The organism is Flammeovirga sp. OC4, from assembly GCF_000812565.1.
Lineage (GTDB): Bacteria > Bacteroidota > Bacteroidia > Cytophagales > Flammeovirgaceae > Flammeovirga.
Window position 1 is genome coordinate 1 of record NZ_JTAM01000028.1, and the last position, 109,757, is coordinate 109,757.

A 109,757-nucleotide genomic window follows, 5' to 3' on the forward strand; every position below is an offset into this window, starting at 1 on the left:
GCGGGTTCGAACCCCGTTTTTCGCTCTAAAAGCCTAACAGAAATTCTGTTAGGCTTTTTTTTGTGTCTTTTTTGGTGTTATCCTTACATTTTTTTGTATTTATTGGTGCCGAATGATTGAAACTTCTTACATTTGCATGTTTTTATTATCACTTAGTGACTTCGGGCTAATTTTCAAGTGAGACGGTCAAATGGCGGAGTGTTTGGAAATTAGGGCGTAAAAACATTAAGATTTAAATACGAACAGATTCATATATAAAGCATTTTTTTTTAGTTTATCATGGCAATAATTACGAAGATCCGAGAAAAGTCTGGCGTTGCAGTTGGATTGATCGCAATAGGTCTGATTTTATTTATGGTGGGGGGCGACTTAATGTCACCAAACTCAAGATTATTAGGTAGCAACAAACAAATTGTTGGTGTTATCGGTGGAGAAGAAATTGAATTAAGACAATTTAGTGAGATTGTCGACGCTATAAAAGGCAATTACCCTACACCTCCAAACGAACAACAAATGCAAGGTGTTCGTCAAATGGCTTGGAACGAGTTAATCTATCGTGTTGCTTATGGTCAACAAATGGAAGAACTTGGTGTTACAATTTCTTCGGAAGAATTAGACGATATCATTTCTGGTAACAACATTGCTCCAGAATTTGGTCAGTACTTCAGAGATTCAACTGGTGAAGTGAGCAGAGATAACATCAAAATGTACCTTGCTTCTTTAAAGCAACAAGGTCCTAGCTCTCCTCAGTACCAACAGTTCTTAAGCTTCGAGCAACAATTGAAAACGTCTCGTACTAGAATCAAATACGAAAATCTTATTTCAAGAACTTACTTTGCTTCTGACTTAGAAGGAAAGAAAGAATATGAAAAACAAAACGATAAAGTTGAAATCGCTTACTTAAACGTTCCTTTCTACAGTGTTGCTGATTCAGTAGTTAATACTTCTGAGTCTGATGCGAAAGCATACTACAACGCCAACAAAGAAGAGTTTAAGCGTGATGCCAACAGAGGTATTGAATTTGTAAGCTTCCAAGTGAAGCCATCTGATGCTGATAAGAAAAACTTAGAGGCAGATATGCAAGATCTTGCTAGAGCATTTGAAAGAACTTCAAACGATACAGCTTTCGTTGAAGCAAATACTGAGGGAGCAACTAAATTCTTGTCAGCGAATATGACAGGTCTTCCTACAGTTTTAGATGCAAACGAATTAGAGGAAGGTAAAGTTTACGGTCCTCACTTCGCTGCAGGTTCATTCAGAAACTACAAAGTATTAGGTACTTCAGAAGATACAGTTTACTCTGCTAGAGCTTCACATATCTTATTCAAAAATGATAAAGATGATGCTAAAGCAAAGAAAGAAGCATTAGCTACTTTAAGAAAAATCCAAGGTGGTGAAAACTTCGAAGAATTAGCGAAGAAAGTAGGTGACGCAGCTCCTACTACTAAATCAAGAGGTGGTGACTTACAGTGGTTCTCAGAAGGACGTATGGTTCCTGAGTTCGACAAAGCAGTGTTCTCAGCGAGAAGAACAGGTTTGATCTCAAGATTAGTAAAAACTTCTTTCGGTTACCATATCATTAAAGTAACTGAAACAAAAACAAAAGAGCAGTTTGAGTTAGCAGTAGTAGAAAAGAAATTATCTGCTTCAGACGCTACAATCAACGAAGCTTACCGTAAGGCATCTGTATTTGCTGCATCAGCAAAAGGTGGTAGAAAAGCATTTGAAGAGTTAGCTGAAGAGCAAAAGATCTTCATCGAGCAAGCTTTAACAATCGCTCCTACTGCAACATTTATCAATAGCTTAAGAGGTAACTCAGTAAGACAAGTAATTCGTTGGGCATACAATGAGGCAGATGTTGATGATGTATCAGAAGTATTTGACTTAGATGATCGTTTCGTTGTAGCTACTTTAATGTCTGCTCGTGAAGAAGGTGTAGCTGATTTTGCTGATGTTCAAAACGAAGCAATGGTTGAAGCTAAAAAAGCAAAGAAAGCAGAATACATTACTTCTAAATTAGCTGGTTTATCAGGTTCTATCGAGGACATGAGAAAAGCTTACGGAAACGGTGCTAAAGCGGACATCGCTTCAGATCTTTCTTTAAATGACGTATCGATCCAAGGTATTGGTATTGCTCCAAAAACAATTGGTACTGCATTTGGATTAAAAGAAGGTGAGGTATCGAAGCCAATCGTTGATGAGAACAGCGTAGTAGTAATCAAAGTAAGAAAAGCAGACAAAGCTTTAGAAACTGCTGATTACTCAATCTACCAAACTCAAGTAGAAAACAGATACAACAGATCTGCGAACTACAACATCTTGGAGGCTGTAAAAGAGCTTTCAGAAGTGAAAGACGAGCGTTACAAGTTCTTCTAGGAACTTTCAACATATAATAAAAGAGACTACCTCAAAAGGGTGGTCTCTTTTTGTATATGACTATATAGAGATTTAACCAAATGTTTTGTACACCATAGTTAAAACTATGGGTAGGTGATACAACAACCTTATCAAGACTAAAGTCTTGATAGTTGATGACTCGGAAATAACACTTTAGTGTTGTTGGAGACTTTATAACTTGCTCATGACTTTAGTCATGGTGCACGATGTTCATTTTTTTTTCTTTGTTAGTATTTAAATGAAAAGTAAAATGGGAAATATCAAGATTATAGAAACAAGTGACGGTTCAAGTTCTTTGTTCAATGAACAGTTGAATGAAACTTATCATTCAAATCATGGAGCATTGACAGAATCGAGATATGTATTTATCAAATCAGGTTGGGAAGATGTGAAGAATGGAAAAGATAAAACATCTATTCTTGAAGTAGGTATGGGGACCGGGTTGAATGTAATTCTAATGATAGAACAAGCATTGAAAAATCCAGATCATACTTTCTCTATGATTACTCTAGAGCCTTTTCCTTTGAGCGAAGAATTAATTGAAGGATTAAATTATACGGACCTTTTAGAGGAGGAGCTAACTACTTACTTCAAAACAGTACACTCTTGTGATTGGGAAAAGGAAGTCGAGATTTTACCTAATTTCACTTTAACGAAAAAGAAAACTACCCTTCAAGATTTTGAATCGGAAGAGAATACCTTTGATGTGATTTTCTTTGATGCTTTTGCTCCTAACAAACAGCCGGAAGTATGGTATGTAGAGAACCTTACAAAATGCTTTGCTGTCAATAAGCAAGACGGTTTATTTGTGACGTATTGTGCCAAAGGGCAGCTTCGTAGAGACTTGGTAAGCGTTGGATATGAAGTAGAACGTTACCCAGGTCCTCCTGGTAAGCGTGAAATGTTGAGAGGTTGGAAGAAATAATAATTACACAATGAAGACAGGATTATTTTTTGGATCATTTAACCCCATTCATATTGGGCACCTGATACTTGCCAATGCCATGATTCAAAGTGGTGAGGTGGATGAAGTTTGGTTTGTTGTTTCTCCTCAAAATCCTTTTAAGAAGAGAGGATCATTACTTCATGAGTTTGATCGCTTGGATATGGTCAATGCCGCCATTCAAGATAATTATAAGTTTAGAGCATCAGATATAGAGTTTAGAATGCCTAAACCAAGTTACACAGTGGATACATTGGTTTACCTTCAAGAAAAGAACCCTAAGCATTCTTTTAAAGTAATTGTCGGTGAAGATAACCTTGCTGGGTTTAGAAAGTGGAAACACCATGAAATCATCTTGGAAGATTATGGCTTATTAGTCTACCCAAGACCTCATGCTAAACCTTCAAATTTGAAAGAGCATCAAAATGTAAAAATGATTGAAGCTCCGATGGTAGATATTTCAGCGACGTATATCAGGAATTGTATCAAAGAAGATAAAGACTTTAGATATATGGTACCTGAGGGTGTGAGGACGTTGATTCAGAGTAAAGGGTATTATAAATAAGGAACTTTTTAGTAGAAGCCTTCAAACATATAATTATTTAGTTTGAAGGTTTTTTTTATATTGAGGGATCAAAAACTAAATCAATGTAACAATGCAAACTAAATCGGCACTTCAGAAACACTTTCTCTTTTTCCTATTCACCTTATTAATTACGTCCTCAGCTTTCTCACAGTCTCAAAAAGACTTTGATTATAGTGCCAACAGAGAGCAGCTTATTAATCAATCAATAGAAGGGTTAGATAGCCTTGAAATTGACAATTGGCTTTTTGAGTTCAGCTGTAGTGATAGTATTAAACTAGAAATAATTTTTGAGATGAGTGCTCAAACTCTTGCTTTAGAGCTTGTATCCATTAAAAAATATGAAGGAGGTTTAGCACATCTTCAGGAAATGTATATTGCTGAATGCGATGATATTTCAGGGAAGAACTATAAAAGTAAAGCTGAACTAACTGAAAGAGTAAACCAACTACTAGACGCTTATGAGCAAACTTCAGTTAATTTGATAGGTATTGGTTATGTTAAAGGTCAAGCTATCCAAAAACAACCTTTACCGTTGTTGAAAAAATATATTCATGGCAGTATAAAAAGTACCACGAAAGAGCATGTAGAATATGCAGCAGTCGGTATTGTAAATTCAGAATACGGAACAATCACCAATCACTATGGATATTTTGAATTGTCTTTCCCTCCTTCCATATCAGAAGATGCAATTTTAACGATACAACATGTAGGTTATGAAAAACTTGAAGTTCCTTTAAAGCAGTTTATTTTGCACCCTAATGTCATCGTAACGCCAAAAGAAAGCGTTTTGGATGAAGTGATTGTATTGGATAAAAAAGAACAGTTTAAGAGAAAAATACTAGGTGATAAGGGTAAGACAAATGAATCAGGTTTTGTGTATGGGGGAAAAGAAGGAACTGAAATCGCGAAAAGATTCGATACTAAAAATAAGAAAGTCTTTATTAATAATGTCGGTACTTTTGTGAGTAATAGAGAAGGAAAAAAATTCAAACTATTGGTCCATCTTTACGAGGAAGATACTCAAACAGGATTGCCGGGAAGATCACTTCTGAAAAAGCAGGTTGTCTTAGAATCAAAATTAGAAAGAGGATGGGTTAATGTCGATCTCTCTGAGCAGAATATTATAACAAATCAGCCATTTTATGTAGCCTTCCAATGGATAACTCCAGATATTTCAATACCTCATATTGGTATGACAGGAAAGAAAGGTTTGACAAGAATATCTTCTTTAGGAAAATGGAAAGATAGTGGTCAATTTAAGTGGATGATGAATGCAGAAGTGACATTTTTAGAAGAAGAAAAGCTATAAATTAACTATTCTGAAAAAAGAAGAACTAATGAATTTTTCAAAGACCAAATCAGATCGTATTTTAATAAGTATGCTAACGAGTTTGGCATTAATAAAAGCTATTTACTATGGCTATCAGTTTGGAGTATACATTGGAGATAAAATTTTTTAATTCAAGATGAAAACTAAAGCAATAAAACTTATTCTACTATTGGCAACCATTTTTATAACTGATTATTTCTTGACTGAATGTTGGGATGATTTTATAAATGGGCTTTTAGGAAGATGTTAATAAAAAATCCCTTACAGCATGCACTGCAAGGGACATATATATGAAATCTATATAATTCAGAATTATAACTCTGCGAAGAAGTCATTTCCTTTATCGTCAACAATAATGAAGGCTGGGAAGTTTTCGATTTCGATCTTACGAACCGCTTCCATTCCTAAATCTTCAAAGTCAACTAACTCCACAGATTTGATGTTCTCTTTTGCAAGGATTGCAGCAGGACCACCAATTGAACCTAAGTAGAATCCACCGTGCTCGTTACAAGCGTCTGTTACTTGTTGCGAACGGTTACCTTTAGCCAACATGATCATCGAACCACGTTTTGCTTGGAAAGGTCCTACATAAGGGTCCATTCTACCGGCAGTAGTTGGTCCGAATGAACCTGAAGGCATTCCTTCTGGCGTTTTCGCAGGACCTGCATAGTAGATTGGGTGATTCTTGAAGTACTCAGGCATTTCCTCGCCGTTGTCCAACATTTCTTTGATACGAGCGTGAGCGATATCACGAGCTACGATCAATGTACCTTTCAAGTTCAAACGAGTTTTGATAGGGTATTTCGTCAATTCAGCTAATACCTCATCCATTGGACGGTTCAAGTCGATTTCAACTGGGTTGTCCATTTGTGATTCTTCAGTAGGAATCAAACGACGTGGATCTTTTTCTAATTCTTCTAACCAGATACCATCTTCGTTGATTTTCGCTTTGATGTTACGGTCAGCCGAACAAGAAACACCAATACCTACTGGGCAAGAAGCAGCGTGACGAGGTAAACGGATTACTTTCACATCGTGCGTGAAGTATTTACCACCGAACTGAGCACCGATTAAACTCTCTTGACAGATCTTTTGAATTTTTTCTTCCCATTCAACATCACGGAACGCTTGACCACCCATGTTACCTTCAGTTGGTAAGTGATCATAGTAACCAGCAGATGCTTTTTTCACTGTAGCCATGTTTGCTTCAGCAGAAGTACCGCCTACTACAAACGCTAAGTGATAAGGAGGGCAAGCCGCAGTACCAATTGATTTTAATTTTTCCTTTACAAAAGCCGTTAAACTTTCTTCGTTCAATAAAGCTTTAGTTTGTTGGTAAAGGAAAGTTTTATTGGCAGATCCACCACCTTTTGCCATAAACAAGAACTCATAAGAGTTACCTTGATCTGAGTAGATGTCGATCTGTGCAGGAAGGTTAGTACCTGTGTTTTTCTCCTCAGTCATTGTCAAAGGAACAACTTGAGAGTAACGTAGGTTTCTTTCCTTGTATGTTTCATAGATACCACGCGATAACGCTTCAGCATCATTTGAACCTGTAATTACGCCTTCACCTTTTTTACCAACAACAATTGCAGTACCTGTATCCTGACAAGAAGGTAATTGACCTTCTGCTGCCACAGCTGCATTTTCTAACAATGTACGAGCAACAAAACGATCGTTATCAGAAGCTTCAGGGTCGTCTAAGATTTTTGCTACTTTTTCTAAGTGTGCTGTACGAAGGTAGAAAGATACATCCGCCATTGCCTCTTGAGAAAGTAGTTCAAGACCTTTAGGGTCTACTTTCAAAAACTTACGTCCGTCTACTTCAATTGTAGAAACATAATCTTTGGTTAATAATCTATACTTTGTAGTGTCGTCCTTTATCGGGAAAGGCTTCTGATAAAAAAAATCGCTCATTGTTTGTTCATTTATTGTTTCCTATAAACAGTCAAAAGTGTTGATTAGTAATTGAATGCATTAATTCTAACCTCCTCAATACTTCAACTGCGCAAAAATACAATGCAAACATGAGTACATAAGTGAGATTAGTCATAATTGTAAATACATTTTAATGATTCTTATAAAAAAGTGTGTTGAGCTACTTCATTTTCACCCAAAAACACCTTTTTCAGGAAAATAAGCGTTAAAATCACATTTTTTTCTACTTTTTGTTATGCTTGCATAATAATTTTCATATATTTGAAAATGAATGTTATGCAAGCATACGTTTTTAAGTGAATGGTTGTTTTTGTAATACATTCATCATTGCAGAATAATTAAGATACACACATCCAATAAACAATACATGAATAAACACGAGTAGTTTATTCTCATCCAAAATAACAACACACAAAATTTATACAGATCAATGAATACTGTAACCAATAAAAAAGCAATTAAAGGCGGTGAGTTTTTGATCCGCGAAACAGAGGCGAATGAGATTTTTACGCCAGAAGAATTTTCAGAAGAGCAGGTGATGATGGCACAAGCCACAAAAGATTTTATCGATCAGGAAATCACACCAAAAGCCAAAGAAATTGATGGACATAACTGGGAATTAGTAGAACAAATTTTTGCCAAAGCTGGTGACTTAGGATTATTAGGTATTTCTGTTCCTGAAGACATGGGTGGCTTAGGAATGAGCTTTAATACTTCTATGTTAATTGCAGATGTATTTGGTGAAGCAGGTTCATTTTCAACAACTTATGGTGCGCATACAGGTATTGGTACTTTACCAATCCTTTATTACGGTACACAAGAGCAAAAAGAAAAATATCTTCCAAAATTAGCAACAGGCGAATGGGCAGCGGCTTACGCACTGACAGAACCTGATGCAGGATCTGATGCTAATTCTGGTAAAACAAAAGCAGTATTAACTGAAGATGGAAAACACTACTTGCTAACAGGTCAGAAAATGTGGATTTCCAATGCAGGTTTTGCAGATTTATTTATTGTTTTCGCAAAAATCGAAGACGATAAAAACCATACGGCATTCATTGTAGAGAAGTCATTTGGAGACATTACAATGAACGAAGAGGAAGAAAAGCTTGGTATTAAAGGTTCTTCTACTCGTCAAGTATTCTTCAACGAAACTGCCGTACCTGTTGAAAACATGCTTTCTGAAAGAGGTAATGGATTTAAGATTGCCGTTAACATCTTAAACATCGGTAGAGCGAAGTTAGGTGCTGGTGTGTTAGGTGGTTGTCGTGCAGTGATCGATCACTCTATCAGATATTCTAAAGAGCGTAAGCAGTTTAAACAGCCTATCGCAAACTTTGGAGCAATCAAGCAAAAAATAGCTCAAATGGCCACTAAGACTTATGTAATTGAGTCGATGTGTTACAGAGCTGGACAAAATATAGAAGACCATACCGAAGAATTATTATCAAGTGGTATGGATGAAGCAAAAGCGAAATTGAAAGGTGTAGAGCAATTCGCTATCGAGTGTGCTATCCTTAAAGTCTTCGGTTCTGAAACATTGGATTTTGTAGTAGATGAAGGTGTTCAGGTCTATGGTGGTATGGGCTTCTCAGCAGATGCACCAATGGAAAGAGCGTACCGTGATGCTCGTATCTCAAGAATTTATGAAGGTACGAACGAAATCAACCGTATGCTTTTAGTAGGAATGATGATCAAGCGTGCAATGAAAGGTGAATTGGACATTGTATCACCTGCAATGGACGTTGCAAAAGAGCTGACTTCAGTTCCGTCATTTGAAACAATAGATGCTTCAGTGTTATTCAACATTGAAAAAGATATTTTGAAGCGTTTGAAAAAAGCAGCCTTAATGGTAGCAGGTAGAGCGGTTCAAGTATTTGAAGCAAAAATCAACGATGAGCAAGAAATTCTGATGAATGTTGCTGACATGTTGATTCAGATTTATGCAGCAGAATCAGCAATGCTTCGTACCGAAAAAATGGTAGAAGAAAAAGGTGAGGAAGCTTGCAAAGAGCAAATCAATATTTCAAAAGTGTTTATCCGTGAGGCGGCAGAGCAAATTGCTACTTCAGGTAGAGAAGCAATTGCAGGTATTGCCAAAGGCGATGAGCAAAAAGTAATGTTGATGGGCTTGAAACGTTTCACGAAGTACGAATTAGAAAATGTACACGTGTTGCGTAGAGAATTAGCAGATACGCTGATAGAGAAGGACACTTATCCTTTCTTTGTCATCTAATTTATAATTGATAGAACAATAATATATAAGACATTTGTCTTGCCCTATCGAGTGAGGGTAAGATTAAATAGGACGATTAAATACTTGGTTACATGAAAGAAAAAGCCAGCCTGTTTCGGGTTGGCTTTTTTAATGCTTGGTATACTTCAACCTAGGTTATTGAGTGGTCTATAAGACAAGATTCTTAGCATTTTTGCAAGTGGGCGTTCTTGCCAATTAGTTTAGTAGTACAATTCCGGCCTTGAAGGGAAAAGCGTTAAGAATTTCATGTATTGAGCCGTTAAAAATGATTTTCTTGTTTGAGCTTTAGCGAGTTTAAAATCATTTAGGTGAGAGGAGTGGAATTTAGCTTTTAACTTCAAAGCCTTGACTTTTTTGCTTCGTTTTTGTGTTAAGACAAAAATGAAGAGGAAAGATGCTTGGAAGTAGAGCGTAAGAAAGTTGCAGTAATATCAATTGATAGTTGATGAAAATAGAGTTTAAAGTATACTTAGTACTTACTTTTCAAAAAAAATACTTAACATTAAACACTCAAATTTTTTCCCAAACTTAAACTAATAGTCAGCTATGAAAATTATTGATCTCTCTAAACCAATTCAGTTCAACAAAAAAGACCCGTGGTTTATGCGTGTGAAAATCAAACACAAACCCCATCGCAAGGCAAAGTGGCTTATTCGGATCCTAGGTCTTCCATTTAAACTATTCCCCAAAGGATTTGAAGGCTGGGCTGATGATACCATCGAAAAAATGGGCGTTCACTCTACCACTCATATTGATGCACCTTGGCACTACTCTCCTACCGTGGCAGGGCAAAAGGCAAAAACCATTGATGAAGTACCTTTGGACTGGTGTTATGGTGAAGGGATTGTAATCGATATGAAACACAAACTTGATTATGAACCGATCACTCAAGAGGATGTGGAAACATTCCTTTCGGAGAATAATTTAGAGCTGAAAGAAGGAATGATTGTGTTGGTGAAAACAGGTCGAGATAAGTTTAATGGCACGGAAGATTTCCACAAAGTAGGAACAGGTATGAGTGCAGAAGCAACACATTACCTTATTGATAAAGGAATTAAAGTAATGGGGATTGACTCTTGGGGGTGGGACTTGCCATTACCTTATTTAATTGAGCAAGCTAAGGAAACCGGAAATAAGGAATTATTCTGGAATGCACACCTTGTAGGGAAAGAAAAAGAGTATTGTCATATGGAGCAGTTAGTGAACCTTGATGCCTTACCTTATTCAGGTTTTAAAGTGGCTGTTTTTCCGTTGAAAATTGTAGGAGCATCTGCAGCGCCAGCAAGAGTGGTAGCGATGATGGACAACTAAATTGAGTGAAGAATGAAGAATAAATGGATCTTGTAGTGGTTCGTAATCCACTATTACAGCCATATATTTTTTCATTTTCTTTAGATATATCTAATCAAAAAGAGCCTTAGGTAGCAATAGATTTGATGCTGATTTTATACAGTGTTAAACCTTAAATTCACCTACTACGAGGCTCTTTTTTATGTCTAAATTTTCGATTAAAGCTATTTTTCTTTCAATTTTAGTGTGAAAGAGTCTTGTTTTTATTGTTGTTGTGAGAAAATGTGATGAATACCTTTTTTGTAGTTTAAAGTGTTTATTTATAGTGGTTTATGAATTTATTTTTGATTGTTATTAATGTTGATGTAGCACTGATGTAGTAGTCTATTTGGACACATGTAGCATATGGTTTTTTGAATTTACACTTGTTTACGACTTAAAATTGTGTGGGATCTAACGATGAACTTTTATCAGAAAATATGTCTGACAAGAACACGAAGAAATCTCGCAAGAGTAATCAACCCTTAGATAAGGATAAATTACTTGAGATGATTGAAGTACGAAAAAAGGAGACAGACGTGCTTCAGAAATTACTGCATCTATTAAGGATAAAATAATTTCTAACCAATTCAATTTTTTAAACCGCTAAACAGACTATCAATGAGAAATCATTTACCAAAGGTATTGACTGTCTTGATATGCCTTTTAGCTGCGGTATTTAGTACCTCAGTTACCTATGCACAAGAACCTATTGTCTTTTCAGAAGGGGTTGCACAAGGCGTGATCAGAGTCAAGTTTAAAGAACAAACAGATGCAAGATTACAAGTAACTCCAATGAACGGAGGAATTGCTACGCTTGGAATTGCAGCGTTTGATGCAACAGCTCAACAGTATGAAGCTCAAAATATGAGGAGAGTATTCCCATATAATGCTAAGTTTGAGCACAAATTAAGAAAACACGGATTACACTTATGGTACCAAATGGAGGTATCTACTTCGGCATCGATTGATGCAGTAGTCCAATCATTCTCTACACTTGCTGATGTAGAAATGGCAGAAGTGATCAGAGAGAAGCGTTTAATTGAGCCAGACGCGAAGTTCACTCCTATCACAAAAGATCAAATTCAAGCTTTATCAGAAACAGCTCCTGTAAATGACCCATTGCTTTCAAAACAATGGCATTACAGCAATGATGGTTCTGATGCAGCATGGACAAAAGGTGCAGACATTAACCTTTTCAAAGCTTGGGAAACAACAATGGGTACTAACAACATTATTGTTTCAATCCATGATGAAGGTATTGATGTAAACCACGAAGATTTGAAAGCCAACTTGTGGATCAACGAAGCCGAGCTAAACGGTGTTGAAGGAGAAGATTCAGACGGTAATGGATATATTGATGATATCTATGGGTGGAACTTTGCTTCTGCTTCAGGAGCTATTGCTCCTCAAGGTCACGGTACACACGTTGCAGGTACAGTAGCCGCTGTTAACAACAACGGTATCGGTGTTGCAGGTGTTGCAGGTGGTGACGGTGAAAACCAAGGTGCATTGTTGATGTCTTGCCAAATTTTAGGCGGTCCGCTTATCGATGTTGCTACTTCTTACATTTATGCCGCTAACAATGGTGCGGTCATCTCTCAAAACTCATGGGGATATACTTCAGAAGGATATTTTGATCAAGTAGTATTAGACGCTATTGATTACTTTATTGCTGAAGCAGGTGATTATGAAGGTTCACCAATGAAAGGTGGTATCGTAATCTTCGCGTCAGGTAACAATAATCACCCAGGTAAATGGTATCCTGGATACTATGAGCCTTGTTTTACAGTAGCTTCTACAAACCCTCAAGATCAAAAAGCAGATTACTCTAACTATGGTGACTGGATTGAGTTATCAGCGCCAGGTGGAGAAACATCTTCAGCTTTAACAAACGGCGTATTATCTACATTGCCAGGCAATGATTATGGATTCTACCAAGGTACATCAATGGCTTGTCCACACGTATCAGGTATTGCAGCATTAGTACTTTCTCACTTAGGTGGTGAAACAATGACGCCTAATCAGTTGAAAGCACAACTATTGACAGGTGTAGTTTCTATTGAAGATCAAAACCCTGACTATTTAGGTCAGTTAGGTTCTGGTAGAATTGATGCTTCTTTTGCATTAAGAGAAAATGAAGGAATTGCTCCTGACTCTGTAGCTTCTTTTGAAATTGCTTATGAAGGTTTTGATCACATTGCATTAAAATGGATGACTCCTGCTGATGAAGATGATGGTCAAGCAAGTACTTTCGATATTTATTATTCTGAAGGAGAATTTGATTTAGAAACAGCTACTGTAGTAAAAGTAAATTCTGCTAGTGCTATTGGAGATTGGAACGTAAGACAAATTGATGGGTTAAAAGCAGAGACAGCTTATTCATTTGCAATTGTAGCAAAAGATAGATGGGAAAACGCAGCACCAATGTCTGTTGTCATTAATGGCGCAACTAACCTTGGTCCTAAATTGTCATTCTCAAAATCATCAATGTCTATCACGGCAGATGTAACTACTTCAACAACTGCTTCTGATGAGATCACATTTTTGAATGAAGAAGAAGGAAGATTAATTTACTCTTTAGAGACAAGATATAAGAATCACTACCCTAAGACTTATTCTACAATTTCAGCTGGTAGAATGACTGAAGCTTCAAAATTAGGAGTTCAACCTTCTCCACGTTTAGAAGTAATGTCATTGAGTGACCATACTGAATTAGAAGAGTTTGAAAAGCAATATTTAGAATACTGTAATCCAGTTTTTGCACCATCATTCTTTATTGGAGACACTGACTTATCGATGCCAAATACAGCAGCTACAGCCTTTGTTGCTCCAGAAGATGGTTTCAACCTTACACACATTGAGTTTTACTTAAACACTTTGACAGAAGGAACTACTTACGCTCAAATCTACCAAGGTAATATTTTAAGTACAGCGACTTTGAAGTGGCAAACGGAATTAGAGCCTCAAGATGATGATATTCACTATTTCAGATTGGATGAGCAATTGTATTTCCCTGAAGGAGAGGTATTCTGGATCGTATTAAAAGTACCAGCAGGAAACCAATATCCTTTAGTAATTGGTGAATACAACTTCTCAAAAGAAGGTCAAGATAAAATGTTCTACAGTAATGACGATGGTAAGTCATGGTCTTACTTAGTAGACGCAGTTGGTGATAAGACACAAGCTTATTTAGTTTCAGCGATCAGTGATAACCCTTCAGTAGGTGAATTTATTACATTACAACCTGCTTCAGGTGATATTGTAGGTAACTCAGAGCAAGTAATTACAGCGACTGTAGATGCTTCTACGTTAGTAAACGGATCATACAATTCTGTCATGTTTGTAGAGTCAAATGATCCTGAAGAGCCATTGAAAAAAATCAATATTTCAACAAGAGTGGATGGTCATAAATCAGACATCAAAACATTGGATATTGTTGATTTCGGTAGCGTTCAAGTAGGTTCGGAGAAAGAATTGATTATTGAAGTAGGTAACTATGGTTACGGTATTTTCAAATTAGCGAACAACGTTACACAAGAAGGTAGCGAAGCATTTGAACTTTCTGAAAAACCATATACTTTCTACTCTAGAAAAATTGGTCAAATTAAGATCAAATATACACCAACTCAAGGTGGAGCAGAGACGGCTAAGTTTGTGTTTACAGATGCTACTTATGGTGGATCTTTTGAAATCAATGTTGTTGCATCAGCAATTGAGCCTTCAAAAATTGAATTAACGCCAGCTGAACAAACATATACTTTAGGATTGGGTGATACAGATGAAGGTGTATTTACAATCAACAATACAGGTAATTATCCATTACAATACTCAATTCCAGTTTATGATGAAAATGTTGAAGAAGGTGTTCACCGCTTCGGTTATTCATGGGAATTGGTAACAGACAATTTTGTTTGGGAAGAGTTAGATGGACAAGCAGATGTTTTGGACTTCACGAAGCAATTCAAAGATGATTCATTCCTTGATTTTATTGAAGTTGAGTTAGGATTTGATTTCCCATTCTATGATACTTTGGTGAACAAAATGCATGTATCACATGTTGGTATGATTGCCTTGGATACGAAAGATCCTGTAAATGGTAGCTGGGGTAAATTATTAGGAGCAGACTTTACTTCTAATGGTTATGTAGCAGGTTTGTACATGTATACAAATATTGGTTTAGATACTAAATTCCTTTATAAGAGATTTGGTGACCGTATTGTAATGGAGTATAAAAACTTATATACAATTGCTTCAGAAGATACTTACGGCGAGTCTTATAAGATCTCTTATCAAATTGTATTACATGCAGATGGTAATGTAGAGTATAGATACCAAGATGTTTGGGGTATCAGAAATTCAAACTCACCATTTATTGGTGTGGAAAGCCCTGATAAAAAAGACGGTTTCTATATCTATGAAAACTCACAACAACCTGAAAAGTTATTTACTTCAAAGAACTCAAATGTTACAATTAAGGTAAATCACCCAGGTAGAAAAATAGCTAGAAACTTAAGCAGTACAAGTGGTGTCGTTCCTGTAGGTCAGTCTGTAGATATTGCTTATGATGTTGTAACAGAAGGATTAGATGAAATGAGAAACACTCAAAACATCTCTATCTATACAAATGATCCAGTAACGCCATTAGCTCACTTTACATTACATGCAGATGTAACAAGTGGTGGTGAAGCAGTAGTGACAACAACTAAAGACGAGATCATCTTTGGTGATGTATTCAAAACAGCAACACCTTCTTCAACAGTGATGTTTAGAAATAAAGGTAATAAGCCAATTTCATTCACATCAGCAGTAGTTGAAAACGGTTCATTTGAAGTTGACAAGACATCGTTTACAATTGATCCAAGACTTTCAGAAACAGTTAAGGTATCATTTACAGCAACTACTACAGGTGCAATGTCAGATAACTTAATCGTCACTGATGAGTTAGGAACAGTTTATACTTTCCCTATTACTGCCAATGTTATCCATGCACCAATGATCAGCGTGGACAACTCAGATCGTCACTTTACTTTGAATGCAGGCGAAAAAGACCAACTTTCAATTGTAGTAGACAACTCTGAAGGCGAAGCAGACTTAGAAGTATTACCAATGGGATCGCATTGGTTATATGAAGAGAAAGAAGTACAAGCAATGAGTGTAATTCCTACTTACTCTTATGCTTGGAAAGATAATATGAAAGTGTTATCAGGTTTTGAAGATCCAGAATCTCCATCTTATCAATTGATCGACATTACGAAAAACGGTCAGAAGATTGAAATCGAGTTGGATGATTATTGGGAGCCTGTAAAATTACCATTTACGTTCAAGTACTATGGTATTGAGTACGATAGTATTTACATCGGTATTCACGGTCAAATGAGTTTCAACTACTACCATGGTGCTCCTCTAGGAGATAAAGTATGGTACCCATTAGAAATTCCTTTTGCTCATGATATCAATAACTTGGTAGCACCACTTTGGATGGCAGGTGGAGAAGATTACTATGATGAAACACCTACCAAAGGTATCTGGTACTACGAAGATGAGGAGAAATTTGTAGTGACTTATGAGCGTTTCCAACACTTCGGTAACATCTTAGGAGGTCATGCAACAGCTGAAACTGTATTCTACAAAGACGGTAGAATCAAAATGCAGTACAAAACTTGGAACCAAACAGGAGTTGATTTCTGGAATAAGTGGTTAACTATTGGTTTAGAAAATCATGATGGTACTGAAGGTGTAATGGTGAACTTCTACCGTTCATACATCAGAGACGGTTTAGTTATCGAATATACACCAACAGAAAAGACTGTAATTCCTGCAGGAGAGTCTAAAACAATGAACTTTGCAGTTGATGCTGAGAAACTTTTAGATGGTAACTATAAATCTACATTAAGATTGATCAGTGAGTCTCCAAATAATGAAGAAGTTGAAATTCCAGTTCATTTAACAGTGAATGGTGTGGCTACTTTACAGTGGGATAAAGAAGTGATTGATTTAGGTGATATTTTATGGTCAGAAGGACAACAAGTTGAAGCAATATTGAATACACAAAATATTGGTACAAAAGGGTTGAACTTGGCTGAAATGAAGTCGATCAGAGGTACAAATCCTAGAATTGAGATTTGGGGTTATAACCGTGATTGGAATGGTAATCCATTTGGTGATCCACTATGGTTAAATACTGCTTTCTTTGATCCTTTATGGGCTCCATGGCCTTCTTTAGCTCCAAGTGAAGATCTTGCAACAAGATTTACGTTTACACCAACAGCAAGCGGTGCATTCTTAGATTCTATGGTTGTAAATGATGCAATGGGTCTTACAGATACAGTAGTGGTGAAAGCCAACTTGATTTTACCTCCAACTATGATCGTAGATGCTGATACTATTCATACCTCTTCATTAGATAACGAAGAAGTAATCACTGAAACAATTACAATCAGCAATGTTGACGGAGGTTCTGACTTACATTACACAGTAGAGTCTGAGTTCGTAAGAGCAGGTTTCGCTACTTCAGTATTCAATAAGTTCAATTCAGAAATCAATACTGCATCTCTTAATGCTTCAGTAATTGCATCTCAAAACACAGGAATTCAAACTACTCAAGAGTTTGATGATGAGATCAACTACTTCAAAGGTTATGAGAAAGCAGGTGGAATTGGTTATGGTGCAAACAGCTTCAGTACATTAACGAAGTTCAAAGCTCCATCAACAGGATTTAACTTATCTCACGTTTCTACTTGGTATGTACCAGCAGGAATGGCGAATGCTACATTGGAGATTGCGATCGGAATCGGTGATATTGACAATCCTACAATCTTACATGAGCAGTCTTTTGAAACAGAAACTGCAATTGATGATTTAGAAGGAGCTTTATTCACATTTGAATTAGAAAAATCTCTTCAGTTCCACCCAGGTGAAACAATTTACATGATCATCACTTATCCATTCGGTCCAGCAAGACCACAAGGTTTTGTAGAATCAGCGGAGACAATGTCAGATATCTCATACATTGAAGTAAATGGCGGATGGTTAGACGTAACAACTGACAGCAGATTCCCATTATTACTTTGGATGAATGCTTTACATCAGTCAGAAAGAATCACACCATGGGTTACTTTATCTTCATTCGAAGGAACAGTGGCACAAGGAGAATCTGTAGATGTTGATGTTACATTTACGCCAGCAAATGCACTTTCAACTTCAGAAAAAGCAGTATTCAAATTCATCAGCAACGATGTGAATGCTGAAGTGGAAGAAGTAACAGCAATGATGACATTAAACAATGCTCCTGAATTTGTTGACTTCCCTGCGAACATTGAAATGGATGAAGCAATGGATTCAACTTTCATGATCACTGCTATGGATTATGACGGTCATGCTTTCACATTCGAAGTAGATGAGCACATTCTTATCGACAGCAGTTATGTAAACAATGATACATTGTCAATTCAATTAGTAACAGACTATGAGAGTGCAGGTGATCATTCATTCAATATAACAGTAACAGATGAGCATGGTATTGCTACAACTTCGGCAATCAATGTAATGGTGAACGATGTAAACAGAGCTCCAATTGCAGTTGAGCAAGATACATTGTACTTAGAGCCTGGCGTATTGCCAACTTTCCTTGATCCATCAGAAATCTTCTCAGATGAAGACGGAGACGAGTTGACGTTTGGTATTGCTACTTCAGATGATGGTGTGGTAATGGCTAGCTTAACTCAAGGTCAATTTGCAATTTTAGGATTGATTGAAGGAGAAACAGAAGTAGCATTAATTGCAACCGATATTCACGGTGCATCAGTAATGACGATGTTATATGTAATAGTTGAGGTAGAAGTACCAACATCAATTGATAAGGATTTTGTAAGTCAAACCAACTTAAGAAACTATCCTAATCCAGTACTTGGTGAAACTACTTTCGCATTCAATATGATAAAGTCAGGTGATGTATCGATCAAGATATATAACATGAATGGAGTATTGGAACAAACAATTTCACTTGGTCAATTAGGTAGTGGAAATCATGAAGCTATCATTGATTTGTCATCGTTAATGACAGGAATGCATATCTACACTTTAACAGTAGACGGTAGTGTGGAAATGTATAATAAGTTGATCAAAAAATAATAGAATTAGAACGAAATTCACTTTTATGAAACCACCGGGTCAATGATCCGGTGGTTTTTTCTTTTATAGAATAAATATATAAATATCTAAAAATGAGATCTTTATGTTTTTATTTGAAATTTTATCGAAAAAAAATAACTCATTTGTAATAAATCTGAAAAAATGACTACTAACCCAATAAACAATCACTAAAAATTACTATTATGAGCATCTTTTCAAATCTCTATTCATCAATAAATACATTGAAAGCAAGTACTATTTTTCCTTTTCTATTTCATGACAGTATCGAAAAGAGAGGTTATCCATTTGAAGGAAACAGTGCTGAATTTCAATCATTAATCCATTCGATAACTGTAAAATACGGCATGAAAGTTATTCGAAAGAGAGAAAATGAAATCCAATTATTGATGGTAGGAAGTAATGTTATTCCTTCTTCTTCTTTTGAAGGTTTAATGTCTTCTCAGTGTCTGATCAAAATCAAAAGGCGAGTAAAAGAAGAAGAGTTAATTATATCCTCTTTCGAAACATTAATATCAGTATCTGACTCAGAGAAAAAGAGCTTTGATAGGGTCATTCAATGTAAACTCAATACATTTATGGCATACCTTCACCAAGAGAACAACACTAAAAGAGCAAACTAATGTCAGCTGAATTTTATGAGGAATATATAGAAAGCAACAAATCCATCATTTATAAAATTTGTAGAGCTTATTCACATTCACAAGAGGAGTTTGAGGACTATTTTCAGGAAGTATGCTTGCAACTTTGGCGATCAAAAGAAAGTTATCAACAACAGTCCAAGTTATCAACATGGGTGTATAGAGTATCTCTGAATACTTGCCTTTCTATGATCAAAAAAGAGCAGAAGAAAGTAAGTACTGTGGAGATCAATGAGAAGATAGACCAAGTACATCAATTTTCTGAAAAAGAAGAACGCCTGGAAGAATTATATAGAGCAATCAGAATGTTGAAAGAAGTGGATAGAGCGATCATTCTACTTTATTTGGAAGAGCATTCTTATCAGGATATTGCCAGCATTATGGGTATTTCTTCTACTAATGTTGGAGCAAAAATAAACCGAATTAAAAAGCAATTAAAAGAAAATATGCAATGGAAGAAGAGTTTGACTTAATCAAAGGAGTATGGGAAGAGGGGCATCAAACTTCTCCCGACTTAAAATCAGTAAAAGAAACCGCCAAAAAACATAAAAAAGAATCTATGAACTTGATCAATAAAATTGTAAATAAAACAAAGCTAGAATGGGTTATTACATGGGCCGTTATACTATGTGTAGCTCTTTATTACGGAATCACTTCAAACAATTGGCTAGTTGTTGCTCTTGGAGTGTTGCCTGTAGCAGTTTATTTTCTGGATTATATGGTAAAGCTAAAGAAAGTAAGATCTTTTGATAGTTTAGATACCTTGAATTATTTGAAAAATGTGAAAGCCTATATTTTAAAAAGTTATCAACAACAAATAAAAATGCTGATCTATGGGTTACTTCCTTATTCTATGCTTTTTGGCTATTTCTTCGGAATTTCATTAGGCTTAGAATCTGAGGGAGATGACATAAGTAGATTATTTGTTTGGGATACCCTCACTCAACTTGTATCGGTATTTTCTATTATAGCCTTATCAATCATTTTTCTTTTGTTTAGAAAATTCACTCCTCCGGCAATGAATTATTGGATCAATAAATTTTATGGTAAAGACCTAAAGGGAATTGATGAAATGATTGAAGACTTAGAACGCTAATATACAGTAAACAAAAAGTGCCATTGAGGTTAAATTTCAATGGCACTTTTTTGTGATTCTATATTTTAGTAGCGTCCACAATTAGTGAAGTATAATTGGGGTTTCCGTCTTTATTACGTTCATCAAATTGAAGAGATCTTCTGATTTTACCATGGCTTAAGCTCCAATCTGAAGTCACAAAATGTTTTTCTTCATCAAAATACTCTACAGGAGTGACCTTAAAACCAATTTCCTCTAACATTTTACCTAACGATTGATAATTATAAAGTACTTTATGATCATCAGCACCAATTCCATTTCCGCCAGGCTTTACAAAATCAATATACTTCTGATCGACATGGTAGCCATCAGGGACTGCAATTCTTAAGGTTCCACCTTTTTGCAAAAACTTATAACAATTCTCTGCTGCTTTTGCTCCATCTTCTTGTGTAAGGTGTTCCCATACATGCTCACCCATGATGTTTTGTAAAGAGTCTTCTTTAAAATAAAAACGCCAATTGTCTTCTTTTAAAATGTTCAATCCAAAAATATCACTTCCAATCCAGCCTTTATCTTGAATACCGGAACTTCCAACTACAAGCTTATAAGGTGCAGTTGATTTGAATACTTTGTATTTCAATTTCATAGATTCTACAAATTGAATAACCGGTAGAGGGGCTTTAAACATGATATATTTTTTAATAGTAAATTTATTTTTGAAAGATAAAGTTTGAGATTTAATTATTCAAAGAATCGATCAGGATAATTCATTAAAAACAACTCTGATTTTGCTCTTGTGATAGCAGTATATTGCCAACGTAAGAAGTCGGTGTCTATCATATCATCTCTCAGATAACCGATATCTACAAAGATGGCGTCCCACTGCCCACCTTGTGCTTTATGACAAGTCAATGCATAAGCAAACTTTACCTGAAGTGCATTGAGATATTCATCTTCTTTCAATCTTTTCAATCGGATTTTAGGGCTCTCTATATCCGCATATTCTTCTATGACAGCATTATATAACTTTCTAGATTCTTCTCGTTCTAATTGGGGAGTAAATGAATGAAGTGTATCCAAGATTATTTTGGCTTCGACGGTAGGATGGTTTTCATAATCCAATAATCGGAACCTGATATCACAAAAACGGAAGCCATATTTTTCCTCAATATTTCCAACTCCAGCTACCTCAATAAATTCACCATTGGCCAAAAATCCGGCAGGGGAATCCTCATCCAGCCAGAAGTAGTTATTTCTGACGACCATCAAATAATCTCCAGCATCCAGTTCTTCTTCTCGAAAATGAATTTGTCGTCTGATATATTGATTGTATTGTGTAGCAGCTCGATTGGAACGGGTAATGATCACTGTATTTTCGACCCCATATTTATCATAACCATACAACAAACCGTCTTCCAAACGATCAGAACCCATCTTAAAAATATCTTTGAAAGAAGAGGTGTTGAATTGAATATCTGTGTTTTGAGCCAGACAGTTTCTTACTAAAGTAGCATTATATAAAATGCCGGATGTGGAAGCTTGTCGGACAACTTCAGTTAATTCGTGGCTAATAATGCTAAGACGAAATACATTTTGTAAATAGATTTCATCCAAGGCAGGGCTGATTTCTTGTTTTACCGGAGGAAGTTGTGCCGTATCGCCAATGAGAAAAAGTTTATTGTTGGATTTAGGATCTTCAAAAACATAATCTATAATGGATTTCAAAAGCCCCTCTCCTGCCGTATGCGGCTGATCATCGATCATGGATGCTTCATCAATGATGTAGATCGTATTTTGAGCCTTATTTTTTTGTCTTTCAAACCTCAATAACCCCGTTTCCTTATCCTCTGTTTGTTTGTAGATGATACGATGCACCGTGTACGCTTTTCTTTTGGCATAAGAAGACATCACTTTGGCTGCTCTACCGGTCGGAGCCAACATCATCGTTTTATAAGAATAAAACCTTAATACATTCGCAAAAGCGGTTAACACAGAGGTTTTACCCGTACCTGCATAACCCTTTAATAAAAATGTATTTCGTCGGTTATTTTTTTCGAGTACAAACTGATCAAGAAGGTCAAAAAGTTGCTTCTGACCGTCCGTAGGCTCAAAAGGAAAAGACGCACTGATCCTTTCAGAAGGTGTGATCATAAATCTTAGGGGATAATATTTACGCGGCTCTCATTGCTTCTACGGGGTCCATTTTAGCGGCAGAAATAGCAGGTGCTATACCTGAAATAATACCGATTAAACCTGAGATAAGCATACCAATAATTAGGTTTGTAAAGTTAAGTGAAATCACGAATGTTTCAGTAGATAACAATGATAATAGTGAAACTAAGAACAGGCCACCTATACCGCCAAAGAAACTTAAGAACATAGATTCACATAAAAACTGTAATAGAATGAAGTAATTCTTAGCACCCAATGCCTTTTGAATACCAATTTGTGAGGTTCTTTCTTTTACAGAAACGAACATAATATTGGCAATACTAAAGCCACCTACAAGGATGGAGAAAAGACCAATAACCCCTCCTGCTAACTTCAAAGAACCTGTAATACCATTGACAAATTCAACAATAGCATCTGTTCTGTTAAGAGCAAAATTATCCTCTTCCTTTGGTTTCAATCCTCTTTTTATTCTTAAAAGTCCACGAAGTTCAGCTAGAATTTCACCCAAATCTTCGTCTTTATCATACCCTTTTGCAATGAGGTTGGCACTGATCCATCTCCCTTTAGAAGCATAAAGTTTAGTGAGTGCATTATAGGGGATAAAAATAATATCATCGTTGCTTGGTGTCGGAATAAAACTTTCCCCTTGTTTCTCAAAAATTCCTATGATTTGAAACTTTGTTCCTTTTGTTTTTATGATTTTACCAAGGCCATCTCCACGAGGAAAAAGCTGTTGTGCTACATCGCTACCAATAATTGCTTTTGGAGTACCTGCACTCATCTCACTTTGAGTGAAGTAACGACCTTCACTGATAGGCATTGCATTGATTTTATTATACTCATAAGAGGCTCCAACAATTTTTCCATCTTCAAAAGAGTTACTTCTGTAATTAATGGTGTTTCCTCTCTTAGACTCATAAATGGCTATTGATTGTACCCATTTTGCATTTTCCTGAATAAACTTCAGTTCACTTCTGTCTGGGTTAGGGCGTCTATAATATTTCCACCAAGGATAATCATTGCCATTTCCGAAAGAAAAAGGCCATTTTCCTATGTAAATCACATTATTACCGAACGAAGAAAGGCTACTTTGTATACCATTGTTAAGAGCATCAACCAAAGTAAAAATGGCAATAATAGCGAAGATGCCGACAGTTACACCAAGGAGAGAGAGGACTGTTCTAAGTATATTTTCTTTCAAAGCATGGACTGCAAATCGGAAACTTTCGAAAAAAAGTTTTATAAAAAGCATGTTTTATAGAAAAAATGATGGAAAATTGATGATAAAATCTCTATCTAAAAGATTGTTTGGAAATTATATAATCTTTATTTGTTAAATTTACCGTCTTGATTTTCAAGGTACGCATTTTGTGTGTATTGTGTAAAGTTAAGCGAATATTGATATTTACAGAAAGAAAATAATACGTAATTTCATTCCATGAAGCTATCCCAATTCCAGTTTGATCTACCACAAGATCTCATCGCTCAGTATCCTGAGGAAAATCGTGACGATGCACGTTTAATGGTTTTACACCGTAAAACAGGTGAAATCGAACACCGTAAGTTCAGAGACATCGTGGAATACTTTGATGATGGAGATGTGTTGGTAATGAACGACACTAAGGTTTTCCCAGCTCGTCTTTATGGTAACAAGGAAAAGACAGGTGCTAAAATCGAAGTTTTCCTTCTTCGTGAACTCAATAAAGAATCTCACCTATGGGATGTATTGGTTGACCCTGCTCGTAAAATCCGTGTAGGTAACAAATTATACTTTGGAGATGGTAGTTTAGTAGCGGAAGTTATTGATAATACTACTTCAAGAGGTAGAACGATCCGTTTCTTAGTAGACGGTGAAGAAGAAGAATTTTATAGAACAATTGAGGAATTAGGTGAAACTCCAATTCCAAGAGATTTAGGCCGTGAAGCTGAGCCTTCAGACAAAGATCGTTACCAAACTATCTTTGCTTCTAAAAAAGGTGCAGTAGCAGCTCCATCAGCAGGTCTTCACTTTACGCCTCAAATCGCCAAAAGATTTGAAATCAAGAGCGTAGATATCACTCCTATTACATTGCACGTAGGTTTAGGTGCCTTTAGAGATGTAGATGTAGAGGATTTGACAAAACATAAAATGGATTCTGAGCACTACAGAGTAGGTGAAGAAACAGTAGAGATTGTAAACAAAGCATTAGAAAACAAGAAAAATGTTTGTGCTATCGGTACTACTGTTCTACGTTCTTTAGAAACTTCTGTATCAGCATCAAATTCTTTAAAAGGAAACGAAGGATGGACAGACAAATTTATCTTCCCTCCATACGATTTCAAGATTGTAAATTCGATGGTAACAGGTTTCCATAAGCCAAAATCTACATTATTAATGATGGCTACTGCATTTGGTGGTTATGATTTAGTAATGAGAGCTTACGAGGAAGCAATCAAAGAAAAATACCGTTTCTTAAGCTATGGAGACGCTATGTTGATTTTATAATCAGCGTATTGATTTCTTTCCAAAAATCATATTTGTAAGGTTGTAGATCATCATGATCTATGACCTTATATTTCATGATTTGATAAAAAATGTAAAAAAAAATCAAAATAAGGGAAACCTTAATGATGTTAAACCGTATACGTAATGACTAAAGTAGACGTTAATGTTGTACAAGAAAGTGACTTCACTCTAATCGATGTGGTTGGAGAGCTCGATGCAAGTTCATCTGTAGATTTAGACACGAAGCTACAAGAAGTGATTGACAGAGGAGATAAGAAGTTATTGATAAATTGTGTAGGGTTAACTTACATTTCATCTGCTGGAATTGGAGTTTTTACCTCCAGATTAGACGATATTGAAGCGGACCATATTACGATGGTTTTATTTGATGTTGCAGACAATATTAGAAGTGTATTTGAAATTTTAGGAGTAGATCAATTTTTAAATCTGGCTACCACCAAAGAAGAAGCCATCCAAATTATTAAAGGACAGTGATGTTTAGGAAAAAAGTCAACTGTGAGACCGCTAATCTACATATAATCCGAGAATTTATTCTCTCGGCTTTAGATAGCTACAGTGTACCTGATTCCAAACGAGATATGATCGTTGTTGCAGTTGATGAGGTGTGTGCAAATAGAATGATTCATTCTAATAGTTGTGACCCTACCAAAGAAATAGAAGTAACTGTTACTACTACTATAGATGCCGAAAGCGTAGTTATCGAAATCAAGGATAATGGAGAGGCTTTTGATATTAAAACTTATCAGTCCCCAACTATTAATGATGTGATTAAAGAGCACCGCAAAGGTGGAATGGGATTGAGACTAGTAAAAAATATTATGGATGCTGTTCAAGTTGTTCAAGTCGGTAAACATCAAGTTTGCAGGCTGGTAAAACAAATTTGAGAGCATTTTTTATTAAGGAGAGATACTGAAAAGTGTCTCTTTTTTTTATTACTATAATACTTACTACGCTGTAAACTAAGTTTTCGTTAATTAATATGATTACTTTTTTGGGGGGAAATGATGCTGTATTGTGATTCGCAAGGACGTTTTACTAAAACGTCCCTACAGAACTGCACTTTAAAAGATCATTATAAAACACTTTTCTTTTGATCTGTAATTAGACAATCATCTAGCAGTAAATGCCCCGGCCTTGAAGGGAAAAGCGTTAAGAATTTCATGGAATGAGCCGTTAAAAATGATTTTCTTGTTTGAGCTTTAGCGAGTTTAAAATCATTTAGGCGAGTGATATGAAATTTAGCTTTTGACTTCTAAGCCTAGATTTTTTGCTTCGTTTTTCATCAATGGAAAAATGAAGAAGAAGGAAGTTTGAAAGTAGATCCTATAATTACATGTAGAAAGATTGACTGAAAGTTGACGATAATTTAGTTTACAATGTACTTACTTCATTAATTTTTAATAGGGTATCTTATTGTAGTCATCAAGCCCTGCAAATTGAAGTAGGAAATAATCGTGTAGTGAAACGAGCATTATTCTATTCAAACTCTTCATTCTTAATTCTTCATTCTTCATTTTTTTATCTTAAATTTGTCCGGTTACTCCAATAATCACCTCGATTTTCATTGGTGTGGCCAAAAATTAATATAAGATCTTTTTGAGTCACATGGTAATGAAAGAAATTTTGCTCAGTAAGGTAAGAGTATCAGACCCTTCCTCAACCTATCACAAACAAATTGTAAACATCCTTATTAAGGATGGTATCATCAACAAAATTTCCACTGAAAAAATTGATGCTTCCAATGCAGAAGTCATTGAAGGAAATGAGAAATTGTACGTTTCATTAGGTTGGTTTGATATGAGAGCAACTCTAAATGAGCCTGGTGAAGAATTCAAAGAAGATATTGCCTCTTTAGGAAAAGCAGCTGCTTTCGGTGGCTTTACAGATGTAGCTACTTTACCGAATACCACTCCAGTCATCCAATCCAAAGAAAGCATTCATTTCGTAAAGCAAATGAGTACTTTTTCTCCTGTTCAAATCCATCCTATGGGGGCTTTGACAAAAGATTGTAAAGGAGAAGAGATGAATGAGGTGAAAGATATGCACGATGCCGGAGCTGTAGCTTTTACAGATGGCGTGAAATCATCTTGGCACCTTGGCGTCATTAAAAGAGCTTTGATGTATATGCAGTTGTTTGATGGTTTGATGATTGAAAAAGCAGATGAGAAAACATTGAACAATGATGGTCACATGAACGAAGGTATTCCATCTACATTGATGGGAACGAGAGGTATTCCAAATGTGGCAGAATGGTTAGCCATTCAAAAAATTGTTTCTCTATTGACTTATACAGATGGTAGAGTACACTTTGCTAATATTTCTACACCGGAGTCAGTGGAGATCATCCGCAAGGCAAAAGCAGAAGGGTTGAAAGTGACTTGTGATATCGCCGCTCACCAAGTAGCATTTACAGATGAAGATTTAGCCTCTTTCGACACCAACTTAAAAGTAAATCCTCCATTCAGATCTCAAAAAGATGTAGATGCACTTTGGGAAGGAATCAAGGATGGAACTATTGATGCTATTGTCTCTTCACATACACCTCAAGATACGGAGTCAAAACGCTTAGAGTTTGATTTAGCGGACTTCGGTATCATCGGTTTAGAAACAGCTTTCGCTTCTATCGTTTCTAATTTACCAACAGAGATTGATGTAGATACGATCATTGAGAAATTGACTGTAAACCCTCGTCAAATCTTAAAAGTAGAACAAGCACCAATCGCAGAAGGTAGTAAGGCAGTACTTACTATTTTCGATCCTGAAGTTTCTTGGACTTTTGCTGAAAGTGATATCCAATCAAAATCAAATAATACACCTTTCGTAGGTAAAAAATTAAAAGGTAAAGCTGTAGCGATTGTCAATAAAGGACAATTGGTAAAGGCTTAGATCTTTTTTATCATAAATGATGAACACCATCATAAATATCTTTTTGAGGTATTTGTGATGGTGTTTTTTTGTGTAAAAAAGAGCATAACTCTTTTCAAATTATGTTCTATCCTACTATTCTAAATAAGAATAGTCATTATATTTTTTTTCAATCTAGGCTTCAGGCGAAGTAGTTACTTTGATAGAATCTTGTTTTGCTCTTTTCTTTTGAAGCTCGATTCTTTTTGCTTTCGCTTTTTCTCTTCGCTCTTTAAGAAGGCGTTCTTTTTCCTTTCTATCTTTCTCTCTTTGAATTAAGTCAACGCTATCCACATATTTTTCAAGGTAGCCTCTTTTTGTTTCCCCGTTGACGTATTTTTCCATCATCAAACTGGCAATGGGTGCAGCCCATGTACCACCAAAGCCTGCATTTTCAACATATACAGCAATGGCAATTTTAGGATTATATAAAGGAGCAAAACCCATAAAGATAGAGTGATCTTCACCGTGAGGGTTTTGAGCCGTACCTGTTTTACCACAAATAACAATTTCTGGGCTATACGCTCTTCTTGCTGTACCAATACGAGGTACTTCAGACATTGCTCTGGCAATATGATCAACGTATTCTGGCTTTACGTTTACCTTGTGTTTTTCTTTATATTCTGGTAATGGCCCTTCTCCCCCAATATCCTTGATGATATGAGGAGTATAGTAATAGCCTCGGTTTGCGATGATTGCTCCTAAATTGGCGAGTTGGATGGGCATGGCTAGGACTTCACCCTGACCGATACTGATAGAATGAATTGTACTGATTTTCCAACCACCACCTTTATAGATTCTATCATATAATCTAGAACTAGGAACAAGACCACCTTTTTCATAAGGCATATCTACTCCAAGCTTACGTCCTAAACCGTATTCCATTACCTCTTCTTTCCATTCATCTAAGGTTTTTCGTAAAAGATCTGAGGTTTCATAGCGTTTACCTTCGTCATTGAGCATTCTACGAATTTCCTGATAATACCAAGGGTTACAAGAGTTGATAATCGAGCCTGCTACATTTAAAGGAGATTTATGGTCATGACAACCCACAAGATGTTTGTTACAGCTAAAATAAGTTGTTAAAGTGTCTACAGCCCTATTTTGCAAACCAATCATAGCCATGACGGTCTTAAACGTAGATCCAGGAGGATAACGGGATTGCATGGCTCTATTGAAAAGAGGTTTATCTTCACTTCTTGATAATTCACTATAGATTTTAGAAACTCTCTTTCCTTCTCCAGTCAACTCATTTGGGTCATAAGAGGGGGCTGAAATCATTGCTAAAATTTCACCAGTACTTGGATCAATCGCTACGATAGCACCTTTTTTTCTTCTCATTAACTGTTCACCATAAGCTTGTAAATCAAGGTCAATAGAAGAAGTTAAAGTCGCTCCAACTCTTGGGATAGTATCAAACTTACCATCCTCGAATTTACCTTTCGTGACCCCTTTTACGTTTTTCATGATGTAACTTACACCACGTTGACCACGTAACTGTTCTTCGTAATATTTTTCTACACCACTTTTACCGATAAGGTCACCGCTTTGATAATAGTTGGCAGTATCTTTATCTAAAAATGATTTTGAAACCTCTTTTACATAACCAAGTGCATTGGCTAAGCTTTTATGGGGATAGGAACGAATTGTTCTTGCTTGTACACTGAGACCTTTATATGCTATAATTCTATCTTGTATTTTCGCATACTCCTTCTCAGTTAGTTGTCTCTTAAAAGTAGAGGGTTTGTACCATGAATATCTTTTGGCTTTAGTGATATTGTCCCTGAATTCCTCAATGGAATAATCCAACATATCCGCTAATTCTAATGAATCTTCAGGGGCAAGCTTAAAATATTTAGGCACAATCATAATATCAAATACAGCTGCATTTGATGCTAATAGCTTTCCATTACGATCGTAAATCATACCTCGTAATGGGTACTCTACCACTCTTTCTACAATATTGGCTTCCGCTCTTGTTTTGTAGTTTTTACTAAATACTTGAATATTCAATAATACTATCGCATAAGTGATAAATAGTACAGAAAAGCCAATGATGATGTGCCAACGTCTTACTTCCATTCTTCCCCTTCGTTCTTCTTAATCTTCCAAAGCATTTGTAAGGAATGTACTTTTCAAAGCCATCCATATCAGGAAGAAAGCAATACCCCAAACTAAATAGATGTAGTAAAAATCTTTCGTGTCCTTATATCTTGTTTCTTTGATCTCCGCTTTTTCGTATTGATCAATTTGATCAAAGATTGCTGTTAATGCCTTATTATTTGTAGCTCTAAAATACTTTCCTTTACCAATTTTTGCAATTTCTCTTAGGGCTGTTTCATCTAAATGTTGCTCAATATACCTTGGTCTACCAAACATATCAGTTCCGTAAGGTACTCTACCCTCTTTTCCAACACCAATAGCATACACTTTGACACCGTAACCATAAGCCAATTCGGCTGCTGTTTTAGGATCAATACTACCTGCTGTATTTTCACCATCTGAAAGTAAAATCGCTACTTTCGATTTCGTCTCAGATTCTCTCATGCGGTTGATTGCTACACCCAATGCTGACCCAATTGCTGTCCCTGGTTCTTTGATCATATCAAAATTAATATCTCTGATCAAATTTTTCAGAAGGCTATAATCTGTAGTCAATGGTGCATAGGAAATTGCTTCACCTGAGAAAATAACCAAGCCAATTCTATCTTGAATTCTGCCATCAATAAAACGAGTTGCTACTTTTTTAGCAGCCTCCATCCTATTGGGTACAAAATCTTCAATTTTCATAGAATGGGAAATATCCAATATCAACATAATATCAATACCTTCTGTCCATTGTTCCACCTGTTCATTGGTTTTTTGAGGTCTTGCTAAAGCAATCAACATCAATGCCATTGCAATAGAAAGAATCAAAGGTGGTAAGAAACGTAATAAAGTACTCCAATCAGCTTTTAAATGTCCTTCAGGCAAAGCGACATCTAGTTTCTGACGTACTCTATAGCGAAATAACCATCTCAATAAAAAGAGGAATGGTATACCTAAAATCCCGTATAAGAAAATAATATTTCCCCAATCATACCCTTTTAGGACTGCAGGTGTAAACCAATCTAATGATAATATATTTTCGTACATGATTGTCTTAGTACTTAATCTTTTCTATTTCTTAAAAACAAATGCTCCTTCAGGCTTAGTCATAGCATATTCTTGCCCTTGCTTTGCCCATTCTTTTAGTCCTTCAAGGATTGCTTTTGCTTCCTCTTCACCTTGTCCAGCATAGATTACTCTATCCAGTACTTTTAACTGCCCTTCTAACTCCTTAGAATGTAATGCTTGTCCAGCTTCTTTTGAAGTCATTGCTTGAATTGGTATTGAGATGACAGATGCCATAAATGACTTCCAAACCGCAATGGACTCTTCTACATTACTGACGGTCATTTCACCATTAAGATAATTACCATAATGCTGTAAGAAATTATCATAACGTTTTTGGAGCTTTTTCTTTCTGTAATATTCTTTGATTTTACCTCCAAATCCAACTAAAACGACTAATGCGATGACAACTACTACTCCAATGAATATTAGGAAGTAAGGATAGTTGAATTCCTGCTGTACAGGTATAAAATCAACATTAGCATATAGTTGTGCTGAATCTGGCATTACTTGAATCAAATCTTTAAAGAAGATGCCATCCAAGTTGGCCATTACTGAATCTTTTTCACCTTGATTGTATACCCAAACTGGCAATCCTAGTTCATACACTGAATCAATATCATAAGTAGATAAAGTATATTCTACACAATCTACACTGATATCGTTGATTGTTCTTGTTGGGAAATAGGTCTTATCTAACAGTTCAAATGGAGCAAAATTGAACGTAGAATCAGGAAATAAAACTTCCGCATCTGCGGGATGCTCATAACGAAGAGTATACTTTACCTCTTCACCCAACATAATACTATCCGTATTAAATCGACCATAGGGAAGGTTTTCTTCTTCTTGACCTACTACTACATTTGCTGTGAGTATGAATGCTATAAAAAGTATATTAGTTAAAATCTTATTCATTAGAATACGTATTATCAGTCACTCTAATTTTTATTTTTTTGATGCATTTCTGACTTTAAACAAGTTGATCAGTTTTGGTACATAATCTTCTTGTGCATTGACAAAAAGATAGTTACCTCCATTTCTTCTGATCAGGTCACTTAGAGCTATTCTATTTTTAGCATAAAACTTATCCAAGCGGTCCCTAAATTGTTTGGAAGAGGTATTGACCCAGATAGTTTTCCCAGCTTCTTTGTCAAAAAGTGGTGCAATACCTATCCTTGGGAAAGTAGTTTCTCTGTCATCACCTACATGAATTACAATTAAGTCATGTTTTCTACACAATGCTTTCAAATGTCTTTCATAACCTTCATCTACAAAATCTGAAATGACAATGACGATGGTTTTTCTTTTCAACATGGCCAATGCTTGTCCTAAAGCTCTGCCAATATTTGTTTTAGGTGATCTTGGCTTTAGTCTAAACAACTCACCAAATAGCTGATAAGCATGTTTCTGACCTTTATTAGGCTTCATGTATCTTTCCTTGTCATCAGAGAAACACAACAGTCCTACTGAACTTGCTTCTTTGATGGCTGATAAAGATAATACACCTGTTATTTCTTTGGAGATATCTATTTTTTTCCTTCCCTGCTTACCAATATCCTGAGAGGCACTTACGTCCACTACAAAGAAAACACTTTGTTCTTTTTCTTCCTTAAATGTTTTGACAAAAGTTCCATGTCCCTTTGCACTTACATTCCAATCTATATGTCGGATGTCGTCTCCATATTGATACAACCTCACATCATCGAACTCCAAACCTGACCCTTTGAATACAGAGTGGTAATCGCCTTGCATGTGCGAGTCGATCGCTTTTCTGATACGAATTTCGTAGCGTCTTAGCTTTTTGAGCAGTTCTTTCATTACAATTCGGTGTTTCTTCTTAACATTTTCTCTTTTCCGAGTTACCAAATTTAGTTCAACCATATTGTTGTGAGCAACTTGAAAGCTCATTTAACACTATTTAACCACAATTTTGGCTGTGGTAACAAAATATGATTCCTGCATTTAAACACTTTGGGTATTTTTGCCTTTATGAAAAGAATATTTAATGTACTCGCATTAGGACTTTTACTTGTTAGTTGCGGTCCTGAAAAACCACAAGCTCCGGCGGATTTATTACCAAAGGATAAAATGGTTGAAGTATTAATAGATCTCTATAAAGCTGAGGCAACTGTGTCAACGCAACATCTTCCTAAAGATCAAGCGATGAATGCCTACCAAAAATTGGAAGCTGGAGTTTACTCTAAAAATAGTGTTGACTCTACGACTTTCAACAATAGCTATGCTTACTACTTAAAAGAGGATGTGACTGCAGCTGCTGAAATCCAAAAAGAGGTAGTGGAAAAGTTAAAAGCGAAGAAAGAAGAATTAGCAAAATACTCAGCGGATAAGTCAAAAAAATAATTAAAACTGAATCATCTAATGCTCCATTTTCTTAGTGAGAATTAGAGTATTTTGTAAAACATATACAGGAGATGCTGTACAATTATAACTCATCAATGTGGGGTATAATCTTGTGTAATCTCCTTTTCAAGACCTTTTTTAAGTATCTTAAGTTAAAGAAGGTTTTAGGCACCTTCGAGTGCCTTTTTCTGTTTATATTGAGTTGTTTGTATTTAACTTGATATACTCACATATGAAATCATTAGATCACTCATAGATGTCTATAAAAACATTATTAGTTACCCCGCCACTCACACAATTAAACACTCCTTATCCGGCTACTGCTTACCTTAAAGGTTTTTTGAGAGAAAAAAATATCGATGCCTTTCAAGTTGATTTGGGGTTAGAATTGGTCTTAAAAATATTTAGTGAAGAAGGTCTTTCCGCTTTATTTGATGAAGCCGAGGAAGTAATAAGTGATTGTTCGGATAACGTTCAGAGAATTTTTATGCTTCAAGATGATTACCTTGAAACTATTGCACCTGTTGTTCGATTTCTTCAAAATAAAGATAATACACTGGCACATAGTATCTGTCAAGATAATTTTCTTCCAAGGGCTAAAAGATTCCAACAAGTCAATAATGTAGATTGGACTTTTGGTACAATGGGCATTAATGATAAAGCTAGGTATTTAGCAACGCTCTATCTAGAAGATCTAGGGGATTTTATTATTGAAGCTATTACTGAAGATTTTGGTTTTAGCCGATATGCTGAACGAATAGCTATGTCAGCAACCAATTTTTCACCTATTGAAGATGCTTTACATCAACCTTCTCATATTTTGGATGAATGGCTTTTGGAAATTCTTGAAGAAAAAATTCAATTAGTCCAACCTGACCTTGTTGCACTTACAGTACCTTTTCCTGGTAACCTTTATGGTGCTTTAAAATGTGGGAAGTATATCAAAGAAAATCATTCAGCCATCAAGGTAGCAATGGGTGGAGGTTATCCCAATACTGAATTGAGGTCCCTCCAAGATCAAAGGGTTTTCCAGTATCTTGATTTTATCACTTTAGATGATGGTGAAGGGCCTTTAATTAATCTCCTGAAGTATTTAGAAGGTAAAATTTCTACTCAGCAATTACAACGTACTTATTTAATTAATGAAGAAGGAACGTTGCAATTTATAGATCAAAAAATTCAAAGTGTTATACCACATGCAGAAATAGGTACTCCTGATTATTCTGACCTTCTTTTAGATCAATACCTTTCAGTGATTGATGTGGCTAACCCTATGCACCGACTTTGGAATGATGGACGTTGGAACAAACTGACTGTAGCACACGGTTGCTATTGGAAAAAGTGTACATTCTGTGATATTTCTCTTGATTATATAGGTAGGTATGATCCTGCACCTGCAAGCATGATTGTAGATAGGATAGAAAGAATCGTTGCAGAAACAGGACAAACAGGTTTTCATTTTGTGGATGAAGCAGCACCTCCTTTAGCACTGAGAGATATTGCCATTGAATTGATTCGAAGAGGAACAAAGATTACGTGGTGGGGAAATATCCGCTTTGAAAAAACATTTACACCTGACCTCTGTAAACTGTTGGAACTTTCTGGATGTGTCGCTGTTTCAGGAGGAATAGAAGTGGCCTCAGACCGTTTACTTCAATTGATGAAAAAAGGAGTTTCAGTAAAGCAAGCAGCACAAGTGACTAGGGCTTTTAGTGAAGCTGGTATTATGGTACATGCCTATTTGATGTATGGTTTTCCAACGCAAACCACTCAAGAAACAATTGATTCTTTAGAGGTAGTACGTCAAATGTTCAGTAATCACTGTTTACACTCAGGGTTTTGGCATCAATTTGCAATGACTGCACACGCTCCTGTTGGTTTGGATCCAGAGGTATATCAAGTGGAACAAAATGATTTTGAGTTTGAAGGTTTTGCATGGAATGATCTTCCGCATAAAGATCCTACAGGTGCCAAACATACCCGATTTAGTGAGGGGTTAAAAGCATCTATCTTTAATTATATGCATGGTGTTGAATTAGACTTACCTGTACATCGATGGTTTAATTTCTCCACTTATTCTACCTCTTTAGCTCCTAATTTGATTGAAGATTATTTAGCTGAAACAACAAAAGAGGATCATGAACTTTCAAAACACTCATTAGTTTGGTTGGGTAAAGCTCCGATGTTAGAAATTGATGAAGAAGAAGATTTTGGTCAACTTATTTTCATTAATAAAAAAGAAGATTTAGAAATTGAATGTCATCCTATTTTAGCGGAATGGGTAGCAAATAACATTGAATCTTTCAGTATTTATAATGAAGAAGGGTTTTTAAAAGTAGAAGAAATAGCTGAAGCTTTTGAAGAGGAAACAGGATTCTCATTTATTGATTTTACAGAGAGTGAAGTTTGGAAAACCTTAAGGGAAAATGGATTATTAGTCATTCGCCTATAATGAAAATGAGAGTATAAAATAAAAAAGGTCAGTCAACTTTAAATAACAAGTTGACTGACCTTTTTATATATGAGCGGATGAATTTTTTAATCTACTTTCTCGATTTTACCAGATCCCGAAATTACAGTCTCAACATCTGTAGGATTCCCTTTGTATTGGATATTCCCACTCCCAGAAACTTTAGCATATAATTTATCAGTACAAGTAAACGATACTGACCCCGAACCAGAAGTTTCTGCATCAACCTCAGAAGCAGTCAAACGAAAATCTGAAATACTACCGGAACCTGATGTTTTTGCTGTAAATGTTATAGTTGTTCCATTTAATTCTACATTACCTGAGCCTGATACACTAACATTCATGTCTTTGGTTTCAATATCAGAAAGTGACACATTTCCGCTTCCTGAAACAGCTGAAATGATTTGATTATTTACATCATTCATTCCTGAAACATTAAGTGACCCACTTCCTGAAACCGCAGTTCTAAAAATACCACTCTCAGAGTAAGGCTCTAAAACTTCGACATTTGCTGAGCCTGAAACATCTGTTTTATCTACCTCAGGGGTGATGATATGAAGTTTAAAATCATAATTACTGATGTTAGTATTTAGTTTGATTTTCCAAACACCATTTACTACTTCTCTTGACAAAGCATTTAGTACATTTTGTTGTGATTCTACATATACCTTTTGTTCTGTACCATGTTCTACTAACACTTGCCCAGCTATATTCACTTCTATCCCTGTAAAATAATCAATTGCAAGTTCGTCACTTATAATTGGTCCTTCTCCTTTCTCTGTGCAAGATGTTGTGAACCCGATAAGGAAAGCAAAAAGAATAAAATTAATTAGGTTTCTCATGATTGATAATTTGTTTATGTACAAACTTACTTTGATTAAAAAAATAATCAAACAGGTAATAAAAGTTTTGAGAGTTGTTAGGAAAAGGGAAAATCATTCCTCTAAATAAGGATTCAATATATATCCTGCTTCACCTGTGATTAATTCATAATTTACTTTTCGCATACCTCCAGTGGGGTGAGTATTTGTATCATCAGAGGTGTAGAGAGGGTAAGTTCTATGAATTCCACTTGAAGTAAAATCAATTTCATCATGTCCCATATATCCTACAGCTAAATCATCATTGTCAGTAATGGATTGAATATAGATTTTACCATAGCTTTCGTCATTGAAAGAAGCAATCCCTAATAGCTTGATATGACTACCAGAACCAGCAGTTCTTACGGCAATATAAAATTCTTCAAACCCATCTCTGTTCAAGTCGATCACATAGAATTGTTCAATTGGGTCTACTCCTTCAAATGTGAGTATTTCATTGGAATTAGGGAAATTCATACCTTGAATTGAAATGTTACTAACACTTTGGGATAACTTTTCTTCCGTTAATGTGAATAACATTCCTGATTTAGTCTCAATATGATGATTAATTATTTCAGGAATTGCTCCTATTGAAGAGTTATCAACAGTTTTCTTTTTTTTGTTGGTTTTAACATGATCACAACTGACTGAAATCAAGGTAAAAAATGATATTATTAACAGCCTATACATAGTTTTTTGGATTGTGAATAAATCGGTTTTGTAAGTTATAGATACAATATTAGCAAATTATGTGAATTACTTTCTGATAAATGACAGTTTGTATAAAAAAAGAAAGTTATCAACATTTAATGTTGATAACTTTCTTTCATTTTAACTATATAATAGCGGTTTGTATTAAGTTGTTCACATTAACCACATTTCAAAGTAGAACAATGCGATACCACCCAGATAACCTATTCCTGCTATCCAGCCAATATTTTTCAAATACCATAAGAAACTGATTCTTTCCATCCCCATTGCCGCTACTCCTGCCGCTGATCCGATGATAAGAATACTACCACCAGTACCTGAAGCATAAGCCAACATTTCCCAAAACTTTCCATCAACCACAAAGTTGGCCATCTCTCCTGTAGCACCTGCTTCAGCAATTGGGTACATTCCCATAAATGCCGCTACAATAGGAACGTTATCGACAACTGCAGATAAGACACCAATAAGTGTATTTTGGAAATAAATATCAGTGAAGTGCTCTTGCATGAATCCAGCCATAACATTTAAATGTCCAGCTGAACTGAGTGCCCCCACTGCTAATAAGATACCCATTAGGAAAAGTACCGTAGGCATATCAATTTTTGTCAATATTCTACCTACATTGAGGCGTCTTTTATCTGCTAATGTTTTAGAATGCAATTTAAAATCAGTAAGGAACCACATGGCACCTAAACCCAGTAACATGCCAATAAATGGAGGAAGGTGAGTATAAGATTTAATCACTGGTACTGCTAGTAGCGCTACAATACCCATTATCAAAACAATTAATCGGTCTCGTAATGGAATAAAGGCTTTGTTTTCATCTTCTCCCAAATCAGGAGGATCGATTTCCCCTTTCAATTTCATACATAAAATGCCAAGAGGTAAAATCATAGCAACAAATGAAGGAAAAAATATTTCCTTAACAATGTTGAGTGCAGTAATTTGTCCACCAATCCAAAGCATAATAGTGGTTACATCACCAATAGGAGACCAAGCTCCGCCTGCATTAGCTGATACGACCATCATACTTGCAAAATACCAACGAGTCTCATCATCTTTAATTAACTTGTTGAGTACAGCTACAATTACAATTGTTGTGGTTAAGTTGTCGAGGGCAGCAGAAAGGAAAAAAGTAAGGAATGACATAATAGCCAGTAATTTTGGCTTATTCGTCACTTTAATCTTGTTGGTGATTACTCTGAACCCCTGGTATTCATCAATTACTTCAACAATAGTCATTGCTCCCATTAAGAAAAAGACAATTGAGGCAATTTCTGCAAGATGTTCCGTCAATTCATGATGAACTAAAAAGTGAGTAATCGACTCTTGTGATCCATCATTACCATTATTTACCAGCCATTCTTTCCAAGTTTCACTAAAACCTAGTGCTAAAATTTCTTGAGCCCCTATGGCATAAAGCGCCCAAAGTCCTGCTCCCATTATCAAAGCTGTAGCAGCTTTATTGATATGAGTATTGTGCTCCAACACAATCAATAGATAACCGAAAATAAAAATTTCGATCATTAAATAGTACATCATCATTAGAAGGTGTTTAGATTAAAATGAAAGCGATAGTTAAATTAGTTGAAGTTTTCAGATTCAGATAGTTTTGTAATAAAAAACTCTTATCGTTGTAAAATTACTATTAAATAGTGCATTTCAATATTTCTTTAGTACAAAAGTCTTTTTTTTATAAAAAAATCCTCATAACGCCTGTTAGCTTTATGAGGATATAAGTTATATAATTATTAGTGGACTATTGTTAAACTTCAAATCCAACAACAAGGATATCATCTACTTGAGCAGTGAAGTGATCTTCTTGACTCATCCACTTCTCTAATGTGCTTATAATTTTTGATTTTTGATCTTCCATAGTTGCACTTAGAGAAGTATCTCTTAATAATTCTCTGAATTTCCTCACCATGAATTTCTTATTGTCACCTCCACCTGTCTGATCTTGATAACCATCAGAGAAAAGATAAAATTTCGTGTCTTTTGTTGGAATAACGTGAGATTTGAATTGAGCTGTTGTCTTTTTATAGTTACCACCAATTGAGTAGCTATCACCTTTTACTTTTGTAACTTCTCCGTTTTTCACATACACCAATGGATTTTTGGCTCCTGCAAATGTTAACTCACCTTTCTTTTTATCAATGCGTACTAATGAAACATCCATACCATCCATATTGGTATTCATTTTTTGCTTCAAAATTTCTGATATTCTTTTATCCGCTTCTAACAAAATATCTTTAGGATCGCTTACTCCTTCCAAGCTGACAATCTCCGTAAGTACCTCATTTCCCAACATACTTAAGAAACCACCAGGTACACCATGACCTGTACAATCACATGCTGCCAAATATATAATTCCATCTTTTTCATGTGACCAGTAGAAATCTCCACTTACAATGTCTCTCGGTTTATAGAAAATAAACATGTCCTTTAATACTTTCTTTAACTGATTCGTATTAGGTAACATTGCGTCTTGTATTCTCTTCGCATAATTGATACTTGCCTTTGTATTTTCGTGGGCTTTTTCAATAATGTTGGATTGCATTTTTACAGTCTCAAGAGTAGTTGATAACTCTTCAGTAAGAGCAGTTAATTCAGTGTTAGCTTCAGAAAGTTCGTGTGTTCTTTGAGTCACTCTTCTTTCCAGCATTACGTTTTGCTCTTTGATCAACGTTTCATTTTTCTGTAATGCTTCTAATACTTCTAACTGCGCTCTTTCTTTTTCTTCTTTTAATGTTTTCAGCTTATCACCCAAGGCAAAAGAGAGGAATAATACTTCTATACCCGAACCGATCTGCATTGGATTTAAGTACATACTTACCTCTAGTACATTGACACTCTCTAAAATTGCAGCGATAAAGCCTGCATTCAATGCACCCCAGGCAATTAAGTAATATTTGGCAGGCTTATAACCTCTTTTATATGAAATCAAACTTGCTATCAATAATAGGAATCCAAGTGTTAAGAGCCCTACTTGTGACATCATTAATGCTTCCACTTTAAAGTCTAAAATGATGCTAGCAATAATAATGAATCCCCAAATGATGTAAAGTGTAAACCCTTTTTTGATGATTGGAGGTAATGTGTCTCCTTGGATAAACTTTTTAGTAAAAATAACAGCTGTGATTTGAGTAAATGCGGAGCTGATGACCACAAACTCATTAATAATCGGTGTTTCTGGCCATAAATATTCAAACATATAACCAAATACCGCTGCCATAAATACAGTAATACTCAACACATAACAGACATAAACGAGATAGATATTATCTCTTGTAGAGTACCATACAAAAAAGTTATAGAAAAACATCAAGAGCATGAACCCAAAGTAAATACCTTGGTAAAAATCGAAATCATGCTCGAAAGCAATAAAATCGGTGATTGTTCCTGCTCTTAATGGGAAAAATAAAGGCTGAAGGGCCGATACTTTTAAATATATAGTGGAATTTTGTGGTTCCGTTAACCGGAATACAAAATTCCCCATATCGATTTCTCTTGTACTAAAATTATAAGCATCTCCCGTTTTTACCGTTTTCAATAATAAACCTTCCTTGCTCACTTCATAAAAGTGCAAGGTGTCTAAAAAGGCACTACCTACTTCAATATAATTATGCTCAGCATCCAACACATTCGTCTCAAATTTCACCCAATAAGAAGATTTGGTAGACTGAAAATTTGGAATTTCCTGATTATAAAATTTAAATAAGTGGTCTTTATTCCCTGAAATCACATCCATTTCTGAGATAGAATGAGATGCATCTTCAAGAATCATCACTTTAGTACCAATATTCTCGAACGTATGACTCCTAGCGTAAGTAGAAGAACTACTTACTATCAAAAATAAAAGTATTAGGTAGGTAAATCGTGCTGGTAAAAACATAAAACAAGTTTTTAAAAAAATGAGAGCGCTATTCTTCAATAACTCCTAAGAGAGCGTGTTGTCTTTCAATGGATTTATTTAAACTATTTGTTAGTATCTTATCTGCAGCCTGAATGCCTGAGATAACAGTTCCTTCCATATAGCCTACATTCAATCCAAAATTGATCCAATCTCCTGTAAAGAATAAATTTTTATATTCCGTTTCATCGGTTTTTAATCTATACTTATTGGTTCCTGGCTGTGCTAATACATAATGCATTGATGGATCCATATTAGTGACAAAACACTGATTATTATATTTTTCCATTGGATTTGCATTCATATTCTTATCACATAGCAGTGAGTAATCGAATTTATTATTCTTTCTAGCTTTTGGCCAGAACCAACCCATATAATTATCCATCCAATCTTCTGCGACTTTCTTCAACAGGGCAACTTGCTCTTTGGGGTAATTTGTATTACTTCTTGGTGGTTCAGGGTAATTGGTAGGCCAAGTTCCACACCAATAACTGATTTGTTTTGCTTCTGATTCAGGTTTCCAGTTTTCATAAGGAGCAATGTAGGTCATAGAGGTCCATGAATATAAAGGATCCTCATAAATGACGGTATTGGCATAAGAACCATCTTTCATTCCCCATTCTCCTAAATCCATTCCTAAACCTTCAATATCTTCATTTAACCAGAATTGAACATTAAGTGTAGCGGTAGCTTTTACCTTTTCCACCATATTCTTCCATTTTGGTTTTTTCTTCATGATTTCAGAGCAGATATATTCTAAAGGCTTGATTGAAGTTGCCAGTACAGCAACATCAAAATCTTCTCCTTTCTTCAGTTCAAGAGACTCAACATTTTCCCAACCTGACCAATGAGATTCTATATCAATATTTTTTTCCTTGATTTCAGCAGCTTGTGCCTCATTAATCTGAGACAAATCAGGATGAAGTGTCCATTGGAACAATCCTTTTTGCTTTACTAGAGGCTTATATTTAGTAAGACCTTCTTTAAGATCTACCTGTTTTCCAACAATAATTTCCTCAATTTCATCAGTTTCAGAATATTTCACTTCGTCCAAATGATGGAAGAAATGAAAGTTGACTCCTCTGTCTTCTAATGCAACATAAAGTGGGGCTGTAAAAGTTCCCCCAGTTCCTCCTCTTAGGTTCCAAACAAAGCTTCCTTTGTAACTTGGGATCATCAACATCATTCGAACAGAGATATCAGCAGCTACAGTTCCTTTTTCTCCATTGTACTTATTGGCAAATGTACCTTTATATAAGAATCGTACAATAGCAGAGTTAATCACTTGCTCACTTGCTCCGTTCATTCTCAACCAATCAGAAAAATCATAGTTGTTGATGTTTTCCCATTCGTATTTGCCTGTTTTCACATTATAAACATCTTTGAAAACACCTTCAATACAAACAAGTGATAGTTGTACAATTTCTGAAATTCGTCTTAAGTGATTGCCTCTAAATAGAAGTTTAAAGATCCATGTATTCAGTAATTTTACAATTCGATCTGAATATTTGATCAAGTCTTCTACAAGGTCCACTCTATCATCTAAACGTTCTAATTCATCTATTTTTTCCTCTAGTGACTTAAAACGTTTTGTGTGATTATATTTTCCTTCTTTGATACTTAGTTTTTTAGCAAAGCGTAAAGCTAGTCTTTCTAAACCAGAATATTTCTTGATTTTTTCTTCAGCAATAGGTTGGTCGAAGAAAAGGTGTGCTAGTAAATCATTCCAGAATCCTACTTTTCCGGAAGTATTTTCTTGATAAGGCGATCCGATTAAAACTTCTAATCCTAAAGCAATAAATTCTTTAATTAAAACAGAAGAACTTACTGGTTCACCTGATCCAGGAACTCGGTTGTTGTCAGGAAAAACAAATGGCCAATCGATCCAGTTGCCATTTTTATCTTGTTCTACCATGGAAGTTACTGGGTTCGGGTTGAATCCATCTCTCCATGTTTGAAAAGCACCGTCAGGGTTTAAATTATGCTCTGCAATGTATTCATATACTTCTTGTACCATTCTGAAGGCATTGTCATACCAACCTTGGAACATGTGAATACCTCTTTCCTCCACTCTTCCTTCTTCACCTAAACCTGTAGTAGCTTTACCTCCACATCTCCATCCCGATTGATAAAGATGAATCTCATATTGGTCTTGCCAGTTTTTAATGCTTGATAGTTCCCAAGCTGTAGTCAATCCGGAGATGCCTCCTCCGAAAATTGCAATTTTCTTCTTAGTCATAGTATTTAAATTTGGGGATAGTTTACCTTATTGTCGACAATAAAATTTTCGAGTTCAGGAATTTCCAACAATTCTGAAATGTAGAAATAGATCTTTTTTAAATGTCTTTTTATGATAACCTTATCTAATATATAGGAGATCAATGTGCCTATATCAAATCCGATATCCAACACATTAAGCATATCTCTAAATTTTAATGGATAGTTTTCAGGATATAAATCTTTTATTTTTACTAATATATCCACTGCTGGTAAGCGTGGGTTGGCCAATATTTTACCTAAAGGCCCAAATAATTCTGTTTTTCCCTCTACCATTACTTCTGCATAAAGTAAACGGTCTAAAACTTCATTGATAAAATACTGTTCGATCCAAGACTCTTCTTTCGCTAATTCTTTGTATTCAATGTATCCATGAATAATGCTTGTATTGTGTGCTTTATACCAAGTACTAGAACAAGGATTAGAAAGGTAATCCACCCATCTTTGTACAGGCTGAGGAAGATCTTTACATTCTAACTTTTTCTCAAAAACATAGGATCCTAAAACTGAGTAATAAATGAACTTAAGATTAACATTATACCACCAACGGGCGTGATACTCTTCTGCTAGTACACCTCGTTCTACTTCCCATTCTAAAAAGTCAATTTCAGAATTACCAAAACCATATTGGTTCCCGTCTGCAAAACCATATTTTACATAGTATTCTTTTCGAGATTCCAATCTTTCTTGGGGGCTGTTTTTAATGGAATTAATATAGGCCTCCGCTTTTATCGACAAAGATTGATAGTCAGAGAGTTGCTGTTCAGTTGATTTCATAGAAACATTTAAAAAGTAGCTCATAGCTTGAATGTAAATCTAATGTAAGCATTATTCTGGAATAATTTAAGTCCTACAAAAAACTTCTTTCTAAATCTACTGTTTTTGCTACTTTAATAATGTCTCTAATAATCATCAAAATGGTGAAAATGAATTTACTGTGCTGAATTAACCGACAGCATTGAGAAGAAAGGCAGTTGCTAAGCTGAAATAAATTAACAGTCCTGTAACATCGACAATAGTGGTAATTGCTGGACTTGCAACGACGGCAGGGTCTCCTTTCATTTTTTTGACGATAAGAGGTAAACCTGCTCCAATCATTGTAGAGGTGACCACTTGTAAAGCCAATGCTAATGAAATAATAAATGCAACATAGGATAACGTAAGTTCTCCTGGCAACATAGCATTAAAAGAGAGTAATGTTACTTTGATAAAAGCAATACTAGATAGACAAACCGCTAAAAGCAAAGCAATTCTCATTTCTTTAAATGTGATTTTCCACCAATCTTTGGTAGTCACTTCACCTAAAGAAAGTGCTCTAATCACTACAGTACTTGCTTGACTACCTGCATTTCCACCAGTATCTGCTAGCATAGGCATGTATAGGGCAAGAATTACCATCTGATCCAAAGCATCTTCAAAATGATGGAGAATCAGACCTGAGATCATTCCTATGATTGCCAAAGACACTAACCAAAGCACCCTTTTTTTGAAATGTCTAAAGACAGAAATATCCATGTAGCCTTCATCATCATCTTCATCTGCTGACGATGTAATACCCATCATTTTTTCCATATCCTCCGTCTGTTCAGCGACAATGACTTCTATGGCGTCATCATGACGGACAATACCGACTAGTTTTCGCTCTTCGTTAAGGATAGGTAGTGCTACCAGATTATATTTTTCGATTCTTCTGGCAACTTGTTCCCTGTCTTCATCCACTGTAGCAGCTACAAAATCAACAATCATAAGATCTTCAATTTTGTCATCTAATTCTGCCAGAATAAGATCTTTCAGAGTCACAAAACCTAATAGTACTTTTTCATCATCTACTACATATACATAGTAGATCATTTTTTTACTTGGAGAATCTTTCTTTACCTTATCTACCGTTTCTCGGACAGTCATCCAATTTCTTGCAGTTGCAAAATCTGTAGTCATAATGCCTCCTGCAGAGTCAGCATCATACCCACTCAATTCTACAACATTGCTTCTTACCTGTTTGTTGAGGTAAGGTAACAAAGCAGATTGTTCATCTACTGTCAATTCCTGATAAAAATCGGCTCGTTCATCAGAACGCATCGCTTCAAAAACTTTAGAAAAAGATCTTCTTTCAAGACTCTTAAAAAGGTAATATTGAAGGTCTCTGTTGAGCTCACCGAAAATCTGAGCTTTCTCTTTGTTAGGGAAAAGGGTAAATATGATGAGAAGGTCTTTCTCTTCTAGTCTCTCAAGGACTTCAACAATTTCTACAGGAGGAAGTTTTAATAAAACCTCTTCTAGTACATTCCAATTTTCATTGTCAATCAATCCTTTAACAATCTCATATCTTTGTTCTATATTGGTTACAGTCATAAGAAAAAGAAAAGTAGATAATAGGTAAGGTAATTTCTAGATAAATAAGCCTTGGTATGTTTTGAGCATACGGTTGATATCGGCTATATAAATGATGATTGTTCTCTGCGAGTACCTTTTTGTCATCACTTAATACACAAAAGTAAAACTTCTCTTCGTAAATTTGCCTAACTTGTATTGTAATAATAATTAAACCATAGTCATAGAATGTTTACAGGAATAATTGAGGCACTAGGAACCATTGTTGATATCCAAAAAGATCAAGAAAATACAATATTTACGGTTGAGTCAGTTATCTCAAACGAATTAAAAATAGATCAAAGTTTAGCACATAATGGTGTTTGCTTAACAGTTACACATATTGAAGATAACAAGCATCAGGTAGTTGCAATTCATGAAACTTTACAAAAAACAAATTTGGGAGATTGGGCTGTAGGTGATGTAGTAAATCTGGAAAGAAGTATGCCTTCTCATGGACGTTTTGACGGACATATTGTGCAAGGACATGTAGATCAAATTGGTGAGTGTATTGATGTTGTGGATGAAAAAGGAAGCTGGAGATTTACATTCCAATATGATCCTTCAACTAAAAACTTTACAGTTGAAAAAGGTTCTGTTTGTGTCAACGGTGCAAGTTTAACAGTTGTAGATGATGCAAAAGGTCAGTTTAGTGTAGCTATCATTCCTTATACTTTTGAGCATACGAACTTCCATAAAATCAAAAAAGGTACTAAAATCAATTTAGAATTTGATATATTAGGAAAATACATTCAAAAGTTAAAAACATTAGAACTATAGTATGGCCGATTTACAATGTGTCATAGTGGATGATGAGGAAGTATCTCGTATGGTAGTGAGAGACTTTATCAAAAGAACCAATGGCTTAAAGCTTGTAGGGGAATTTGATAATGCTGTTTCAGCATACGAAATGCTGAAAGATACAGCCGTTGACCTTCTGTTTTTGGATATAGAAATGCCACAGATGACAGGGATTGAATTAGTTCAATCACTTGAAAAGTTGCCTGAGGTCATTCTTATCACCGGACGAAGGGATTTTGGTGCTGAAGCCTATGAATACAACCTTACCGATTATTTGATCAAACCAATCACTTATCCTCGTTTTCTGAAAGCTGTAGAGAAAGGAAAAACTACTATTGAAGAAAGTGATCAGAAGTTGGTAGAGAATAGTGAGGATGATACTTTGTATGTAAAAGCCGACAATAAGATCGTAAAACTATCTCTAAAGAATATTTATTTCGTAGAAGCTTTATCAGATTACATGTTGATCAATACAATTGATAAGAAATATGTGATTCACTCGACAATGAAAGCTTTAGAGAAGAAGTTTCCTGATAATTTTATACGTGTTCATCGTTCTTACATTGTCAATCTTACAAAGGTTGAAACAATAGAAGATTTACAAATTGAGATGCCTCAGAAAAGTATTCCGATTGGTAATTCTTATAAAAACAACTTCTTATCAAGGTTGAATTTTTTATAAGGAACATGTTTTAAAAATTAAGGTCATATCAAATTCAATTGATATGACCTTTATCGTTTTTAACTGCTTACCCCAAAAGCATGACAGCTAAAATCATATATCTTTTATTTTACTATCTAAAAAAATCTCTCCAAATGTATTTCCAATAATGGCTGGATATTCTTTATCCTCTGTACAGTGATTGTAGGTAAATACTTTTTTTATAAAACTATGCTTCTCGTTCTTTAAGACTTTAATACATAGATATCCTCCATCTATACATATTGCGTCATCAGATTTCTCATATTCCTTATTCCAAAATCCAAGATCTTCTAGCTTTTGTTCGAATTTTTCAACTTTAATCTCTTTTACATCTACAATTACAGAATCTAATTTCAATTGGTGAGTAACGTATTTCTTTTGCACTATTTTCGATACTTTTCCATCGGAATAAACTCTATAAAAATACAGGCTTGTTCCATAGTAACGTTTAAGCTCATATACTCTAAAAGTCTGTCTAGAAAAAGATTCTCCTAACACATTAATGAAACGCTTATCAGTATTTTGAAGTCCCTGATACAACTGTTCAAAAGAGATTTCATTTAAAACATCCTGAGCTTTTAGTTGATTTGTACCTAAAAAGAGAATAATGATTGTGATTGAAAGTATTTTCATTTTTGTCTATTTTTCCAACTTTAAAAAATCAACTTTCTAATCGCCTGTTTCCTCTCCATAGGAGACACTAAAATTATAGGTTACATCATCTGTTTGCCCTTTGATATCCGTAGCCGTGATAGTTAAAGTATAAATTACTTCACCAAAAACTGGGGGATCAGCATCAATAGTAAACGCAGTGTTTAGAGTTGTACCTAAGTCAACAGGATAGGTAGTAAACACTGTAGGGTCATCCAATGATCCATCAATAGAATTAATACCTTCAGTATTACTTGTGAAACTATATTCTATTGAAGCTAGTCCTACATTTTCCTGTACTTTACCTTCAACAAAGATGTCTATACTATTTTTACCAATCAGTCTATCTGTCAAATCCAATACCTCGTTCTCAGGAACATATTCTTTAGTACCATCAATCACTAAATCTGCAATTCTAATGATTGGAGCTAAATCCTCTTTGGCTACTAATGAAAACCTAAAGAAAGTAGCTTCTTCCCACGTTTGTTCTCCATCTTTTACAGTGATATTTATAAAGATAGTTTCCCCTGCTTGAGTATCCAGAAGGTCGAAACTAAATTGGAAATCATCATTGTTAAATACTTGCGCAAGGTCCTGTTCATTGACACCTTGAAGATCAACTTCAATAGGTGTTTCGTTCACAACAGGAGCGGGTTCGCCAATAGATGGTGCTACACCAATTCTTGATACTTCTAACCTAGCAGAATCTAATCCTCCAGCATCTGTAAAGACAAGACTGCTTAGACTAAACTGTTCGCCAGGAAAAAGTGTTACAATTCTATTTGAAGGTATCTCAATACCAGACTCTTCTTGATAAGAAACAAATACAGCGGGTTGATCATCACAATTGACATTAATCTGAGTAGTTTCTTCAGTCGTGTTTCCAAAAACGTCTTCAGCAATTAGTTTTAAATTGTAAACCCCATTTTCTAAACTATCAGAAATAAAGAGCTGCCTTTGTACTAACTCAGCAACATCTATTGTATCAATACTATTGGCTTGAAAATATCTAGGCGTAGCATCTGCTATACTCACTCCAATTCTTTTAAGTGCGATATTGTCAGTGACTAAGGCGTTGACAACTATCCTCTCCGCTCTACAAAATGCTTCATTTTCTAAGTTGCCTTCAATAGCTGAGGTTACCGTGAAATTTTCGATCACTGGAGATTGAACATCAGCCCCAATTAAAAAATAAGCAGTATCCACAATGAAATTATTCCCTGCATCTTTATTACTGATTTCCATTAAGTATCTACCCGTTCTTACATACGAAGGTACAATGAAGGTTGTATCAAATTGCAGCTGACGAGCAAGTACTTCAGAAAACGTTTTTTCAAATGCAAAAATGACCGTATCGTTAGCAATTAATTGAGGGTTTTCAATTTGAAATTTCACTTTACTTTCTTCAATTAGAGCATTGTCTTTGAAAGTAATAGCTACTGGAAATGAATCTTTGTAATAGTAAATCTTATCACTTACAACGTCAGTCGTAACTGTTGGGTCAAATTCATCTTCTAGAGCTATACAGGAGATGAACGTTGAAAAAGCAAAAAGATATAAGGCTAGATTCTGAAGTTTCATAAATTAAAAATTACCGTTAGTCAACCTGCAAGTTACTAAATGTTAACCATAGTTAATAGACTTTTCAATAGCAATGAAAGTTTTTTGGCGATTTTAAATCATAATTACTGATATGGTAGCTGTTAGGTAACACCACTACATTTTTTATGTAATTTTTAAATATAACTCTTAAAAAAGTTATAAAGCCTCCCGTTTTAGATTAAAAAGCATAAATACCTTCAGTAATACCTCCCAAAATTCCATATTTGTAATGTACCAAGTAAGAAATTAATGACTGAGTTGTACTACTTGAGTAGTCTCAACAAATCATTGAAAGAAAAACTATGTTAAGCAGCATAGAAGTCAGATGAATAGATTGAAGAGAGAGCTTGGAGAAGGCTAGTTTTTTTGAGACTAGCCTTCTTTTTTTGTCTAAACTTTATGGTTGTTTCTCCATTAAATCTTTCCCCCATTGATCCATCAATTGCAGTACCTGTCTTAATGAATATCCTAACTCCGTTAATTCATACTCAACTCTTGGTGGTACTTCAGGATATACAGTTCTTTTGATTAGTTGGCATTCTTCCAATTCCCTTACCGTTTGTGTAAACATCTTATTTGAAATCTCTGGTATTGTCTTTTGTAGCTCTCCAGATCGCATTTTTCCTTCCAGTAAATGGAAAAGTACCAAAGGCTTCCATTTACTTCCTACAAAGTCCATGGTGAGGTGAAGGGAACATTCATATTTTTTATTAATCATCTTATTTTTATTTGTCTTATAATCAGTAATTCACACCTTTTGGTAACTATAGTACTTTATTGTAAGATATTGATTTACAGAATACTTATATTTAATATTGGACCCAAAATAAACGAAAAAATACTTATGAGTAAAGAACAAAGCTACCCTAGATCATTTTCCCATATTGGAATCACTGTGCCTGATATTGAAAAAGCAGTAAAATTCTATTCTGAGATCATGGGTTGGTATGTAATTATGCCTCCTTCTGATGTTGTGGAAGAAAATGAAACAGCAATTGGTCAGATGTGTATTGATGTATTTGGTAGTGGATGGGGAACTTTCAAAATAGCCCATTTAGCGACTTCAGATGGTGTAGGTATCGAGTTGTTCTCTTTCCCAACTACTGAAGCGAAAAAGCCGGAGTTCAATCCATTTAATGCAGGCTTATTCCATTTTTGTGTTCAGGATCCTAACATTGAAGAATTGACGCAAAAAATTGTGGATGCAGGAGGAAAACAAAGAATGCCAATCAGAGAGTATTATCCGAATTCAAAACCTTATAAGATGGTTTATGTGGAAGATCCTTTTGGAGTTGTATTTGAGATTTATACACACAGTTATGAGTTGACGTACTCTTCTGGTGCATATACAGAATAATGATATTTACTTTAAACTAATGGTATATGAAAAAGGTCAGCTCTTAAAAAGAACTGACCTTTTTTCTTTATATCTTAATTCAAGGTAGATTAGAAGCTAATAGCTGCCTCAATCATGAAACCATTGAATTTACCATCTTCATAAATTGCGTCAACTGAACCACCGACAGCACCTTCTGGAGCACCTGTTACACTTGCATTGTATACGTCATAACCTTCGTAAGTTTGCATCACGTAACCTGCTTTCATCATAACGTTTCTTGTCATGTACCAACCTGCAGCAACTTCTAGACGGTTTTGACGAACGCTAGCTTGAGCTACGTCCCAAGTACCTACAACATTGTCTTGTCCATCAGGAATTGTTGGGTCGATGTAGTTACCACTTTGAGCACTGTTAGTACCCCAAGCTGTATTGTACTTACCACCTACATAGAATTGCTCATTCTTACCGAAACGGTAGATTAATTCAGCATTTAATTGGTTCCATTGTCTTGTTTCTGAGTTATCAGCTGCCATTTCACCTTTGCTAGCACCGTTAGATACTTCATAAGTACCGAAGAATTCTAAACCTTTGAATTTCACAAATGGGTTGATCATGAATGCTGTGATGTTACCAGTGAAGTCTGGGTTCACACGACCATTTCTGAATGATGAAGTAGGGCTGTGACCAGGAACATCCATTACAGAGTAGAATCTTGAACCTGCTCTATCACCTGCATAAAGGTTTGAGTTAGCAAGGTTAGAGTTGTGATAAACTGAACCTGTTAAACGAGCTCTTAAATCATCGTTGATTTGCTTGTCAACACCAATCTTACCATATACTGACCAGTTACCAGTTGAAGTTACACCTTGGTTTAATTTACCATTTGAAAGACCACCAACTGCAAGGAAACCGTTTTTCTGCGCCATTACTTCCATTGCCATTTCAGTAGCAAATGCATCCATGATAGTGTTACCCATAAACGCATTACCTAAAGCATAAGCATTGTTTGTACGACGGAAGTGTTGGTCACCGTAGTTTAATTCCATTTGACCAATTTTAATGGTTAATACATCCATTAAGTTATCAGCCAATTGACTATTTAAGTTTAAGAAGTTTAAGTTGTCAATTTGTAAGTAACCACCCATTACCCATGCATCATTGTGGTGACGAGATGAAAGGTAAGTTTGTAAATGTACTCTCACACCATCCGCTAACTGAGCGTCAATGTTTAAGTTGGCAGTTGGAAGGTTAACACCTGGGTGAATTTCGGCTAACGCTACAGCACCACTGTTAGAGTGTCCTAAACCTTGCATTTGTAATGCGAAGTCCGCACCAACACGTACTTTCATTCCATCAAATCCAACAGTATCTTCTTTCGTTGTTTCAAATACGTTTACGCCACGTTGGTCATTGTAACGCATGTATTGCATATCACGATCAAAAACTCCGTTAATTTTTTGGGCCATAACATTCCCAGCAAGCATTGTAAGAAGTAAAGCAAATACTCCTGTAATCTTGTATAGACTTTTCATAATAAATCTGATAATATAAATTAGGTATAAATATTAGGTAGGTATAATTGAGAAAGGAAATGAAGCAAATGATCTTACCTTTTCCTTATATCATATATTCTAGTTGAATGATGCGGAGTAATCGATTGTTACTTCATCTCCAGTAGTGATAGTACCAAACATTGCTGTTGGAGGATCAACATTATAAGTAGTCATATTGAAAGTAGTTTTACCTTCAAACTTTACTTTTCCACCTTCTACAGAAGCATCTGCAAGAAGTGTCACTTCTTTTGTAGTTCCTGCAATTGTCAACTGTCCTTGTGCTTTTACGGCACCGTTAGCGTCAATTGTAGCAGAAGTGGTTTTGAATGTAATGGTAGGATTACTTTTTTCTTTTAAAGCCGAGTAGATGTTTTTGTCCATCGCTCCTTTTCCAGATTTGATGCCTTTTACGACGAAAGTTAAATCAAGATTATTTACGGCTGTAATTTTATCTCCTTCAAGTGTTACGTCAGCGTTTCCTGTTACATCATTAACGTCGCAGTGCCAATCGTGTAAAGAAGAAGTTCCCTCAATTTTAATTGTACTATTGTCTTTTGAATAGTTTTTAGTTTGTGCAAATAAATTGCACGTAGCAAACAGTGATAAAATGAATATTAAGTTCAGTTTCATTATTTTAAAGTTTGATAATTGGATAATTTTTTAGCTGTGATTCTACTTAGGTACTAGTATATAGTAGATTAAATTTCTCTTTGATCATCGAATACATGTGCAATGTAACGGCTTAAATTTGATTTATATGTTGTTATTTAGTTAGTAACAGTGAACAAATCGCAATAAGTGTAAACCAACGTTGCATTTTACAAAAGTATTCTTCTGTTAGTGATATTCATCATTTATTAAAAGTGACCAACATTATTTACAACCCTTTAAAAGGGTGACTTCAGTCGGATTACACTTTTTTAAAATAAAAAAAGAGTAACAGTTTTCACCATTACTCTTTCTAAATTTATCTTTAGGATGTTCTTACAAACATCTATTTTTTTTCTTCGTGGGCTTTTTCAAATTCAGTGAACTTATTTTGGAAGATTAAAATAAAAGTCACTCCTAAGAAAATAGCAGAGTCTGCAATATTAAAGACAGGGCTGAAGAATAAAAAGTGATCTCCTCCTATCATTGGTAACCATGTTGGGAAGTTTCCTTCAATCATTGGGAAGTATAACATATCAATTACTTGCCCATGAAACCAAGGTGATGAAGAACCTGGTATAGCGTTGCCTTCGATCAACACACCATAGAAAATACTATCAATGGCATTGCCAATAGCACCTCCTAGTATCATGGCAATACAGATAAGGAAGCCAGGGTGTGTGGGTTTCTTATAAAGATTGTAAATGGCATATACAATCCCGCCTGATGCAATTATTCTAAATAGGGTCAATAATAATTTTCCATATTCATTTCCGAATTGCATACCAAATGCCATTCCTGGATTGAGTAAGTAATGCAAACGGAACCAATCACCAATAACATGTATTTCACCAAGTGTTCCCATTTCCATAAAATTATGGACAAGAATCTTACTGATTTGATCTATAATTATGACTAAGATGGCTACACCATAAATAGCCGATAGACTAATTTTCTTTTTATTTTCTTTCACTACTTCTAACTCCACTATTATTTATTTAAAAAATTGCTGTTTAGAACTAAGTACTTTGGTAAAATTAATTCTAGACTTGTACTTATTTTAGAATCTACTCCAAAAGTATGGTGTGAAGATAATCATTACAGTAAACAATTCTAATCTTCCTAACAACATTAAGAAAGATAATACCCATTTTACTGCATCAGGAAGATGTGCAAAGTTATCTACAGGACCTACCGAACCAATACCAGGTCCAATATTACCTAATGAAGTAGCTACAGCGCCTATTGCCGTCATTAAGTCAACACCCAATGCTGAAAGTACCAAGATTCCAAGACCAAAAATTAAGAAATAGGCCATAATAAAAGCAAGAACATTAAATGTAATCCCTCCTTTAACGGCTTTATTATTGAACCTTACAGGAATAATTGCTGTAGGGTGTAACTGTCTTTTTAATTCTAGGAATGTATTTTTAAAAAGGATAATATGACGAACGATCTTCACACCACCTGCTGTAGATCCAGCCATACCTCCACAAAACATCAATACAAATACAACCATTGTTGCATAAGGAGCCCAAGCCGTATAGTCTGCCGAGACATAACCAGTTGTGGTCATAATAGAGACCACTTGGAACAATGCATCTCTAAATGATTTCTCAAATCCTAAGTTGGTAGTATATGCTACTACTCCACCAATAGAAACAGTAGATAAGAAAATAATTCCAATGTAATATCTGTATTCTTCGTTAGTCCAGATTGCTTTGAACATTCTCTTAAATAAGAAATAGTTCAATGTAAAGTTGGTTCCTGCTAGAAGCATGAAGAAGATTAAGATATACTGAATATATGGACTCATTGAAGCCGCACTATCGTTGTAAGTAGAGAAACCTCCTGTAGCCATTGTGGTGAGCGCATGATTAAGAGCGTCATAAAAGCTCATCCCTCCTGTCATCAACAATATGGTTTCTATGACTGTTAAACTAGCATATACCCACCAAAGTCTTTTGGCGGTTTCTTTAATTCTTGGTTGAAGCTTATCTGGAGAGATACCAGGAGCTTCAGCAACAAAAAGCTGCATACCTCCAATGCCTAAGAAAGGTAATATGGCCACCGCAAGTACAATAATACCCATTCCTCCAATCCATTGTGTGAGGCTTCGCCAGAATAAAATGCCCTTCCCTACACCTTCAATATCAGTAAGAATAGATGCTCCAGTAGTAGAAAAACCTGAAATGGTTTCAAAATAAGCATCTGTAAGTGATGGAATTTCGTGACTGAATAAATAGGGTAAACTACCAAAAAACGCCATTAAGGCCCACCCTAATGATACAATGATATATCCATCTTTCTTCTTGATTTCTCTTTTGTAGCCTCTATGTTCACCATAAAGTATTGTCAATCCTCCAGCCAGAATACTAATTACTCCTGATTGTAATAATGCAAACCAATCCTCTCCTCCAAAATAAAAAGAGAAAGGCAGGCATATAAACATGAATACTCCATTGAGTACAATAAGAATACCCATTATTCTGGCAATTAAACCAATATTAAATTGACTTTTGCGCTGTTGAAATTGTTCTCCCATAAAAAATCAGTGCTTAACGGAAAAATGCTTCTACTTTAGAAATACATTCCGGTCGTGTTAATACCACGGCTCTGTCATAAGGTTCAAATTGGAAATCACCCTTAGGAATATAAGCTTTTCCTCTTCTAATTGCACCACCAATGATGGCAGATTTAGGGAAACCTAATGCTTTTAATTCCTTTTTAGTAACTGGAGAATTCTCGTTGACTACAAATTCTAATACTTCGGCGTCAACACCATGAACGTTTGTTAGTGAAATAATTTCTCCCCTACGGATATATCTAAATATGAAGCTTGCTGCTATTAGTTTCTTATTGATCAATGTATCTACACCCATATTTTGAGAAAGGTGGATATAATCCATATTTTCTACCAAGGCAATAGTCTTCTGAACCCCGTGTTTCTTCGCTACCAATGAAGTGATAATGTTGGTTTCTGAATCACCAGTTACTGCAATAAAAGCATCTGCTGTGTCAATTCCTTCCTCTTCAAGTAAGTCAACATTTCTACCATCACCATTAATCACCAATGTATTTGGTAGTTCTTCCGCCATTTCAATTGCCTTGTCTCTATCTTTCTCGATTAAAACGACATTGTACTTGTGGCTTAACGAACGAGCGGCATAGAAACCTACTTTACCGCCACCTAGGATAATCAGGCGCTTGATTTTTTTGGATTGCTTTTTACCTGTCAATTGAAGCACACTTTCAACACCTTCAGGTTTTGCAATGTAATAAACGTGGTCTCCCAATTCAAAACGTGTATCACCTCTTGGAATGATCGTCTCATCATTACGAAGAATTGCGACGGTTAAGAATTTAAAGTCTTTATTGAGGTAGGTTGTCTCTTCCAGAGTTTTTCCACAAAGAGGTTTTTCTTCATCAATAGTAATACCGATCAGTGATAAAAGCCCCTTCTCAAACTCAAATGTATCTGTAATTGCCGCCTCTTTTAGTAGACGCTTGATCTCTTTTGTAGCCAATAATTGTGGGGAAATCATTTCATCCACCCCCATCCTTCTCATATCTAAAACCTCACGAGCATGTAAGTATTCACTATTTGTAATTCTTGCAATAGTTCTCTTAGCTCCTAACCTTTTTGCTACCATAGCAGTGATAAGGTTGGTTTCTTCAGAAGAAGTGACAGCGATTAGCATGTCAGATTTACTCACATTTGCATCATCTAAAGTTGCAAATGAAGTAGACGAACCTTTGATTGTGGCAACATCAATATGATTTGCCGCATGGTTTAAACTATCCTCATCTGTATCGATAAGGGTAATATCGTGATCTTCGTGTGCCAGTAGTTTTCCTAAGTGGAACCCTACATCTCCAGCACCTGCGATTATGATTTTCACAAGTTAAATCTCTTTATTGATAGTACTTATCTCCTTAATAGTTGGAAGACACTGCAAATATAGTGTGATTTTTTGGATAGCGATAATTTTTAGAGCTTGTTTGGAATATCCTCATTGGGAGCGTTGTAAACACCATTTTTATCCCTCAGCCCAGCTTTCTCTATCTAAACTTCTATATTGAATAGCTTCCGCAATATGTTCTGCTTTAATATTCTCACTTCCTGCAAGATCTGCTATGGTTCTTCCGACTTTCAGAATTCTATCATAAGCTCTTGCAGAGAGGCCTAAACGGTCCATGGCTGCTTTCAAAAGGTTTTTTCCTAATGCATCTAAGACACATACCTGTTTTACCAATTGTGAAGGCATCATGGCATTGCAATGTACTGCATTTGTAAAATCTTTAAACCTTTCTTCTTGTATTTTTCTAGCCTCAATCACTCGTGCTCGTATAGCCTCACTGCTTTCAGCGGGTTTTACCTCTGTCATTTCTTCAAAGGAAACAGGTGTGACCTCTACGTGCAAATCAATTCTATCCAAAAGCGGACCACTTACTTTATTCAAGTAACGTTGTACGGCTCCTGGAGGGCAAGTACACTCTTTTTCGGGGTGGTTATGATAACCACATGGGCAAGGATTCATACTTGCAATCAACATGAAATTGGCAGGGAAATCTACAGACATTCTGGCTCTAGAGATGGTTACTTTTCGTTCCTCTAAAGGTTGACGCATCACTTCTAAGACTGTTCTCTTGTATTCTGGCAATTCATCTAAAAACAAAACGCCATTGTGAGATAAAGAAATTTCTCCAGGCTGAGGTATTCCACCGCCTCCTACCAAAGCGGCGTCGCTAATAGTATGGTGAGGTGCACGGAAAGGACGTGTTGAAATCAATTGTCCATTCGAACCCAATTTACCCGCTACCGAATGTATTTTAGTAGTTTCTAAAGCTTCTTGTAATCCTAATGAAGGAAGGATCGTGGGAAGTCTTTTAGCCAACATTGTTTTTCCAGCACCAGGAGGGCCTACCATGATGACATTATGACCTCCAGCCGCCGCAATTTCCATGGCCCTTTTCATATTTTCTTGTCCCTGAACCTGAGAAAAGTCTACTTCATAGTGATCTAGTGTATCATTAAAAAGTTCTCTTGTCTCAATTTTCAAAGGTTGAATCTCTTTGTCTCCCTGAATAAATTCAATGGCTTCTAGCAATGTAGAGACGCCAATGATATCGAGGTTATTGACGATGGCGGCTTCTTTGGCATTTTCAACAGGTAGGATAAAACCTTTGAAACCATTTTTACGTGCTTCAATCGCTATCGGTAAAGCACCTTTGATGGGTCTTAGCTTTCCATCTAAAGAAAGCTCTCCTAAGATGATATATTTATCAAAGTCTCTTGCTCCAATCTGTCCAGAAGACTGAAGTATTGATAAGGCTATAGGCAAATCAAACGCTGCTCCTTCTTTTTTAGCTTCCGCAGGAGCCAAATTGACAACTACTTTTTGTCTAGGTATGGCATAACCGAAGTGTTTTACGGCAGATTCCACTCTGTGCTCACTTTCTTTGATGGCACTATCAGGTAAGCCTACCACATAAAGGTTTTTACCTGTTAGTACATTTACTTCAATTTCTATCAGTGTAGCATCTACTCCATACACGGAGCTTCCAAAAGTTTTTGAAATCATAGTTTACTGGTAAATTTTAGAATCGTTAAACGATATGTATATAGTTAGAGTTTATGACTGCACTTCTTCTGTATCAGAACTGTTCAAATCCTCTTCAGAAGGTGGTGCATATAGTTTTCTTAGTGTTGCCTTTAAGTTGATTAAAGCTAATCGAGCATCTTTATAAGTCGGATCTATTTCAAGTGCTTTCTCGTAATTCTTTCTTGCTTCAGCATAATTTCTTAGTACATATTGATTGGTAAGTCCAAGCTCATACCAAAGCTCTTTTGTTTCAGGATTGTATTTTAGTGCTTCTAAGAATATTTTGTTTGCTTCTAAAGGTTGTCTTCTTCTTCTGTAAAGTTTACCCAAAAGCCTTGAAGATTTCCAATGTGAAGGCTCTTCTTTCAAAACTTCCTGAAATATAACAATAGCACTGTCATATTTATCTTGCTCATTGAGTATGCTTCCATATGAATATTTCATGTCAGAAGAATTCAAAGACATCTTTTTGGCTTCTTGATAGGTAATTACTGCTTTTTCTAAATCATTTAGAAGAACACTTTCTTCAATGATACCTGCATAAGCAATGGAATCTAATGGATCAAAGTCTATTGCTTTTTGGTAATTTGTAATAGCAGTTTTAGAATCTCCCATTTTGGAAAAGGTTTTTCCTAATGCTCTGTAAGTTTTGCTGTTTTGAGGAATTTCACGTAGAGAGCTTTCTAAAAAATAAATGGCACTATCAAATTGATTTAATGCAGTGTATGAAGAACCAATAAATGTTTTTAGTTGAGGATGTCTATAGCCAAGTTTCATTGCTTTTTTTCCATTGGAAATGGATTCTCCCATATTGCCTAAAAAATAATATGAAGTCGCAATTCCAAAGTAATATACACCTTGGGTGGAATCCAATAAAATGGCTTGTTCAAGATCTTCTAACGCTCCAGCATAATCTTTCTTTCTTACTTTCACACCACCTCTCTTAGCAAAAAGAGATGCATCATTAGATTTTTGAGCAATAATATCATCTAAGAAAGAAATTTGTTTCTCATAAAATTCATCTTCGTGTGCAGAAGCATCCACTAATCCTTCTAGTGTATTTTGTTTTTTCTGACAGCCCAAAAGGCAAATTAAAAGTATAAATGGAGTAAAATATTTTTGAAACAACATTTTTACGGAATGCAATTGATGAATTAAAAACGGACTTTAGATTTCTCTAAATCCCTCAAAGTAATGGGATAAAAACCCTTTTGACTTATTTTATCTTATGATTTAGAATGCAAAATGCATAAAAAAGCTCACTTTGGGGAGGAAGTGAGCTTTTTATGTATAGTATTTTTATAAAAGAATTATGATAACTTATTTTCTCTTTTTCTGAGAGCACTTAATTCTTTTTGTAATTCTTCACCTTTATTTCTTTCAGTCACTAGTTCTCTACGCACTTGCATTTCTCTTTCTTGTGCTCTAGTTCTGAAATCATCAAATTCAGTCTGTAAAGAGTCATGATCTTTTTTGATCACACTTACAGCTTGATTATTGGTTTGGAAACGAATTAATAAAACGATGACCACAATGATTAATACTGCAATAATAGCAAAGGCAGTATACATCACTGAGTACTTAGGTACATCCATTCCTACAAGGTTAATGTAATCACCTAATTCAATTAATCTGTCTTTTTCTCCAAGGCGTGATTGCATTTCTTTTACCTCTTGCTGTGCTAAAGTCGTTTCTTTACGAGCCATAGCCGCATCTGAATAGGCTGTTTGCAATGAGTCTTCCACTAAAACCCAATAATCATCAAGCCAAGCCTGCTTGATCATTCTATATTCTTTCCAACGTCCACCACGTTTCGACATGAATTTGTAACCTTCTAATAGGGTATCATCTGCAGGACCTGTTGGTTTAACTTTTTTAGGGGTAGAAGTGGATGTATTTGTTGTACTAGTAGAAGTACCTGAACCTGCAGTCTCTTGTGCATAGGCAGTGGTTAAAGTAACCATTAACACAAAAGTTGTAACTAATTTAATTATTCTTTTTAACATGCTAGTAATTTTTTAAGCTATCTGTTTTACAAATATAGAAATAGCAGACAAAAAAAAAGCCTTATAGCGAAAAACTATAAGGCTTTTGTTGTCCGACCAGGTCTCGAACCTGGACTCTTCTGAACCAAAATCAGACGTGTTGCCAATTACACCATCGGACAGTTTTCAAAGAAAGGCTTCGGATATTTTTTGGTAGTTGTCCGACCAGGTCTCGAACCTGGACTCTTCTGAACCAAAATCAGACGTGTTGCCAATTACACCATCGGACAATCTTCTGAAGCCGTTTCTCTGAAATGCGATGCAAATGTAGAGGGATAAATTTTACTTTCCAAATTATTTCAAAAAATAATCAACAAATAAATGTAAATATTTAAAGGTTCATTCGGGAGTATCTACTGTTATCCATCACTATTTCTGTATTTAATTGTTGAATAAAATATTGGATATCAGTATTTTCTATGTCGATGAAAAACTGATTTTGTGTTCCGTTTTTTAATTTCACTTCTAATTGAAAATTTCCAATAAATCCGAAATAAAATAATAAAGAAGCACCCAGAAACATCGAAAGTCCAGTAAAAAGAGACACACTACCTATGTTGGCAGCGACTAAGGATAGCGGCCCAATAATACCACCGATAAGTAGAGGTAGTATGAGTTTTTTCTTTTTTAATGACACTGAATGTATCATCTTTCTTTCAAATTTACGATGGGTGGTGGGTAAAGAAATTTCCAAAAAGAAGCTTGAAAGTTTTAAGAAAAAATAGGAATCTAACTCATATTTTAGGTCATCATTTTCCTCCATTTTAATCCAGTTGTAGAGGTAACTATAGGAATAGTAATAGCCGTCGTTATCTTGTGTGAGATCACTAACGGTATACTCTTTCTGTACTGAAAAATATGGTTCTTCTTTAGACAATGTGTATTGTTGGGGCTAGGTTATAAAAAAAGATTTTTGTTCTACTTTAAGTACCAATCATCATGAGATGACTTTTTATCATTGTTCTAGTACTTACATCTAATATACAATTGAATTTTGATGCTTGTTCAAGTAGTACATTTATTCTTATAAATTATTATTCCAAAAGTGAATTATATAAAATATTTCTTGCTACTTGCTCAGCTTCTCCATTGTATTCACTCTTCCTCCTCCTCTTACTGGGCTTCCACCAAAAACATAAATGCCTCCTTTGTATAAAATAGCATTTGTACCATGTCTTCCTTCTATCATATCAGGCATCAATGACCATTTATGAGTCGTTAATTCTAAAACCTGAGTTTTACTCGAAGCTTTAGGTTGAGCACTTTCACCACCCATATATATCAGGTAATTATCTAATTTGACAACACCTCCTGCTGCACTTGGGTAAGGAAGACGATCTTCTAGAGTAATCCATTGTTGTGTTTTAAAATCATATACATCTACAAAAGGATTGGTGTATTTAAAGAATGCTGTAAAATTGTTTTTATGGTGTACGCTACTGTTTCTTCCTCCAATAAGGTAGAGTTTATCATTAGCTACAATAGCATTGAAATGATCTCTCAAGTGAGGAGCGGAAGTTAATTGCTCCCATGTATTGGTAGATAAATCATAAACATCGAAACGGTTGGAACAGCCTGAGGTGTGACCGTTTGTGATACCACAAGCAAGGTAGATTTTATCTTGATATAAAACAGCTCCACCGCCTCCTCTCCTTACTTCTTTTGGAATGATTCCTTGTTTTTTCCATTCATTTTTTTCAGGTTGATAGGTCCAAATATGTTCTAGAGGTGTTTCTACAGGGTAATTACCTTTCATGGCCCCCACAAAATAAATATGGTCATGATAAGAAACTGCCTGAAAATGATGCATAAAAAAAGGAGCGTCTCCTACTTTGGTCCAAGTGTTAGAAGATGGATCAAATACCTCTACAGCTTTTGACTCACGGCCACCTATCAAATAGAATTTGTCTTTATGGAGAACGAATGACGTTTCATGTCTTCCATGAACTGTCTGATTTTGAGTAACAGAAGACCATTGATAATTTGCTAAGAATTGATTTTGAAGTTCGTGTTTCTGAGCAAAAGCACCCAGTGAAACAATGAGTAGATGGATAGTTATTAGAAGCTGTTTCATGTTCAATACTTTGGTTAAGTTGAAAGAAAACCTTTCACTATCTCAATATTATCAAAAATGTAGGATTAAAAAAAAGTATCCTCATTATCAATATTTAGTATATAGTGAACTATTTGTGTTGGTATTGAAAGATAGATACCTTTTCATATTAAATAGTACTTTAATTAAGTAGCTGATCATAATTCAAATGCATTTAAGCTATAAATAATTTTGAATAGGTACTTACTAATTAATAATCCATGAAAATAATGTTGAGTTGATGGAAATGAGCTTTTAGTCAGTGATTTAAAATGAAAAGTAATAATGGTGTGAAGAGTTTTTATTAGGATTCACTATTAAGAAAATTACATGACAGTAATAACAAATTCTAATTTTGATTCAAATTGCTGGTGGAGAAACCATAATAAATTAATGAAGTATTGTAAATTTACTTCAAATTAGATTCAATGCATGCAAGAATTAAATCTACCGAAGTCAAATGTCCGTTTAGAAGAAAAAAACGGGAAGCAGTATATTTTTGATCCAATTCGAAAAAAAATGCTCCAACTCACACCTGAAGAATGGGTAAGACAACAGTTTTTACAAATGTTGCTTTCCATGGGAGTTTCCAAAGGGTTGGTTGGGATAGAAAATGGACTGAAGGTAAACAAAAAGGCAAAGCGTTCGGATCTTCTTTTATACAATAGAGATGGTCAACCTTTTTTACTGATAGAATGTAAAGCACCATCAGTCAAATTAACGAACGAAACTTTTAAGCAAGTAGCCGCTTACAATGCTACTTTAAAGGCTCCGTTTATTGGTATTACCAATGGTTTGCAACATTATTTCTGTAAAATCGATTTTGACAATTCTTCCTATCAGTTTTTAAAAGAGTTGCCATTACCTCCTTACGTTAAAAAATAAGTTATTCATATCAAATGAAGTTCCTTAAATATATTTTTATCCTATCTTTCTTGGCTGTTTTAGGTTGTGGAGTTGAAGAAATTACGGGTCCACGCTTAGAACTCACAATTGTGTCCCCAAAGGTCAATCCGGTGACAGCACAAGCCTTGGTGACCACTCGAGACACTATCATTTATGAGGCAAGAGTTAGAGGAGGAGATTCAACAACCTACCAATGGACTGTAGACGGTGAAGTGATTGTCAATGGTTTAATTTCTGAACCGATTAGGTACACCGAAGAAGGAAGTAAAGTCGCTCGTTTTTCAGCTTCTAATGAAAACTACGACTCTTACGCTGAAATTCTAATCAATATCATCAATAGAGTTGCCACATTTGAGGATTTACCTTTGGATGAAGATTCTTTTTGGATAGGCAGTGGAAATTCAGCACCAACATCGTTTGAATCTGGCGGAATAAGCTTTAACAACACTCCCCCTACAGATACTAAAGAATATGCCGACTTTGGTTACTCAAATATTATTGATTCTACGAACGCTAACTATGTAGAATACGGTGCGTACATTCAGACTCAAAGTCAAAATCAATTTGGTATCGCAAGAATGGATACACTACAAAATGATATCAAGATTAATTTCGATTCATTATTTTCTCCATTAAGTATTTCATTGGCCAACAATCCAAAAGTTGTTCGTTATGCAAGAGGTGATATTGCTCCAGATTCAGCTTTTAGTAGAGGAGATTATTATGATATTGTAATCAAAGGAATCAATGAAGACCGTACTTTGACAGCTGATTCAGTGGAAGTACGTATGATCGAAAGAGGTACATTATCTTTGACAGTATTAGAAGACTGGACGTCAGTTGACCTTTCTTCATTGGGTAAGGTAAAAGGATTACAATTTGAAATTAATACAACAGCGAAGCATGCGGATACTGGGGTTGAATATATCGATAAACGTTTTTGTATTGATGATCTTGTATTGATAGAAAACCCAGAAAACTTTAATATCATACCTTAAAAACAAACCAACATGCTGAAAGTAATTGATCTCAAAAAGTCATTTAGAAGCTCGAAAGGAGAGTTAGAAGTCATCAAAGGAATTTCTTTTGAAATCAAAGAAGGTGAAATTGTTGCTATTGTAGGTACTTCGGGTTCAGGTAAAACAACTTTACTTGGGCTTACTGCTGGTTTAGATGCTCCTACTTCAGGACAAGTGATATTGGATGATATAGACTTAACAAATCTGACAGAGGATCAAAAAGCAGATATTAGAAATCAAAAAATTGGATTTATTTTCCAAAATTTTCAGCTTTTACCATCATTGACAGCACTAGAAAATGTGCTTACTCCGCTTGAGTTAAGAGGAGAAAAAAATGTAAAAGAGCGAGCGAAGGCTATTTTAAATGAAGTAGGTTTAGAGGGAAGAGAAACACATTACCCTCATCAACTTTCAGGAGGTGAACAACAAAGAGTTGCTTTGGCTAGGGCTTTCGTCAGCAAGCCAAAAGTATTGTTTGCAGATGAGCCTACGGGAAATCTTGATGAGGAAACAAGTAGTCACGTAGAAAACCTTCTTTTTGAATTGAATAAAGACAAGGGGACAACACTTATTATTGTTACTCATGATCAGGAGTTGGCTAAAAAAGCCGACAGAGTGATTAGAATTAAAGACGGAATGATTGAAAACTAATGCCTTTTTTTCTTCATTCCCACCAAATAGACCCCTATAAAAATCAATGCTGCAGCAATAATTTGAACTCCTCTAAGCGTTTCGTTTAATACTATAATAGCGACTATAGTAGCCACCATCGGTTGAAAATAAATATAAAAACTTGCCGTACTTGCATTTACTACCCTCATTGCGATAGCATAAAAAAGGTTGGCTACAAGTGTAGTGAATAATACAGGGTAGGCTATTGCTGCGTAAATTGGAAGTGGTATAGCTTTCCAATTGGTTGAGGTGACATCAGACCAAGTCGCAATTACAACAAAAGGAACAGCCATCGTAAAGACCCACATCATGACTGTATTAGGGTGATATTTTACCAAAAGTGGTTTAGTGATGATGAGGTAAAAACTATATAAAACAGCATTGATAAAAACCATCAAATCTCCCTTCATCGACCCCGAGTGAAAAGCGATTCCATTTAAACCAATCATCATTAAGGCTCCTGTAAAACCGAGTACAATCCCGATTATTTTTAATGGAGTAACGCTTTCTTTTAAAATGGTAAAAGACAATGTAAGTACCACAATAGGTACTGAAACCACTATCACAGAAGCATTGATGGGGCTTGTTTGGGAGAGTCCATCAAAGAATAATAACTGATTAATACATGCTCCACAGAGGGCTGCTAATAAAAATCTCGGAATATCTTTCTTATCAATTCTTCGATCTTTTACTGTCAGTTGATGTAAAATATTAAATAGGATTGCTCCGCCAACAATTCTCAAAAAAATAAAGGCGTAAGGTGTGATATACGCAGGCATCGCCAATTTGGATATCACAAAGTTACATCCATAAATTACGGATGCGCCCATCAAGAAGAGATGAGCGTGAAGTTTTGTTAGTTTATTCATTTTAGTCTGCCAATTCAGCGATTGGCTCAAATTTGTCGAAAACAAAAGCAGTATGGGGAGCATCTTTCATTTCAGCAGTCAAGTCTTGACCAGCCCAATGTTCGTAGTGTTTTCCATTTCTCCATAACCTTGAATTACCCATATCATAAATTTTTCCTTCAAAGGCTACCCAGATTTCTTCTCTATCTTGGCCGTTTCTTAATGCTAACTGCTGTCTTGTGTATTTTTCCATAAGGATAAAAATAATGGCTTTGTTAGAGTGAATTTAACAAAGCCATTGTAAAAAAGTTGATGTCGTTTGAATTAAATCGGCACATTTACGTGACGTTCTGCGTGGTATGAAGAACGTACTAATGGGCTTGATTCAACATACTTAATGCCTCTTTTCAGACCTTCCTCTCTGTACATTTCAAACTTGTCTGGGTGAATGTACTCGATTACCTCGTGGTGCATTTTAGTAGGCTGTAAGTATTGGCCTAGAGTCATTACGTGCAACCCTCTTTCTGCAAGGTCATCCATAATTCTAAATACCATCTCGTCTGTTTCACCTAAACCAAGCATGATACCTGTTTTAGCACGACGACCAGCATCTACAATTCTTTTGATATGTTCTAAAGAACGATCGTATTTTGCTTGAGGACGAACCGCTCTGTAAAGTTCTTTCACCGTTTCCATGTTGTGTGAAATTACTTCCTGACCGCCTTCCATCATTCTATACAATGCGTCCCAGTTCTTTCTAGTGTCAGGGATTAGTGTTTCGATAGTTGTTTCTGGATTGAGTTTCTTCGTCTCTACAACAGTTTGGTACCAGATTTCAGCACCTCTATCTTTCAACTCATCTCTGTTTACAGAAGTGATTACCGCGTGTTTTACTTGCATCTTATGGATAGCATCTGCCACACGTTTTGGCTCTTCTGCATCGTATTCGGTTGGTCTACCTGTTGCTACTGCACAGAATGAACATCCACGAGTACATATATTTCCTAAAATCATGAAAGTTGCAGTACCTTCACCCCAGCATTCCCCCATGTTTGGGCAATTACCACTTTGGCAAATAGTATTCAACTTATGCTGATCTACCAATTTACGCACTTTAGCATATTCCTTACCGATAGGTAGTTTTACACGCAACCAATCCGGCCTACGTTGAGGCTTTTCTTTTTTCTCCGAAGAGATTACTGGTAGTTCTATCATTTATTTTTCGTTTTCGTTTTCGACTACAAGAATAACTCATAATCAGGGACAAAGTTACAAACTAGTTTCAGAATTATGAAATCATGTCACTATTTCAAGATATTTCCTCTTTTTGTAGGTCGATATGTTAATTTTAACTGAAAAACCTGTTTGTTTTCCCTATTTCTTTTGATAAGAATTTGCTAAATGTTTGTTTTGCCAAATATTGTGATTACACACAAAAAATATTTATTCATAAAAAAATCAATCACGATGGATAATTCAACACAACAAGCAGGACGTCCCAAGCAAAACATAACGATATATACAGAAGCGAACCCTAACCCAAATTCCATGAAATTCATGTTGAGTTTTATGTTATTGAAAGGTGGTGAGAGCTATGATTTCCCAAGTATCGAAGAAGCTGAGGTTTCTCCGTTGGCAAAAGAACTTTTTGAAAAGTTTGCGGAAGTGGATCGTATTTTCTACATGAGTAATTTTATCACAATTACTAAAAAAGAAGGAAGTACTGATTGGATCGAAATCATTCCTAAGTTCAAAGAGTTCTTATTGGAGTATTTCGAAGCTGAAAAGCCAATCTTCGAGAATATTGATGAAACTATCGTTGAAAAGGCCGAATCTGAAGCTATCAAGAAAATTAGAGGTGTTTTAGATGAGTACATCAAGCCAGCCGTTGAGATGGATGGTGGTGCAATCAAATTCCACTCTTTTGATGAAGAAACAGGTATCGTAAAAGTATTACTTCAAGGCGCATGTTCTGGTTGCCCTTCTTCTACTTTCACGCTTAAAATGAGCATTGAGAACTTATTGAAAAGAATGGTTCCTCAAGTGAAAGAAGTAGTAGCGGAAGGCGTTTAGCAAAGCATCGCTTTTTGAATAAAAATTAAGAGTTAAGGATGAAGAACTAAAATAACTGTTCCTCATTCTTAACTCTTTTTTTATGGTGTTGACCACTGTTATTTTTCTATAGATAATCCATTTTTAATTTAGCTCTTATAACAAGAGAAAAGAATCATGGAAACTAGAAATATCGTATTTATCGCAAAAAGTTTAGATGGTTACATTGCAGGCCCAGAAGGGGAACTAGACTGGCTAAACAGTGTTCCAAACCCTCATCAAGAAGATGTTGGGTTACACCCATTGATGGAAAGAATTGATGGTTTGATCATGGGACGCAATACATTTACTATGGTCTGTAATATGGGAGGTGAATGGCCTTATCCTAAACCTGTATTTGTTTTATCTAATACATTAAAAGAAGTTCCTGAAGAATTTGAAGACAAGGCAATTATCGTCAATGGCCCTCTGCATGAATTAGTTGATGATCTTCACTCTGAAGGGTTTCATCAATTATATATCGATGGTGGAATTACTGTACAGAATTTCTTGAAAGAAGATTTAATTGATGAAATGATTATTTCTACCATTCCTATCTTATTGGGTGGCGGTACTCCCCTTTTTGGAAATCTTCCAAAACCAATGATGTTTGATCATGTGGAGTCAAAAGTTCTGCTGAATCAGATTACTCAAGATACTTATTTTAGAACTAGAAGTTAGTTGAGTTTTTATACAAATACTAAAGCATGAAGATCCCCCTTTCTTCATGCTTTTTATTTATTCAAATTATAGAATCTAATTAATTATCTTTTCGACTCACACATATAATCAAAATAAGAATAAAGTAATAGATAATGAGTATGTTATGTCCACAATAAAAGTAAATAACATTATTAATCTTTAAATAAAGTGAAAGAGTAGGAATAATATTATAAATTTATTGACATCGAAATATCTAACCTCCATCTTTATTGTTTAAATACTAACAACATACTGAGACAAATTGAAAAAGTTTATACTCATAGTAATTACTACTATAACTAGCCTAAACCAAATAGTTGCTTCTGACTCTACTGATATCCTTAGAGAAAAGTTAGCAAAAACGTATACAACCAATGAGAGAGCTAAATTGCTATTGCAACTTTCAAATGCAAATCTAAATAGCGACTTAGATATATCTCTTGCCTATACCATTGAAGGCATTGAGTTGTTGGAGGACCTTCCTTCTTCGCAACTTTTGGGAAAGTTGTATCATACCAAAGGAAACATCTACCTTTACAAAGGTTTTACAGTAGAGGCCAAACAAGCGTATTATCAAGCCCAACGCATTTTTAAAGAAATTAATGATCATGAATATGAGGTCAAGACCTTAATTAATTTAAGTTCTATCCATCAAAGAGAAAAAGATTATGATAAAGCAAAAGAAGAATACCTCAATGCTTTGAAAGGTGCTAGTTCTCTACCTTCTGAAATTAATAAAAAGCTAATACCTCATATTCTTCTAAACCAAGGAACTTTATATGATGAATTGAATGACAATAAAATTGCCATAAAAAGGTTTCAAGAAGTAATAAACCTTTGTAATAATGAGGAAGAATTATTGATCTTAAAAGGAAAAGCCCTTCATAATCTTGGAAACCAATACATCAAAGTAGAACGTTATGATGATGCACTTCCCGTTTTCATGGAATCACTCAGGATCAAGAAATTAACTTTTGATAAACAAGGTGAGATCAATTCCTTGTTAGCATTAGCAGACTATCAGATTCGCTTCAATAATTTTCAAGAAAGTGAAAGGTTATATCTAGAAGCACTAGAAGTTGCTTTATCTTTAAAATCACCTATTGATATTCGTAATGTTTACCATAATTTATACCTCTATTACAAACATCAGAATGACTTAGAAAGTGCTCTTACTTATTTTGAAGAATATAAAAAATACTCTGATATCATCTTCGAAAAAGCTAATTCAAGAAGAATCAACCAACTTGAGAAGCAACATCTTCTTGAATTAGATCAAGCTCAATTGATCCAAGAAAAAGAAGAACAGAAGTACCTACTGATATTTTTGGCAGTTGTCATTGTATTGTTAGTTGTCTTTTGTGGAATGTATTTCCGTTTTCACAGGTTGAAAACAAAACATGCCAAGAATAATGAGGAAAAGGCTTTAGTTGAAAAAGAACTAGCGGTTGTAGAACAAGAAAGGGTAAGGGAACAAAATGAAAAATTAAAAGCTGAAGTCTCTTTTAAAGACAAAGAGATTACAACTAACATCATGCACTTGATGCAAAAGAACGAGCTTATTAATGCCGTATCAGAAGAATTGATGTCAATAGATGAACAATTAGATGCTAAAAGTAGAAAGAAAATTCGGTCTATTGTTTATAATTTACAAACCTCAACGCAAGGTGAAATATGGAAAGAGTTAGAAGTTCGTTTTGGGCAAGTTCACAATAATTTCTTTGATGAATTAACAAAATCTCATCCCAACCTAACACCCAACGAAAAAAAGCTATGTGCCTTTCTTAAATTAAATCTAAGTACAAAAGATATATCAAATATCACTCATCAAAGCGTAAAATCGATTCAAGTAGCCCGTTATCGTCTAAGGAAAAAGTTAGGGTTGATTAATTCTGAAATCGACTTTCAAAGTTTTTTAAGCCGATTTGATCATACCAACCTCACAGTGGAACAAATCCAAAAAGAAAACTAATAAAACTCTAGCTATCAAATGTTTATAATTTAACTGTAGCATAATTGTAGTAGTGATACAGCTACAAAGAATGTAGCATTAGTAGCATTTTAATAGCTATTGTCGTAGCAATTTAATAGTACCTTCTTATTGTTAGATTTCATTTACAAAACCGTAATGTTGTAGCAGATTCTGTTGGTCTAATATTTTTTTGATATGCCAGCTAAACAAACTCAAAAGCCTTCTGATGACAAAGAAGAGCTTCTAAAATTAATAGAGGTACGAAAGAAAGAGATCGACGTACTTCGGAAGCTATATAAAAAATTTGCTTCCTCTTCCAATTCATTTAAATAAACTTTTATTGATGAAAAAGCTACAACTTTATGTTGCTTTGCTTTTACTGTCAATCGGAATTTATACCATTAACCCGATACAGTTAAATGCACAGCAAATTCCTTCTCCGGTGACTTATACTGAGAAAGGTGAAGCCAGAGGTTTCATTCGAGTAAAATTAAAGGAAAGTGCAGCAGCACTCGCACAACTCTCTCCAATGGGAGTCAACTCTACTGCCAAAATTGGAATATCAGCATTTGATGCTACATCTACCCACTACCAAGGGCACGATATGAAAAGGGTATTTCCCTATGATGCTAAAAATGAGCATAAACTCATAAAGCATGGATTACACTTGTGGTATCAAATTGAAATTGACCCTTCAGTAGATCCTCAATTAGTTGCATCCGCCTATAGTCAGCTTGCTGAAGTTGAACTATCTGAACCAATTTTAGAAAAAAGAATTATTGGTGGTGAAAAAAGTACAAAAGTACTTACTGTTGATGAACTCAAGAGTTGGAGTACACAGTCAGTAAACTCTGATGATCCTCTTTTAGAAAACCAATGGCATTATGTCAATAACGGTCAAAATAATTTTGTTGAAAATGCGAGTATTAATCTTCTTCAAGCTTGGAGTACTACTCAAGGAGATCGTAATGTAATTATTTCTGTTCATGATGAAGGTATCGATATTAACCATGAAGATTTAAAAGACAATATTTGGGTGAATATTGCCGAATTGGAAGGAGAAGAAGGTGAAGATAGCGATGGGAATGGTTACATTGATGATGTTTATGGTTACAATTTCGCTAACAACACAGCTATTGTTGACGCAATGGAACATGGTACTCATGTTTCAGGTACAGTGGCTGCTGTTAGTAATAATGGAATAGGTGTAGCAGGTGTCGCCGGCGGATCAGGAAATCAAGATGGTGTATTAATTATGCCTTGTCAAATTTTAGGAGGACCTTACAACAATACAGCTGTATCTTTTGTTTATGCTGCAAATAATGGTGCTGTAATTTCACAAAACTCATGGGGTTGGACCTCTCCTGGAGTTTTTGAGCAAGCAACGTTAGATGCTATAGATTACTTTATAGCTGAAGCTGGTGATTTTGAGGGGAGTCCAATGAAAGGAGGTATTGTCATCGTGGCTGCAGGTAATAGTGATTTAGATGCAGACTTTTATCCTGCCGTTTATGAAAACTGTTTAGCTGTTGCTTCTACAAATGCACAAAGAGAAAAAGCATGGTATTCTAATTATGGTAACTGGATTGATATTACTGCTCCAGGTGGCGATATCAATCAAGTATTAGAATTTGGAGTTTTAAGTACATTACCTGATAACAGTTATGGCTACTTACAAGGAACATCAATGGCTTGCCCTCATGTTTCTGGGGTTGCTGCTTTGGTACTTTCAGCTATGGGTAGAGAAAATTATACGCCTGACCTATTATGGAATCAGCTACTTTCTTCTACTCAAAACTTAGACGATACTAACCCTAACTATGAAGGGAAAATGGGAACAGGTCTCATTGATGCAGGATTAGCCGTTATTGAAAATGAAGGTTTAGCTCCTTTAGCTATCACTGATTTAATGACAAAAGGGATTACGGACAAATTTATTCAATTAGAATGGACTGTTCCTGTTGACGAGGATGATGCACAACCGAGCAAATACTTTATTTACAATAATGAAGGTGAAGCTGTTGATTTTACAATGGAACCAATTACTTTCTTTTCTTCTGAAGAAGCGGGTAATAAAGTATTATTTTCAGTAGAAGGACTTTCAGATTCAACTCAATATTCCATTGCAGTTATTGCTGTGGACCGATGGGGTAATACTTCAGAAATTTCCAATAGTATTACTGTATCTACAAACGGAGGTCCAATATTAAGTTACCCTATGGCTCCAAATCCATGGACTCCTTCAGTAGATGTATATGCAGATATTACTGTTGATCCCATAATTCAAACTACATTTGAGATTGGCAATACCAATGATGCTTTATTGACTTGGGAAATTACTTCAATCCGTCAAACTTATGAATACATCAAAACATGGAGTACTTCTTTGCCAACTGTTGGGTCCACATCTTCTACAGAGAGAAATATAGGAAATCAAAATAGAATCCAACCTCAAGTTTTTAGTGCTGAGACACCTGAAGATTTACAGCCTTTCAAAAATGAATATCTTACTTATTCTAATAGCGATAGGGCAAGTATGGTTATTGGAGAAGTCGATTTATCATTACCAAATGCTACAGCTTCAGCATTCATTGTTTCTAATGAAAAAGGCTTCAATCTAACAAAAGCTACAGTTTGGTTAAATGAGCTAACTGTAGGTAATGCTGTTGTAGAGATTTATGAAGGACCTAACCTTTCAAGTGCTAGAAAAATATTAGAAAGAGAAATTACAGATACTTCAATTGGATCAAAAACAGTTTCTTTTGATGATGACGAAGCGATATTTTTTCCTTACGAAACAATTTTATGGTTAGTCTACAAAACGCCAGCGGGTAACTTATATCCTGTTGGTATTAGTGATGTAAATGACAATCCAAATAGTTACTATCAATGGATGAGTTTCGATGATGGAGAAAACTGGCAGCTACTTTCTGAGGCTTTAGGGACTAGTAGTATGGCTTTTGTTGTAAGCCTTGAATCTGATCAACAATATGCAGGTGAACACATTACTTTAACACCATTGAAAGGCGAGATTAATGGAGCAGACTCAACAGAAGTTCAATTAACAGCTGATATCAGTCAATTAAAAAATGGATATGTAGAGTCAAATATCATTCTTGAATCCAATGATCCACTCCAAGAAGAGGTTCGAATTCCTGTTAAAGTAAATATATCGGGTCATGTACCCAACGTAATAGCCCCTTCAATTGTAGATTTTGGAAGTGTACAGATTGGTAGAGAAAAAGAAGTACTTATCAAGTTGGACAATTATGGATATGGAGTGTTTAAAGGTGGTTTAACTTGGGATTATGATGAAGAGAGTGATTTCATTGTTTCTAATAAACCTTACAGTGTTAATCCTAGATCTACAGAAGATTTTATTGTTACTTACCGACCTACGATAGCTGGTAATCAAAATAATAAAATCACTATTACAGATAGAGAAGGTTACTCGGTGGAAGTTCACCTTTTTGGTAATGGTGAAGAACCTGCAGAAATAGCAATTACACCATTAGAACAAACTTTTACAACAGTATTAGGTGAAACTACTCAGGGATCTGTAGTGATTAAAAATACAGGTAATTATCCACTTTCTTACTCTATTCCTAAATACAGTGATGATATTACTGAGGGAACACATCGATTTGGATATTCATGGGAGAAATATATTGATGCAGGTGCTTGGGAAGAGATTGATGGGATGGAAGATGTTATTGATTATACTGAAACTTTCAAGTCCAACCCATTCTTAGATTTTGTAAAAGTAGATTTAGGATTCAACTTCCCATTCTATGATACATTAGTTTCAGAAATGTACTTATCCCATGTTGGTATGATTGCTGTCGATGATAAAGACCCTGTTAATGGTTCTTTTGGCCAACTTTTAGGTAGAGATTTCACATCCAATGGTTATATCGCATTTCTTTATGAGTACATGGATTTTGCACCTACATCAAAAATATTGTTTAAGCGTTTTGATGATAGAGTCATTGCTGAGTTCAAGGATATGCTTCCAAAGCAAGAACATTTCAGGTCACAGGATTTAATGACATTCCAAGTCGTTTTATTTTATGATGGAAATATTGAAATGCGTTACAAAGACATGGGATGGGGAAATAGCAATGCAACTGATCCATTTGTAGGCATAGAAAGTCCAGACAAACAGGATGGTTTTTATATTTATGAATTTGTCGTAAAACCTGAATTTTTATTTGATCCTATATATAGAGATGTTGTCATCCGAGTAAATCACCCAGGTGCTAATATCATTTCTAATTTATCTCACACAGAAGGTGTAGTACCACAAGGATCTTCAGTAGAAATTACGTATGATGTAAATACTGAAAGTCTTGTAGAAGGTATGAATATTCAAAATATTGCTGTTGTAAATAATGATCCTCTTCAACCTATTGCTCATTTTACAGTAAAGGTTGATGTTATAGATGGTGGAGTATCAGATTTAACTACTTCTGAAAGAGAAGTCAATTTAGGAGAAGTTTTTAGAACTGCTGAAAAGAAACATAATATCGCATTTGTAAATAATGGAAGTGCTATTGTGAATATCGTTTCTACTTCTATTGAAGGGGGGACTGATTCTAAATTTTCTGTCGATAAAGAAGCATTTGATATTCTTCCTAGGTTAGGTACTTACGTAAAGGTTATTGTAGATACAGATGAAACGGGCACATTCTCTGATGTTATTACTTTCACAGATGGAGATGGTGAAACCTATGCTTTTAATCTTGAAGCTACAGTAATTGAAGCTCCAGGCATTGTGATAGATGATCAAGAGAGAAAAACGTTTGATTTGGCAGTAGGAGAAACAATAACTTTCACTGTAGACATTACGAATAATGGTGAGGCAGATTTAGAAGTTTTACCTTCAGGTACAACATGGTTATATGAGCAAACTACTCAAGCAATGAGTATTAGCGGTCTTCCAAATTTCACATATGCGTGGAAAGATAATAAGGATAAATTAGATGGTGTAATTGACCCTAATGCTCCAGAGTTTCAATGGATAGACATTACAAAGGAGGGAACTAAAGTTGAAGTAGAAGATCAATACTTATTATGGCAAGAAGTTGACCTACCATTCGAATTACCTTTCTGGAATGAGTCTTACGATAAAATGTGGGTAGGGTATTTTGGTATCATCACCTTCACAGAACCTACAGAAACTTGTCCTCCTTTTAATCTGGAAATCCCTAATGCAGAAGAAGCTCCACACAATTTTATTGCACCTCTCTGGTCAAATGTAGGCGAAGATTACTGGGACGAAGACCCGAGAAAAGGAATATGGATGTGGTCTGATGATGAAAAACTAATCATCACTTATGAGCGCTATGTTCACTATTATGGTTTCTTGGGTGGTTATGTATCTGCTCAAACTATTTTTTATAAAAATGGTACGATCAAAATGCAGTACAAAACTATCGACCAAGATGCGGTAAACATTTTCAATAAGTACTTTACATTAGGGATGGAAAATGAGGATGGTACACAAGGAGTAATGAATAACTTCTACCGACCTTATATCACTGACGGTCTTGCTGTTGAATACGCTCCATCACATAAAACAATAATTCCTACAGGAGAAACACAAACAATCACATTTACTGTAGATGCAAAGGATTTACTTGGAGGTGCTTATAATCACGATTTGGTATTTGTTAACCAGACACCTGGTGCTGAAAACATTTCAATTCCTATCACTGTAAATGTAACAGGAGAGTATGCTCTAGCTTGGAGTGAAACAGAAGTAGACTTTGGAACGATCATCTCTGATGGCAGTACTAAAGAATTCACTTATGAATTTGAATTACAGAATGTAGGAACTGATGTTTATACATTAAAAGAAGATGAATTAACTTACTCAGAAGGTTTTGGCAGTTTATTCACTGGAGAAGGACCTGCTTTTTGGTGGGAATTAATAGAGACTCCTCCTTCACCGTGGCCAACAACAGAAATGTGGGTTTATCCTTCTCAGATTTTCTCAAAATGGTGGGGAACTGAAGATCCTCAATTTGAACCGGTAATCATAAAACCGAAGTCTAGCTTAAAGGTAAAAGTTGACTTTAGCGTTACAGAATTGGGCGAAGTATCAAAAGAGATAACTGTAAAAGACATAGACGGTTCAGATGTTACAATCGCTTTCAAAGCCAATTTGATTGCTCCTCCAGTTTTTGAATTTACGGGTGACAGTATGATCAACATCAATGCACTGACAAATACACATCAAGAATCAAAGACCTTTGAAATTAGTAATGTTAATGGAGAATCTTCTCTTGACTACCTCCTAAATATTAATTTCATGAGAACAGCTTCAGGAAAGACTCATAGTACTTCAGCATTCGTTAATGCCGCTGACTTATCACACTCCGTTGTAACTGCCAAGAATACCTATACTATTGATGATTCAGAATACCATCGAGTGTTACGCTATGATACTAAAACTGCTGCGGATCAATCGATAGGCTATGCTGGAGCTTCTCTTACAACAATCACGGCATTTGATGCTCCTGTTGAAGGGTTTGATTTATCACATGTTGCAACTTGGTTTACTTCAAAAGGAACAATTACCGAAGGGCAAATTGACGTAAATATTTATACGGGCACAATTGCTAACCCTGTCTCTTTATACTCAGAATCGTTTTCAATGAATATCTCTGACCTTAATGAAGATGGTGAGATTATTATTCTAGAGTTAGCTGAAAAAGTGCGTTTCTTCGGGAATGAAAAAATATTTATTGAATTTATTTATCCGAATGGTATCACATATCCTCAAGGTATTGTATCAGTAGATAGTAGAATTGAAAATACCTTCTTCATTCCAGATACGAATGGTTGGTATGACTTAACGAATGAATCTAGTTGGTCAAAAACCGCATTTATGGTACGTGCTTTAGCAAAAGATCAAATTGAGGGCAGTTGGCTATCTGTTAGTCATACTGAAGGCACTCTAGAAGCAGGAGAAACTTTAACTGTTGAAGCTTTATTTGATGCGAATTATGCTCCAAACAAAACAGTTTATGCTTCAATTGATATAGCTACAAATGACCCTGTAAACCAGACTATCAAAATTCCTGTAGAAATGGTTCTTAATCAAGCACCAACATTTATGGATTTTGAACATCAATATGAAGTAGCCGAAGCAAATGAATTAGTATTGAATTTCATTGCTGAGGATCTCGAAAATCATCAAATAACTTATGAGGTGAAAGATCTTGGAAACCTTGGTACTTCATCAGTAGAAAGCGGTATTGAGATTACTCTTTCTCCAAGTTATGAGATGGCAGGAGAGCACAGTTTCTCTATCATTGCTACAGATGAACATGGTCTTAGCAGTGAAGAAGTAATTGCGATAACTGTTACGAATACAAACAGAGCTCCAATAGGAATAGCTATGGATACAGTAGAAATTATTTTAGGAGATGTTTATTATATCGATCCTGAAACAATATTTAATGATGAAGATGGAGATGAGTTATCTTATTCAATCGCCAATAATAACGATGGAGTAGTTATTACAGGTATTGCTAATAACCAATTTGTTATCTCAACTCTTACTGAAGGCTTCAATGAAGTTGCATTATTTGCTGCGGATCATGAAACATCAACCATTGTGATTGTTCCTGTAAAAGTTGTTTCTGAGGAAGAAAACCCTGATGATAGTATAACAAGTATTGATGATTTAGCTTCTTCAATTGGGTTAAGTAACTTCCCTAATCCTGCAAAAAACTATACTACAATAGCTTTCACTTTACCTCAAACTGGAGTAATCCAGATAATTGTTCACAATAATAATGGACAATTAGTAGATCAATTTGCTTTAGGGCAAAGACCTGCGGGTAAACAAGAGATGGTTTACAATGTAGACCACCTATCCTCTGGATTGTATTTCTATACTTTAGTAATAGATGGTAAAACTGTCACTTTTGGAAAGTTATTGAAGGAGTAATAATTAATTTCTTATAACAACCTAAGTTCAATAATTAAATTGTAACCTAGTGAATAACTTAGAGCATCTATCCCTATATTTCGATTAGGAATAGATGCTCTTTTATTGTAATAGAATATATTTTTTCATTGAATTACCTACCTACTTTATATAAAAGAAAGTGATAGTCCTTGAATGCATGTTTGTTTTCTTGTTTAATCTAAACGATAATCATTAAGCAATATAAAATCAGCCCTATCTTTTGGATTGTCATTTTCAAAATGAAGATGTTGAGCAGGAAAATAAGTAGTATCATACTCTTCTTTTAACGCTTCTTCTGATAAACCCTCCTGGTTTCTTACCAAAGCACGCTCAAAAGCAGTTTCAAAACTACATTCTACCCAAATTCTATAATCGAAATCAAACTGTTCTTGAAAAAGGAAAATACCTTCTACTAATATGATCTCAACATCATGAATATCATAATGAAAATCTATCAAGTCTTCACTATGATCTGGAGCAGAATGTTGAGCAACAAAGTCAACTTTCCCATCTGATTTTAATGGTTTAATCAATTTTTCGTTCATCTCATCAAATCGAAAAGATTTAGTGTAGAAATGCTCGGCAGGGTTTTCTTTAGAAAAGCGTCGAGAGGGTCTTTCTAACCAGCCATCAATTCCGACTAATTCACATTTCACTCCTCTAGAAGTTAATCCATCAAATATTTTTTGACCAATATAGCCTTTTCCGGAACCATCAATTCCCGAAATGCCTACCATAAGTGGCCGGTGATATTTTACTTTTTGTTGAAGTGTATAGAATAGGTTATTCATTTCTTTAAGGGTTATTGATTAAAGAAATAAATATATAAAACCCATCTCTTAAATGGTAAGGAGATGGGCCTCAAAATAGCTTAATTGATGATGATCTTTTTATCATTTCTATCTAGAAATAGTTTTAAGAAAGAAAAAGGACTGCTCCACCTAGTGGTGAAACAGCCCTTTTGAAAAAGATTTTAAACTTCAGATTAATACTTTGCAGGCATTAATTCCTCGTAAGCTTTTCCTTTTCCTTTCTTACCTCCAACAATTGTCATTTCATCTACAATGTTTTTAGCTCCATATACTTTATCAATTGTCCAAAGTACATAACGAACATCAACATTGATACAACGTTGTAATTTTGGTTCGAAAGCAATATCGCCACTCATAGCTTCCCAGTTACCATCAAAGGCTAAACCGATTAATTCACCGTTACCATTGATTACCGGAGAACCTGAGTTACCACCAGTGATATCATTATTAGTGATGAATGCAATACGCAACTCACCATTTTGATCTGCATATCTACCGAAGTCTTTGTTGACTACTTTTTCTTTGATTTCTTTTGGTAAAACAAATTCATGGTTTTTAGGATCTTCTTTTTCTAATAAACCTTTTGAAGTTGTGTAATAAGCATAGAACATTGCGTCACCAGGAATGTAATCTTTGACAGTACCGTAAGTCAAACGCATTGTAGAGTTGGCATTTGGATAGTATGATTTATTAGGATTCATTTCACGAATACCTTTCACATATAATCTGTTACCATCTTCAACTTTCATCTCAGCTTCTTGCTCACCTTGTGCTACTGTTAGGTAAGATTGGAAGAATTCGTTGTGTAATTGCGTTAGCATATCTTCCTCATAAATAGCCGCAGAAGGATTATTGATAAATGCTTCCATACGTTCTTGGTCAGAGAAAACAGATGTAGTAAATGCTTTTTCTACATATGCTTCGTAATCACCATTGAACTCTCTTTCAATTAACTCATAAACTGAAGGAACAGGAAGATTCTTATTTTCAGAACGGCCAAGTACTTCTTTGTATTTCTTTAATAATACTACTGCTAACTCTTTGTCTGTAGCGTAGTCGTAATCTTTGAAGAAACCTTTTGCTTGCTCTAAAGCACTTGCTTTAGCGTCTTTAATTACTGATTCAGAAACTTCTTCAGCAGAAACTTCACCCACAAAACGAGCTGCTTTTCTTGCTTGCATTACTGCTTCTATACGGAAACCACCTTGTGTTAAAAGAACTAATGCTACACGGCCATCTCTTTTGCCTTCATAACCTTCTTTTAACATGTCAGTTACTTCACCATATTCTTTTTTACGTTTAGCATCTTGAGCAATCCAAGTGTTGAATTTACTTTCCTCAGCTTGTTTTTTCTCAATTACATGCTGACGTTTTAAACCTTTAGTTTGACCAATAAAGTATTTCCAGTAGTTAGCTGTACTCGCATATTTTGAAGCGTACTGTAATCTTACTTTTGGATCAGCATCCATATGCTTTCTCCAAGTTTTTAAGATCGCATCACGCATTTCAACAAATAATGGGTTGAATACTTCAATTTGTTGTTTTACACCTTCAGAAGTTAAATAACGATCTGTTGATCCAGGGTAGCCCATGATCATCGCAAAGTCGTCTTTTTTAACACCGTTGATAGAAACAGGTAAGTGGTGTTTAGGAGTGTAAGGGATGTTATCTTCAGAGTATTTAGCAGGCTTATTGTCTTTGCTCGCATACACACGGAAAATAGAGAAGTCACCAGTGTGTCTTGGCCACATCCAGTTATCAGTATCTCCACCAAACTTACCTACAGCTTCTGGAGGATTACCTACTAAGCGGATGTCATCATAACGCTCATAAACGAACATATAGAATTCGTTTCCTTCAAAGAAAGATTTTACAACTACTTCATAGCTATCGTTGTTCAATTCACCTTCTTTTTCAGCTTTGATTCCAGCCATTACTTCTTGTGCTTTTTTAGCTCTTTCAGCACCAGAAAGACCTTCTAGCTCTTTATTTACCTTTTCTGATACATCATCCATACGTTGTAAGAAACGTACAAATAATCCCTCAATTGGCTTTTCTTCATCGTGACTTTTTGCAAAGAAGCCGTTCGTTAAGTAATCGTTTTCAACAGTACTTACCGATTGAATTCCTCCATATCCACAGTGATGGTTTGTGAAAATCAAACCTTTGTCAGATACGATTTCACCTGTACAAAATCCACCAAAGTGAACGATTGCATCCTTGAGAGAGCTGTTATTGACACTATAGATCTCTTCAGCTGTAAGCTTGAGACCTTCTTTTTTCATGTCTGTGTAGTTCAGACGTGAAACAAACATTGGCAACCACATTCCTTCATCTAGTTGCTTTTTTGGACCTAAATCAGAGGCAATTACCTGTGATGATAGTATCAAAACAAGTAAAACTTGAATCCATTTTTTCATTATTCTCGTATGGTTAGTAAATATTCTTAATTATTCTATTGCAATTCTACCAAAATCATTTAACAAATCACATTAGGACCAAGATTTGCATTAAGATAAAGTACTCTTAATCTCTTAGTTTAAGATAGATTAACTTAAATTTATAAAAGCATTCGTACTTACGAATGCTCCGGTAGAACATGTATAAATAAATACTTGTCTTTTATTATGACGAAAATTATCAAATACTTATTTTCTAGCGTCGTCTTTTTCATCTTCCTATCCTCTAATAGTTTTGCTCAAAATTTTAATACTTACTTTGCAGAAGGAAAAGCGGCATTTGACCAGAAAAATTACAATAAAGCAATTCAAAAATTTCAAACTGCCAGAAGTGTTGGTGTTGAAACCATCGGAGATACACACCCTGATTATATGCTTAACATTGAATTCTTAGCAAAGTCTTATGAAGCTCAAAAAGATCTAGGGAATGCCAATATTTATTATACTTCTCTCGAAAAGTTATTAGTAAAGTCGGGAAATGCAGTATCTAAAAGAACAGGAGATACTCAACAAGCTATTGCAGATAATAGCTTATACATGAAGAATTTTCCTCAAGCTGACGTGTATTATCAAAAGGCACTTGTCACAAGAGAAAAAACAAGTGGTAAAACATCAAAAGATTATGCTATCACTTACCACAAATATGCAAGATTATACTTGAGAGGCCGTAAATATAAAGAAGCGGATGCAATGTATAGAAACCTTGAAGACCTTGCAGTTAAAACATTAAAAGGTACGGATGAGTATGCACAGATTCTTTCTGAACAAGCTGAAGTTTTTATGGGCTTAAAAAGAATTGATGAAGCGTCTATACAGCTAAGTATGTCGATTGCCGCTTATGAAAAGTTGAAGGCTCCAAAATCTAGCTATGTACAGCTTTATCTTCAAGAAGCATCTTTGTTAGAAAAAACAGGCCAACAAAGTGCAGCTATTCAATCTTACTATAAGTATATCGATAATTTAGCGAAGGCCATAACAATCAAAAACCCGAAGTATATCACTGAGGTGGAACGCTTGGCTATTCATTTGGACGAAAAACTAAATTCTCCAAAAGACGCTTATAATTTCATTAAAAAGAAGCTTGCTGCTAATATCGCTAGACATACAGAAAATAGTACGTATGTTGCTGCTACGTATGTTGAATTAGCAGAAATTGAAATTACTCAGAATAATATTCCACTAGCGGAACAGTACTCGAAAAAAGCTTTAGCCACTTATCAAAAATTAGGAAAAGAAAAGTCTCCGGAAGGAATTGTAGCGACTATTACATTAGCAAGAGTAAACAGTAAGCAGAATAAAGATGCTGAAGCGGAGAAGTTATATCAAAAAGCAATTACAGATGCTGAACAACATTTATCTAATAAACATACAAGTTATGGACAAGCTTTAGATAGTTTAGCTTTCTTCTATATTGAAAGAAAAAGATTTGATGATGCTGAAGCAGAAATTCTAAAAGGTCTTGAGACAAGAGAGAAAAATATGGGTAAACAACATATTGATTATGGAAACTCCCTGTATAGCTTGTCAAGGTTGTATTCTTCACAAGATAGTCTGGTAAAAGCAGAAAAGGCCTTGAAGAGTGTAGTAAAGGTCAGAGAGGGCTATTATGGTGCTTTGACACTTGAGCATGTGACTTGCATTAAAGAATTGGGGGACCTTTATGCTAAAATGGGCGAAGAACAAAAAGCTAATGCTTTAAAATCTTACCGAAGAGCTATTTCGCTTTATGAGGGGATTGGTATGAAAGATAGTCCTGTAGTAAAAGAAATCTATATGAAAATTGATGAGATCAATGCTCAATAGCAAAAGTACGAGGTTCTAATTATTGATTTAGTTAGAGCTTTTTCTTACAAGAGCAGAATTTTATCTAAAAAAAGTTTTTGAAAAGCATTTTTTCAATGTAGATCAGAAAATAAAAAGGGTCAGTTAAATGAATAACTGACCCTTTTTATATGGTTACATTAAAAGAACCTACTTTTGACTATCCTAAGTAAGGTTTTAATGCTTTACTTCTTGATGTATGACGAAGACGTCTGATGGCTTTTTCTTTAATTTGACGCACACGTTCACGCGTTAAATTAAATTTCTCTCCAATTTCTTCTAATGTCATTGAATGCTCTCCGTTTAATCCGAAGTATAAAGTAATTACATCTGCCTCACGTTTTGTTAACGTAGAAAGGGCACGTTGAACTTCTTTACGTAAAGAGTCATTCATCAACTCTGTATCTGGCTTTTCCTCCATGTCGTTTTCCAACACGTCGTAAAGGTTATTTTCTTCACCTTGTACGAAAGGAGCATCCATAGATACGTGGCGACCAGAAATTTTCATTGTATCTACAACTTCGTTTGTAGTTACATCTAAAACTTCTGCCAGTTCGTCTGGAGATGGTTCACGCTCATAACGTTGTTCCAATTCAGAGAAAGTCTTTGAAATCTTGTTCAATGAACCTACTCTGTTCAATGGTAAACGTACGATACGTGATTGTTCTGCTAATGCTTGAAGGATAGATTGTCTAATCCACCATACCGCATAAGAGATAAACTTAAAACCACGAGTTTCGTCGAAACGTTGGGCAGCTTTAATCAAACCCAAGTTACCTTCATTGATCAAGTCACCTAAAGAAAGTCCCTGATTCTGATACTGCTTAGCTACAGAAACTACGAAACGCAAGTTGGCTTTCGTTAATTTCTCTAATGCAATTTGATCGCCCTCACGAATTTGCTTAGCAAGAGTTACTTCTTCATCAGGTGTTAGCAGGTCAACCTTACCGATTTCTTGTAAGTATTTGTCCAGCGACTGTGACTCCCTGTTCGTGATCTGTTTACTGATCTTGAGTTGTCTCATCCGTTCTTTTTTGCCATTGTTAAGATTTTCCCAAAAGTATTCTTATAAGATAAGGAATTTCTTGAGAAAATATTTATAATCAGGAATTTATCACTGCAAATATTGTGCAGTTCATAAATTCACTACATAATTGACTAAAAAAAGACATATAAAGTTTAGCAAATACTCAAAATAATTCTTAAGCATTCACTAAACTGTCTTTTAATAGGTTATTATCTTCTGTTGTAACCACCACGGTCACCTCTGTCGCCTCTATCTCTGCGGTCTCCGCGATCACCACCACGGTTAAAACCACCTCTTCTGTCACCACCACGGTCATGACGGTCTCTTCTTTCACGTGGAGGAGGAGGAGTATAACCTTCTGGCATAGGAAGTAACGCCTTACGAGATAATTTGAATTTACCTGTCTTAGGGTCGATTTCAAGTAACTTGATATCTACTTTATCACCTACTTTCAAGATGCTTTCCACATTGTCAGTACGCTCCCAAGCGATCTCTGAGATGTGTAATAAACCTTCTTTACCAGGCATAAACTCAACGAATGCACCGAATGGCTGTAATGATTTTACAGTACCAGGGTAAGTTTCACCAACTTCAGGTTGCGCTACGATAGCTTTTACTCTATCTACAGCACCGTCCATTGCTACTTTATCTACAGCAAAGAAACTTACTTGACCTTGGTTTTCTACTTCTTCGATAACGATAGTTGCACCAGTGTCTTTTTGGATCTCTTGGATCACTTTACCACCTGGTCCAATTACAGCACCGATTAAGTCTTGAGGAATCATCATCACAAAACTACGTGGAGCGTGTGGTTTCAAGTCATCTCTTGAAGTTGAGATTACTTCATCCATTACTTCACGAATGTGAGCTCTACCTCTGTTAGCTTGTTCTAAAGCTTGCTTCAACACCTCATATGGAAGACCATCAACTTTGATATCCATTTGACATGCTGTAATACCTTTTTCAGTACCTGTTACTTTGAAGTCCATATCACCTAAGTGATCCTCATCGCCTAAGATATCTGATAAGATCGCATATTTTAATTCACCTGTTTCAGGATCGTTTTCTGAGATCATACCCATTGCAATACCTGATACAGTACCTGTGATATTCACACCTGCATCCATAAGTGCTAATGAACCTGCACAAACTGTTGCCATTGATGACGAACCGTTTGATTCCAAGATATCAGAAACGATACGAATAGTGTATGGGTTTTCATTTTCAGGAGGAAGAACTCTTTGTAAAGCTCTATGACCTAAGTTACCGTGACCTACTTCTCTACGTCCAGGACCTCTGTTTGGTCTTACCTCACCAGTTGAGAAACCAGGGAAGTTGTAGTGAAGGATGAACTTGCTAGAGCTAGACTCCATCGCTGAATCTAACATTTGTTCGTCCATTTTAGTTCCCAAAGTAACCGTAGTCAATGATTGAGTTTCACCACGAGTGAACAAAGCAGAACCGTGAGCTGAAGGTAATACGTCTACCTCAGGAACGATTGGTCTTACTTCCTCTAAGTCACGACCGTCTAAACGGTTCTTTGTGTTCAATACTAAATCACGAGAAGCTTTCTTCTCACATTTAGCCACGTAACGCTTGATAAGCGGTAACTTCTCTTCAGTTTCCTCATCTTCCGGTAAAGCCTCGAAGTACGCTTTTTTCACTTCAGTGAAAGCCGCCTTACGCTCTGACTTACCTTTGATACCTTGAGCTGCTACTGCATATAATTTATCATAAAGAGCAGTGAAAACTTCTTCTTTTAAAGCTTCGTCTTCAACATCACCTACAAACTCTCTGTATTCGGTAACGCCAACTGCTTCTCTTAATTCTACTTGAATTGCACACTGAGTTTTGATAGCCTCATGACCTACTTTAATCGCTTCGATCATTTCATCTTCACCCACTTCTTGCATTTCACCCTCTACCATTGTGATGTTTTCAGCAGTAGCACCGATCATTAGATCAAGCGTACAACCTTCCATCTGTGCTGGAGTTGGGTTAACGATGTATTCACCGTTAGTGTCTTTGATCACCCTAACTTCTGAGATAGGACCATCAAAAGGAATGTCTGTGATTGATAATGCTGCAGATGCTGCTAATGCCACCAATGCGTCTGGCAAAGCGTCTTTATCTGCTGAGATCATAGTGATCATGATTTGAGTATCATGATAATAGTCAGAAGGGAATAATGGACGGATAGCTCTATCCACTAAACGAGAAATTAAGATTTCACGATCACTTAAACGTCCTTCTCTTTTTAAGAAACCGCCAGGAATCTTACCTGCAGACGCAAATTTTTCTTGGTAATCTACTGAAAGTGGCAAAAAGTCAGCACCCTCTCTTTTCTCTGGGTTAGAAACAACAGTTGCTAATAGCATTGTATTTCCCATGCGCAAAACGATCGATCCGTCTGCTTGTCTTGCCATTCTACCTGTTTCTAATGAGATCTCACGTCCATCAGGAAGGGCAACTGTTTTTTTAATCACGTTTTCAAACATCGTAATTGTGTTGTGTTTTAATATTTTCTTCAAACAAAGCAGATATTTAAGGACCGAGTCCTATCTGCATTCATACCAGGATTGCTGTAAAAATTTGTTGAAATTACTTTAGTCCAAGTATTTAAATTAGGCTAGTAAAAGCGAACTTTTGCCAACCCCAAAAATTAGTGATTTTTTATGGATAAATCACTTCTTGCCAGTCTTTTATTTCAATAAATTAGTCAAAATAAAAGGCAATGTATAAATACGCAAAAAGGGAATTCCAGATTTTGGAATCCCCTGAGTGGTATTTTTACACCAGAAAGAATTACTTTCTGATACCAAGTTCTTTGATAATCGCTCTGTAACGGTTGATATCTTTTTTAGCTACATAGTCAAGCATAGAACGACGCTTACCTACTAACTTCATCAAACCACGACGAGATGAGTGATCTTTTTTGTTCGACTTTAAGTGCTCCGTTAAGTGTTGGATACGCTTAGTGAACAATGCGATTTGAGCTTCTGGTGAACCAGTGTCTCCTTCACCTTTACCGTATGAAGTAAAGATCTCTTTTTTGTACTCAGGGCTTAAATAATCCATAAAACCACAAATTAGTTTTGCGAAAAACTTGAATTTCACGTTACAATATCCTTTTGACAGCGATGACGCGTGCCGAATAATGCTCCCCTCAATTCGTAGTTACTTCGAGTGTTACATAAAATTTTCAGGGTGCAAAACTAAGTATATTTTGTAAAAAATCCGAATAATATTCAACATAACAGTATTCATTAACGAAAAATTACAATATTCGCACTATACGGGCAGACCCAACGTCTGCCTAATGAAATAATGATGACAATAATAGGAGTTCACCATGGGAAATAGATCTGAAAATCTACCGAAAAAATTTACTGAGCGTCTTCAAGGACAAATTTCTGCTGAGGACTTTGATGCTTTCAAGGAAGCGATTGATGGACAGGTACCTGTATCTTACAGAACCAACCCTTTTAAGCCCGCAGAGATTACTTTTTCAGATACCACTCCGGTGCCATGGTGCGACGAAGCTCAATATATAGCCAAACGTCCATCGTTTGCTGAAGATCCTTTGATTTTTGCAGGTGCATATTATGTACAAGAGGCTTCTTCTATGTTCCTTTGGAAAGCACTAAAACAACACGCTCCATTAGAAAAAGACCTAAGAGTATTGGATTTATGTGCCGCTCCTGGAGGAAAAAGTACCTTAATCAATTCTCTTCTGACACCTAAGAGTGTTTTGGTTTCCAATGAAATTGTAGGCAAAAGATCCCTGCCATTAATTGACAACCTTGTAAGATGGGGAAATCCGAACACATTAGTAACGGGTAACTATGCGGAAAGCTTCGCTCCACTTCGAGAATACTTTGATGTAGTAGTGACAGACGCTCCATGTTCTGGTGAAGGCATGTTTAGAAAAGACCCTAAAGCCTCTGAACTTTGGTCAACATCTTTAGTAGATTCTTGTGCTTCTATCCAAGAGAGTATCGTCGATCATATTCCTCATGCCTTAAAAGCGGGTGGCCTATATATTTATAGTACGTGTACTTTCGCTCCTCAAGAAAACGAGGAACGTTTAGCTCAAATTCTAGAATCAGACGAGTTTGAACCGTTGGAAATCGATATTGATCCTTCTTGGGGAATCTCTACCATTGAGGTAGAAAGCAATGGAGTGAAAGCCATCGGTTACCGTTTTATTTTCCACAAGACAAAAGGAGAGGGGCTATTCTTAACCGCTTTCAGAAAAAAAGGAGAGCCATCTATTCATCAAAAATTCAGCGTTTCTCCTAAAAAGATGAAATCTGTCTTTATGGTGAAAAAGAGAGAGTCGGAAGAGTTAAGAAAATGGCTGGAAAACGGTAAAGATTTTGAATTCTACCAAGACGGAGAAGATGTATACGCTATTCCATCTCATATGGTACAAGATTTCAAAATCATGAAAGTCACTCAAAAGCTCCGTCATCAAGGCATCAAAATGGGGCGTTTCAATAAGAAGAACGGTCAACTGATCCCTGATCACGAACTAGCAGTCTCCAATATTGTCTCTGCTAAAATTCCAACATTAGATGTCGAATATAGAGATGCAATTGATTTCTTGAAAAAACAGGAAATGAGCGTTAAAACTATTCAAGGCGTAAAAGGATGGGCCATTATCAAATACAAAGGACTTGCATTGGGTTGGGTGAAAGTATTGCCAAACCGTTTGAATAATTATTATCCTTCGGAATTGAGGTTGAGGAAGGATGTGTAAATCATATACCACTGATAGTTAAGCTCTGAAATACAAAAAGGGTGAAAAGTTTAATCGACTTTTCACCCTTTTTGCTTCTGTAAAAATACAGAAGTGTATAAAAACAAAAAAAGCTAGCTGAAGCAGCGAGCTCTTTCCTGTTAAACCTAATTTTATTAACCCATTATCAATCAAAAATCTTTATGTTTTTTAATCTTTAATGTCTTATCTGATGTAAATGTAATAAAAAGTTTATAAATACAAACGGATTCTTTAAAATATTATTTACAATTATTAAATAAATACCATTTTAAACCCTAAAATGGTGTTAAAATGGTAACTATTAGATGTGTCAAATGTTTAAAAAAGTGATTTTTAGAAAAAAAAAGAGCACCACCCGTTTTGGTAGTACTCTTTGAAGAAAAGAGAAGGGAACTTTCTAAGCTTCCACTTCTTCTTTTGTTGAAAGTCGCTTGATCTTGATTTTTAATGCTGCGAACAATACTGTCATGATCGGACTTAATAAGTTGAAGAAGCAATACGGAATGTAAGCCCATGTAGCTACACCTAATACCGTAGACTGTGCTACGCCACAAGTGTTCCATGGTACTAATACTGATGTTACCGTTGCTGTATCTTCTAATGTTCTACTTAAGTTCTCAGGTGCTAACCCTTTTTCTTTAAAAGCTTCTGCATACATTTTACCTGGTACTACAATAGACAAGTACTGATCAGAAGCTGTAATATTAAAGAATACACAAGTGGATGCAGCTGAAGCGAATAAACCTGTTTCGCTTGTTACTTTAGAAATAATAGTCTCTGTAATCTTTGTCAGCATACCACTGATTTCCATTGCTCCACCAAATGCCATCGCTACTAAAATCAACCAGATCGTATTCAACATACCTACCATGCCACTTGATGAAAGTAATTCTGAAACAATAGTGTTATCTGATGAGATAGATACACCTTCGTACATTGACTTCATTAAGACTAAGTAAGACCCTTTCCAGTCTCCAGCTAAATCTCCAGCTAAAAGATCGACAATTTGTGGTTGTGCAATTAATCCTACAATCGCTCCTGCTAGTGAACCAATTAATAAGGCTGGCAAAGCTGGTACTTTCTTTACAATCAAGAAAACAACCAATGCTGGAACAATAAATAAGAAAGGAGAGATATTGAATGATGCTTCCAAAGCTGTCAATACTTCATGAACGTCAGCTTGTGAAACTGTTGATTCATAACCAAAACCAATGATTAAAAATAAAATCGAAGCAATCGTAAATGACGGTACTGTTGTAAGCGTCATGTATTTGATATGCGTGAATAAGTCAGTGCCTGCTACTGCTGGAGCAAGGTTTGTTGTATCTGACAAAGGAGACATTTTATCTCCAAAATAAGCACCACTGATAATAGCACCTGCTACTAAACCTTCGGACATTCCTAGTGTTTTACCGATACCCAATAGTGCCAAACCTACTGTGGCAATGGTAGACCATGAACTACCTGTTGCAACCGAAACAATAGCACAAATAATAATGGTAGCAAATAAGAAAATTGAAGGGTTTAAGATTTTTAATCCGTAATAAACCATTGCTGGAACGATACCTCCCAACAACCAAGTTCCTGCTAATGCACCGATCATTAATAAGATCAAGATAGAAGGCATTGCTGAGCCAATACTATCCACGATGCCATCCATTAAAACATTCCAAGAAACTTTTAATCTAAATATAGCTACAATCGCTACGACTGCGGTAGCGAGCATTAATACAACTTGATTAGAGCCTGATAATCCATCGTCTTTGAAAATTAAGACATTGACGGATAGCATAATAATTAAAAAAAGAATTGGTATAATAGATTCTAAAAATGATGGTTTTCTCTGTCCATTCATAGTATTCATAGTTTCAAAATAGGCACGTATTGCCTTTAGTCCTCGTTTATATGTATGGTAAAGCTACTAAAAAGGGATGCAAATACAACAGTTTAGAACAGTAGTATTTGCATCCCTTAAGTATTAATTGTATAACTTATGTTATTTTCTGACTAAAAAAGCTTAATTCTCAGCCTTTTCAATGATTAGAGCTTCTAATTCTTTTATCCTTTCTTTCTGTAATTCAATCTCATCTCTAAGCTTCACTACTACTCTTGAAGTATCCATATCCGCTATTGATGAAGCTATTATTTCAGATAATTTTTGAAGGAAATCGATATGATAGTTGTCAAGTACTGAGAATGATGAAATCTCTAAGATACCGTACATGATATCTCCATAAATCAATGGTAGAATGATTAAACACTTAGGTTTGGCACCTCCCATTCCAGAAGATATATTGATGTAGTTGTCCGGTACGTCTTCAATGTACACCATTTTTTGTTCTTTGTATACTTGTCCTAAGAGGCCATTTTCAAGATCATACTGTCTTTCGTCATATCTCTTTTTGTCATAAGCATACAGAGCCATCAGTTTTAGGTTTTGTCTACCTTCTTGATCTTCGTTTAAAAGTATGAAGGTACCTTGACTTGCTTCTATATAATTAATAATACTGCGTAAAAGATTGTCAAACCACTCTTCTTGACTTGTTACTTTTTCTCTTAAAAGCTGGTTGAACTGAGCCATACCATTGATGACCCAATTACGTTTCTTTTCTTCTTCTTGTACATTTCGGAATTTGTCTCTCATTTGTATCAAATCGTTAGCAAGAGAGGTGTCTCTGTACTTTTTATCATACGTGACATCCACCTCGCCAGCAGTTACCTTTCGAGAGAACATATTGGCAGCTTGTAATTGATCATCTAGTGAATATAAATTGTCTGTAATTTCAGCAACTTCATCATATTTATATTTTTGATCATTTTTAAATTCAAGAAGTGACTTTCCTTCGTTGATTCTTTGTGTTACACCTTGTAAAAATTCGAAGCGTTTCCCAACTGCTTTTGAGAACATGAATACGAACCAACTTAAGATAACTGCTTGAAAAATAAATACAACAAGGAAGGTGATCATCATCCACTTTATATAATTCTCACTATTTGATAATACTTTCTCTGACAAGGAAATTAATCGAGTATTGATTTTTTCTTGAAGATCAGAGACATCTTTCATTAAACCGGAGTTTTGACCTCTACCAATCACTTTCATCAAGTCTACCACTTTATGCATGCCAAATTGATAGGCAGCAAGGTTGGCTCTTAGCGTTCTGACTTGTTGTTCTGTTAAATCATTCATAGAACGGTCTTGATACAGCCTCACAATTTCTAGTTCAAACTCCTCTACGCTTTCATCAAAGAGTTTTAAGTACTTGGTTTCTCCTCTAAGTAGATAGTCTTTTTCATTTCTTCTCATTGTGAGAAGCATTCCCATATTGAGTGGAATATTTGTTTTTTCAATTTTATGAATCTTTGAACGCATATTCCCTACCATGCCCCAGTCTTTAAAACCAAGGTCAAGGTACTTTCTCATTAAAAAGTCTTGTTGTGCTTTAAGTTGCTCCATATCTGAGCGTAGAAACTCCATTTCTTTTGCTCTAGAATCGTTTAGACGGTCCATGTGTTTTCTTACTTCCTCTACCGTATAGAGTGCGGAGTCTAACAAACTGATGGATCTGATAGTGTTAGTACTTTTCCTTTTTTTGTAAAATTCTGCTGAAATTAAATCTTCCAATAAGAAATTCTTATAGTAGATTTCAGACTCTGTGTAGAGAGAGTTGCATTTTTTGAATTGTTCAGTTAACTCGTTCGTTTCTACTAAAGAACGTGTACCTAAAAATACTAATACTAATGTTGACAGTAGTAAAACAGTATTGACGATAAAAAGGATACCTAAGCGAAAACGAATAGTTTTACGAATAATCATATGCTTTGCCTGATAATTAACCAAAAAATAAGGAATGCCTAAAAGCTATGCTTTTAAAACATTCCTTACTTCAAAAATATTGCCTCAATCCTTCTTTTTATAAAAATGAAAGACCAATTACTTCGTTTTCTCTAAAACTTTCACTTCTTCTGAAACAACTGATGATAGTTTTATGACTGCATCAAATATACCATCATGATCAAAACCTGCTTCACGTTGCAATTCAATTTGCTCTCCTTGCTCAATAATAGTATCAGGAATTCCCAATCGTACGACAGTTTTGTTCGTATATTGATTGTCCATCATCCACTCTAAAACAGCACTACCAAATCCGCCCATAAGCGCACCATCTTCAATAGTGATAATTTTGTCATACTTAGCAAAAATTTCAGTGAGTAATTCTGCATCTATTGGTTTCACAAAACGCATATCATAGTGACCAGGGTTTACACCTGCCACTTGGAAGCGATCTCTTAATTGTACGACATAATTACCGATATGTCCAAAAGTTAAAATTGCAATCTCTTCGCCTTCTTGAACAGTTCTACCTTTACCCACTTCAATTTCTTCCATAGGTACTCTCCACTCAGGCATTACACCTTGCCCACGTGGGTAACGAATAGAGAATGGAGAAGTTCTGTGATTAACTGCTGTTTTCATCATGTGACGAAGTTCCGCTTCATTCATTGGTGCAGCCACTACTAAGTTAGGGATACAACGCATGAAAGGAATATCATAAGCACCGTGATGGGTAGCTCCATCTGCTCCTGCAAAACCAGCTCTGTCGAGACAGAAAATTACAGGTAAGTTTTGAATACATGCATCGTGTACAACTTGATCATAAGCTCTTTGCATGAAAGTAGAGTAGATATTACAGAAAGGAATCATTCCTTCTGCGGCTAAACCTGCAGCAAATGTCACGGCATGCTGTTCAGCGATACCTACATCAATAGCTCTATCCGGCATTTCCTTCATCATGATATTCAATGAACATCCTGAAGGCATAGCTGGAGTGATACCCATAATTTTATCATTCTCCTTGGCCATTTCCAAAATGGTCTCACCAAATACAGTTTGATATTTAGGAGGCTGAGGAGTTTTATGTACTTTCTTTTTGATTTCACCTGTTAGCTTATCAAACTTACCAGGGGCGTGCCATAAAGTTTGATCTTTTTCGGCTAATGCATAACCTTTACCTTTAACAGTAACAGCGTGGAGGATTTTTGGTCCAGGGATTTTTTTCAAATCTTCAAAAACATGTACCAAGTGATTGATATCATGTCCGTCTACAGGACCAAAGTAGCGAAGTCCTAGTGCTTCAAATAAGTTGCTTTGCTCTAACAATGCTGATTTTAAAGCATTTTCTGCTGCTGATACAGCTTGTTGAGCATGAGGGCCGATCTTTTTGACCTTTCCTAGCATATTCCAAACTTCATCCTTGATCTTGTTGTAGAATGGAGAAGTAGTAATATCTGTCAAATAATCTTTTAACGCACCTTGATTGGGATCAATGGCCATTCTATTATCATTCAATATGATGAGAATGTTAGCATCTGATGCACCTGCGTGGTTCATTGCCTCAAAGGCCATACCTGCAGTCATTGAACCGTCACCAATTACGGCGATGTGTTGTCTGTCGTGCTCTCCTTTTTCTTTAGAAGCGATGGCCATACCCAATGCAGCACTAATAGAAGTAGAAGAGTGCCCTACGCCAAAAGTATCATAATCACTTTCGTCACGTTTGGGGAAACCGGATAATCCTCCATACTGACGATTAGTGTGAAATTGATCTCTTCTTCCTGTAAGGATTTTATGATTATATGCTTGATGACCAACATCCCAAACGATGCGATCATAAGGTGTGTTGTAAACATAATGGAGTGCAGTTGTTAACTCTGTCACCCCTAAGCTTGCTCCAAAGTGTCCGCCATAGATGGATACATTATCGATGATGTATTGTCGTAACTCTTCACAGACTTGATATAATTTATCCATAGAGAGTTCACGCAAATCACTTGGCGAATCTATTTTTGCAAGAAGTTTACCCGGTTCAATTAGCATAACTAGAGTGTCTTTATTTAACCTTAGAATGGGTTCTGAAATCGTAATTATAATTCAGAACGAATTTTAAATCGATCTATAGGATATTAAATTTGTAGCTATAGACTTTTTTAGTTTGTACTATTAATCAACAATTTGTTTTATCAAAACTCTTTCTTCTTGGGAATTGTTTTAATAAAGCATAAGATTAAACGATTTTAGGCAAAAATACAACAAAGATTCCCGGTCTGACAAAAAGGGAATAAAATAGTTCTAAATTTTAGCATATTTCTCTGATATTCTTGTGATATGTAAGGTTTTAACCTAAATCGTCACCGCAGAAGGGAATAATAATTATAGGAAAAGATTAAAAAACAACAAATACATGAGCAACAACAAACCGAGAACATTGTTCGACAAAGTATGGGATAACCATGTCGTTCAACGCAAAGAAGGATTTCCTGATGTGTTATACATCGATACACATTTTATTCACGAGGTAACTAGCCCTCAAGCATTCAATGGACTTCGTAATAGAGGAATTCAACTCGCTCGTGTAGATCAAACTTGGGGAACTGCGGATCACAACGTTCCTACCAAAGATCAACATCTTCCAATCAAAGAAGCTTTATCAAGACATCAAGTAGAAACGCTAACAAAAAACTGTGATGAGTTTGGCGTAAAACTTTATGGTTTGGGCCACCCATTCCAAGGTATCGTTCACGTAATTGGACCTGAATTGGGCGTAACTCAACCGGGTAAAACAATTGTTTGTGGTGATAGCCATACGTCTACTCACGGTGCTTTTGGTTCAATTGCTTTCGGTATTGGAACATCACAAGTAGAACAAGTAATGTCTTCTCAATGTACACTTCAAAACAAGCCTAAGGCAATGAGAATTGTTGTGGATGGTGAGTTACAAGAAGGTGTAGGTGCAAAAGACATAGTATTATATGTAATTTCTAAATTATCAGCTTCAGGAGGTACAGGTTACTTCGTAGAGTTTGCTGGTTCTGCTATCCGTAATTTATCTATGGAAGGTAGAATGACGGTATGTAACATGAGTATCGAAATGGGTGCTCGTGGTGGTATCATCGCTCCAGATCAAACTACTTTTGATTATTTAGAAGGAAGAGAATTCGCTCCAAAGGGTGAGAAATGGGAAGAATCATTGGCGTATTGGAAATCACTTCCAACAGATGAAGGTGCAACATTTGACGCTGAATTCGTCTATGACGCTGCGGATATCGCTCCTATGGTTACTTATGGTACTAACCCTGGTATGGGTGTTGGTGTAGATAGTGCTGTTCCAACTCCAGAAAGCGAATCAGACAAGAAAGCTTTAGAATACATGGGCTTGAAAGAAGGTGAGGCGTTAATCGGTAAGCCAATCGACTATGTATTTATCGGTAGCTGTACAAATGCTCGTATCGAAGATTTGAGAGCTGTAGCTGAATTTGTAAAGGGTAAAAAGAAAGCTGACGGCGTAAATGTTTGGATCGTTCCTGGTTCTAAGCAGGTTGAAAAACAAGCAATCGCTGAAGGTTTAGATAAAGTATATGCTGAAGCTGGTTTTGAGTTAAGAGAGCCAGGTTGTTCTGCTTGTTTAGGTATGAATGAGGATAAAGTTCCTGAAGGAATGTACTGTATCTCTACTTCAAACAGAAACTTTGAAGGACGTCAAGGTCCAGGTGCTAGAACGTTATTAGCTTCTCCATTGACTGCTGCTGCTGCTGCTGTAAATGGACACATTGTAGATGTAAGAGAAGAGTTAACTACAGCATAATTTTAATATTTAAAGAGAATATCAACATGAAATATACAAAATCGACTTGCGTTCCTTTAAATATTGAGAACGTAGATACTGACCAAATCATCCCAGCTCGTTTCTTGAAGGCTACAACTAAAGAAGGCTTCGGTGATAACCTTTTCAGAGACTGGAGATACGACAAACAAGATCAGCCAATCGCTGATTTCGTATTAAACCAAGACACTTACAAAGGTGAAATCTTAGTTGCTGGTAAGAACTTTGGTTGTGGTTCATCACGAGAACACGCCGCTTGGTCTATTGATGACTACGGGTTTAAAATCGTAGTATCAAGCTTCTTCGCAGACATCTTCAAAGGGAATGCTTTGAACAACGGATTACTTCCTTTAGTAGTTTCTGAAGAATTCTTAGCAGAGCTTTTCGCTGATATTGAGGCAGATCCTTCTACAACATTAGAAGTGGATTTAGAAGCTCAAACAGCTTGGATCACTGGCAAAGAAGAGAACAAACAATCTTTCGAGATTGATGACTATAAGAAAATGTGTTTGATCAATGGATATGACGATATCGATTATCTATTGAGCTTAAAAGAAAACATTGCGAAGTACGAGCAAGATCGTGTTTATGCATTCAATGTCTAATTCAAACTCAAAAAAGAACAACAAACAAAAACATGAACAAGAAAATCACAGTACTTGCAGGTGACGGTATCGGATTAGAAGTTACAGGCATTACTCAAAATATATTAGAGATCATCGGTGAGCGTTTTGGTCACTCATTCGAATTCTCTCCAGCATTAATTGGTCACTCAGCAATTGAAGCAACAGGCGAGCCTTGTCCACAAGCTACTATTGATGCTTGTAAAGCTTCTGATGCAGTACTATTAGGTGCTGTAGGGATGCCAATGTATGACAACAATCCTAACTTAAAAGTACGTCCTGAGCAAGGTCTTCTTAAAATCCGTAAGGAATTAGGATTATTCTCAAACATTCGTCCTATTAAATTATTTGATGAGTTATTATATACTTCATCAATCAAACCTGAAATTCTTCAAGGTTCTGACATCATTTTCTTCCGTGAGTTGACGGGTGGTATCTACTTCGGTACTCCTCGTGAGCGTAACGAAGACGGTACAGAAGCAATTGACACATTACGTTACTCTAAAATGGAGGTAGAACGTATCGCTCGTCAAGCTTTTGAATCAGCAATGACACGTCGTAAGAAATTATGTTCTGTAGATAAAGCCAACGTATTGGAATCTTCTCGTTTATGGAGAGAAACAGTACAAGCACTTTCTGCTGAATATCCTGAAGTGGAAGTAACTCACATGTTCATTGACAATGCAGCAATGCAATTGATCCGTGATCCTAAGCAATTCGACGTAATTGTAACAGGAAATATGTTTGGTGATATCCTTACGGATGAGGCTTCTCAAATTGCAGGTTCTATGGGTATGTTACCTTCTGCTTCTGTTGGTTCAGAAATCGGATTGTACGAGCCAATTCACGGTTCTGCTCCTGATATTGCAGGTAAAGGTATCGCGAATCCAATCGCTTCTGTTCTTTCAGGTGCATTGTTGTTAGATATCTCTTTCGGATTAAAAGACGAGAGCGATGCAATCATCAGTGCTGTTGATCAATTCTTGAAAGATGGATACAGAACGTTAGATATCGCTACGGAGGAAACTCCTGAAGATAAGCGTATGAATACTGAACAAACAGGTAAAAAATTGGCAGAGTTATTAGCTTCTGTGACAGTGTAACTACCTATTGTTAAATACTAAGGATCCTGCCTTCTTTATTGAAGGTGGGATTTTTTTTGTTTAAAAAACGGTGAGACATGTAAGTTGTTATACCTTTTTTGGGAACTAATTGGGCATAATTAGGAAAAATTGAAATCGAAGAAAGCGTTAAAAGAAGCAAGTGTAATGATAAACATAGAGCTTTATGAAAAAGATATAAGTGAAGAGACAGTATACATGTTTAAAATCTCTCTTTAAGATTTTAAAATACTCTAAAATCGTTGTTTTATGAATTGGTATGATTCTTTATACCCAAATACTAAGTCCTGCAATTTTTTGTAGGGCTTTTTTTATATAAATCTATCTCTTCAATTACCACTACTTTCATTAGTTGAAAATAACTATCCCTTCGTTGAAAATTTCTCAAACACACTTATAGGTTCTGTTTCTTTGTAATGAGTCAAGTGAACTATCCTTCTAACATCATTACGATAACAATGAAACCTATAATTTTACTCCTTTTAATCATATCCTCAACAACGGCTTGGTCCCAAGAAATCCTTCTGCAAGGAAAGGTGATTGGAGGCGACAATAAAGAAGCATTAGTCAATGCGTTAATTACTATTTCCAATGAAAATAATAAATACCAAGTCCTTTCTAATTTGGATGGAGAATATAAAATCACGCTAAAAGAAGCCGGAAAATATAAGCTAGAGGCCATGTATTTGGGGTATAAAAATTATGCTTCAATGGTAACGGTCACTCCTAAGACAAACCAATTAGACGTTACTTTGGAATCGATGTTTACGGAATTAAATGAAGTTGAAATTGTAGGTGATGTTCCTGTTGTAATAAAAGAGGATACCCTTCAGTTTTCTTCTAGTAATTATAAAACACATGAAGATGCTACAGCGGAAGACTTGGTTTCTAAAATTCCAGGAATGGACAGAGATGAAAATGGAAATGTCACTTCTGAAGGAGAAACTGTAAAAAAAGTACTTGTGGATGGAAAAGAGTTTTTTGGGGATGACCCGAAAAGTGCCATGCAAAACCTTCCTGCTGAAATGATTGATTATGTACAGGTCATTGATCAGAAAAGTGATCAGGCGGAATTTACAGGTTTTGATGATGGTAACAGAACCAAAGCCATCAATTTTGTAACGAAGAAAGATGCAAAATATGCTTATTTCGGGAAAGCAGAGGCAGGTTATGGTTCTGATGAACGTTATAGTGCTGGTGGTAATATCAATATCTTCAAAGGAGAACAACGTCTTTCATTTACTGGTTTGAGTAATAACGTCAATCAGCAAGGTTTTATGTCTGACAACCTTTCGTCGGGTGGTCCTAGAAGAAGAGGCGGTGGAAGAGGTCGTGGAAATGGTACTCCAGGGGAAATTTCAGCTAAATCTAATGGTATCAATACTTCTCACCTTTTAGGCACAAATTATATTGATTCTTGGGGTGAAAAAATTGACGTGACAGGAAGTTATAGTTACAAATTGGTGGACAATGTTACAGACGAGGCCTCTTCTACTGAGTACCTTGTTTCTGAAAGTAGTAATCAGATTGTAGATGAAATTCTAGATATCGATTCACGAAAAGAGAATCATAATTTTAATTTCAGAATGGATTATGAATTAAGTCCTAAAACCTCTATTCGTATTCGCCCATCCATTAAAATGGAAAATGGAAACAGTGCCAACAGCAGTTTATCGAATACTTATTTGAAAGACGGAACAGATCTCAATAGTTCTGATATGAAACAGTTCAGCACCAACAACTCCGCTGATATTAATAACTCTTTCCTTATTCGTCATAAATTAAATGATAACGGCAGAACACTAACTTTAGATTGGAAATTGTATTATCATAATGACGATACCTATCAAGATGTATTTACTAATATCAATTATTTTGAAGGAGATAATACTGAAAACGATTCTACAGCTCAGAGAATTCTTGGAGACACTGAAAAATTCAGAACATCAGCTAATTTGATATTCACTGAAAAACTGGCTAAAAACCTTCAGTTAAAGCTCAATTATTTTCAAAGTTGGGAAAAGCAGGATGTCAATACTAGAACGTATGATATCATGGATGATGCTAACGAAGGGGATTTTATTGAAGAACTTTCGAATACATTCACCTCCAATCAAAATATTTACAGACCAGAAGCTGGGTTACTTTTCAAGAAAGATAAGATCAATATAACAACCTCATTACAGTATCAATATTCAGCTTTGCTGAACGAAAGCATTTATCCTACTCAAGAAAATACCACTACGAATTTCGGTCACTTCTTACCTTCATTATCTATTAATTATAAGTTTTCGAGAAGTAAAAGATTACGTTTCTCTTATCAGAAAAATGTCTCTTTACCGAATGTTACCAACTTACAATCTGTAGTAGATTATAGTGATCCATTAAATATTTCATCTGGTAACCCTTATTTAGAAGGAGAAGAAAGTCATGTGTTACGTTTCAATTATAGAAACTTCAATATCGCGAGAAAGGAAATGTTCTTCATTAATCTATCGGCGACACAAACCGACAATAAAGTCACTCAATATACTTTTATCGCAGAAAATGACACCACAATCAATGGTGTGCCAGTGAGGAAAGGTGCTTCTTATACTTATCCCATCAACTTGGACGGCTACATCAATGCCAGAGGAATTATGGTTTACTCCAAACCAATCAATCCCATCAAAACCAATATTTCTTCCATGACAATGGGTAGTTACACAAGAAATGTGGGTATCACCAATGATATCACTTCTTTCACTTACGATAAGTCATTGGGACAAGGCATCCGATTATCAAGTAATATCAGCAAAAGAGTTGATTTCAATATCTCAAGTATGTGGACTTACCACTGGATCAACAACAATGCAAATGCATCCTTGAACGGTAATTACCTTCACAATAATATCAGAGCGAGTATAAATGTTGAGCCTATTGAGAGGTTGATTTTGAATACCTCTTTTACCGGAAATATTTATAATGGGGACGATGATTTGATTCAGGATAATATCTATAAATGGAATGCTCATATCGCCTATAAACTGTTCAAAAATAGGAGAGGGGAAGCCCGATTCTCCGTTTCAGATATTCTTAATCAAAATAGCAGTATCAGCAGAACGGTGACAGAAAGCTCTATTCAAACTAGTACTTACAATGTGCTTCCACGTTATTTTATGGTTTCCTTTATTTATCGACCTAAAGGCAAAACCAATCAAAAAGGTTTTGGAGGTAGAGAGGGCAGAGGACCAAGACCATTCTAATTAAATTTATATTATTAATAAATACACAAAAAATGAAAAATTTACTTTTCACATTCATACTTTTAAACCTTAGCAGTCTTGTATTTGCTCAAAGAAATTTTCCTTCTTTCACACCTCAAGAGTTCCCAAAAGAACTTTCTAAAGAATTGAAATTGGACGAAAGCACTGAGAAAAAATTAGGCAAATTATATATCCGATTGCAAGAGGATGTGATGAATACGATTATGATTGCTAGAAAGGATGGTGAAACGGATCGTGAAAAAATTAAAGCTGAAACAGATGAACTTAGAGATAAACATCTTGTGAAAGCAAAAGGCATTCTTGATGATGACACTTATGCTTCTTATGAAAATTTCATGTTGATGGAACGTAGAGAGAAACAAACTTATCTTTTAGAATTAAAGCTTGAACTTACTCCTGATCAAAAGGAAAAATATGATGCAATCAACGCTTCTTCAAAACAAGTTTTTCAACAAATCAGAGAAAAACATAAAGGAGATCGTGAAGCGATGAAGGAGGCTTTGGAACCTGTTATGAAACAACATGAAATGATGCTTTCTCAGGTCCTTACTGAGGAGCAAATGAGCATTTATAAAGCATCAAGAGAAGAGATGATGAAAAAGGGTAGAAGAGGTGGAAGAAGATCTTTCTAAAACTTCATTAAAATAATTATATCGCAAGTGTTAAGCCGATAGGCGTCACTTGTGATCACACTTTGGCGAAGTCTCCTGATTTCAAAATGAATAAAAATATGGTTTTTATACTCGAAGTCGTGAGACTTCGCCAATATTCAGTTCCAAGTGACGCTCACGCTTAACACTTGAAACATGGATTTGTAACAAAAAAGCACAAGTCTCGCCTATTGCTAAACTTGTGCTTGTTCTATTTTTATCTTAACGATTCAATTCCATATGATATCCCAAATCGTCTTTTTCGTACTCTTCAATACTCAATGGTTGTTTACTTTTGATCAACCGAATACTATGCGTACTTCTAAAATAACGAACATCAATTAAGGTATCTTTGAATTGGAAAATTGAGAATCCCCAATCGTATAAATCATATTTTAGGTTTATTGCCTTATCGTATCTCGATATTGAATCCACTACTTTGAAGTATTTCGAAAGGGCTTCATTATAGTTTTTAAAAGAGACTTCTTCAATATAATACTGATGGTCATTGACGGTATAAACAAAACTGTCTTTCAAGTTTCCATACTTAATCCATCTTTCTTTTTTGAAAAAGACAATCAACAAAAACGCCGAAATAAGTATTACAATAAACAACATGACCTTATAATTTAGAAATTAAATTTCCCGTTTGAATTTTTCGCTTCCGATTCTGGAAGAATTTCTTGAATAGCGTCCCAATGTTCTACGATTTTTCCATCTTCGAGTCTGAAAATATCATAGAATGCTACCTCTTTTTTCATGAAAACCCCTTCAGAAACAGCAATAACAAAGTTTCCTTCACCAAATAAGGCGTGATTTTTCTTATAAACCATTGGCATTCCAGCCTTATTCAGTGCCTCAATAGCTTCACCTAGTCCGGCTAAACCATCTTTTACATTAGGGTTGTGCTGTAAATATTCTTCTGTAGACACATAGTCCGTGATTTTCTCAGGGTGTTTTCCGAATAAAACATCATCAACGAAATGTTTGACAATTTTTTTATTCGCTTTCGTCTTATCCAAGTCCTTGACTTCAGTTGCGCCATCTATTTGAGATCTTCCTGAGGCAGTTTCAGTAACTTTCTCCTGAAGGTTGTCCCAGTGTTCTACAATCAGACCATCTTCAAATCTGAAGATATCTATTCCGATTTTCGGCCCGAAGAAGTTATAATCAGTATGAGCGATGACAAAGTCACCATCCTCGATTACTCTTACCGTGTTCGCCTTTGCAGATCCTTTTGGCAACTGCTGTAAAACAGCACCAAAACCTGCTAAACCATCTGCTACAGATTGATTATGCTGAATGTATTTGTTAGGATTGATATAACCCGCAGGAGCCGAATCTCCTGTTTCGATGCTTTTTAATAATGCTACTACCTTGTCTTTGTTCGATACTTCCATTGTACTAGAGTTTGATGATGAATCTTGAGCTGAGCTTGATAAAAACGCCATAATTAATACGGCTAATGAGTATATTTTCTTTGTCATGGATTACTATGTTTGTTTAACAAAATCAACATTACAAAGGTGGCGGATGGAGGAAGTTTTATAAAGGTAGATTTACGCCCTTGAATGATACATTTACGCCTTACTTGTTTTTTACTCTAAAGTCAGCAGGGGTGACAGTGGCATGTCTTTTAAAAAACTTGATGAAGTTAGTAGGTTCATCATACCCTAACTCATAGGCAATTTCCTTCACCGGTTCATCCGTATGCACCAATAATCTTTTGGCTTCCAAAACTACTCTTTCATCAATGATCTTTTTGGGTGATTTTGACAGTACTTCAGCAGTTGACTTATTCAACTGTTTTTCTGACAAATTCAATGAATTTGCATACCATTTTACCCCTTTCTCCTTTTTGTAAGACTCTTCTAAGTGTTCTTTAAAGTTGATTACATTGGTCAGATAGAGACTAGGCTCCAATTCTTGTACACCTTGTTCTCGGTATGCTCTTTCTGATTGTAGTAAGAAAAGGTAAAGTAATTTATGAAGGATCTCTTTTTGTGCTTGATCTTTCTTTTTTTCCGCTTCTTGATTCATTTGGTGGAAAATAAGTTCTAATGCCTCTCTATTAATAATGGGTGATAATTTTGCGACGTCATAAAGGTCACTATATAAAATAGAGGTAGTAATATACCTAAAGTCATACTTGGTTTGACAGAAAAAATCGTTGGTAAAAATGATTGATTTTCCCTCATAATAGCCATTTGCATCGTAGAGATTAACGGAGTTTTGAGCTACAAAAATTAAGGTATTGTCTTCAACTTTTATGGGTTTAAAATCTACATAGTGTGTGCCGTGTCCTTTTTCAATCCAAAGAATATGATAAAATCTGGCACGATGTGAAGTTGTTATTAAATGATTTTTCTCTTTAAATATTTTTTGAAGATCAACAATTTCAAACTCCAATCCATCCTCATTCTTCCTGAAGTCGTATTTTTTTATTTCTTCTTTCATCCACAATCGAATTATTATTCATACAACAATTTGAAATTTCCAAACTGCACTATGTTAATGGCTATTTTTCGTTAAATTACAGAAAATCAAAATGAAACATTGATGATAAATCGATAAATTTAACGTTTCATTTCTAAGCTACCAATTTCGAATTATAATCAGCTGTAACATTGAAATCACTTATAAAGAACTTCAATACGTTTTTTTTAATAGTATTTACGTCTACTTCCATTTTCGCTAGCACTATCGACAGTTTACAAGAAAAACTTTCAGATACTTTTGAACCTCATCAAAGAGGGGAATTAATGCTTCAGTTAGGGAAAAAGTTTATTGCCGTTGACATGGACCGTGCAATAGATTATACCACTGAAGGCATAATGCTTTACGAAGAAAATAAGGATGACCAGCTTTTGGGCGAATTATACAACCTCAAGGGCAACATCTATCTTTACAAAGGGCAATCTTACAAAGCAAGAGAAGCCTACTTTAATGCCATTCAACAATTCAGAAAAATCAAAAACAAAGAGTTGGAAGTAAGGTCACAAACCAACTTATGTCAGATTTATCAACAGGAAAAAAATTATCCTAAAGCGTTAGCTGAATATGACAAAGCCATCGCTACTGTAAAAGAACTGTCTGAGGATATTCAAAATGAATTACTCCCACATCTCTATCTTAATAAAGGTACACTATATGATGAACTAAATGAACCTGAAAAAGCCATTCACCTCTTCAATCAGGTCATCAGAATGTGTAAAAATGAATCACAATTGATTATGAAAAGTAAAGCCCTGCACAACCTTTCGAATCAATATGCCAATCAGAAAAGATATGAGGATGCTTTGGAGGTTTTAGAAGCTTCTTATAAAATCAAACAAGAATTGAATGATGAAAGAGGGGAAATCAACTCATTAGTGGCCTTTGCACATATTGCTTCTCAACAAGGTCGTTTTAAAGAAGCCGAAAAGTTTTATTTAAAAGCCATAGAGCAAGCGGATGAGGTGAACTCTCCTGTTGACCTCAAAAATGTCTACTACGGTCTATCAACCTTCTTCGAGAAAAATGGACATACTGAAAAGGCATTTCAATACTTTAAAGAGTATAAAAAAGCATCAGATGAGCTCCTTCAACAGCGATACAGCAAAGGAATTGCGGACTTAGAACAGAATCAAATCAAAGCTTTAGAAAAGATTCAGCTGTTACATGAGAAAGAAGAACAGCAAACGATTATTATCATTCTTACGTGCCTTTTTATTGGTATTATTTCTATCATTTTGATGGTACTCAGAGTTCAGCGTTTGAAAATGATCAATGCAAAGCAAAATGAGGAAAAAGCCAATATTGCGAGAGAGCTAGAAACGGTTGAACATCAATACACACAAGAGCAAAATAAAGTATTGCAGTCTCAAGTAGAGTTTAAAGACAAAGAATTGACGACAAACATTATGCACTTAATGCAACAAAACGAGTTGATTAATAAGGTCTCTGAAGAACTGCTGAGTATTGATTCTGAGTTGGACAGTAATAATAAAAAGAAGATCCGATCGATTGTTTATAACCTCCAAAATGCCAATCAAGGAGAAGTTTGGAAGGAATTGGAATACCGTTTTGAACAAGTGCACTCCGACTTCTTTGATAAATTGCATCAAAAATTCCCAAGTCTTTCCCCTAATGAAAAGAAGCTTTGTGCATTCCTCAAATTAAACTTAAGCACAAAAGACATTTCCAACATTACGCATCAAAGTGTGAAGTCCATTCAAGTGGCCAGATATCGACTCCGTAGAAAGTTAGAAATCAATAATACCGACGTCGATTTTCAAACTTTCTTTGATAATATTTCCTACAACGAAAAATAATTTTCAAACAATTAGTCAGCAGTGTTGATTCATTCATTTGCATCTATTAATATCGTATATCATTTTTTTGAAGGGATAAGATGAAGATAGAGGGATTAAAATTTATAGATCTATTTGCTGGTATTGGTGGTTTTCATAAAGCGTTGACATCGTTTGGAGCAGAATGTGTTTTTGCTTCTGAATGGGATAAATTTGCCGTAAAAACCTACCAACGCAACTATGGTATCCAACCTCACGGTGATATCACTCAGATTGATGAAAAAGATATTCCTACTCATGATATCCTTTGCGCTGGCTTTCCTTGCCAAGCCTTTTCTGTATCAGGCAAACAAAAAGGGTTTGAAGATGCCCGCGGTACTTTATTTTTTGATATTGCTAGAATTGTAAAGCACCATCAACCGAAATTACTCTTTCTGGAAAACGTCAAAAACTTTGAAAAACATGATGGAGGAAATACCATTCAAGTAGTCATCAAGACCTTAGATGAGCTAGGGTACAATGTCAAATACAAAGTGTTGAATGCATCAGAATTTGGTTTACCTCAGAACAGAAAACGAATTTACTTTGTCTGCTTTCGAAAAGATATCACCATCAATGAATTCCACTTTCCTTTACCTCATCAAAAACATGTTAGCCTAAAAGACTTCTTAGAGCAAAAACCTGATGCCAAGATTGTCAACCGCCCAGACATCGACATTTATAAAAAATACAAACCTAAAGAAGATAAAGAAGGAAACGTCATTTTACCCAACCGCCCCATACAAATCGGAAGAGTGAATAAAGGCGGTCAAGGAGAACGCATCTACGACCCCATCGGTCATGCGATTACGTTATCTGCCTATGGAGGAGGAGTTGGAGACAAAACAGGTTTATATAAAGTTGGTAATAAAATCAGAAAACTTTCCCCAAGAGAGTGTGCTCGTATTCAAGGTTTCGATGATAATTTTATTATTACTTCAGCCCATAATCAGGCTTATAAGCAGTTTGGAAATAGTGTAGCGATTAATGTTTTGAAGGCGATTTTGGGGGAAATTGAAAGGGTAAGAATAAATCTTTAAGATATTTAATACAAGTATGGTATATTGAATTATGTTCACTAACAACAACTTGCAAATTATAGAAAAGTGGAGGAATTTTATAAAGAAAAATTTAAGGATAAAAGTCGGATAGAACTAATTTTAATAATTGAACATGCCTCAGATTATAACCCTGAAGCTGTACAAGCTGCTAGATCTCTTTATTTACTTAAAGAAAAAGAAGGAGAACGTGTATATACTGAGACAACAAAAACTACAAACAATACATTTGATTTTATTAAAAACTATCGAATAAGTTATTTCTTCAATTATGTTATTCTAATTCTCAGCTTATATTCATTAAATCTCTTTATTCATTTTTACAAAGAAGAGTTAGGTCTTAATATTCAAGACATAAATGTATATGATTTTTTTTGGGTTTGTTTACTAATTAATCACCTATTATATATCATTGAAAACAAGAAATTCTACTCTTTTTTTAGTAGATGTATCAATAGTATATTTTTCTTTATCACCTTTATTTCATTTTTGAAATTAATTAATAGTCTGAACCATTCTTCAATTCAGGACGGAGCTTTTAAAATTATAGTTACCCCATCAAACCGGACT

At 35.5% G+C, this 109,757-nt stretch carries 78 protein-coding genes and 2 tRNA genes; 36 read left to right on the forward strand and 44 right to left on the reverse strand.

All coding sequences use genetic code 11. The features are described from left to right. Nucleotides 1-279 precede the first annotated feature (279 nt). The 4 genes from PL77_RS16195 (at nt 280) to PL77_RS16210 (ending at nt 5,235) form a co-directional block, all read left to right on the forward strand. Nucleotides 280-2,376, forward strand: a complete 2,097-nt coding sequence (locus PL77_RS16195) for a peptidylprolyl isomerase (RefSeq protein WP_044207486.1) — start codon at nt 280-282, stop codon at nt 2,374-2,376. Nucleotides 2,377-2,647: 271 nt separating this feature from the next. Next, entirely contained in the window at nt 2,648-3,322 is a 675-nt protein-coding gene (mnmD, locus tag PL77_RS16200; protein ID WP_082026591.1) for a tRNA (5-methylaminomethyl-2-thiouridine)(34)-methyltransferase MnmD, read from the forward strand. 10 nt (nt 3,323-3,332) lie between these two features. Next, nucleotides 3,333-3,905, forward strand: coding sequence for a nicotinate (nicotinamide) nucleotide adenylyltransferase (nadD, locus tag PL77_RS16205; protein ID WP_044207490.1), 573 nt, complete (start codon nt 3,333-3,335; stop codon nt 3,903-3,905). Nucleotides 3,906-3,996: 91 nt separating this feature from the next. Continuing rightward, nucleotides 3,997-5,235 (forward strand): carboxypeptidase-like regulatory domain-containing protein, encoded by a 1,239-nt coding sequence (locus PL77_RS16210; RefSeq protein WP_044207492.1) that lies wholly within the window; start codon nt 3,997-3,999, stop codon nt 5,233-5,235. 333 nt (nt 5,236-5,568) lie between these two features. Here PL77_RS16210 and PL77_RS16215 read toward each other — a convergent pair whose 3' ends face one another. After that, the gene (locus PL77_RS16215) at nt 5,569-7,173 is read right to left on the reverse strand and encodes a fumarate hydratase (protein WP_044207494.1); all 1,605 of its coding nucleotides are present in this window, start codon (nt 7,171-7,173) and stop codon (nt 5,569-5,571) included. A gap of 451 nt (nt 7,174-7,624) precedes the next feature. On the opposite strand from PL77_RS16215, the gene PL77_RS16220 reads away from it, so the two are divergent. The 6 genes from PL77_RS16220 to PL77_RS16245 all read left to right on the forward strand — a co-directional run bounded on the left by PL77_RS16220 (nt 7,625) and on the right by PL77_RS16245 (nt 20,668). Next, complete coding sequence (locus PL77_RS16220) at nt 7,625-9,430, forward strand: acyl-CoA dehydrogenase family protein (RefSeq protein WP_044207496.1); 1,806 nt, start codon at nt 7,625-7,627, stop codon at nt 9,428-9,430. 567 nt (nt 9,431-9,997) lie between these two features. Further along, nucleotides 9,998-10,762, forward strand: coding sequence for a cyclase family protein (locus PL77_RS16225; RefSeq protein WP_044207498.1), 765 nt, complete (start codon nt 9,998-10,000; stop codon nt 10,760-10,762). Between the two features lie 639 nt (nt 10,763-11,401). Continuing rightward, on the forward strand, nt 11,402-18,913 hold the full coding sequence (locus PL77_RS16230; protein WP_044207499.1) for a S8 family serine peptidase: 7,512 nt from the start codon (nt 11,402-11,404) through the stop codon (nt 18,911-18,913). Nucleotides 18,914-19,116: 203 nt separating this feature from the next. Beyond that, complete coding sequence (locus tag PL77_RS16235) at nt 19,117-19,554, forward strand: hypothetical protein (protein ID WP_044207502.1); 438 nt, start codon at nt 19,117-19,119, stop codon at nt 19,552-19,554. Continuing rightward, nucleotides 19,554-20,045, forward strand: a complete 492-nt coding sequence (locus PL77_RS16240; RefSeq protein ID WP_044207504.1) for an RNA polymerase sigma factor — start codon at nt 19,554-19,556, stop codon at nt 20,043-20,045. Before PL77_RS16235 ends, PL77_RS16240 begins: the two co-directional genes overlap by 1 nt. Then, the gene (locus tag PL77_RS16245) at nt 20,024-20,668 is read left to right on the forward strand and encodes a hypothetical protein (RefSeq protein WP_044207505.1); all 645 of its coding nucleotides are present in this window, start codon (nt 20,024-20,026) and stop codon (nt 20,666-20,668) included. The genes PL77_RS16240 and PL77_RS16245 overlap by 22 nt, the downstream gene beginning before the upstream one ends. A gap of 58 nt (nt 20,669-20,726) precedes the next feature. Here PL77_RS16245 and PL77_RS16250 read toward each other — a convergent pair whose 3' ends face one another. The 3 genes from PL77_RS16250 to PL77_RS16260 form a co-directional block, all read right to left on the reverse strand. Further along, the gene (locus tag PL77_RS16250) at nt 20,727-21,293 is read right to left on the reverse strand and encodes a hypothetical protein (protein WP_044207635.1); all 567 of its coding nucleotides are present in this window, start codon (nt 21,291-21,293) and stop codon (nt 20,727-20,729) included. Between the two features lie 95 nt (nt 21,294-21,388). Next, nucleotides 21,389-22,798, reverse strand: a complete 1,410-nt coding sequence (locus PL77_RS16255) for an ATP-dependent RecD-like DNA helicase (protein ID WP_044207507.1) — start codon at nt 22,796-22,798, stop codon at nt 21,389-21,391. A gap of 19 nt (nt 22,799-22,817) precedes the next feature. Then, on the reverse strand, nt 22,818-24,071 hold the full coding sequence (locus tag PL77_RS16260) for an ABC transporter permease (protein ID WP_044207509.1): 1,254 nt from the start codon (nt 24,069-24,071) through the stop codon (nt 22,818-22,820). A gap of 186 nt (nt 24,072-24,257) precedes the next feature. On the opposite strand from PL77_RS16260, the gene queA reads away from it, so the two are divergent. The 4 genes from queA (at nt 24,258) to PL77_RS16280 (ending at nt 28,211) form a co-directional block, all read left to right on the forward strand. Next, on the forward strand, nt 24,258-25,304 hold the full coding sequence (queA, locus tag PL77_RS16265; RefSeq protein ID WP_044207511.1) for a tRNA preQ1(34) S-adenosylmethionine ribosyltransferase-isomerase QueA: 1,047 nt from the start codon (nt 24,258-24,260) through the stop codon (nt 25,302-25,304). A 144-nt stretch (nt 25,305-25,448) separates the two neighbouring features. Beyond that, complete coding sequence (locus tag PL77_RS16270; protein ID WP_044207513.1) at nt 25,449-25,799, forward strand: STAS domain-containing protein; 351 nt, start codon at nt 25,449-25,451, stop codon at nt 25,797-25,799. Beyond that, complete coding sequence (locus PL77_RS16275; protein ID WP_044207514.1) at nt 25,799-26,209, forward strand: ATP-binding protein; 411 nt, start codon at nt 25,799-25,801, stop codon at nt 26,207-26,209. Before PL77_RS16270 ends, PL77_RS16275 begins: the two co-directional genes overlap by 1 nt. 727 nt (nt 26,210-26,936) lie before the next feature. Next, nucleotides 26,937-28,211, forward strand: coding sequence for a dihydroorotase family protein (locus PL77_RS16280; RefSeq protein ID WP_044207636.1), 1,275 nt, complete (start codon nt 26,937-26,939; stop codon nt 28,209-28,211). A 153-nt stretch (nt 28,212-28,364) separates the two neighbouring features. Here PL77_RS16280 and mrdA read toward each other — a convergent pair whose 3' ends face one another. From mrdA to PL77_RS16300, 4 genes are read right to left on the reverse strand one after another with little or no spacing between them, the layout of a single operon-like run. Then, nucleotides 28,365-30,311 carry a penicillin-binding protein 2 gene (gene mrdA / locus PL77_RS16285; protein WP_063769029.1) on the reverse strand — a complete coding sequence of 649 codons (1,947 nt, stop codon included), beginning with the start codon at nt 30,309-30,311 and terminating at the stop codon, nt 28,365-28,367. A gap of 18 nt (nt 30,312-30,329) precedes the next feature. Continuing rightward, nucleotides 30,330-31,364 (reverse strand): VWA domain-containing protein, encoded by a 1,035-nt coding sequence (locus PL77_RS16290; protein ID WP_044207516.1) that lies wholly within the window; start codon nt 31,362-31,364, stop codon nt 30,330-30,332. A 24-nt stretch (nt 31,365-31,388) separates the two neighbouring features. Continuing rightward, the gene (locus tag PL77_RS16295; RefSeq protein WP_044207517.1) at nt 31,389-32,297 is read right to left on the reverse strand and encodes a hypothetical protein; all 909 of its coding nucleotides are present in this window, start codon (nt 32,295-32,297) and stop codon (nt 31,389-31,391) included. Between the two features lie 30 nt (nt 32,298-32,327). After that, the gene (locus PL77_RS16300) at nt 32,328-33,200 is read right to left on the reverse strand and encodes a DUF58 domain-containing protein (protein WP_044207638.1); all 873 of its coding nucleotides are present in this window, start codon (nt 33,198-33,200) and stop codon (nt 32,328-32,330) included. Nucleotides 33,201-33,371: 171 nt separating this feature from the next. On the opposite strand from PL77_RS16300, the gene PL77_RS16305 reads away from it, so the two are divergent. Both PL77_RS16305 and PL77_RS16310 read left to right on the forward strand, forming a co-directional pair. After that, nucleotides 33,372-33,743: a DUF4296 domain-containing protein gene (locus PL77_RS16305; RefSeq protein WP_044207519.1), complete on the forward strand. Its 372-nt coding sequence runs from the start codon at nt 33,372-33,374 to the stop codon at nt 33,741-33,743. Nucleotides 33,744-33,999: 256 nt separating this feature from the next. Continuing rightward, entirely contained in the window at nt 34,000-36,195 is a 2,196-nt protein-coding gene (locus tag PL77_RS16310) for a radical SAM protein (RefSeq protein ID WP_044207521.1), read from the forward strand. A gap of 86 nt (nt 36,196-36,281) precedes the next feature. On the opposite strand, the gene PL77_RS16315 is transcribed toward PL77_RS16310, so the two are convergent. The 7 genes from PL77_RS16315 to mgtE form a co-directional block, all read right to left on the reverse strand. After that, nucleotides 36,282-37,055, reverse strand: coding sequence for a head GIN domain-containing protein (locus PL77_RS16315; protein ID WP_044207522.1), 774 nt, complete (start codon nt 37,053-37,055; stop codon nt 36,282-36,284). 93 nt (nt 37,056-37,148) lie between these two features. Beyond that, complete coding sequence (locus PL77_RS16320) at nt 37,149-37,763, reverse strand: hypothetical protein (protein WP_156152400.1); 615 nt, start codon at nt 37,761-37,763, stop codon at nt 37,149-37,151. A gap of 174 nt (nt 37,764-37,937) precedes the next feature. Next, the gene (gene nhaD / locus PL77_RS16325) at nt 37,938-39,329 is read right to left on the reverse strand and encodes a sodium:proton antiporter NhaD (RefSeq protein WP_371199231.1); all 1,392 of its coding nucleotides are present in this window, start codon (nt 39,327-39,329) and stop codon (nt 37,938-37,940) included. 220 nt (nt 39,330-39,549) lie between these two features. Beyond that, nucleotides 39,550-41,679: a 7TM diverse intracellular signaling domain-containing protein gene (locus tag PL77_RS16330; protein WP_082026588.1), complete on the reverse strand. Its 2,130-nt coding sequence runs from the start codon at nt 41,677-41,679 to the stop codon at nt 39,550-39,552. 28 nt (nt 41,680-41,707) lie between these two features. Further along, a complete protein-coding gene (locus tag PL77_RS16335) occupies nt 41,708-43,936 on the reverse strand; it encodes an FAD/NAD(P)-binding protein (protein WP_044207528.1) in 2,229 nt (742 codons plus the stop codon). A 5-nt stretch (nt 43,937-43,941) separates the two neighbouring features. Next, entirely contained in the window at nt 43,942-44,751 is an 810-nt protein-coding gene (locus PL77_RS16340; protein ID WP_044207530.1) for a hypothetical protein, read from the reverse strand. 168 nt (nt 44,752-44,919) lie between these two features. After that, nucleotides 44,920-46,326 (reverse strand): magnesium transporter, encoded by a 1,407-nt coding sequence (gene mgtE, locus PL77_RS16345; RefSeq protein ID WP_052444487.1) that lies wholly within the window; start codon nt 46,324-46,326, stop codon nt 44,920-44,922. A gap of 207 nt (nt 46,327-46,533) precedes the next feature. Between mgtE and PL77_RS16350 the strand changes: the two genes are divergently transcribed. Next, nucleotides 46,534-47,124, forward strand: a complete 591-nt coding sequence (locus tag PL77_RS16350) for a riboflavin synthase (protein ID WP_044207531.1) — start codon at nt 46,534-46,536, stop codon at nt 47,122-47,124. A gap of 1 nt (nt 47,125) precedes the next feature. Continuing rightward, entirely contained in the window at nt 47,126-47,827 is a 702-nt protein-coding gene (locus tag PL77_RS16355; RefSeq protein ID WP_044207533.1) for a LytTR family DNA-binding domain-containing protein, read from the forward strand. 93 nt (nt 47,828-47,920) lie between these two features. Here the strand turns inward: PL77_RS16355 and PL77_RS16360 are convergent, their stop codons facing one another. The 3 genes from PL77_RS16360 to PL77_RS16370 all read right to left on the reverse strand — a co-directional run bounded on the left by PL77_RS16360 (nt 47,921) and on the right by PL77_RS16370 (nt 50,819). After that, nucleotides 47,921-48,481 (reverse strand): hypothetical protein, encoded by a 561-nt coding sequence (locus PL77_RS16360; RefSeq protein WP_044207535.1) that lies wholly within the window; start codon nt 48,479-48,481, stop codon nt 47,921-47,923. A 36-nt stretch (nt 48,482-48,517) separates the two neighbouring features. Continuing rightward, entirely contained in the window at nt 48,518-50,080 is a 1,563-nt protein-coding gene (locus tag PL77_RS16365) for a hypothetical protein (protein ID WP_044207537.1), read from the reverse strand. Between the two features lie 418 nt (nt 50,081-50,498). Beyond that, complete coding sequence (locus PL77_RS16370; RefSeq protein ID WP_044207539.1) at nt 50,499-50,819, reverse strand: helix-turn-helix domain-containing protein; 321 nt, start codon at nt 50,817-50,819, stop codon at nt 50,499-50,501. Nucleotides 50,820-50,945: 126 nt separating this feature from the next. Between PL77_RS16370 and PL77_RS16375 the strand changes: the two genes are divergently transcribed. Then, nucleotides 50,946-51,458 (forward strand): lactoylglutathione lyase family protein, encoded by a 513-nt coding sequence (locus PL77_RS16375; protein ID WP_044207542.1) that lies wholly within the window; start codon nt 50,946-50,948, stop codon nt 51,456-51,458. Between the two features lie 89 nt (nt 51,459-51,547). Here the strand turns inward: PL77_RS16375 and PL77_RS16380 are convergent, their stop codons facing one another. From PL77_RS16380 to PL77_RS16435, 12 genes are all read right to left on the reverse strand, one after another. Next, entirely contained in the window at nt 51,548-52,972 is a 1,425-nt protein-coding gene (locus PL77_RS16380) for a hypothetical protein (RefSeq protein ID WP_044207544.1), read from the reverse strand. A 99-nt stretch (nt 52,973-53,071) separates the two neighbouring features. Continuing rightward, entirely contained in the window at nt 53,072-53,623 is a 552-nt protein-coding gene (locus PL77_RS16385; RefSeq protein WP_052444488.1) for a YceI family protein, read from the reverse strand. A gap of 364 nt (nt 53,624-53,987) precedes the next feature. Continuing rightward, nucleotides 53,988-54,629 carry a lipoprotein signal peptidase gene (locus PL77_RS16390; protein WP_253273995.1) on the reverse strand — a complete coding sequence of 214 codons (642 nt, stop codon included), beginning with the start codon at nt 54,627-54,629 and terminating at the stop codon, nt 53,988-53,990. 72 nt (nt 54,630-54,701) lie between these two features. Then, nucleotides 54,702-56,186, reverse strand: a complete 1,485-nt coding sequence (locus PL77_RS16395; protein ID WP_044207548.1) for a TrkH family potassium uptake protein — start codon at nt 56,184-56,186, stop codon at nt 54,702-54,704. Between the two features lie 13 nt (nt 56,187-56,199). Further along, nucleotides 56,200-57,543 carry a Trk system potassium transporter TrkA gene (gene trkA, locus PL77_RS16400; protein WP_044207551.1) on the reverse strand — a complete coding sequence of 448 codons (1,344 nt, stop codon included), beginning with the start codon at nt 57,541-57,543 and terminating at the stop codon, nt 56,200-56,202. A 138-nt stretch (nt 57,544-57,681) separates the two neighbouring features. Beyond that, nucleotides 57,682-59,226, reverse strand: a complete 1,545-nt coding sequence (locus PL77_RS16405) for a YifB family Mg chelatase-like AAA ATPase (RefSeq protein WP_044207554.1) — start codon at nt 59,224-59,226, stop codon at nt 57,682-57,684. Between the two features lie 51 nt (nt 59,227-59,277). Then, nucleotides 59,278-60,378, reverse strand: a complete 1,101-nt coding sequence (locus PL77_RS16410; RefSeq protein WP_044207557.1) for a tetratricopeptide repeat protein — start codon at nt 60,376-60,378, stop codon at nt 59,278-59,280. 179 nt (nt 60,379-60,557) lie between these two features. Then, nucleotides 60,558-61,253 (reverse strand): hypothetical protein, encoded by a 696-nt coding sequence (locus tag PL77_RS30715; protein ID WP_052444489.1) that lies wholly within the window; start codon nt 61,251-61,253, stop codon nt 60,558-60,560. Between the two features lie 88 nt (nt 61,254-61,341). After that, a tRNA-Gln gene (locus tag PL77_RS16420) sits at nt 61,342-61,414 on the reverse strand. Nucleotides 61,415-61,449: 35 nt separating this feature from the next. Further along, nucleotides 61,450-61,522: transfer RNA gene (locus tag PL77_RS16425), tRNA-Gln, on the reverse strand. Between the two features lie 101 nt (nt 61,523-61,623). Further along, complete coding sequence (locus PL77_RS16430) at nt 61,624-62,055, reverse strand: hypothetical protein (protein WP_156152401.1); 432 nt, start codon at nt 62,053-62,055, stop codon at nt 61,624-61,626. A gap of 306 nt (nt 62,056-62,361) precedes the next feature. After that, complete coding sequence (locus tag PL77_RS16435; protein WP_044207562.1) at nt 62,362-63,366, reverse strand: kelch repeat-containing protein; 1,005 nt, start codon at nt 63,364-63,366, stop codon at nt 62,362-62,364. A gap of 450 nt (nt 63,367-63,816) precedes the next feature. Between PL77_RS16435 and PL77_RS16440 the strand changes: the two genes are divergently transcribed. Genes PL77_RS16440 through PL77_RS16450 form a run of 3 tightly spaced genes read left to right on the forward strand, consistent with a single transcriptional unit; the run spans nt 63,817 to nt 65,960 of the window. After that, nucleotides 63,817-64,269: a type I restriction enzyme HsdR N-terminal domain-containing protein gene (locus PL77_RS16440; protein WP_044207563.1), complete on the forward strand. Its 453-nt coding sequence runs from the start codon at nt 63,817-63,819 to the stop codon at nt 64,267-64,269. A 14-nt stretch (nt 64,270-64,283) separates the two neighbouring features. Then, nucleotides 64,284-65,288: a DUF4465 domain-containing protein gene (locus PL77_RS16445; RefSeq protein ID WP_044207566.1), complete on the forward strand. Its 1,005-nt coding sequence runs from the start codon at nt 64,284-64,286 to the stop codon at nt 65,286-65,288. 12 nt (nt 65,289-65,300) lie between these two features. Further along, nucleotides 65,301-65,960 (forward strand): ABC transporter ATP-binding protein, encoded by a 660-nt coding sequence (locus PL77_RS16450; protein WP_044207568.1) that lies wholly within the window; start codon nt 65,301-65,303, stop codon nt 65,958-65,960. On the opposite strand, the gene PL77_RS16455 is transcribed toward PL77_RS16450, so the two are convergent. The 3 genes from PL77_RS16455 to lipA all read right to left on the reverse strand — a co-directional run bounded on the left by PL77_RS16455 (nt 65,957) and on the right by lipA (nt 68,044). Further along, nucleotides 65,957-66,850 carry a DMT family transporter gene (locus PL77_RS16455; protein WP_044207571.1) on the reverse strand — a complete coding sequence of 298 codons (894 nt, stop codon included), beginning with the start codon at nt 66,848-66,850 and terminating at the stop codon, nt 65,957-65,959. The genes PL77_RS16450 and PL77_RS16455 overlap by 4 nt on opposite strands. 1 nt (nt 66,851) lies before the next feature. Next, on the reverse strand, nt 66,852-67,082 hold the full coding sequence (locus PL77_RS16460; RefSeq protein ID WP_044207574.1) for a cytochrome b5 domain-containing protein: 231 nt from the start codon (nt 67,080-67,082) through the stop codon (nt 66,852-66,854). Between the two features lie 71 nt (nt 67,083-67,153). Continuing rightward, nucleotides 67,154-68,044 carry a lipoyl synthase gene (lipA, locus tag PL77_RS16465; RefSeq protein ID WP_044207577.1) on the reverse strand — a complete coding sequence of 297 codons (891 nt, stop codon included), beginning with the start codon at nt 68,042-68,044 and terminating at the stop codon, nt 67,154-67,156. Between the two features lie 252 nt (nt 68,045-68,296). Between lipA and PL77_RS16470 the strand changes: the two genes are divergently transcribed. From PL77_RS16470 to PL77_RS16485, 4 genes are all read left to right on the forward strand, one after another. Beyond that, the gene (locus PL77_RS16470; RefSeq protein WP_044207646.1) at nt 68,297-68,902 is read left to right on the forward strand and encodes a NifU family protein; all 606 of its coding nucleotides are present in this window, start codon (nt 68,297-68,299) and stop codon (nt 68,900-68,902) included. A gap of 156 nt (nt 68,903-69,058) precedes the next feature. Beyond that, nucleotides 69,059-69,601: a dihydrofolate reductase family protein gene (locus PL77_RS16475; RefSeq protein WP_044207579.1), complete on the forward strand. Its 543-nt coding sequence runs from the start codon at nt 69,059-69,061 to the stop codon at nt 69,599-69,601. Nucleotides 69,602-69,884: 283 nt separating this feature from the next. Further along, nucleotides 69,885-71,594 carry a tetratricopeptide repeat protein gene (locus PL77_RS16480; protein WP_044207581.1) on the forward strand — a complete coding sequence of 570 codons (1,710 nt, stop codon included), beginning with the start codon at nt 69,885-69,887 and terminating at the stop codon, nt 71,592-71,594. 343 nt (nt 71,595-71,937) lie between these two features. Beyond that, nucleotides 71,938-79,554, forward strand: coding sequence for a S8 family serine peptidase (locus PL77_RS16485; protein WP_044207584.1), 7,617 nt, complete (start codon nt 71,938-71,940; stop codon nt 79,552-79,554). Between the two features lie 194 nt (nt 79,555-79,748). On the opposite strand, the gene PL77_RS16490 is transcribed toward PL77_RS16485, so the two are convergent. Continuing rightward, nucleotides 79,749-80,366: a hypothetical protein gene (locus PL77_RS16490; RefSeq protein WP_044207587.1), complete on the reverse strand. Its 618-nt coding sequence runs from the start codon at nt 80,364-80,366 to the stop codon at nt 79,749-79,751. A gap of 194 nt (nt 80,367-80,560) precedes the next feature. Further along, nucleotides 80,561-82,807: a S46 family peptidase gene (locus tag PL77_RS16495; protein ID WP_044207590.1), complete on the reverse strand. Its 2,247-nt coding sequence runs from the start codon at nt 82,805-82,807 to the stop codon at nt 80,561-80,563. A 207-nt stretch (nt 82,808-83,014) separates the two neighbouring features. Here PL77_RS16495 and PL77_RS16500 point away from each other — a divergent pair, with 207 nt between their 5' ends. Next, nucleotides 83,015-84,649, forward strand: a complete 1,635-nt coding sequence (locus tag PL77_RS16500) for a lipopolysaccharide assembly protein LapB (protein ID WP_044207593.1) — start codon at nt 83,015-83,017, stop codon at nt 84,647-84,649. A gap of 178 nt (nt 84,650-84,827) precedes the next feature. Here PL77_RS16500 and PL77_RS16505 read toward each other — a convergent pair whose 3' ends face one another. The 3 genes from PL77_RS16505 to rpsO all read right to left on the reverse strand — a co-directional run bounded on the left by PL77_RS16505 (nt 84,828) and on the right by rpsO (nt 88,772). Next, nucleotides 84,828-85,691, reverse strand: coding sequence for an RNA polymerase sigma factor RpoD/SigA (locus tag PL77_RS16505; protein ID WP_044207596.1), 864 nt, complete (start codon nt 85,689-85,691; stop codon nt 84,828-84,830). 212 nt (nt 85,692-85,903) lie between these two features. Next, the gene (gene pnp, locus PL77_RS16510; RefSeq protein ID WP_044207598.1) at nt 85,904-88,192 is read right to left on the reverse strand and encodes a polyribonucleotide nucleotidyltransferase; all 2,289 of its coding nucleotides are present in this window, start codon (nt 88,190-88,192) and stop codon (nt 85,904-85,906) included. 307 nt (nt 88,193-88,499) lie between these two features. Further along, nucleotides 88,500-88,772 carry a 30S ribosomal protein S15 gene (gene rpsO / locus PL77_RS16515; RefSeq protein ID WP_044207600.1) on the reverse strand — a complete coding sequence of 91 codons (273 nt, stop codon included), beginning with the start codon at nt 88,770-88,772 and terminating at the stop codon, nt 88,500-88,502. A 274-nt stretch (nt 88,773-89,046) separates the two neighbouring features. On the opposite strand from rpsO, the gene PL77_RS16520 reads away from it, so the two are divergent. After that, a complete protein-coding gene (locus PL77_RS16520) occupies nt 89,047-90,456 on the forward strand; it encodes a hypothetical protein (protein ID WP_044207603.1) in 1,410 nt (469 codons plus the stop codon). 418 nt (nt 90,457-90,874) lie between these two features. Here PL77_RS16520 and nhaC read toward each other — a convergent pair whose 3' ends face one another. The 3 genes from nhaC to dxs all read right to left on the reverse strand — a co-directional run bounded on the left by nhaC (nt 90,875) and on the right by dxs (nt 96,355). Then, nucleotides 90,875-92,341 carry a Na+/H+ antiporter NhaC gene (gene nhaC, locus PL77_RS16525; RefSeq protein WP_082026590.1) on the reverse strand — a complete coding sequence of 489 codons (1,467 nt, stop codon included), beginning with the start codon at nt 92,339-92,341 and terminating at the stop codon, nt 90,875-90,877. Between the two features lie 153 nt (nt 92,342-92,494). Further along, nucleotides 92,495-94,294, reverse strand: coding sequence for a GAF domain-containing protein (locus tag PL77_RS16530; protein ID WP_044207606.1), 1,800 nt, complete (start codon nt 94,292-94,294; stop codon nt 92,495-92,497). Between the two features lie 117 nt (nt 94,295-94,411). Then, entirely contained in the window at nt 94,412-96,355 is a 1,944-nt protein-coding gene (gene dxs, locus PL77_RS16535) for a 1-deoxy-D-xylulose-5-phosphate synthase (RefSeq protein ID WP_044207610.1), read from the reverse strand. Nucleotides 96,356-96,719: 364 nt separating this feature from the next. On the opposite strand from dxs, the gene leuC reads away from it, so the two are divergent. From leuC to PL77_RS16560, 5 genes are all read left to right on the forward strand, one after another. Beyond that, entirely contained in the window at nt 96,720-98,120 is a 1,401-nt protein-coding gene (leuC, locus tag PL77_RS16540) for a 3-isopropylmalate dehydratase large subunit (protein ID WP_044207613.1), read from the forward strand. Nucleotides 98,121-98,146: 26 nt separating this feature from the next. Continuing rightward, nucleotides 98,147-98,743 carry a 3-isopropylmalate dehydratase small subunit gene (gene leuD / locus PL77_RS16545; RefSeq protein WP_044207615.1) on the forward strand — a complete coding sequence of 199 codons (597 nt, stop codon included), beginning with the start codon at nt 98,147-98,149 and terminating at the stop codon, nt 98,741-98,743. Nucleotides 98,744-98,775: 32 nt separating this feature from the next. Then, nucleotides 98,776-99,864, forward strand: coding sequence for a 3-isopropylmalate dehydrogenase (gene leuB, locus PL77_RS16550; RefSeq protein WP_044207617.1), 1,089 nt, complete (start codon nt 98,776-98,778; stop codon nt 99,862-99,864). Between the two features lie 476 nt (nt 99,865-100,340). Then, on the forward strand, nt 100,341-103,127 hold the full coding sequence (locus tag PL77_RS16555) for an outer membrane beta-barrel protein (protein WP_172665880.1): 2,787 nt from the start codon (nt 100,341-100,343) through the stop codon (nt 103,125-103,127). A gap of 32 nt (nt 103,128-103,159) precedes the next feature. Further along, on the forward strand, nt 103,160-103,780 hold the full coding sequence (locus PL77_RS16560; protein ID WP_044207621.1) for a hypothetical protein: 621 nt from the start codon (nt 103,160-103,162) through the stop codon (nt 103,778-103,780). Nucleotides 103,781-104,020: 240 nt separating this feature from the next. On the opposite strand, the gene PL77_RS16565 is transcribed toward PL77_RS16560, so the two are convergent. From PL77_RS16565 to PL77_RS16575, 3 genes are all read right to left on the reverse strand, one after another. Beyond that, entirely contained in the window at nt 104,021-104,416 is a 396-nt protein-coding gene (locus PL77_RS16565) for a hypothetical protein (protein ID WP_044207623.1), read from the reverse strand. 11 nt (nt 104,417-104,427) lie between these two features. Further along, the gene (locus tag PL77_RS16570; RefSeq protein WP_044207625.1) at nt 104,428-105,285 is read right to left on the reverse strand and encodes a nuclear transport factor 2 family protein; all 858 of its coding nucleotides are present in this window, start codon (nt 105,283-105,285) and stop codon (nt 104,428-104,430) included. Nucleotides 105,286-105,385: 100 nt separating this feature from the next. Continuing rightward, nucleotides 105,386-106,255: a helix-turn-helix domain-containing protein gene (locus tag PL77_RS16575; protein WP_044207627.1), complete on the reverse strand. Its 870-nt coding sequence runs from the start codon at nt 106,253-106,255 to the stop codon at nt 105,386-105,388. Nucleotides 106,256-106,425: 170 nt separating this feature from the next. Between PL77_RS16575 and PL77_RS16580 the strand changes: the two genes are divergently transcribed. From PL77_RS16580 to PL77_RS32315, 3 genes are all read left to right on the forward strand, one after another. After that, the gene (locus PL77_RS16580; protein ID WP_044207630.1) at nt 106,426-108,111 is read left to right on the forward strand and encodes a tetratricopeptide repeat protein; all 1,686 of its coding nucleotides are present in this window, start codon (nt 106,426-106,428) and stop codon (nt 108,109-108,111) included. Nucleotides 108,112-108,191: 80 nt separating this feature from the next. Next, on the forward strand, nt 108,192-109,169 hold the full coding sequence (locus tag PL77_RS16585) for a DNA cytosine methyltransferase (RefSeq protein WP_044207632.1): 978 nt from the start codon (nt 108,192-108,194) through the stop codon (nt 109,167-109,169). A gap of 66 nt (nt 109,170-109,235) precedes the next feature. After that, nucleotides 109,236-109,757: hypothetical protein (locus tag PL77_RS32315; protein ID WP_044207634.1), on the forward strand; the 522-nt coding region annotated here is incomplete at its 3' end.

Excerpts from the sequence above, each read along its gene's own strand:
- PL77_RS16195 (WP_044207486.1), top strand. The coding sequence starts at position 280 with ATGGCAATAATTACGAAGATCCGAGAAAAGTCTGGCGTTGCAGTTGGA.
- mnmD (WP_082026591.1), top strand. The coding sequence starts at position 2,648 with ATGGGAAATATCAAGATTATAGAAACAAGTGACGGTTCAAGTTCTTTG.
- nadD (WP_044207490.1), top strand. The coding sequence starts at position 3,333 with ATGAAGACAGGATTATTTTTTGGATCATTTAACCCCATTCATATTGGG.
- PL77_RS16210 (WP_044207492.1), top strand. The coding sequence starts at position 3,997 with ATGCAAACTAAATCGGCACTTCAGAAACACTTTCTCTTTTTCCTATTC.
- PL77_RS16215 (WP_044207494.1), bottom strand. The coding sequence starts at position 7,173 with ATGAGCGATTTTTTTTATCAGAAGCCTTTCCCGATAAAGGACGACACT.
- PL77_RS16220 (WP_044207496.1), top strand. The coding sequence starts at position 7,625 with ATGAATACTGTAACCAATAAAAAAGCAATTAAAGGCGGTGAGTTTTTG.
- PL77_RS16225 (WP_044207498.1), top strand. The coding sequence starts at position 9,998 with ATGAAAATTATTGATCTCTCTAAACCAATTCAGTTCAACAAAAAAGAC.
- PL77_RS16230 (WP_044207499.1), top strand. The coding sequence starts at position 11,402 with ATGAGAAATCATTTACCAAAGGTATTGACTGTCTTGATATGCCTTTTA.
- PL77_RS16235 (WP_044207502.1), top strand. The coding sequence starts at position 19,117 with ATGAGCATCTTTTCAAATCTCTATTCATCAATAAATACATTGAAAGCA.
- PL77_RS16240 (WP_044207504.1), top strand. The coding sequence starts at position 19,554 with ATGTCAGCTGAATTTTATGAGGAATATATAGAAAGCAACAAATCCATC.
- PL77_RS16245 (WP_044207505.1), top strand. The coding sequence starts at position 20,024 with ATGGAAGAAGAGTTTGACTTAATCAAAGGAGTATGGGAAGAGGGGCAT.
- PL77_RS16250 (WP_044207635.1), bottom strand. The coding sequence starts at position 21,293 with ATGAAATTGAAATACAAAGTATTCAAATCAACTGCACCTTATAAGCTT.
- PL77_RS16255 (WP_044207507.1), bottom strand. The coding sequence starts at position 22,798 with ATGATCACACCTTCTGAAAGGATCAGTGCGTCTTTTCCTTTTGAGCCT.
- PL77_RS16260 (WP_044207509.1), bottom strand. The coding sequence starts at position 24,071 with ATGCTTTTTATAAAACTTTTTTTCGAAAGTTTCCGATTTGCAGTCCAT.
- queA (WP_044207511.1), top strand. The coding sequence starts at position 24,258 with ATGAAGCTATCCCAATTCCAGTTTGATCTACCACAAGATCTCATCGCT.
- PL77_RS16270 (WP_044207513.1), top strand. The coding sequence starts at position 25,449 with ATGACTAAAGTAGACGTTAATGTTGTACAAGAAAGTGACTTCACTCTA.
- PL77_RS16275 (WP_044207514.1), top strand. The coding sequence starts at position 25,799 with ATGTTTAGGAAAAAAGTCAACTGTGAGACCGCTAATCTACATATAATC.
- PL77_RS16280 (WP_044207636.1), top strand. The coding sequence starts at position 26,937 with ATGAAAGAAATTTTGCTCAGTAAGGTAAGAGTATCAGACCCTTCCTCA.
- mrdA (WP_063769029.1), bottom strand. The coding sequence starts at position 30,311 with ATGGAAGTAAGACGTTGGCACATCATCATTGGCTTTTCTGTACTATTT.
- PL77_RS16290 (WP_044207516.1), bottom strand. The coding sequence starts at position 31,364 with ATGTACGAAAATATATTATCATTAGATTGGTTTACACCTGCAGTCCTA.
- PL77_RS16295 (WP_044207517.1), bottom strand. The coding sequence starts at position 32,297 with ATGAATAAGATTTTAACTAATATACTTTTTATAGCATTCATACTCACA.
- PL77_RS16300 (WP_044207638.1), bottom strand. The coding sequence starts at position 33,200 with ATGAAAGAACTGCTCAAAAAGCTAAGACGCTACGAAATTCGTATCAGA.
- PL77_RS16305 (WP_044207519.1), top strand. The coding sequence starts at position 33,372 with ATGAAAAGAATATTTAATGTACTCGCATTAGGACTTTTACTTGTTAGT.
- PL77_RS16310 (WP_044207521.1), top strand. The coding sequence starts at position 34,000 with ATGTCTATAAAAACATTATTAGTTACCCCGCCACTCACACAATTAAAC.
- PL77_RS16315 (WP_044207522.1), bottom strand. The coding sequence starts at position 37,055 with ATGAGAAACCTAATTAATTTTATTCTTTTTGCTTTCCTTATCGGGTTC.
- PL77_RS16320 (WP_156152400.1), bottom strand. The coding sequence starts at position 37,763 with ATGTATAGGCTGTTAATAATATCATTTTTTACCTTGATTTCAGTCAGT.
- nhaD (WP_371199231.1), bottom strand. The coding sequence starts at position 39,329 with ATGATGATGTACTATTTAATGATCGAAATTTTTATTTTCGGTTATCTA.
- PL77_RS16330 (WP_082026588.1), bottom strand. The coding sequence starts at position 41,679 with ATGTTTTTACCAGCACGATTTACCTACCTAATACTTTTATTTTTGATA.
- PL77_RS16335 (WP_044207528.1), bottom strand. The coding sequence starts at position 43,936 with ATGACTAAGAAGAAAATTGCAATTTTCGGAGGAGGCATCTCCGGATTG.
- PL77_RS16340 (WP_044207530.1), bottom strand. The coding sequence starts at position 44,751 with ATGAAATCAACTGAACAGCAACTCTCTGACTATCAATCTTTGTCGATA.
- mgtE (WP_052444487.1), bottom strand. The coding sequence starts at position 46,326 with ATGACTGTAACCAATATAGAACAAAGATATGAGATTGTTAAAGGATTG.
- PL77_RS16350 (WP_044207531.1), top strand. The coding sequence starts at position 46,534 with ATGTTTACAGGAATAATTGAGGCACTAGGAACCATTGTTGATATCCAA.
- PL77_RS16355 (WP_044207533.1), top strand. The coding sequence starts at position 47,126 with ATGGCCGATTTACAATGTGTCATAGTGGATGATGAGGAAGTATCTCGT.
- PL77_RS16360 (WP_044207535.1), bottom strand. The coding sequence starts at position 48,481 with ATGAAAATACTTTCAATCACAATCATTATTCTCTTTTTAGGTACAAAT.
- PL77_RS16365 (WP_044207537.1), bottom strand. The coding sequence starts at position 50,080 with ATGAAACTTCAGAATCTAGCCTTATATCTTTTTGCTTTTTCAACGTTC.
- PL77_RS16370 (WP_044207539.1), bottom strand. The coding sequence starts at position 50,819 with ATGATTAATAAAAAATATGAATGTTCCCTTCACCTCACCATGGACTTT.
- PL77_RS16375 (WP_044207542.1), top strand. The coding sequence starts at position 50,946 with ATGAGTAAAGAACAAAGCTACCCTAGATCATTTTCCCATATTGGAATC.
- PL77_RS16380 (WP_044207544.1), bottom strand. The coding sequence starts at position 52,972 with ATGAAAAGTCTATACAAGATTACAGGAGTATTTGCTTTACTTCTTACA.
- PL77_RS16385 (WP_052444488.1), bottom strand. The coding sequence starts at position 53,623 with ATGAAACTGAACTTAATATTCATTTTATCACTGTTTGCTACGTGCAAT.
- PL77_RS16395 (WP_044207548.1), bottom strand. The coding sequence starts at position 56,186 with ATGGGAGAACAATTTCAACAGCGCAAAAGTCAATTTAATATTGGTTTA.
- PL77_RS16405 (WP_044207554.1), bottom strand. The coding sequence starts at position 59,226 with ATGATTTCAAAAACTTTTGGAAGCTCCGTGTATGGAGTAGATGCTACA.
- PL77_RS16410 (WP_044207557.1), bottom strand. The coding sequence starts at position 60,378 with ATGTTGTTTCAAAAATATTTTACTCCATTTATACTTTTAATTTGCCTT.
- PL77_RS30715 (WP_052444489.1), bottom strand. The coding sequence starts at position 61,253 with ATGTTAAAAAGAATAATTAAATTAGTTACAACTTTTGTGTTAATGGTT.
- PL77_RS16430 (WP_156152401.1), bottom strand. The coding sequence starts at position 62,055 with ATGGAGGAAAATGATGACCTAAAATATGAGTTAGATTCCTATTTTTTC.
- PL77_RS16435 (WP_044207562.1), bottom strand. The coding sequence starts at position 63,366 with ATGAAACAGCTTCTAATAACTATCCATCTACTCATTGTTTCACTGGGT.
- PL77_RS16440 (WP_044207563.1), top strand. The coding sequence starts at position 63,817 with ATGCAAGAATTAAATCTACCGAAGTCAAATGTCCGTTTAGAAGAAAAA.
- PL77_RS16445 (WP_044207566.1), top strand. The coding sequence starts at position 64,284 with ATGAAGTTCCTTAAATATATTTTTATCCTATCTTTCTTGGCTGTTTTA.
- PL77_RS16450 (WP_044207568.1), top strand. The coding sequence starts at position 65,301 with ATGCTGAAAGTAATTGATCTCAAAAAGTCATTTAGAAGCTCGAAAGGA.
- PL77_RS16455 (WP_044207571.1), bottom strand. The coding sequence starts at position 66,850 with ATGAATAAACTAACAAAACTTCACGCTCATCTCTTCTTGATGGGCGCA.
- PL77_RS16460 (WP_044207574.1), bottom strand. The coding sequence starts at position 67,082 with ATGGAAAAATACACAAGACAGCAGTTAGCATTAAGAAACGGCCAAGAT.
- lipA (WP_044207577.1), bottom strand. The coding sequence starts at position 68,044 with ATGATAGAACTACCAGTAATCTCTTCGGAGAAAAAAGAAAAGCCTCAA.
- PL77_RS16470 (WP_044207646.1), top strand. The coding sequence starts at position 68,297 with ATGGATAATTCAACACAACAAGCAGGACGTCCCAAGCAAAACATAACG.
- PL77_RS16475 (WP_044207579.1), top strand. The coding sequence starts at position 69,059 with ATGGAAACTAGAAATATCGTATTTATCGCAAAAAGTTTAGATGGTTAC.
- PL77_RS16485 (WP_044207584.1), top strand. The coding sequence starts at position 71,938 with ATGAAAAAGCTACAACTTTATGTTGCTTTGCTTTTACTGTCAATCGGA.
- PL77_RS16490 (WP_044207587.1), bottom strand. The coding sequence starts at position 80,366 with ATGAATAACCTATTCTATACACTTCAACAAAAAGTAAAATATCACCGG.
- PL77_RS16495 (WP_044207590.1), bottom strand. The coding sequence starts at position 82,807 with ATGAAAAAATGGATTCAAGTTTTACTTGTTTTGATACTATCATCACAG.
- PL77_RS16500 (WP_044207593.1), top strand. The coding sequence starts at position 83,015 with ATGACGAAAATTATCAAATACTTATTTTCTAGCGTCGTCTTTTTCATC.
- PL77_RS16505 (WP_044207596.1), bottom strand. The coding sequence starts at position 85,691 with ATGAGACAACTCAAGATCAGTAAACAGATCACGAACAGGGAGTCACAG.
- pnp (WP_044207598.1), bottom strand. The coding sequence starts at position 88,192 with ATGTTTGAAAACGTGATTAAAAAAACAGTTGCCCTTCCTGATGGACGT.
- rpsO (WP_044207600.1), bottom strand. The coding sequence starts at position 88,772 with ATGGATTATTTAAGCCCTGAGTACAAAAAAGAGATCTTTACTTCATAC.
- PL77_RS16520 (WP_044207603.1), top strand. The coding sequence starts at position 89,047 with ATGGGAAATAGATCTGAAAATCTACCGAAAAAATTTACTGAGCGTCTT.
- nhaC (WP_082026590.1), bottom strand. The coding sequence starts at position 92,341 with ATGAATACTATGAATGGACAGAGAAAACCATCATTTTTAGAATCTATT.
- PL77_RS16530 (WP_044207606.1), bottom strand. The coding sequence starts at position 94,294 with ATGATTATTCGTAAAACTATTCGTTTTCGCTTAGGTATCCTTTTTATC.
- dxs (WP_044207610.1), bottom strand. The coding sequence starts at position 96,355 with ATGCTAATTGAACCGGGTAAACTTCTTGCAAAAATAGATTCGCCAAGT.
- leuC (WP_044207613.1), top strand. The coding sequence starts at position 96,720 with ATGAGCAACAACAAACCGAGAACATTGTTCGACAAAGTATGGGATAAC.
- leuD (WP_044207615.1), top strand. The coding sequence starts at position 98,147 with ATGAAATATACAAAATCGACTTGCGTTCCTTTAAATATTGAGAACGTA.
- leuB (WP_044207617.1), top strand. The coding sequence starts at position 98,776 with ATGAACAAGAAAATCACAGTACTTGCAGGTGACGGTATCGGATTAGAA.
- PL77_RS16555 (WP_172665880.1), top strand. The coding sequence starts at position 100,341 with ATGAAACCTATAATTTTACTCCTTTTAATCATATCCTCAACAACGGCT.
- PL77_RS16560 (WP_044207621.1), top strand. The coding sequence starts at position 103,160 with ATGAAAAATTTACTTTTCACATTCATACTTTTAAACCTTAGCAGTCTT.
- PL77_RS16565 (WP_044207623.1), bottom strand. The coding sequence starts at position 104,416 with ATGTTGTTTATTGTAATACTTATTTCGGCGTTTTTGTTGATTGTCTTT.
- PL77_RS16570 (WP_044207625.1), bottom strand. The coding sequence starts at position 105,285 with ATGACAAAGAAAATATACTCATTAGCCGTATTAATTATGGCGTTTTTA.
- PL77_RS16575 (WP_044207627.1), bottom strand. The coding sequence starts at position 106,255 with ATGAAAGAAGAAATAAAAAAATACGACTTCAGGAAGAATGAGGATGGA.
- PL77_RS16585 (WP_044207632.1), top strand. The coding sequence starts at position 108,192 with ATGAAGATAGAGGGATTAAAATTTATAGATCTATTTGCTGGTATTGGT.